General features: G+C 71.7%; 112 protein-coding genes, 2 tRNA genes and 1 riboswitch (2 of these 115 running past the window's edge). Of the genes, 49 read left to right on the top strand and 65 right to left on the bottom strand.

Translation table 11 applies throughout. The features are described 5' to 3' along the window. Together APR04_RS00805 and APR04_RS00800 are read right to left on the bottom strand one after the other, a co-directional pair. Positions 1-98: the start of a Re/Si-specific NAD(P)(+) transhydrogenase subunit alpha gene (locus APR04_RS00805; protein ID WP_253867979.1), read on the bottom strand. It extends 1,528 nt beyond the left edge of the window; 98 of the gene's 1,626 nt are visible here — the first part of the coding sequence; the start codon lies at positions 96-98; its stop codon lies beyond the left edge, outside the window. A 65-nt stretch (positions 99-163) separates the two neighbouring features. Next, a complete protein-coding gene (locus APR04_RS00800) occupies positions 164-1,429 on the bottom strand; it encodes a cytochrome P450 (protein WP_253867211.1) in 1,266 nt (421 codons plus the stop codon). 322 nt (positions 1,430-1,751) lie between these two features. Here APR04_RS00800 and APR04_RS00795 point away from each other — a divergent pair, with 322 nt between their 5' ends. Beyond that, a complete protein-coding gene (locus tag APR04_RS00795) occupies positions 1,752-2,513 on the top strand; it encodes an IclR family transcriptional regulator (protein ID WP_253867210.1) in 762 nt (253 codons plus the stop codon). On the opposite strand, the gene sigJ is transcribed toward APR04_RS00795, so the two are convergent. From sigJ to APR04_RS00775, 4 genes are all read right to left on the bottom strand, one after another. Continuing rightward, positions 2,503-3,546: an RNA polymerase sigma factor SigJ gene (gene sigJ, locus APR04_RS00790; protein ID WP_308292306.1), complete on the bottom strand. Its 1,044-nt coding sequence runs from the start codon at positions 3,544-3,546 to the stop codon at positions 2,503-2,505. The genes APR04_RS00795 and sigJ overlap by 11 nt on opposite strands. Next, positions 3,546-4,175, bottom strand: coding sequence for a carboxymuconolactone decarboxylase family protein (locus tag APR04_RS00785; protein WP_253867209.1), 630 nt, complete (start codon positions 4,173-4,175; stop codon positions 3,546-3,548). Before APR04_RS00785 ends, sigJ begins: the two co-directional genes overlap by 1 nt. Before the next feature lie 526 nt (positions 4,176-4,701). Next, positions 4,702-5,619 carry a diacylglycerol kinase family protein gene (locus APR04_RS00780; RefSeq protein WP_253867208.1) on the bottom strand — a complete coding sequence of 306 codons (918 nt, stop codon included), beginning with the start codon at positions 5,617-5,619 and terminating at the stop codon, positions 4,702-4,704. Between the two features lie 76 nt (positions 5,620-5,695). After that, positions 5,696-7,339 carry an FAD-binding oxidoreductase gene (locus tag APR04_RS00775; RefSeq protein WP_253867207.1) on the bottom strand — a complete coding sequence of 548 codons (1,644 nt, stop codon included), beginning with the start codon at positions 7,337-7,339 and terminating at the stop codon, positions 5,696-5,698. 64 nt (positions 7,340-7,403) lie between these two features. Between APR04_RS00775 and APR04_RS00770 the strand changes: the two genes are divergently transcribed. Next, complete coding sequence (locus tag APR04_RS00770) at positions 7,404-8,036, top strand: TetR/AcrR family transcriptional regulator (protein WP_253867206.1); 633 nt, start codon at positions 7,404-7,406, stop codon at positions 8,034-8,036. 42 nt (positions 8,037-8,078) lie between these two features. Continuing rightward, positions 8,079-9,674: a glycerol-3-phosphate dehydrogenase/oxidase gene (locus APR04_RS00765; RefSeq protein WP_253867205.1), complete on the top strand. Its 1,596-nt coding sequence runs from the start codon at positions 8,079-8,081 to the stop codon at positions 9,672-9,674. A 4-nt stretch (positions 9,675-9,678) separates the two neighbouring features. Here the strand turns inward: APR04_RS00765 and APR04_RS00760 are convergent, their stop codons facing one another. Next, a complete protein-coding gene (locus APR04_RS00760; RefSeq protein WP_253867204.1) occupies positions 9,679-10,413 on the bottom strand; it encodes a phosphatase PAP2 family protein in 735 nt (244 codons plus the stop codon). An 86-nt stretch (positions 10,414-10,499) separates the two neighbouring features. Further along, entirely contained in the window at positions 10,500-11,537 is a 1,038-nt protein-coding gene (locus APR04_RS00755; protein ID WP_253867975.1) for a LacI family DNA-binding transcriptional regulator, read from the bottom strand. 180 nt (positions 11,538-11,717) lie between these two features. On the opposite strand from APR04_RS00755, the gene APR04_RS00750 reads away from it, so the two are divergent. The 4 genes from APR04_RS00750 (at position 11,718) to APR04_RS00735 (ending at position 16,897) form a co-directional block, all read left to right on the top strand. Next, positions 11,718-12,587, top strand: a complete 870-nt coding sequence (locus APR04_RS00750; RefSeq protein WP_253867974.1) for a carbohydrate ABC transporter permease — start codon at positions 11,718-11,720, stop codon at positions 12,585-12,587. 3 nt (positions 12,588-12,590) lie between these two features. After that, the gene (locus APR04_RS00745; RefSeq protein ID WP_253867203.1) at positions 12,591-13,520 is read left to right on the top strand and encodes a carbohydrate ABC transporter permease; all 930 of its coding nucleotides are present in this window, start codon (positions 12,591-12,593) and stop codon (positions 13,518-13,520) included. Positions 13,521-13,583: 63 nt separating this feature from the next. Continuing rightward, positions 13,584-14,924, top strand: a complete 1,341-nt coding sequence (locus APR04_RS00740; RefSeq protein ID WP_253867202.1) for an ABC transporter substrate-binding protein — start codon at positions 13,584-13,586, stop codon at positions 14,922-14,924. Positions 14,925-15,016: 92 nt separating this feature from the next. Further along, the gene (locus APR04_RS00735; protein WP_253867201.1) at positions 15,017-16,897 is read left to right on the top strand and encodes a glycoside hydrolase family 35 protein; all 1,881 of its coding nucleotides are present in this window, start codon (positions 15,017-15,019) and stop codon (positions 16,895-16,897) included. A 127-nt stretch (positions 16,898-17,024) separates the two neighbouring features. Here the strand turns inward: APR04_RS00735 and APR04_RS00730 are convergent, their stop codons facing one another. From APR04_RS00730 to hutH, 5 genes are all read right to left on the bottom strand, one after another. Further along, complete coding sequence (locus APR04_RS00730) at positions 17,025-18,260, bottom strand: amidohydrolase family protein (protein WP_253867200.1); 1,236 nt, start codon at positions 18,258-18,260, stop codon at positions 17,025-17,027. Positions 18,261-18,297: 37 nt separating this feature from the next. Next, positions 18,298-19,725, bottom strand: coding sequence for a formimidoylglutamate deiminase (locus tag APR04_RS00725; protein ID WP_253867199.1), 1,428 nt, complete (start codon positions 19,723-19,725; stop codon positions 18,298-18,300). 74 nt (positions 19,726-19,799) lie between these two features. Further along, the gene (locus tag APR04_RS00720; RefSeq protein WP_253867972.1) at positions 19,800-21,185 is read right to left on the bottom strand and encodes an allantoate amidohydrolase; all 1,386 of its coding nucleotides are present in this window, start codon (positions 21,183-21,185) and stop codon (positions 19,800-19,802) included. Positions 21,186-21,322: 137 nt separating this feature from the next. Continuing rightward, the gene (gene hutU, locus APR04_RS00715; RefSeq protein ID WP_253867198.1) at positions 21,323-22,996 is read right to left on the bottom strand and encodes a urocanate hydratase; all 1,674 of its coding nucleotides are present in this window, start codon (positions 22,994-22,996) and stop codon (positions 21,323-21,325) included. An 86-nt stretch (positions 22,997-23,082) separates the two neighbouring features. Then, the gene (gene hutH / locus APR04_RS00710; RefSeq protein WP_253867197.1) at positions 23,083-24,729 is read right to left on the bottom strand and encodes a histidine ammonia-lyase; all 1,647 of its coding nucleotides are present in this window, start codon (positions 24,727-24,729) and stop codon (positions 23,083-23,085) included. A gap of 173 nt (positions 24,730-24,902) precedes the next feature. On the opposite strand from hutH, the gene APR04_RS00705 reads away from it, so the two are divergent. The 6 genes from APR04_RS00705 to APR04_RS00680 all read left to right on the top strand — a co-directional run bounded on the left by APR04_RS00705 (position 24,903) and on the right by APR04_RS00680 (position 31,477). Then, positions 24,903-25,670, top strand: coding sequence for an IclR family transcriptional regulator (locus APR04_RS00705; protein ID WP_253867196.1), 768 nt, complete (start codon positions 24,903-24,905; stop codon positions 25,668-25,670). Between the two features lie 48 nt (positions 25,671-25,718). Further along, the gene (locus APR04_RS00700; protein ID WP_253867195.1) at positions 25,719-26,297 is read left to right on the top strand and encodes a TetR/AcrR family transcriptional regulator; all 579 of its coding nucleotides are present in this window, start codon (positions 25,719-25,721) and stop codon (positions 26,295-26,297) included. 94 nt (positions 26,298-26,391) lie between these two features. Further along, positions 26,392-27,807 (top strand): MFS transporter, encoded by a 1,416-nt coding sequence (locus APR04_RS00695; RefSeq protein ID WP_253867194.1) that lies wholly within the window; start codon positions 26,392-26,394, stop codon positions 27,805-27,807. 58 nt (positions 27,808-27,865) lie between these two features. Next, positions 27,866-28,723, top strand: a complete 858-nt coding sequence (locus APR04_RS00690) for an NmrA family NAD(P)-binding protein (protein WP_253867193.1) — start codon at positions 27,866-27,868, stop codon at positions 28,721-28,723. A gap of 34 nt (positions 28,724-28,757) precedes the next feature. After that, positions 28,758-29,174 carry a Dabb family protein gene (locus APR04_RS00685; RefSeq protein ID WP_253867192.1) on the top strand — a complete coding sequence of 139 codons (417 nt, stop codon included), beginning with the start codon at positions 28,758-28,760 and terminating at the stop codon, positions 29,172-29,174. Positions 29,175-29,275: 101 nt separating this feature from the next. Next, on the top strand, positions 29,276-31,477 hold the full coding sequence (locus APR04_RS00680; RefSeq protein ID WP_253867191.1) for a GMC oxidoreductase: 2,202 nt from the start codon (positions 29,276-29,278) through the stop codon (positions 31,475-31,477). On the opposite strand, the gene APR04_RS31415 is transcribed toward APR04_RS00680, so the two are convergent. From APR04_RS31415 to APR04_RS00670, 3 genes are all read right to left on the bottom strand, one after another. Further along, on the bottom strand, positions 31,470-31,871 hold the full coding sequence (locus APR04_RS31415; protein WP_443703147.1) for a WCX domain-containing protein: 402 nt from the start codon (positions 31,869-31,871) through the stop codon (positions 31,470-31,472). The genes APR04_RS00680 and APR04_RS31415 overlap by 8 nt on opposite strands. A gap of 178 nt (positions 31,872-32,049) precedes the next feature. Continuing rightward, complete coding sequence (locus APR04_RS00675) at positions 32,050-32,238, bottom strand: hypothetical protein (RefSeq protein ID WP_253867190.1); 189 nt, start codon at positions 32,236-32,238, stop codon at positions 32,050-32,052. Between the two features lie 338 nt (positions 32,239-32,576). Then, positions 32,577-33,569 carry a helix-turn-helix transcriptional regulator gene (locus tag APR04_RS00670; protein ID WP_253867189.1) on the bottom strand — a complete coding sequence of 331 codons (993 nt, stop codon included), beginning with the start codon at positions 33,567-33,569 and terminating at the stop codon, positions 32,577-32,579. 129 nt (positions 33,570-33,698) lie between these two features. On the opposite strand from APR04_RS00670, the gene APR04_RS00665 reads away from it, so the two are divergent. The 3 genes from APR04_RS00665 to APR04_RS00655 all read left to right on the top strand — a co-directional run bounded on the left by APR04_RS00665 (position 33,699) and on the right by APR04_RS00655 (position 35,464). Continuing rightward, on the top strand, positions 33,699-34,094 hold the full coding sequence (locus tag APR04_RS00665; protein ID WP_253867970.1) for a RidA family protein: 396 nt from the start codon (positions 33,699-33,701) through the stop codon (positions 34,092-34,094). A gap of 156 nt (positions 34,095-34,250) precedes the next feature. Next, positions 34,251-34,880, top strand: coding sequence for a ClpP family protease (locus APR04_RS00660; protein ID WP_253867188.1), 630 nt, complete (start codon positions 34,251-34,253; stop codon positions 34,878-34,880). Further along, complete coding sequence (locus APR04_RS00655) at positions 34,877-35,464, top strand: ClpP family protease (protein ID WP_253867187.1); 588 nt, start codon at positions 34,877-34,879, stop codon at positions 35,462-35,464. The genes APR04_RS00660 and APR04_RS00655 overlap by 4 nt, the downstream gene beginning before the upstream one ends. A gap of 34 nt (positions 35,465-35,498) precedes the next feature. Here the strand turns inward: APR04_RS00655 and APR04_RS00650 are convergent, their stop codons facing one another. Beyond that, positions 35,499-35,774 carry a helix-turn-helix domain-containing protein gene (locus tag APR04_RS00650; RefSeq protein WP_372496035.1) on the bottom strand — a complete coding sequence of 92 codons (276 nt, stop codon included), beginning with the start codon at positions 35,772-35,774 and terminating at the stop codon, positions 35,499-35,501. 119 nt (positions 35,775-35,893) lie between these two features. Between APR04_RS00650 and APR04_RS00645 the strand changes: the two genes are divergently transcribed. The 5 genes from APR04_RS00645 to APR04_RS00625 all read left to right on the top strand — a co-directional run bounded on the left by APR04_RS00645 (position 35,894) and on the right by APR04_RS00625 (position 39,956). After that, positions 35,894-36,127 carry a hypothetical protein gene (locus APR04_RS00645; RefSeq protein WP_253867185.1) on the top strand — a complete coding sequence of 78 codons (234 nt, stop codon included), beginning with the start codon at positions 35,894-35,896 and terminating at the stop codon, positions 36,125-36,127. Between the two features lie 503 nt (positions 36,128-36,630). Continuing rightward, on the top strand, positions 36,631-37,809 hold the full coding sequence (locus APR04_RS00640; RefSeq protein WP_253867184.1) for a UDP-N-acetylglucosamine--N-acetylmuramyl-(pentapeptide) pyrophosphoryl-undecaprenol N-acetylglucosamine transferase: 1,179 nt from the start codon (positions 36,631-36,633) through the stop codon (positions 37,807-37,809). 23 nt (positions 37,810-37,832) lie between these two features. After that, the gene (locus APR04_RS00635; RefSeq protein WP_253867183.1) at positions 37,833-38,561 is read left to right on the top strand and encodes an AAA family ATPase; all 729 of its coding nucleotides are present in this window, start codon (positions 37,833-37,835) and stop codon (positions 38,559-38,561) included. 112 nt (positions 38,562-38,673) lie between these two features. Next, entirely contained in the window at positions 38,674-39,237 is a 564-nt protein-coding gene (def, locus tag APR04_RS00630; protein ID WP_253867182.1) for a peptide deformylase, read from the top strand. A 53-nt stretch (positions 39,238-39,290) separates the two neighbouring features. Then, positions 39,291-39,956 (top strand): class I SAM-dependent methyltransferase, encoded by a 666-nt coding sequence (locus APR04_RS00625; protein WP_253867181.1) that lies wholly within the window; start codon positions 39,291-39,293, stop codon positions 39,954-39,956. 36 nt (positions 39,957-39,992) lie between these two features. Here the strand turns inward: APR04_RS00625 and APR04_RS00620 are convergent, their stop codons facing one another. Continuing rightward, positions 39,993-40,370: a hypothetical protein gene (locus APR04_RS00620; RefSeq protein ID WP_253867180.1), complete on the bottom strand. Its 378-nt coding sequence runs from the start codon at positions 40,368-40,370 to the stop codon at positions 39,993-39,995. Here APR04_RS00620 and APR04_RS00615 point away from each other — a divergent pair. From APR04_RS00615 to APR04_RS00590, 6 genes are all read left to right on the top strand, one after another. Beyond that, entirely contained in the window at positions 40,369-40,761 is a 393-nt protein-coding gene (locus APR04_RS00615) for a hypothetical protein (protein ID WP_253867179.1), read from the top strand. The two genes, APR04_RS00620 and APR04_RS00615, sit on opposite strands and share 2 nt — an antisense overlap. 167 nt (positions 40,762-40,928) lie before the next feature. After that, positions 40,929-41,612, top strand: coding sequence for a YceI family protein (locus APR04_RS00610; RefSeq protein ID WP_253867178.1), 684 nt, complete (start codon positions 40,929-40,931; stop codon positions 41,610-41,612). Positions 41,613-41,689: 77 nt separating this feature from the next. Continuing rightward, complete coding sequence (locus APR04_RS00605) at positions 41,690-42,214, top strand: sigma-70 family RNA polymerase sigma factor (RefSeq protein ID WP_253867175.1); 525 nt, start codon at positions 41,690-41,692, stop codon at positions 42,212-42,214. Next, the gene (locus tag APR04_RS00600; RefSeq protein ID WP_253867172.1) at positions 42,211-43,017 is read left to right on the top strand and encodes an anti-sigma factor family protein; all 807 of its coding nucleotides are present in this window, start codon (positions 42,211-42,213) and stop codon (positions 43,015-43,017) included. The genes APR04_RS00605 and APR04_RS00600 overlap by 4 nt, the downstream gene beginning before the upstream one ends. Positions 43,018-43,105: 88 nt before the next feature. Beyond that, complete coding sequence (locus APR04_RS00595) at positions 43,106-43,360, top strand: type II toxin-antitoxin system Phd/YefM family antitoxin (protein WP_253867171.1); 255 nt, start codon at positions 43,106-43,108, stop codon at positions 43,358-43,360. Continuing rightward, the gene (locus tag APR04_RS00590; protein ID WP_253867168.1) at positions 43,353-43,757 is read left to right on the top strand and encodes a type II toxin-antitoxin system VapC family toxin; all 405 of its coding nucleotides are present in this window, start codon (positions 43,353-43,355) and stop codon (positions 43,755-43,757) included. Before APR04_RS00595 ends, APR04_RS00590 begins: the two co-directional genes overlap by 8 nt. 74 nt (positions 43,758-43,831) lie before the next feature. Here the strand turns inward: APR04_RS00590 and APR04_RS00585 are convergent, their stop codons facing one another. From APR04_RS00585 to APR04_RS00540, 10 genes are all read right to left on the bottom strand, one after another. After that, positions 43,832-44,641, bottom strand: coding sequence for an endonuclease I family protein (locus tag APR04_RS00585; RefSeq protein ID WP_253867165.1), 810 nt, complete (start codon positions 44,639-44,641; stop codon positions 43,832-43,834). Between the two features lie 236 nt (positions 44,642-44,877). After that, positions 44,878-46,380: a sulfatase family protein gene (locus APR04_RS00580; protein WP_253867163.1), complete on the bottom strand. Its 1,503-nt coding sequence runs from the start codon at positions 46,378-46,380 to the stop codon at positions 44,878-44,880. Between the two features lie 4 nt (positions 46,381-46,384). Next, the gene (locus APR04_RS00575) at positions 46,385-47,398 is read right to left on the bottom strand and encodes an aliphatic sulfonate ABC transporter substrate-binding protein (RefSeq protein WP_253867160.1); all 1,014 of its coding nucleotides are present in this window, start codon (positions 47,396-47,398) and stop codon (positions 46,385-46,387) included. 81 nt (positions 47,399-47,479) lie between these two features. After that, positions 47,480-48,286: an ABC transporter ATP-binding protein gene (locus APR04_RS00570; protein WP_253867158.1), complete on the bottom strand. Its 807-nt coding sequence runs from the start codon at positions 48,284-48,286 to the stop codon at positions 47,480-47,482. Further along, entirely contained in the window at positions 48,283-49,095 is an 813-nt protein-coding gene (locus APR04_RS00565) for an ABC transporter permease (RefSeq protein ID WP_253867156.1), read from the bottom strand. The genes APR04_RS00570 and APR04_RS00565 overlap by 4 nt, the downstream gene beginning before the upstream one ends. Then, positions 49,092-50,375, bottom strand: a complete 1,284-nt coding sequence (locus tag APR04_RS00560) for an ROK family protein (protein ID WP_253867155.1) — start codon at positions 50,373-50,375, stop codon at positions 49,092-49,094. Before APR04_RS00560 ends, APR04_RS00565 begins: the two co-directional genes overlap by 4 nt. Before the next feature lie 144 nt (positions 50,376-50,519). Then, positions 50,520-52,883: a glycoside hydrolase family 43 protein gene (locus APR04_RS00555; protein WP_253867154.1), complete on the bottom strand. Its 2,364-nt coding sequence runs from the start codon at positions 52,881-52,883 to the stop codon at positions 50,520-50,522. A gap of 647 nt (positions 52,884-53,530) precedes the next feature. After that, positions 53,531-54,400, bottom strand: coding sequence for a carbohydrate ABC transporter permease (locus tag APR04_RS00550; RefSeq protein ID WP_253867153.1), 870 nt, complete (start codon positions 54,398-54,400; stop codon positions 53,531-53,533). Positions 54,401-54,402: 2 nt separating this feature from the next. Continuing rightward, entirely contained in the window at positions 54,403-55,350 is a 948-nt protein-coding gene (locus APR04_RS00545; protein WP_253867152.1) for a carbohydrate ABC transporter permease, read from the bottom strand. Continuing rightward, positions 55,347-56,696: an ABC transporter substrate-binding protein gene (locus tag APR04_RS00540; protein ID WP_253867150.1), complete on the bottom strand. Its 1,350-nt coding sequence runs from the start codon at positions 56,694-56,696 to the stop codon at positions 55,347-55,349. The genes APR04_RS00545 and APR04_RS00540 overlap by 4 nt, the downstream gene beginning before the upstream one ends. Positions 56,697-56,884: 188 nt before the next feature. Between APR04_RS00540 and APR04_RS00535 the strand changes: the two genes are divergently transcribed. After that, entirely contained in the window at positions 56,885-57,829 is a 945-nt protein-coding gene (locus APR04_RS00535) for a sugar-binding transcriptional regulator (RefSeq protein ID WP_253867148.1), read from the top strand. A 4-nt stretch (positions 57,830-57,833) separates the two neighbouring features. On the opposite strand, the gene APR04_RS00530 is transcribed toward APR04_RS00535, so the two are convergent. The 5 genes from APR04_RS00530 to APR04_RS00510 form a co-directional block, all read right to left on the bottom strand. Next, the gene (locus tag APR04_RS00530; protein WP_253867144.1) at positions 57,834-59,330 is read right to left on the bottom strand and encodes a mannitol dehydrogenase family protein; all 1,497 of its coding nucleotides are present in this window, start codon (positions 59,328-59,330) and stop codon (positions 57,834-57,836) included. 185 nt (positions 59,331-59,515) lie between these two features. Continuing rightward, positions 59,516-59,863, bottom strand: a complete 348-nt coding sequence (locus tag APR04_RS00525; RefSeq protein ID WP_253867137.1) for a hypothetical protein — start codon at positions 59,861-59,863, stop codon at positions 59,516-59,518. Positions 59,864-59,891: 28 nt separating this feature from the next. Beyond that, positions 59,892-60,452: a hypothetical protein gene (locus APR04_RS00520; RefSeq protein WP_253867136.1), complete on the bottom strand. Its 561-nt coding sequence runs from the start codon at positions 60,450-60,452 to the stop codon at positions 59,892-59,894. A gap of 303 nt (positions 60,453-60,755) precedes the next feature. Further along, positions 60,756-60,998, bottom strand: a complete 243-nt coding sequence (locus APR04_RS00515; RefSeq protein ID WP_253868018.1) for a hypothetical protein — start codon at positions 60,996-60,998, stop codon at positions 60,756-60,758. Further along, the gene (locus APR04_RS00510) at positions 60,898-61,368 is read right to left on the bottom strand and encodes an SDR family NAD(P)-dependent oxidoreductase (protein ID WP_253867134.1); all 471 of its coding nucleotides are present in this window, start codon (positions 61,366-61,368) and stop codon (positions 60,898-60,900) included. Before APR04_RS00510 ends, APR04_RS00515 begins: the two co-directional genes overlap by 101 nt. Between APR04_RS00510 and APR04_RS00505 the strand changes: the two genes are divergently transcribed. Next, entirely contained in the window at positions 61,268-61,717 is a 450-nt protein-coding gene (locus APR04_RS00505) for a hypothetical protein (protein WP_253867133.1), read from the top strand. The genes APR04_RS00510 and APR04_RS00505 overlap by 101 nt on opposite strands. A gap of 4 nt (positions 61,718-61,721) precedes the next feature. Here APR04_RS00505 and APR04_RS00500 read toward each other — a convergent pair whose 3' ends face one another. Further along, a complete protein-coding gene (locus tag APR04_RS00500) occupies positions 61,722-62,669 on the bottom strand; it encodes a helix-turn-helix transcriptional regulator (protein WP_253867130.1) in 948 nt (315 codons plus the stop codon). Between the two features lie 91 nt (positions 62,670-62,760). Between APR04_RS00500 and APR04_RS00495 the strand changes: the two genes are divergently transcribed. After that, positions 62,761-63,927, top strand: coding sequence for an epoxide hydrolase family protein (locus APR04_RS00495; protein ID WP_253867123.1), 1,167 nt, complete (start codon positions 62,761-62,763; stop codon positions 63,925-63,927). A 72-nt stretch (positions 63,928-63,999) separates the two neighbouring features. On the opposite strand, the gene aztD is transcribed toward APR04_RS00495, so the two are convergent. Both aztD and APR04_RS00485 read right to left on the bottom strand, forming a co-directional pair. Then, positions 64,000-65,322 (bottom strand): zinc metallochaperone AztD, encoded by a 1,323-nt coding sequence (aztD, locus tag APR04_RS00490; RefSeq protein WP_253867121.1) that lies wholly within the window; start codon positions 65,320-65,322, stop codon positions 64,000-64,002. Positions 65,323-65,455: 133 nt separating this feature from the next. Continuing rightward, positions 65,456-66,340 carry an alpha/beta fold hydrolase gene (locus APR04_RS00485; protein ID WP_253867116.1) on the bottom strand — a complete coding sequence of 295 codons (885 nt, stop codon included), beginning with the start codon at positions 66,338-66,340 and terminating at the stop codon, positions 65,456-65,458. Between the two features lie 104 nt (positions 66,341-66,444). Here APR04_RS00485 and APR04_RS00480 point away from each other — a divergent pair, with 104 nt between their 5' ends. Continuing rightward, complete coding sequence (locus APR04_RS00480) at positions 66,445-67,071, top strand: TetR/AcrR family transcriptional regulator (RefSeq protein WP_253867115.1); 627 nt, start codon at positions 66,445-66,447, stop codon at positions 67,069-67,071. Here APR04_RS00480 and APR04_RS00475 read toward each other — a convergent pair whose 3' ends face one another. Further along, positions 67,072-67,704 carry a DUF6518 family protein gene (locus APR04_RS00475; protein WP_253867113.1) on the bottom strand — a complete coding sequence of 211 codons (633 nt, stop codon included), beginning with the start codon at positions 67,702-67,704 and terminating at the stop codon, positions 67,072-67,074. A gap of 234 nt (positions 67,705-67,938) precedes the next feature. Between APR04_RS00475 and APR04_RS00470 the strand changes: the two genes are divergently transcribed. Genes APR04_RS00470 through APR04_RS00460 form a run of 3 tightly spaced genes read left to right on the top strand, consistent with a single transcriptional unit; the run spans position 67,939 to position 70,853 of the window. Then, positions 67,939-68,808: a CPBP family intramembrane glutamic endopeptidase gene (locus tag APR04_RS00470; protein WP_253867112.1), complete on the top strand. Its 870-nt coding sequence runs from the start codon at positions 67,939-67,941 to the stop codon at positions 68,806-68,808. Between the two features lie 9 nt (positions 68,809-68,817). Further along, entirely contained in the window at positions 68,818-70,152 is a 1,335-nt protein-coding gene (locus APR04_RS30845; RefSeq protein ID WP_253867111.1) for a sensor histidine kinase, read from the top strand. After that, positions 70,149-70,853: a response regulator gene (locus tag APR04_RS00460; RefSeq protein ID WP_253867107.1), complete on the top strand. Its 705-nt coding sequence runs from the start codon at positions 70,149-70,151 to the stop codon at positions 70,851-70,853. The genes APR04_RS30845 and APR04_RS00460 overlap by 4 nt, the downstream gene beginning before the upstream one ends. Before the next feature lie 63 nt (positions 70,854-70,916). Here APR04_RS00460 and APR04_RS00455 read toward each other — a convergent pair whose 3' ends face one another. The 4 genes from APR04_RS00455 to APR04_RS00440 all read right to left on the bottom strand — a co-directional run bounded on the left by APR04_RS00455 (position 70,917) and on the right by APR04_RS00440 (position 73,765). Further along, positions 70,917-71,549 carry a GyrI-like domain-containing protein gene (locus APR04_RS00455; protein WP_253867105.1) on the bottom strand — a complete coding sequence of 211 codons (633 nt, stop codon included), beginning with the start codon at positions 71,547-71,549 and terminating at the stop codon, positions 70,917-70,919. 361 nt (positions 71,550-71,910) lie between these two features. Continuing rightward, positions 71,911-71,983 (bottom strand) — tRNA-Ala (locus tag APR04_RS00450). Between the two features lie 254 nt (positions 71,984-72,237). Continuing rightward, a complete protein-coding gene (locus APR04_RS00445; protein ID WP_253867099.1) occupies positions 72,238-72,864 on the bottom strand; it encodes a superoxide dismutase in 627 nt (208 codons plus the stop codon). Positions 72,865-72,928: 64 nt separating this feature from the next. Further along, entirely contained in the window at positions 72,929-73,765 is an 837-nt protein-coding gene (locus tag APR04_RS00440) for an NAD(P)H-dependent oxidoreductase (protein ID WP_253867097.1), read from the bottom strand. A gap of 111 nt (positions 73,766-73,876) precedes the next feature. On the opposite strand from APR04_RS00440, the gene APR04_RS00435 reads away from it, so the two are divergent. Continuing rightward, positions 73,877-74,230, top strand: coding sequence for a winged helix-turn-helix transcriptional regulator (locus APR04_RS00435; RefSeq protein WP_301311938.1), 354 nt, complete (start codon positions 73,877-73,879; stop codon positions 74,228-74,230). A 23-nt stretch (positions 74,231-74,253) separates the two neighbouring features. On the opposite strand, the gene APR04_RS00430 is transcribed toward APR04_RS00435, so the two are convergent. The 13 genes from APR04_RS00430 to rplU form a co-directional block, all read right to left on the bottom strand. After that, entirely contained in the window at positions 74,254-74,625 is a 372-nt protein-coding gene (locus tag APR04_RS00430) for a nuclear transport factor 2 family protein (RefSeq protein WP_253867095.1), read from the bottom strand. A gap of 118 nt (positions 74,626-74,743) precedes the next feature. Continuing rightward, positions 74,744-75,130, bottom strand: coding sequence for a VOC family protein (locus APR04_RS00425; protein ID WP_253867094.1), 387 nt, complete (start codon positions 75,128-75,130; stop codon positions 74,744-74,746). A gap of 138 nt (positions 75,131-75,268) precedes the next feature. Further along, positions 75,269-75,341 (bottom strand) — tRNA-Ala (locus APR04_RS00420). Between the two features lie 126 nt (positions 75,342-75,467). Next, positions 75,468-76,133: a histidine phosphatase family protein gene (locus APR04_RS00415; protein ID WP_253867092.1), complete on the bottom strand. Its 666-nt coding sequence runs from the start codon at positions 76,131-76,133 to the stop codon at positions 75,468-75,470. Beyond that, complete coding sequence (gene rsfS, locus APR04_RS00410) at positions 76,130-76,567, bottom strand: ribosome silencing factor (RefSeq protein WP_253867088.1); 438 nt, start codon at positions 76,565-76,567, stop codon at positions 76,130-76,132. The genes APR04_RS00415 and rsfS overlap by 4 nt, the downstream gene beginning before the upstream one ends. Next, positions 76,564-77,826, bottom strand: coding sequence for a hypothetical protein (locus APR04_RS00405; RefSeq protein WP_253868017.1), 1,263 nt, complete (start codon positions 77,824-77,826; stop codon positions 76,564-76,566). The genes rsfS and APR04_RS00405 overlap by 4 nt, the downstream gene beginning before the upstream one ends. After that, positions 77,819-78,433 (bottom strand): nicotinate-nucleotide adenylyltransferase, encoded by a 615-nt coding sequence (nadD, locus tag APR04_RS00400; protein ID WP_253867086.1) that lies wholly within the window; start codon positions 78,431-78,433, stop codon positions 77,819-77,821. Before nadD ends, APR04_RS00405 begins: the two co-directional genes overlap by 8 nt. Positions 78,434-78,477: 44 nt before the next feature. Continuing rightward, positions 78,478-78,630, bottom strand: a complete 153-nt coding sequence (locus tag APR04_RS00395) for a hypothetical protein (protein ID WP_253867084.1) — start codon at positions 78,628-78,630, stop codon at positions 78,478-78,480. Between the two features lie 126 nt (positions 78,631-78,756). Then, positions 78,757-80,181, bottom strand: a complete 1,425-nt coding sequence (locus tag APR04_RS00390; RefSeq protein ID WP_253867082.1) for a glutamate-5-semialdehyde dehydrogenase — start codon at positions 80,179-80,181, stop codon at positions 78,757-78,759. Between the two features lie 116 nt (positions 80,182-80,297). Next, positions 80,298-81,470, bottom strand: a complete 1,173-nt coding sequence (gene proB, locus APR04_RS00385; protein WP_253867081.1) for a glutamate 5-kinase — start codon at positions 81,468-81,470, stop codon at positions 80,298-80,300. A 128-nt stretch (positions 81,471-81,598) separates the two neighbouring features. Further along, on the bottom strand, positions 81,599-83,119 hold the full coding sequence (obgE, locus tag APR04_RS00380) for a GTPase ObgE (protein ID WP_253867073.1): 1,521 nt from the start codon (positions 83,117-83,119) through the stop codon (positions 81,599-81,601). A 157-nt stretch (positions 83,120-83,276) separates the two neighbouring features. After that, the gene (gene rpmA / locus APR04_RS00375; protein WP_253867071.1) at positions 83,277-83,534 is read right to left on the bottom strand and encodes a 50S ribosomal protein L27; all 258 of its coding nucleotides are present in this window, start codon (positions 83,532-83,534) and stop codon (positions 83,277-83,279) included. 102 nt (positions 83,535-83,636) lie between these two features. Next, a complete protein-coding gene (gene rplU, locus APR04_RS00370) occupies positions 83,637-83,945 on the bottom strand; it encodes a 50S ribosomal protein L21 (protein ID WP_253867066.1) in 309 nt (102 codons plus the stop codon). A 400-nt stretch (positions 83,946-84,345) separates the two neighbouring features. Here rplU and APR04_RS00365 point away from each other — a divergent pair, with 400 nt between their 5' ends. From APR04_RS00365 to APR04_RS00355, 3 genes are all read left to right on the top strand, one after another. Beyond that, positions 84,346-86,187, top strand: a complete 1,842-nt coding sequence (locus APR04_RS00365) for a BCCT family transporter (RefSeq protein ID WP_253867064.1) — start codon at positions 84,346-84,348, stop codon at positions 86,185-86,187. An 83-nt stretch (positions 86,188-86,270) separates the two neighbouring features. Then, positions 86,271-86,870, top strand: coding sequence for a protein-L-isoaspartate O-methyltransferase family protein (locus APR04_RS00360; RefSeq protein ID WP_253867062.1), 600 nt, complete (start codon positions 86,271-86,273; stop codon positions 86,868-86,870). 236 nt (positions 86,871-87,106) lie between these two features. After that, positions 87,107-88,144 carry a fatty acid desaturase family protein gene (locus APR04_RS00355; RefSeq protein ID WP_253867060.1) on the top strand — a complete coding sequence of 346 codons (1,038 nt, stop codon included), beginning with the start codon at positions 87,107-87,109 and terminating at the stop codon, positions 88,142-88,144. A 94-nt stretch (positions 88,145-88,238) separates the two neighbouring features. Here the strand turns inward: APR04_RS00355 and APR04_RS00350 are convergent, their stop codons facing one another. Next, positions 88,239-88,892 carry a thymidine kinase gene (locus APR04_RS00350; RefSeq protein ID WP_253867057.1) on the bottom strand — a complete coding sequence of 218 codons (654 nt, stop codon included), beginning with the start codon at positions 88,890-88,892 and terminating at the stop codon, positions 88,239-88,241. Positions 88,893-88,927: 35 nt separating this feature from the next. Here APR04_RS00350 and APR04_RS00345 point away from each other — a divergent pair, with 35 nt between their 5' ends. Next, the gene (locus APR04_RS00345; protein ID WP_253867056.1) at positions 88,928-89,590 is read left to right on the top strand and encodes an alpha/beta fold hydrolase; all 663 of its coding nucleotides are present in this window, start codon (positions 88,928-88,930) and stop codon (positions 89,588-89,590) included. Between the two features lie 55 nt (positions 89,591-89,645). Here the strand turns inward: APR04_RS00345 and APR04_RS00340 are convergent, their stop codons facing one another. Next, on the bottom strand, positions 89,646-90,794 hold the full coding sequence (locus APR04_RS00340; RefSeq protein ID WP_253867054.1) for an acyltransferase family protein: 1,149 nt from the start codon (positions 90,792-90,794) through the stop codon (positions 89,646-89,648). Between the two features lie 200 nt (positions 90,795-90,994). Then, positions 90,995-94,711 carry an Rne/Rng family ribonuclease gene (locus APR04_RS00335; protein ID WP_253867052.1) on the bottom strand — a complete coding sequence of 1,239 codons (3,717 nt, stop codon included), beginning with the start codon at positions 94,709-94,711 and terminating at the stop codon, positions 90,995-90,997. Positions 94,712-95,122: 411 nt separating this feature from the next. On the opposite strand from APR04_RS00335, the gene APR04_RS00330 reads away from it, so the two are divergent. From APR04_RS00330 to cydC, 4 genes are read left to right on the top strand one after another with little or no spacing between them, the layout of a single operon-like run. Continuing rightward, positions 95,123-96,619: a cytochrome ubiquinol oxidase subunit I gene (locus APR04_RS00330; RefSeq protein ID WP_253867050.1), complete on the top strand. Its 1,497-nt coding sequence runs from the start codon at positions 95,123-95,125 to the stop codon at positions 96,617-96,619. Positions 96,620-96,678: 59 nt separating this feature from the next. Continuing rightward, on the top strand, positions 96,679-97,728 hold the full coding sequence (gene cydB / locus APR04_RS00325) for a cytochrome d ubiquinol oxidase subunit II (protein ID WP_253867048.1): 1,050 nt from the start codon (positions 96,679-96,681) through the stop codon (positions 97,726-97,728). Positions 97,729-97,750: 22 nt separating this feature from the next. After that, positions 97,751-99,604: a thiol reductant ABC exporter subunit CydD gene (gene cydD, locus APR04_RS00320; protein ID WP_253867046.1), complete on the top strand. Its 1,854-nt coding sequence runs from the start codon at positions 97,751-97,753 to the stop codon at positions 99,602-99,604. Further along, positions 99,604-101,544 carry a thiol reductant ABC exporter subunit CydC gene (gene cydC, locus APR04_RS00315; protein WP_253867045.1) on the top strand — a complete coding sequence of 647 codons (1,941 nt, stop codon included), beginning with the start codon at positions 99,604-99,606 and terminating at the stop codon, positions 101,542-101,544. Before cydD ends, cydC begins: the two co-directional genes overlap by 1 nt. A gap of 70 nt (positions 101,545-101,614) precedes the next feature. Here the strand turns inward: cydC and APR04_RS00310 are convergent, their stop codons facing one another. After that, on the bottom strand, positions 101,615-103,180 hold the full coding sequence (locus APR04_RS00310; RefSeq protein ID WP_372496033.1) for a phytoene desaturase family protein: 1,566 nt from the start codon (positions 103,178-103,180) through the stop codon (positions 101,615-101,617). A gap of 155 nt (positions 103,181-103,335) precedes the next feature. Then, positions 103,336-103,486, top strand: a riboswitch (cyclic di-AMP (ydaO/yuaA leader). 1 nt (position 103,487) lies between these two features. Here APR04_RS00310 and APR04_RS00305 point away from each other — a divergent pair. The 6 genes from APR04_RS00305 to APR04_RS00280 all read left to right on the top strand — a co-directional run bounded on the left by APR04_RS00305 (position 103,488) and on the right by APR04_RS00280 (position 109,375). Next, positions 103,488-104,396, top strand: a complete 909-nt coding sequence (locus APR04_RS00305) for a C40 family peptidase (protein ID WP_253867042.1) — start codon at positions 103,488-103,490, stop codon at positions 104,394-104,396. 108 nt (positions 104,397-104,504) lie between these two features. Further along, on the top strand, positions 104,505-105,482 hold the full coding sequence (locus APR04_RS00300; RefSeq protein WP_253867041.1) for an NAD(P)-dependent oxidoreductase: 978 nt from the start codon (positions 104,505-104,507) through the stop codon (positions 105,480-105,482). A gap of 154 nt (positions 105,483-105,636) precedes the next feature. Next, on the top strand, positions 105,637-106,224 hold the full coding sequence (locus tag APR04_RS00295) for a sigma-70 family RNA polymerase sigma factor (RefSeq protein ID WP_253867040.1): 588 nt from the start codon (positions 105,637-105,639) through the stop codon (positions 106,222-106,224). Further along, complete coding sequence (locus APR04_RS00290; RefSeq protein WP_253867038.1) at positions 106,221-106,880, top strand: anti-sigma factor; 660 nt, start codon at positions 106,221-106,223, stop codon at positions 106,878-106,880. The genes APR04_RS00295 and APR04_RS00290 overlap by 4 nt, the downstream gene beginning before the upstream one ends. 152 nt (positions 106,881-107,032) lie before the next feature. Continuing rightward, complete coding sequence (locus APR04_RS00285) at positions 107,033-108,562, top strand: YVTN family beta-propeller repeat protein (protein WP_253867036.1); 1,530 nt, start codon at positions 107,033-107,035, stop codon at positions 108,560-108,562. Between the two features lie 33 nt (positions 108,563-108,595). After that, positions 108,596-109,375 (top strand): DUF1775 domain-containing protein, encoded by a 780-nt coding sequence (locus APR04_RS00280; protein ID WP_253867035.1) that lies wholly within the window; start codon positions 108,596-108,598, stop codon positions 109,373-109,375. A 71-nt stretch (positions 109,376-109,446) separates the two neighbouring features. Here the strand turns inward: APR04_RS00280 and mutM are convergent, their stop codons facing one another. The 7 genes from mutM to APR04_RS00245 all read right to left on the bottom strand — a co-directional run. Beyond that, positions 109,447-110,499, bottom strand: coding sequence for a bifunctional DNA-formamidopyrimidine glycosylase/DNA-(apurinic or apyrimidinic site) lyase (gene mutM, locus APR04_RS00275; protein WP_253867033.1), 1,053 nt, complete (start codon positions 110,497-110,499; stop codon positions 109,447-109,449). Then, a complete protein-coding gene (gene rnc, locus APR04_RS00270; RefSeq protein WP_253867022.1) occupies positions 110,492-111,274 on the bottom strand; it encodes a ribonuclease III in 783 nt (260 codons plus the stop codon). The genes mutM and rnc overlap by 8 nt, the downstream gene beginning before the upstream one ends. Position 111,275: 1 nt before the next feature. After that, on the bottom strand, positions 111,276-111,470 hold the full coding sequence (rpmF, locus tag APR04_RS00265; protein ID WP_108495103.1) for a 50S ribosomal protein L32: 195 nt from the start codon (positions 111,468-111,470) through the stop codon (positions 111,276-111,278). Between the two features lie 2 nt (positions 111,471-111,472). Next, positions 111,473-112,042 (bottom strand): YceD family protein, encoded by a 570-nt coding sequence (locus APR04_RS00260; protein WP_253867966.1) that lies wholly within the window; start codon positions 112,040-112,042, stop codon positions 111,473-111,475. A gap of 174 nt (positions 112,043-112,216) precedes the next feature. Next, positions 112,217-112,729: a pantetheine-phosphate adenylyltransferase gene (coaD, locus tag APR04_RS00255; protein WP_253867015.1), complete on the bottom strand. Its 513-nt coding sequence runs from the start codon at positions 112,727-112,729 to the stop codon at positions 112,217-112,219. Further along, positions 112,726-113,382 (bottom strand): 16S rRNA (guanine(966)-N(2))-methyltransferase RsmD, encoded by a 657-nt coding sequence (rsmD, locus tag APR04_RS00250; RefSeq protein ID WP_253867008.1) that lies wholly within the window; start codon positions 113,380-113,382, stop codon positions 112,726-112,728. The genes coaD and rsmD overlap by 4 nt, the downstream gene beginning before the upstream one ends. Before the next feature lie 122 nt (positions 113,383-113,504). Beyond that, positions 113,505-113,721: the 3' portion of an endonuclease/exonuclease/phosphatase family protein gene (locus APR04_RS00245; protein WP_253867002.1), read on the bottom strand. It continues 761 nt past the right edge of the window; the window shows 217 of its 978 coding nt (coding positions 762-978); the start codon falls outside the window, past its right edge; its stop codon occupies positions 113,505-113,507.

The raw sequence follows: 113,721 nt of genomic DNA, 5'->3' as shown, positions 1-113,721 counted from the left end.
GCGACGGAGACGTCGTAGCCGAGACCGACCAGCCGGGCGGTGGTCGTCGGGGTGGCGGGCACGAGCGGCCCGCCGTCGTCCGGGATACCGATGCGCATCTGAGCCTCCTCGTTCACGTGCGCAACCTACCGCCTGACCTCGCGGATCCGGGCACGTGCGGCGGCTATGCCGACACCATGGGCGGCGGAAAGGTGACCGGGAGGCGCACGGGCTGACGGATCCACAGCGTCTGGTCCCAGGTGACCTCGGAGGCGGGGATCCGCAGCACGACGTCGAGCCTGCGCAGGATCGTCTCGACGGCGATCCGGGCGATCACGCGGGCCGTGCGGGGCGCCGGGCACGCGTGCGGCCCGGTGCCGAACGACACGTGGGCGCGGCTGCCGACGTGGTCCCACGGGTCGCCCGTGTCCATCCGCGGGTCGGTGTTCGCGGCGTGGATCGCCAGGACGAGCGGGTCGCCGGCCGCGATGTGCTTGCCGTCCAGCACGATGTCCTGCCGGGCGAAGCGGGGCAGGGTGTTGATGGTCGGGGTGGAGCGCCAGAGCACCTCGTCCATCGCGTTGTCCAGGTCGATGCGGCCGCCGTGCAGCCGGCCGGAGAACCGTGAGTCGGTGAGGGTCAGCAGCAGGGTCTGCGCCACCCAGGCCGTCAGCGTCAGGTTCCCCGAGTAGGCGACGATCAGCAGGGTGTGGGCCACCTCGACGTCGTCCCGCATGTTCGGGTGCGCGGCGAGGGAGCTCGCGAGGTCACGCTGCGGGACCCGGCGACGGACCGCCACGAGGTCGCCGAGCAGGCGGTCGACCTCGACCACGGCGGGCGCAGCGTCGGTACCGCCCCCGGCGACCCTGCGGGTCAGGTCGAACAGGCGCTGCCCGTCCTCCGGGTCGAACCCGATCATGTCGGCGATGACGAGGAACGGGATCACCGACGCGTACTCGAGCATGAGGTCAGCGCGGCCGCGGTCCTCGAAGCGGTCGATGAGCAGGTTGCAGAAGGAGCGCACCTTTGCGGCGGTGATGCCCTCGGAGAGCTGCTCGAACGCGTCGTCGAGCGGTTCGCGCAGGCGCTGGCGCAGCGCGCCGTCGGTGTAGTTGGCGGCGAACCGCTCCTGTGACGTGAGAACCGGGCGCAGGCCTGACGTCGCGGGCAGGCCGCCGCGTGCGTGCCCGTTCCAGGTCCGCGGGTCGGTGGCGAAGAGGTGCTCGTTGCGCATGACGTCGTAGACGAGCCGCTGCCCCATCACCAGCCACGCCGGGACACCCGGCTCCAGGTCGACGGGGGCCACCTCGCCCCACTCGCGTTGGAGCTCGTCGTAGAACTCGCGCGGGTCCTGCATCGCCGACGCGCGCACCAGCGGCTTCAGGCGCGAGACCTCGCTGAGCCGGACGGGCCGGGCACTCGGCCAGGGACGGTCCTGCGTGCCGCGCATGTCACCGAGCAAGGTGGCCGGCCTTCTCGGAGAGGGAGGCCGGCCCGTGCCTGCGGCCCGAGAGCCCGTCGGGCACTTGCCCGATATAACCCGGTTCAGGTAAATTCATGGATTCGCCGTATCTGTGCATCGTCGTCGACCGCCCAGGGTGAACCCACCCGTGTTCCAACCAGCATCGTGACCTCGGCTGCGCCCGTGGCTACGATGACTGCGAGGGCACACACACTGTCGCACCCTCGATCGACCCTGTCGAGACCCATCCGGGCGGGACAATTTCAGTCGGAACGACCGCCGGCCACGAGCCGACGAACGAGGGGGCCACGTGACTCTGGACGCCGACCGGGAACGCCCGGACGACCTGGTGCAGAGCGTGGCCCGCGCCTTTCGGGTGCTCGAGGTCGTGACCAGCTCTCCCGGCCTGCCGGTCAAGGCGATAGCCCGCCGCAGCGGCCTCAACCTCTCCACCACGTACCACCTCGTACGCACGCTCGCGTACAAGGGGTACGTCACCCGGCTCAAGGACGGCACGTACGACGTCGGCGAGCAGGTGAGCCAGCGGTTCTACGAACAGCTCGGTTCGCTCGGCCGGGGTCCCGACACCCGTGAGGTGCTGCGCCACCTGGCCCAGAGCACCGGCTACAGCGCGTACCTCGGGCGCATCAGCGCAGGCCGGGTGGTCGTCGTCGACTACGCGGAGGCCCCCGGTTCGCCGTACCTGGAGGACCTGGAGCGCGGGCTCGACGTCTCCGCGCACGCCACCGCGCTCGGCAAGGCGCTGCTGCTCGGCATCTCCCGCCGGGAACGCTACGAGCTGGTGGTGGACGCCGGGATGCGCAAGTTCACCGCGCGCACCGCCTCCGACATCCGGTCGCTCGACGCGCAGCTCGCTCGCTTGCGTCCCGATACCGTTGTCGAAGAGCACGGCGAGTTCCGCGACGACATCACCTGTGCCGCCCACCTCGTCCCCCGCCGGGCCCGCGACGACGTCGCGTGGGCGGTCGGGCTCAGCATCCCCGGCGAGTCCGTACCCCCGCAGGCGAGCCGCGAGCTGGGCCTGGTGGCCGGGGACCTCGCTACGGTCTGACCCGGTCCAGCCCGGCCAGCCGCGTCGGGTTGCGGAACACCATGATCCGCACCAGCCGGTCGCCGTCGTACTCGGCGGCGGTCGCCATCGTCGGCACGCCGTCGAGCAGCGCCATCGTGCCGAGCGCCCCGTTGATCTCGACGGGTACCCACTCCAGGTGCGCCATCGTGCTGTCGCCCGCGAACGCGATCAGCGCACGGGACACCTTGTCCGCGCCCCGGATGATCCGTCGAGCCGCGCGGACGACACCGCCGCCGTCGGTCACGAGCTCCACCTCGGGGGCGAGCGCGGCCAGCACGCCGGCGAGGTCGCCCGTGAAGCACGCCGTGAGGAACCGTTCCGTGGCCTCGGCGTGCTGGGAGCCGGCGGGCGTGTAGCGCGGGCGCCGCGCCCGGACGTGCTCGCGGGCCCGGTGCGCGGTCTGGCGTAGTGCCGGCACGTCGCGGTCCAGCGCCTCGGCGATCTCCTGGTACGGCAGGTCGAACACCTCCCGCAGCACGAAGACCGCCCGTTCCAGGGGCGACAGCGTCTCCAGCACGACGAGCAGCGCCAGCGACACCTCCTCGGCCCGCTCGACCGGGTGGGCGGCGTCGGGCGAGGTCAGGAGCGGGTCGGGCAGCCACGGCCCGACGTACGTCTCCCGGGCGCGCCGCAGCGCGCGGAGCCGGTTCAGAGCCAGCCGGGTCGTGATCCGCACCAGGTAGGCCCGCGGCTCGACGACGTCGGACCGGTCCGCCGCCGACCACCGCAGCCATACCTCCTGCACCACGTCCTCGGCGTCGGCGGCCGCGCCGAGCAGCTCGTAGGCGACGGTGAACAGCAGACGGCGGTTGGCCTCGAACAGGTCGGCGAGCTCGGGGGGCTCGGGAGGCTCGGGAGGCTCGGGGCGCTCGGCAGGCTCGGGAGGCTCGGGAGGCTCGGGAGGCTCGGGGCGCTCGGCAGGCTCGGGAGGCTCGGGAGGCTCGGGAGGCTCGGGAGGCTCGGGGGGCTCGGCGACCTCTGGGCGCGGGCCGGCCGCGACGTCGTCGGGCACTACTGCTCGCCGACCTCGGCGAGGGCACCGCCGAGCGGGACCTCGCAGCGGTCGCTGAAGCCTTGCGCGCTCAGCCCCATCGCGGCGTTGACGCGGCTGCGGAGGTTCTCGACCGCCACGATGGCTACGAGCTCCGTGAAGGCCTCCTCGCCGAGGGCAGCGATCAGGCGCGCGACGAGGTGATCGTCGACGGACGGCGGGGTGGCCGTCTCGGCCTCCGCGAGCGCCAGCACGTCCCGCTCCAGGTCCGTGAACCGCTCGCTCGAACGCCAGGCCGGGACGTCGTGCAGCTTCTCCGGGTCCAGGTGCTCGTGCTGCGCCTCCCAGTAGCCGAAGTCCACGCACCACGTGCAGCCGATCGCCACGGAGGCGGCCATCACCGCAAGCGACTTCAGGCCGGGGTCGAGGGCCTTCCAGCCGCCGACGCCGAGCTCGGTGAGCGCATACGTCCGGGTCACCTTCCCGTGATGCCCGACGGCGACCAGCGGATCCAGCACCGCACCGTACCGCCGGCGGGAGAACACGGCCATGGCCCGGTTGGTCAGGGTGTTCGGGACGGCGCTGGTGATCCTGGTGCTGATGCTGCGGTCCGGCTCGTTCCGGTCCGGCTCGCTCGGTGTGCTGGACATGGTCGGTCTCCGTTCGGTGGCTTCATCGCGGACACCCTCCAGACACCACCCGGCTCCCGGACGTGACACGAGCACGCCGTGATCCGGGTCACACCGGCCAAGGTCGTACCGAAGGCGGCTGGTGGTCGAGTGCGCTGGCCGGGTGCGCCGAACCGCAAGTTAATCGTCAGCCGGCATGCCGAACCGAAGGTTGAACGTGCCGAGCCCGCCGAACCGCAAGTTAATCGTCAGCCGACGTGCCGAACCGAAGGTTGAACGTGAATCGGCGTGCCGAACCGAAGGTTGAACGTGAATCGGCGTGCCGAACCGAAGGTTGAACGTGAATCGGCGTGCCGAACCGAAGCGAACTGGTCCACCAGACGCTCTCAGGACCAGCAACTTGCGGCTCGGCGGCCCCGGTCACGATCAACTTGCGGCTCGGCGACCCCGCGACCCGACTCACCACCAACTTGCGGCTCGAACCCACCCCGCGACCCGACTCACCACCAACTTGCGGCTCGACCGCGGCCGGAAGCAGCTCGGAACCTCACACCGGGACGCAGAGCGTCAGCACCTCCCGGTGCGCCTCGACCGTGACCGGCAGCGGTCCGACGTACTCGCCGTCCGCGTAGGCGACCAGGCCGGCCGGTGCCTCGACCCGGATCGCGGAGGTCCGCAGCGTGGTGACGTCCGGCCGCTCGACGTGCTTGCCCGCCTTGATGAGGCCATCGAACGCCATGAAGCGGAACCGGCCCACCGCGTGCACGAGGGTGACGTCGAGGAGCCCGTCCGTCGGGTCGGCGCGGGGGCAGATCGGCACCCCGCCCCCGTAGGACCTGGTGAGGCCGATCCCGAGCACGTACCCGTCCTGCGCGAGCGCCGGGGCGCCCACGGGGTCCAGCCGGTAGCCGAACCGCTTGAGCCGCAGCCACTCCGCGTACACCGCGATCCGGTACCGGGCGGGGCCGGTGGGCCAGGTCATGCGGTTGGTGCGCTCGTTCGTCAGGGAGTCCAGGCCGGCGCACAGGACGGTGACGAAGTGGCGCACCGTGCCGTCGTCGGCCGTGATGGTGCCCGTGTCGACACGCTTGCGGGCGCCGTCGAGCGCCAGGTCCGCCGCGGCGGCCGGGTCTCCGAGCGGTATCCCGTGCTCCCGGGCCAGGTCGTTGCCGGTGCCCCCGGGGACCACCGCGAGCGGCAGGCCCGCCTCCAGGACCGGCTGCAGCACGGACGAGATGGTGCCGTCGCCCCCCGCGACCACCACGACGGCAGGTTCCTCGTCGACCGCCTTCTTCGCGAGCGCCACCGTCTCCTCGGCGTCGGCACCCTGGTAGACGCGGACGTCGACGCCACGCGCGCGGAGCCGGTCGACTGCCGCATGGCCGCCTCCCGCGCCGGAGCCACGCCCCGATGCGGGGTTCACGAGCACGGCGATGTGCCCGGTCCCGCCGAACTGCTCAGTCATGTCAGCTCCACGCGCCCGCCGTCGGACGCCCTGTCGTCGAACCTGCGAAGTATGTGGTGGGCCGCAACCTACCTGGTCAGCCGCCCTGCCCGGCCGGGCGCGGCGGCGTCGTCGGGCCGAGCAGCGCGCCGGGGTTCATGATCCCCGCCGGGTCCAGCTCTGCCTTGACCGCCCGCAGCATCCGGAGCCCGACCTCGCCGATCTCCTGCTCCAGCCAGGGGGCGTGGTCCGCGCCGACCCCGTGGTGGTGGCTGATGGTGGCGCCCGCCGCCGTGATCGCGTCGTTCACGCGGTGCTTCACCCGCTCCCACGGCACGAGCGGGTCGACGCCGAGGCCGGCGATCACCGTGAAGTAGAGCGACGCCCCTGTCGGATACACGTGGGAGACGTGGCAGAGGACGCGGCTCTTCGCCCCCTCCTTGGCCAGGCCGTCCGCCAGCGCGCCGGTGACCGCGGTCTTCAGCGCGTGCAGGTTCGACCACGTGGTGGCGGTCTCGAGGGTCTCGCAGAACACGCCGTTGTCGAGCAGCGCGTCGCGCAGGTAGGGCGCCTTGAACCGGCCGTGGTCCCAGGACACCGCCAGCTTCTCGGCGGCCGGCCTTCCGCCCGCCTCGCGCAGCACCCGCGTGGTGGCCTCGCGCCGAGCCTGGGCCAGTCCGTCGGGACCCTCGTGCAGCACGACGGCGGAGCAGCCCCTGGCCAGCGCCTTGCCGAGGTTGCCGACCTGCGCGAGGGAGACCGCCGTCTCGTCCTCGTCGGACAGCCGGAGCACCGTGGGGCCGGTGCCGAGCTGGGCCACCCGGCGCAGCGCGTCGGCGCCGGCCACGAAGTCGCCGAAGGTCCAGGCATCGAACAGCCGCACCTCCGGCGTGGGGTGCACCCGCACCCGCACCTGCGTGATCACGCCGAAGGCGCCCTCCGAGCCGAGGAACCAGCGCACCAGGTCAGGGCCCGCGGCGGACCCGGGTGCGCGGCCCAGGTCGAGCAGCCCGGTCGGTGTCACCACGCGCAGCCCGGTGACCATGGCGTCGAACCGCCCGTACCCGGCCGAGCTCTGGCCGGAGGAGCGCATGGCGGCGAACCCGCCAAGGGTCGCGAACTCGAAGCTCTGGGGGAAGTGGCCCAGCTCGAAGCCCTGCTCGCCCAGCGCCGACTCGGCGGCCGGTGCGGTGGTCCCTGCCCAGAGGGTCGCCTCCTGAGCCGTGGTGTCCAGCGTGACCAGCCCGGCCAGCCGGCGCAGATCGAGGCTGACGACGCCCCGGTGCGCCCCGGCGTCCGGCTCCAGCCCGCCGGTCACGGCGGTGCCGCCACCGAACGGCACGACGGCGAGGCTCCGCTCACCGGCGACCGCCAGCACCGCGGCCACCTCGTCCTCGGAGCCGGGCAGCACGACGACGCCCGGCGCGACCTGCTCGGCCTGCCTGCGCCGCAGCAGGTCCGGCGTGGACTTCCCGCCCGCGTGCAGCATCCGGGCCTCGCGCCCGACGTCGACGTGGGCAGCACCGACGACCGAGGCGAGGGCCGCCACGTCGGCGTCGTCCAGGGGTGGGGTGGTGACCGTGACCTCCGCGAGGTCCGGCGCGGGGCGTGCCGCCGGTATCCGGCCGAGCACCGCTGCGAGCAGGAGCTTCACACCGCCGGGGAGCCCGTGTGCCGCGCCGGGGTCGCCCCAGCCGGACCACCGCATGTCGATGCGTTCGTGCTGCGGCTCTGTGCTCACGTGTCCTCCGGGTCGTCGGCGGGCCTGGCAGTCGGGCCCGGTGCGCGTTACAGTGTGACACAACATGACAATCCGTAACGTGCCGCCCGGGCCGATCTCGCCGCCGGAGCACCCCGACACCGAGCCCCACGGCACCGAGCCCGTCGACATCGAGGCGCGCCTGCTCGCGTCCGCCGCCGAGCTGGTCGCCACCCGGGGCACCCGTGGCCTGTCCGTCACCGAGCTGGCGAGGGCCGCCGGCGTCTCGCGGCCCACCGTCTATCGGCGCTGGGAGTCGGCTCAGGACGTGCTGCGCGCGCTCCTCGTGCACCGTGCGCAGCGCGTGATCACCGCCGTCGGCCCGCACGCCAGCGACCGCGCCACCGTCGTCGAGAAGGTGGTCCGGTTCAGCGAGCTGCTCCGCACCGACCCCGTGTACGGGCGCCTGCTGACCCACGAGCCAGAGGTCTTCACCCAGTACGCGTTCCAGCGGATCGGCCGCTCGCAGCGCGTCAGCCTCGAGTGGCTCGCCGCGGCTCTCACCGCCGCCCAGGAGGGCGGGACGGTCCGCCAGGGGCCCGCCTCCGACCTGGCCGTCATGGTCCTGCTCATCACCCAGTCGACAGTGCTGTCCTACAAGACGGTCACCACGGTCATCGACGCCGGCGCCCTGCGCACCGAGCTCGCGCACGCCCTCGACGGGTATCTCCGTCCCTGATCGGGCACCACGCCCGATGCCCCTCACCCGGAAGCAGGACCGATGCAGCGCACTGCCCTGACCGCCGTCCGGCGCGCCGACGAGCTCGACGAGCTCGCCTCCGAGACCGTCGACCTGCTCGTGGTCGGCGGTGGGGTGACGGGCACCGGCGTGGCGCTCGACGCGGCGGCGCGCGGCCTCTCCGTCGCCCTTGTCGAGGCACGCGACCTCGCCTGGGGCACCTCCCGCTGGAGCTCCAAGCTGGCGCACGGCGGGCTCCGGTACCTGGCCACCGGCGACGTCGGCGTGGCCCGCGAGAGCGCGCGGGAGCGCCACGTCCTGATGACCCGCACCGCGCCGCACCTGGTGCGCGCGCTGCCGCAGGTGCTCCCGCTCGCGCCCGGCGTGGGCAGGCGGCAGGGCCTCACGGCGGGCATCGGGTTCGGGCTCGGCGACCTGCTGCGCCGCGACGCCGGGACGTCGTCCCTTGTGCTGCCAGGCCCCCGCCTCGCCCGGCCCGGTGCGGCCGCCCGGCTCGTGCCGGCCGTCGCGCGGACGCGCCTGCGCGGCGCCTGGATAGCGCACGACGGCCAGCTCGTCGACGACGCCCGGCTCGTCGTCGCCCTGGCCCGGACCGCCGCGGGGCGCGGGGCACGGATCCTCACGCGCGTCCGGGCCACCGAGCTGCGCGCGGACGGCGCGACGCTCGAGGACGCGCTCACCGGCACGACCCTGACCGTGCGCGCCCGCGTGGTCGTGAACGCGACGGGCGTGTGGGCAGGGACGGTCGACCCGTCGGTGCGGCTACGACCGAGCCGCGGCACGCACGTCGTGGTGCCCGCCGCGCGGCTCGGCCGTCCGGCCGGCGCCCTCATGGTCCCGGTACCCGGCTCCGGGTCGCGCTACGTCTTCGCGCTGCCCACGCAGCTCGGCCGGGTGGTCATCGGCCTCACCGACGAGGAGGCACCCGGCCCGGTCCCGGACGTGCCGGTAGCCACGCAGGGCGAGGTCGACTTCCTGCTGGAGACCGTGTCCGGCCTGCTGGACCGCCCCCTCGTGCCCGACGACGTCGTGGGCACCTTCGCGGGGCTGCGGCCCCTGGTGGACGCGGCCAGGCCGGGCGACGGCGCGGGCACGGTGACGTCCGACGTCTCGCGCAAGCACCTCGTGGAGGTGTCGCCGGCCACCGGCGCGGTGAACGTGCTGGGCGGCAAGCTGACGACCTACCGGACCATGGCCGAGGACGCGGTGGACCTGGCCGTCCGGCACGCCGGGCTCACCGCTGGGCCGTGCTGGACCGCCGACCTGCCGCTGGTCGGGGCGCCGTCACTGGTCGGGGCGCCGTCGCTGGTCAGGCGATCGACGCAGGCCGGGACCCTGCCGGCCTCCCTCGTGGCGCGGTACGGCGCCGAGGCCGCTCAGGTGCTGGCCGCTGCCGCACTGCCGGGTGCGGCGTCCGCCGTCGGGCAGGGGATCACGACCGCTGGGCACCTGGACATCACGCGCGCCGAGATCGAGTGGGCGGTCACGCACGAGGGTGCGCTGGACGCGGACGACGTGCTGGACCGCCGCACCCGGGTCGGGCTGGTCCCCGCCGACCGCGCGGCGGTGCACGACGTCGTCGCGGAGCTGGTCGCCGACACCCTGGCGCGGCTCTGACGTCCTAGCGGGCGGGCTTGCGTTCTCGTTCGCGGCGCGGGGCACGGAGCACGGACAGCGCCACCATGCAGGCGATGAACCCGAGCAGCCAGCCGCCGGGGATGTCGCTCAGCCAGTGGTAGTCCAGCCACGACATCAGGGCACCCGCGATCATCACGATCACGGCGACGACGGGGATCAGCTTGCGCAGCCGGCCGAGGTTCGGGCTGAGCCCGCTCTGGGCGAACAGCAGGCAGAGGATGAAGAAGCCGGTGAAGAACGTGTTCGACGCATGGCCTGACGGGAAGGCCTGACCACCGGCGTGCAGCACGTCCATGTTGTGGTGCGGGCCGGTACGGCCGAGGCCGAACTTGGTGCCGTAGCCGATCACGGCGATGGTCGCGAGGCCGGCGAGCACGGCGAGGACGGGCCGCCGGGTGCCGATGTTCCAGAGCGAGCCGGGGCCGCCCTGCTTCCAGGCCACGTAGAGCGCGGTGCCGCCCACCATCGGGATGGTGAACAGGCGCTCGCCCGTGACGCTCGCGACGATGTCGAGGAAGGCCTTCTCCCACCCCACGGGGTGGTGCGCGTTCACGTAGTAGTGGAACTGCCAGTCCCAGGCGATGAACGGGCCGCGGACGATGACCTGCCAGATGAGGAAGGCGAACACCAGCGTGCCGAGGACGGCCGCGAGCGCCGAGCTGCGCCACGTCGGACGGGTCGACGGGTCGAGCGGAGCCTCGGTTGACGGTGACTCCACGCGCGTTCCACCCCTGCCCTCTGATTGCGCCATCAAGCCGATCCTACGGGTTTCAGGGTGAATGCTCGGCACCGGACGAGCAAGGCCTACCCGGGCGGACGCGGGGGCGCCGTGCTCTCCCGGATCTTGAGCTCCACCGGCACCACCTCGTGCAGGTCCTCGGGGTCGGTGCCGTCCGCGATCTCCCCCGTCCGCACCTGGTCCAGCAGCCGGGCCACGAGCCGTCGGCCGATCTCGTCGAAGTCCTGCACCACGGTCGTCAGGGGCGGCCAGAGGTACTCCGCCAGGAGGATGTCGTCGAACCCGACGACCGAGACGTCGCGCGGCACGGCCCGGCCGGCCTCGTGCAAGGCCCTGAGCACGCCGGCGGCCATCTCGTCGTTGGCGCAGAACACCGCCGTGACGTCCGTGTCGGCGGCGAGACCGCGGCCGGCGGCGTACCCGGAGGCCGCCGTCCAGTCCCCCTCCACGGTCTCGGGAACCGGCCGGCCGGCCTCGCCGAGCGCCACGCGCCAGGCCTCTGCCCGCAGCTGGGCGGGCGCCGAGTCCGCCGGTCCCGCGACGTGGTGCACGGTCCGGTGCCCCAGATCCAGAAGGTGCTGCGTGGCACGGCGGGCTCCGTCCGCCTGGTCGGCGCCGACGGCGGGGTGGTGGCCGACGAACCGTGAGTCGGACACCACGACGGGCAGCCGTGGCGGCAGCGCGAGCGTGTCCGGCGTCGCGGTCTCGGCCCTGATGATCACCAGCCCGTCGATGGCCTGGTGGGAGAGCCGGGTCGCCGCGGCGGAGACGACGTCGGACGACGGGCTCTCGACGTCGATCAGCGTCACCGTGTAGCCCTCCCTGCGCGCCGCCTCGACCACTGCCTCGACCGTCCGGGACTCCCCCGTGCGGGCGAGCCGGTGGGCGATCACGCCGATGGTCCGGAAGCTGCCGTACCGCAACGCTCGCGCCGCCGTGTTGGGCGCGTAACCGAGCTCCGCCATCGCCGCGAGCACCCGGTCCCGGGTCGCCGGCCGCACGTTGTCCAGACCCATCGACACGCGAGAGACGGTCTGGGTCGACACGCCGGCGAGCGCGGCCACGTCGACCAGGGACGGACCTCTGCCCTCCACGGCATCCACCTCCTCGTGACGCACCGTCTCACCGGCACGCGCTTGACACCCCGGGTAGCTCACGAGCACCCTAGTCCGCGTCACCATGTTGACGTCAACACGACGACATGCTGACCCCACCCGCGTAAGGAGCGACTTCCCTTGACCACGCTCGCATCGCCTCCGGCCGTGCCCAAGATCCAGGGACGGATGCGACGCCGCTCCCGCTGGGCCGGATGGGGCTTCGTCGGCCCCTTCATGGCTGTCTTCGCCCTGGTCTTCCTCGCGCCGATCGTGTACTCGCTCTACCTGAGCCTGTTCCAGACCCAGCTCGTCGGCGGCACGTCGTTCGTCGGGCTCGACAACTACGCCCGCGCGCTCGGCGACCCGCAGTTCTGGGACGGTGTGGGCCGCGTCACGCTGTTCCTCCTGGTCCAGGTGCCCGTGATGCTCGGCATCTCGCTGCTGGTCGCCCTCGCCATCGACAGCGGCCGCCTCTACGGGCGGGACTTCTTCCGCCTCACGATCTTCCTGCCGTACGCGGTACCGGGCGTCGTGGCAGCGCTGATGTGGGGCTTCATGTACGGCGACCGGTTCGGCCTGGTCGGCAACTTCAACGACCTGTTCGGTACGAGCATCCCAGACCCGCTGGCATCCGTCCTGCTGCTCCCGGCGATCGGCAACATCGTGACTTGGCAGTTCGTGGGCTACAACATGCTGATCTTCTACTCCGCGCTGCGGGTCGTACCGGTCTCGCTGTACGAGGCCGCGGAGATCGACGGCGCGGGACCGTGGCGCGTGATCTCCGCGATCAAGGTGCCCGCCATCCGCGGCGCCCTCGTGGTGGCGACCATCTTCTCGATCATCGGCTCGTTCCAGCTCTTCAACGAGCCGAGCATCCTGCAGTCGCTGTCGCCCAACTACATCTCGACGCACTACACCCCGAACCTGTACGCCTACTCGCTGTCCTTCTCCGGCCAGCAGTACAACTACTCGGCCACGGTGGCGATCATCATGGGCGTGCTCACGATGCTCGTGGCCTACGCGGTGCAGCTGCGCGGCATGCGCAAGGAGGCCTGACCCATGAGCACCAACGTCCTGATGAACGCGCCCACCGTCCGGCCCCGGCACACCCGTGCGCGCCTCCGGTCGCGCCGCACCTCGCACGCCCGGCCCACCCGCAGCGTGCTGCTCACCGTCCTCACCGCGCTGGTCGGCATCTACGCCCTGGTCCCGCTGGTCTGGCTCCTGTTCAACGCGACGAAGACCCAGCCCGACCTGTTCAGCTCGTTCGGCCTCTGGTTCAGCGGCGACTTCGCCCTCTGGGACAACATCGTCGGGGTCCTCACCTACGACGGCGGCGTGTTCGTGCGCTGGTTCGGCAACACGCTGCTGTACGTCGTCGCGGGTGCCGGCGGTGCCACGCTGCTGGCCCTGCTCGGCGGCTACGGCCTGGCGAAGTTCAACTTCACCGGCAAGCGCGCGGTGTTCGCCGTCGTCATCGGCGCCGTGGCCGTCCCAGGCACCGCCCTGGCGGTGCCCACGTTCCTCATGTTCGCGAACATGGGGCTGACCAACACGCCCTGGTCGGTGATCATCCCGTCGCTCATCTCGCCGTTCGGGCTCTACCTCATGTGGACGTTCGCGGCCGACGCCGTCCCGGACGAGATCATGGAGGCCGCCCGGATCGACGGGGCCAGCGAGGCGCGCACCTTCTTCCAGGTGGCGCTGCCCATGCTGGCCCCCGGCATCGTGACGGTGCTGCTGTTCACCGTCGTCGCGACGTGGAACAACTACTTCCTGCCGCTCATCATGCTGCGCGACCCGGACTGGTACCCCCTGACCCTCGGCCTGAACGCCTGGAACGAGCAGGCGACCACGGCCGGCGGCGAGGCGATCTTCAACCTCGTCATCACCGGCTCGCTCATCACGATCCTGCCGCTCATCGCGGTCTTCCTGCTCCTGCAGCGCTACTGGCAGTCGGGTCTTGCCGCCGGCAGCGTCAAGGAGTGAGCACCACCCGCACGGCTGTGCCAGAGACCTGATCCGACTGACGATGAAGTGAGAGGAACCATCATGACCATCCGCCACCACCGCGCCGTAGGTGCGCTCGCCGCGGCGAGCGCCCTGGCGCTCACCCTGACCGCGTGCGGGTCCGGGTCCGACGGCGGAGCCGCCGCGGAGGCGATGTCCCCGGAAGACATCTCCGCGGCGCTCGAGGAGGGCGGCGACCTGCTGGTCTGGGCGTGGGAGCCCACGCTGGACAAGGTCGTCGAGGACTTCGAGGCCGAGTACCCGAACGTCGACGTCGAGCTCGCCAACGTCGGCACGGGCAACGACCACTACGTGGCCCTGCAGAACGCGATCAGCGCGGGCTCGGGTGTGCCCGACGTCACGCAGATGGAGTACTACGCCCTGCCGCAGTTCTCCATCGGCGAGTCCCTGGCCGACCTCGCACCCTTCGGCGCGAGCGAGCTGGACAGCACCTACTCCCCCGGCCCGTGGGGCGCTGTGACGGAGGACGACGCCGTGTACGGCCTGCCGATGGACTCCGGCCCGATGGCCCTGTTCTACAACGCGAAGACCTTCGAGAAGGCCGGCGTCGACGTTCCCGCCACGTGGGAGGAGTTCGTCACCGCGGCGGAGAAGCTCCACGCGTCGGACCCCAACACCTACATCACCGCGGACAACGGTGACGCCGGGTTCGCGACGTCGATGATCTGGCAGGCCGGCGGCCACCCGTTCGAGGTGGACGGCACGGACGTCACAGTGAACCTCGCCGACGATGGCTCGACGAAGTTCACCGAGATGTGGCAGCAGATGCTGGACGACGACCTGGTCGCGACCGTCCCCGCCTGGACCGACGAGTGGTTCCAGGGCCTGGGCAACGGCGAGATCGCCGCGCTCGTGACGGGCGCGTGGATGCCGGCGAACCTCGAGTCCGGTGCCGCGCCGGCGTCGGGCGACTGGCGCGTGGCGCCCATGCCGCAGTGGACCGCAGGCGCCAAGGAGACCGCCGAGAACGGCGGCTCCGCACTGTCGGTCACCGAGGCGAGCGAGCAGAAGGCGCTGGCCTACGGCTTCCTGGAGTACGCGAACGCCGGCGACGGTGTCGCGACGCGGCTCGAGGGCGGCAACTTCCCGGCGACGCTCGCGGACCTCACCGACGAGGCGTTCCTCGCCGAGGAGTCCGAGTACTTCGGCGGGCAGAAGATCAACGAGGTGCTCTCGGAGTCGGCCACGAGCGTCGTGACCGGCTGGCAGTACCTGCCGTACCAGGTCTACGCGAACAGCGTGTTCCCCGACACGGTGGGCCAGTCGTACACGGGCTCGACGCCCCTGGCGGACGGCCTTGCCGCCTGGCAGCAGTCGATCGTCGGCTACGGCAACGAGCAGGGCTTCACCGTCGGCGAGTGAGCCGCTCGGCAAGCAACCGGTGACGACGGCGGGGGTCCTCCCCGCCGTCGTCCCGCTTCCCCATCACGACAGCACTCCGAGGAACCACACATATGCCCACGTTCGACATCGGACCCGAGGACTTCCTGCTCGACGGCGAACGGATGCAGGTCGTCAGCGGCGCGCTGCACTACTTCCGCGTGCACCCGGACCAGTGGGCCGACCGCATCCGCAAGGCCCGGCAGATGGGCCTGAACACCATCGAGACGTACGTGCCGTGGAACTTCCACGCGCCGGAGCCCGGGGTGTTCGACCTGGACGGGCGGCGGGACCTGGGGCGGTTCCTCGACCTGGTGGCCGCGGAGGGCCTGCACGCGATCGTGCGGCCCGGTCCCTACATCTGCGCGGAGTGGGACGGCGGCGGCCTGCCGGCCTGGCTGCTGGCCGACGACGCCGTGGGCGTGCGGCGCCACGAGCCGCGGTTCCTCGACGCGATCGGGAAGTACTACGCGAGCCTGCTGCCGCTGGTGGCCGAGCGCCAGGTGACGCACGGTGGGCCGGTGCTGATGGTGCAGGTAGAGAACGAGTACGGCGCCTACGGTGACGACCCGCTCCCGGAGCGGCAGCGGTACCTGCGGGCACTCGTGGACCTGGTCCGCGGCCAGGGCATCGACGTCCCGCTGTTCACCTGCGACCAGGCGAACGACGAGATGCTCGCCCGCGGCGGCCTGCCGGAGCTGCACAAGACGGCGACGTTCGGGTCGCGCACCGCCGAGCGGTTCGAGGTGCTGCGCAGGCACCAGCCCACCGGCCCGCTGATGTGCATGGAGTTCTGGAACGGCTGGTTCGACTCCTGGGGGCTGGAGCACCACCTGGCGCCCGCCGAGGCGAACGCCGCGGACCTGGACGAGCTGCTCGCGGCCGGCGGCTCCGTCAACCTGTACATGTTCCACGGCGGCACCAACTTCGGGCTGACCAGCGGCGCGAACGACAAGGGCATCTACCGGCCCATCACGACGTCGTACGACTACGACGCGCCGCTCGCCGAGGACGGCACACCGACCGCCAAGTACTTCGCGATGCGCGACGTGATCGCCCGGCACCTGCCCGTGCCCGACGACGTCCCGGCGACTCCGCAGCCGGCCCCCGTCCTGGACGTGGCCCTGACCGCGCACGTCCCGCTCGCCGACGCCGTGTCCTCGCTCGTGCGCGGCGCGCTGCGGACCTACGACCACGCGCCGACCATGGAGGAGCTGGGCCTGTGGTCGGGCTTCGCCGTGTACCGCACCCGCATCCGCCCCGACGACGCCGTCCTGACCGTCGACGAGGTGCGCGACCGCGCCGTCGTGCTGCTCGACGGCCAGCCGGTGGGTGTGCTCGACCGTGGGTCGCACACGTTCGCCGTCGCCCTGCCGACCCGCGCTGGCGAGCTGACGCTGCTGGTCGAGAACCAGGGGCACGTCAACTACGGGCCGCGGATCGGTGAGCCCAAGGGGCTGATCGGCACCGTGCGGACCGCCGTGCGCACGCTGGACGAGTGGACGGCCGGCGCGCTGCGGGTCGAGGACGCAGCGGACCTGCTGCGCGGGGCGCTCGACGTGGCAGTCCCGGGCGGGGCGGGTGCTGGTGCCGCTGACGCGGGCACGTCCGGGGACACGGTCGCCTCCGGGGACACGGCCGCCTCCGGGGACTCTGCCGAGAGTGCGGGCGCTGTCGCGGGTGCCGCCTGGGCCGGTCTGTACCGGGGCACGTTCGACTCCGCCGCCGGGGCCGACCACTTCCTGCGGCTCGACGGCTGGACCAAGGGCCTGGCCTGGGTGAACGGCGAGCTGCTCGGCCGCTACTGGAGCCTCGGCCCCACGCACACGCTCTACGTCCCGGGACCGCTGGTGCGCGGCACCGGCAACGAGCTCGTGCTGCTGGAGCTGCACGGCGCGGCGAGCGCACGGGCAAGTTTCGTGACCGCCCCGTCCCTTGGCATCACGGAGCAGTAGCCCGGCCGCTCGGCGTTCGGCGCCGCGATTCTCTTCGAGGCCTAAGTTTCTTCGCTCTCGACGGCCTGAAAGCGAAGAAACTTAGGCCTCGAAAGGACTTGGGTGGCCCCGTCCCCGATGACCGGGGTCACGGCCAAGCCTGGGCTCCGTCCTTCCAGACCTCGTGGACGAGCGGCACGCCCGGGCGGTAGGCCAGGTAGAGGTGGCTGGGGGCGTCGAGGACGGTCAGGTCCGCGCGGGCGCCGACCCGCAGGTGTCCGACGTCGTCCCTCCGAAGGGCTGCCGCCCCGCCCGCCGTCGCCGACCAGAGGGCCTCGGCGGGACTCATCCGCATCTCGCGGACGGCGAGCGCCACCACGAACGACATGGACGAGCTGTAGCCGGAGCCCGGGTTGCAGTCCGTGGCGAGGGCGACCGGGACGCCCGCGGCGAGCAGCCGGCGCGCGTCCGGGTAGGGCGAGCGAGTGGAGAACTCGACCGCCGGCAGCAGGGTCGCGACGGTGCCCGCGTCGGCGTCGGTCCCGCCGTCGGACGCCCCGCCGTCGGGCCAGCGTGCCGAGGTCCAGGACCCGGCCAGCGCGTCGACGTCGGCGTCGGACAGGTGGGTGCAGTGGTCCACGCTCGCCGCACCGACCTCGACGGCGAGCCGCACGCCGGGGCCCGCCGAGAGCTGGTTGCCGTGCACCCGGGCGAGCAGCCCGGCCCGGATCCCTGCGGTGAGCACCGTCCGGGCCTCGTCCTCGTCGAACGCGGTGGGCGCTGCGGGCTCGCAGAACACGTCGATCCAGCGGGCGTGCGGCGCGCAGGCTGCGAGCATCGGCCCGGTCACGAGGTCTACGTAGCCTGCGCGGTCGTCGGCGTACTCGGCCGGGACGGTGTGCGCGCCGAGGAACGTCGTCTCCGGCGTGAGCTCCCGGGCGATCCGCAGCATGCGGGCCTCGGTGGCGACCTCCTGGCCGTAGCCGCTCTTGATCTCGACGGTGGTGGTGCCCTGCCGGAGCATCTCCCGCACCAGGGCCTGGCTGCGCGCCCGCAGGACGTCCTCGCTCGCGGCACGCGTTGCGGCGACCGTGGTGGCGATGCCGCCCCCGGTGTACGGCTCGCCGGTCATGCGTGCGGCGAACTCCGGAGCCCGGTCCCCCGCGAACACGGTGTGCGAGTGCGAGTCCACGAAGCCCGGGAGCACGCACCGCCGCCCGAGGTCTACCGCGGTGTCCGCCGCCGGTGCCGCCGCGGCCGGCCCGGTCCAGGCGATGCGGCCGGCCTCCACGACGACGGCGGCCCCCGGCACGACGCCGAGCCTCGCACCGTGCTCGGGATCGTTCGTGACCAGCTCGCCGATGTTCGTCAGCAGTAGGCTCATGCTCCGCTCCCTGAAAGTCTTCGTTGTGAGCGCGGGTCTACGCGCGTGGTGGGCCGGCGGCGGCCCAGATCTCGTCCATCGCCTCGGTGAGCATCCGCGCGACGTCGCCGGCCCGGTGCTCGCCGTCCCGCACCACGAGCTCACCGGCAGCCACGACGTCAAACACGTCGGCAGCGCCCGCCACCAGGGCTGCCTGCGCCGGGTCGATCCCCGCGGTGCGCACGGTGTCGAGCCGCACGGCGACCAGGTCGGCGGGCGCGCCCACGGCGATCCGGCCGGCGTCCGGCCGGCCGAGCGCGGCGTGCCCGGCCGACGTGGCCAGCTCGATCAGCGTCGCGGGGTCGAAGGAGCCGCGCCGACCGGTCGCGAGGCGCTCGTGCTCCTCGACGCCGCGCGCCTCCGCGAGCACGTCGGCACCCACGTGCTGGTCCGTGCCGACCGACAGCGGGCTGCCCGCGCGCAGCAGCCGGAGGCCGGGGGCGATGCCGTCGGCGAGGTCGCGCTCCGTCGTCGGGCAGAGGCAGACGCCGGTCCCCGAGGCGCCGAGCAACGCGACGTCGTCGTCGGTCAGGTGCACAGCGTGGACGGCGGTGGTGCCGGGGCCGAGCGCTCCGGCGTCGTGCAGCAGCCGCGTCGGGGTGACGCCGAAGGCGGCGAGCGCGGCCTCGTTCTCCCCCGGCTGCTCGGACAGGTGGACGTGCAGCGGCGCGCCGGCCTGCCGTGCCCAGCGGGCGAGCTCCGCGAGCTCCGGCGGCGCGACGGCGCGCACCGAGTGGGCGGCGGCGCCGACGAGCACCCGGTCGTCGTCGGCCCAGGCGGCGCGCAGCGCGTCCACGCGGTGCGCCCAAGCCTCGACGGTTCCGTCGCCGAAGCGCACCTGCTCCGGCGCGAGCGGCTCGTGGCCTGCCGGTCCGAGGCCGCCGTGCAGGTAACAGGTGTCGAGGAGCGTGAGGTGCACCCCTGCTTCGCGCGCGGCAGTGCGCAGGGCCTCGGCCATGGCGTTGGGTCCCCCCTCGGCCGGCAGGTGGGGTGTCCCGTCCGCGCGGTGGTGCACGTAGTGGAACTCGCCGACCGCGGTGGTCCCGCCCAGCACCATCTCCGCGAAGACGGCGCGCGCCAGCCGCTCGTACAGCGCCGGCGTCAGTGCGGCGGCCAGGGCGTACATCCCATCGCGCCAGGTCCAGAAGGACCCGCCGTCCGCGTGCGTCCGCCCGCGCAGCGCGCGGTGGAAGGCGTGCGAGTGCGTGTTGGCCAGGCCTGGGAGCACCAGCCCGCCCAGCCGCACGTCGCCGTCCGACGCCGGTACGCCCGGCTCGACGGCGACGATCCGGCCCTCGACGGTCTCGACCCGCACCGACTCGACGACGCTGCCGGGCGGCGCCGGACCAGACCTGACCGGCGTACCGCTGCCGGCCGGCAGACCGCTCTGGGGAAGCCAGGCCCGCTCGCACCAGAAGCTGCTCATGAATCTCTTCTCACTCTCAAGTTCCCTTCGAGGCCTAAGTTTCTTCGCTCTGAGCCCTCCGAAAGCGAAGAAACTTAGGCCTCGAAATGGATGGACGACGGGTGGGGCGGCGCCGTGAGCAGGTCCGCGAGGACAGCGGTCAGGGCGCGGACGCCGGCGTCGCAGTCGGCTGCCTCCGCGAACTCGGCCGGCGAGTGCGAGATGCCCGTGGGGTTGCGGACGAACAGCATCGCGGTGGGGAACCCGGCCGCCGCGAAGATGCCGGCGTCGTGCCCGGCGCCCGTCCCGATCACCGGTGCGGGCAGGTCGGAGCCCGGCCGCCCGACGACCTCCGCCAGCTGACCGGCAAGCACCGGATCGAACACGGTGGCGGGCGTCCAGGACTCCCGCACCGCCCCCCAGCGCGCAAGGCCCGCCCCGCCGAGTGCAGAGTTGGTTGCGGTTAGAGGGCCTCTATCCGCAGCGAACTCTGCACTCGGCGCCGGCGCTACGAAGTCTGCAGTCGGGCCGGAGGCCGGCATCGTCAGCACCTGGTGGACGGCGTCCTCGGTCTCCGCGCGGGCGTCGATCCAGGCGCGCACTCGTGACGGGATCGCGTTGACGCCGTTCGGCTCGACCTCGACCTTGGCCAGCGTCGCGAGCGCCCCTGCGTGCTCGGCGGCAGCGCGCACGTCGGTGATGAGCCGTGCGAGATCGAGCATCGGGTCGTGGCGGTGGGCCAACGGCGTCGTGCCGGCGTGGTTCGCCTCGCCGGCGAGGTCGACGCGCCACCGCCCGTGCGGCCAGATCGCGGCGCCGACGGCGACCGGTGCCTCCTGGTCCGCGGGCAGGTCAGCCAGGTAGCGCCCCTGTTCAACGTGCAGCTCGACGAAGACGCCGACCCGCGCGAGGGCCTCGTCGTCGCGCCCGTAGTGCTCGAGCAGCACTCCCCTGCTGGCCCCGCCGGCCCCGCGCGCCCCGCCAGCCCCGCCGGCCGGGACCTCCCGCCCCAGCACGTCCGCGAGGCTGTCCCCCGCACCGTCGCGCAGCGCGAGCAGCGTGTCGGCACCGACCGTCCCGGTGACCGCTCGCGAACCGAGGCAGGCGAGCCCGAACCGGGCGCCCTCCTCGTCGGAGAAGTTCACGATCCCGAGCGGTCGTTCCGGGCGCACACCTGCGGCGCGCAGGGCGTCGAGCGCCGCGAACGCGCTCGCCACCCCGAGCGGTCCGTCGAACGCGCCGCCGCCCGGCACCGAGTCGAGATGGCTGCCGGTCACCACTCCCGGCCCGTCGGCGTCCGGGTCTCCCCACCACGCCCACTGGTTTCCGGCGCGGTCGAGCACCAGGTCGAGGCCGCGCGCGGCCGCCTCTGCCGCGAACCACTCGCGCAGGGTCAGGTCGTGCGCGGTCCAGGCGAACCGCTCGTACCCGCCGGACGGCGCCCGGCCGACGTCGGCGATCGCCCCCAGCAGGCGCCCCACCGGCGTCGTGCCCGCCGGGTCCGAGCCGGGCGAGCCCGCGCCGACGCCCGCCGAGCCCGAGCCTGCCGCGCCCAAGCCCAAGCCCGCAGAGCCCGGAGCCGCACGCACCCCCGCCGCCGCACCGGCCCCCGCACCCGTCACCGCGTCTCCCGCATCGGCACGCGCAGCCCGCCGCGCTCGGCGGCCGCGACGGCGTCGTCGTACCCGGCGTCGACGTGCCGCAGCACGCCGGTCGCGGGGTCGTTGGCGAGCACCCGGGCCAGCTTCTCCGCGGCCAGCGGCGTGCCGTCCGCCACGGAGACCTGACCGGCGTGCAGCGACCGGCCCATGCCGACGCCGCCGCCGTGGTGGATCGAGACCCACGTGGCGCCGGACGCGGTGTTCATCAGAGCGTTCAGCAGCGGCCAGTCGGCGATCGCGTCGGAGCCGTCCGCCATCGACTCGGTCTCCCGGTAGGGGGAGGCCACGGAGCCGGAGTCCAGGTGGTCGCGCCCGATGGCGAGCGGAGCCGAGATCTCCCCTGACGCGACGAGCTCGTTGAAGCGGAGGCCCGCCACGTCCCGCTCGCCGTGCCCGAGCCAGCAGATGCGGGCCGGCAGCCCCTGGAAGGCGACGCGGTCCTGGGCGGCACGGATCCAGCGGCCGAGGTGGTCGTCGTCGGGGAACAGGTCGAGCACCGCCTTGTCGGTCACGGCGATGTCGCGCGGGTCCCCGGACAGTGCCGCCCAGCGGAACGGGCCCTTGCCCTCTGCGAACAGCGGCCGGATGTACGCGGGGACGAATCCCGGGAAGTCGAACGCCCGGTCGTACCCGCCCTGGCGGGCCTCGTCGCGGATCGAGTTGCCGTAGTCGAACACCTCGGCGCCCGCGTCGAGGAAGCCGACCATGGCCTCGACGTGCCGCGCCATCGACTCCCGTGCCCGGTCGGTGAACCCTGACGGGTCCTTCTCCGCGAGGTCGGCCCAGTCCTCCAGCGCGACGCCGGACGGCAGGTAGGACAGTGGGTCGTGCGCCGAGGTCTGGTCGGTGACGATGTCGATCTCGACGCCGCGGCGCAGCAGGTCCGGGAGGACGTCGGCCGCGTTGCCGACCACGCCCACCGACAGCGCGCGGCGCTCCTTCTTGGCCGCGAGCGCCAGCTCGACGCCCTCGTCCAGCGACGACGCCACGGCGTCGAGATAGCGGCTCTCGACGCGGCGGTGCAGGCGGGCCGGGTCGACGTCGACCACCAGGCACACGCCCCCGTTGAGCGTGACTGCCAGCGGCTGGGCGCCGCCCATGCCGCCGCAGCCGCCGGTCAGCGTGAGGGTGCCGGCGAGGGTCCCGGAGAACCTCTTCGCCGCCACCGCCGCGAACGTCTCGTACGTCCCCTGCAGGATGCCTTGCGTCCCGATGTAGATCCACGAGCCTGCGGTCATCTGCCCGTACATCGTCAGCCCGAGCTGCTCGAGCCGCCGGTGCTCCGGCCACGTCGACCAGTCGCCCACCAGGTTCGAGTTGGCGATCAGCACGCGCGGCGCCCACTCGTGGGTGCGCAGCACGCCGACGGGGCGGCCCGACTGCACCATCAGCGTCTCGTCGTCGCGCAGGTCGGTGAGCGAGCGGACGATCGCGTGGTAGCTCGGCCAGTCCCGTGCGGCGCGGCCGGTGCCGCCGTAGACGACCAGGTCGTCGGGCCGCTCGGCCACCTCGGGGTCGAGGTTGTTCATCAGCATGCGCAGCGGGGCCTCGGTCTGCCAGCTCCGCGCGGTCAGCGTGGTCCCGCGCGCGGCCCGGACGCTGACGGGCGTCCCCCGGTCAAGCTTCTCCATGCGTGCCTCTCCTCTGGTTGTGGGCGTGATCGTTGCGGCTTCCCGCCCGTTTTAGGCGCAAAGTTGGCGCCCACAGCAAGGGGTTCCTATCGCAGGGGGCCGACGGCGGATGCCGCCGCCAGCGAGATCGCGCCCGTCGCCACCAGGTGGACCACGTGCTCGATCTCCGGGGCGAGGTAGCGGTCCGGCCCGGGACCGGGCACGACGACGCGGACGGCGTCGTGCACCGCGGACGTGCCCGCTGCGGGGGCCTCCGCGCGGAAGTCGAGCGCGCGCGTCGCGGTGAGCACCTCGATGGCGAGGACGCGCGTGAGCCCGTCGACGGACCGCCGGAGCTTGCGCGCGCCGGACCAGCCCATGGAGACGTGGTCCTCCTGCATCGCGGAGCTCGGGATCGAGTCCACGCTGGCCGGCGCGGCCAGGCGCTTCAGCTCCGAGACGATCCCCGCCGCCGTGTACTGGGCGATCATGTGCCCGGAGTCGACGCCGGGGTCGTGTGCGAGGAACGCGGGCAGGCCCTCCGAGCGCGAGACGTCGAGGAACCGGTCGGTGCGCCGCTCGCTCATGCTCGCGAGGTCGGCGGCCGCGATGGCGAGGAAGTCCAGCACATACGCGATCGGCGCCCCGTGGAAGTTGCCGTTGGACTCCACCCGACCGTCGGACGTCACCACGGGGTTGTCGATGGCGGAGGCCAGCTCCCGGCCCGCGACCGTGGCCGCGTGCTCCAGGGTGTCCCGGGCGGCGCCGTGCACCTGGGGCGCGCAGCGCAGGGAGTACGCGTCCTGCACGCGGGTGCACGCGGGGTTCCCGGCGTCGTCGAGCTCGCGGTGGCTCGCCATGAGCGGCGAGCCCGCGAGCACCGCGCGCAGGTTCGACGCCGACGCCGCCTGGCCCGGGTGCGGACGCATGCCGACGAGGTCCTCTGCGAACGGGGCGTCCGAACCGAGCAGGGCCTCGACGCTGAGCGCCGCGGCGACGTCGGCCGTGGTGAGGAGGCTGCGCAGGTCGTGGAGGGCGAGGCAGAGCATGCCGAGCATGCCGTCGGTGCCGTTGATGAGGGCGAGCCCCTCCTTCTCTGCGAGCACGAGGGGTGCGATCCCGGCTTCGGCGAGCGCCTGCGCGGCGTCGACAGCCTCCCCGGCCGCGCTGGTCGAGCCTGTCGAGACCCCGGTCGGCACCACCCGCACCCGCCCCTCCCCCATGGCGGCGAGCGCCACGTGCGCGAGCGGCGCCAGGTCGCCGGAGCAGCCGAGCGAGCCGTACTCGTGCACGACCGGCGTGATCCCGGCGTTGAGCATCGCGGCATAGGTCTCCGCGGTGACCGGGCGGGCGCCGGTGTGGCCGGTCACCAGGGTGGCGAGGCGCAGCAGCTGCAGCGCCCGCACCACCTCGGTCTCGACCTCGGGGCCGGACCCGGCGGCGTGCGAGCGCACGAGGCTGAGCTGGAGCTGCGCGCGCATCTCCGTCGGGATGTGCCGGCGGGCCAGGGCACCGAACCCGGTCGAGACGCCGTAGTGCGGCACGGTGTCCTGGGCCAGGCCGTCGATCACGGCGCGGCTCTGCGTCATCCGGGCCAGGGCGGTCTCGTGGATCTCGACAGAGGCCCCGGAGCGGGCGACGGCGACGACCTGGTCGACGGTCAGCGGCGTCCCGTCGAGGACGACGTGCTCGGGCAGGTCCGGGCCGGCGGGGCGGGTGGCCGGCGTCGGCTCCATGTGGTGCAGGGTGCTCATCCCCCCATGGAACCCCGCCGCGCGCCCGCTGGCGCGCCCGCGACGACGGATAGAGTCTGAGATACCAGACAGATCACGAGGGGTGGTGGTCGGCAGTTCGTCAGGTGATCGGCAGCTCGGGCTGCCGATCACCTGACGGACTGCCGACCACTCGACCCCGTCCGGAGGACACAATGGCCGGCAGCAGTACCGTTCCGGCCGCGCGGACCACGGCGCGGCTGCTCACGTTCCTCGCGGCGCAGCCCGGCCCGGTACCCGCCGGCGCCATCGCGCACGGCATCGGGGTGCCGCGCTCCAGCGTCTACCACCTGCTGTCGGTGCTGGCCGACGAGGGGTTCGTGCGGCACTTCCCCGACGAGCGCCGCTACGGCCTCGGCGTGGCCGCCCTCGGCCTGGGCAGCGCGTACACGCGGCAGGCGCCGCTCACCCGGCTGGCCGCACCCGTCGTGGCCCGCCTGGTCGAGGCCGCCGGCGAGAACGGGCACCTCGCGGTGCTCAACGGTCGCGAGGTCCTGTACCTGGTGGAGCAGCGGGCGGCGGGGCGTCCGCCCCTGGTGACCGACGTCGACGTGCACCTCCCGAGCCATCTCACCGCCAGCGGGCGCGCCGTGCTCGCACTGCTGCCCCCCGCGCAGGTGCGCGCGCTGTACCCGACGCCGGGTTCGTTCACCGACCTCACCGGTGCCGGGCCGCGCACGTTGCGCGAGCTGCGGGTGGTGCTGCGCCAGGCTCGCGCGCGGGGGTTCGCCGTGGAGGACGGCGAGGTGTCCGCCGGGTTCGCGTCAGTGGCTGCTGCCGTCGTGGACCACACGGGGCGGCCCGTCGCCGGGCTGGCGGTGACATTCCGGTCGGAGTCCTACGACGACGACGGGCGCGCCGGGCTGGCGGAGCAGGCTGCACGGGCGGCACGCGAGGTGAGCCGGCGGCTGGGGGCGCGATGAGCCCGGACTGCTTGACATCCACTTGAACGTGAGTGTTCACTATCAACCATGGCGACCGACCGGAGACCACGAGTCAGCATCGAGGTGCGCCGCGGGCAGATCCTCGCGGCGGCCCTGCAGGAGTTCAGCCACAAGGGACTGCACGGCGGCTCCACCGTGAACATCGCCAAGGAGGTGGAGATCTCTCACCCCAACCTCTTCCGGGTCTTCTCCACGAAGCACGAGCTCTTCGTCGCGGTGCTGCAGCAGGCATTCGGAAAGGTGGAGACCGTGATGCTCGCTTCAGGGGAGGCCGCCGAGGGCGACCCGCTCCCGACGATGTCCGATGCCTGGGGCGTGCTGATGGACGATCGCGAGCTCATGCTGATCCTCCTGCAGGGCTTCGCCGCGTCCGAGGATCCGGCCATCCGTGAGCTCATGCACCGGTGGACCAAGGAGGTCTTCGAGCGCATGGAAGCCCTGCCAGGAGTCGGCACCGATCGCGCCCACGACTTCTTCGCCGCAGGCATGCTCTACATGGTGGCGACCGCCATGGACCTGCCCGCTCGCGCCGAGCACGACGCGTGGGCCGACCAGTTCCTCGCTTCCGGCTCCGGCCCCGCCTCGAGCTCCGGCCCTGGCTCCTGACGACACCGGTCGGAGCCGAGCATCTCTTTTTTTGGCTATTGATAGTGACCACTCACTATCTCCACCGTCGACCTACTCACTCAAGGACTGGATGATGAGCATCGAAGCGTCTCCCACAACCGCCCAGCTCGGCCTGCGCCTGCCCCGCGGCGTGACGATGGCCGCGCTGGCCGTCTCCATGTTCCTGATCATCCTCGACACGTCGATGGTCAACCTCGCGTCGCTGTCGATCCGCACGAGCCTTGGCCTCTCGGCCGCGGAGCTCACCCTGACGGTGAACAGCTACCTGGTGGCCTTCGCGGGACTGCTGCTGCTCGGGGGCCGCCTCGCCGACGTGCTCGGTCCCCGCAGAACCTTCCTGGCCGGAATGATCCTCTACGTCGCCGCGTCGGCCTTCTGCGCTCTGGCAACCAGCGGCCCGCTGCTGATCACCGGACGAGTCGGACAAGGAATCGGCGCGGCGATCAGCATTCCCTCAGCGCTCGCGCTCGTACTCACTCTCTACACGACTCCCACCGAGCGGACTCGCGCGATGGGCATCTGGGGCGCCGTCGGTGGTGCCGGCAGCCTGATCGGTGTCTTCCTCGGCGGAGTGCTGACCCAGGCACTCGGGTGGCAGTCGGTCTTCTGGACGCCCGTGCCGCTCGGCATCGTCAGCGCGATCATGGTGTGGCGCGCCGTACCCGCCATGCCGGGCCGTCCCGGACGGTTCGACCTGGCCGGCGCGCTCACCATCACCGTCGGCATCTCCGCCCTGGCGCTCGGGATGGTCTCCGCCTCCGAGGCCGGCTGGACCGCGGCGAGCTCGATCATCGGCATCGCCGTCGGCGTCGTCGCGCTCGCCGCCTTCGTGCTCGCCGAGCACCGCTCCCCGCACCCGCTCGTCCCGCTGGCAGTCTTCCGTCGCCGGCCGGTGGTGACCGCCACCGTGGTGATGGTCCTGCTCGGCGCCACCCTGACGAGCCTGTTCTTCTTCCTGCCCCTCTACCAGCAGGACGTCCTCGGGATGAGTGCCCTGACAGCCGGGCTGGCGCAGATCCCCATCGCCGTCATGATCATCGTGGGAAGCGTGCTGGCGCCCTGGCTCGCCAAGCTCCTCGGGGTCCGGTCCGCGCTCCACGGCGCGCTCGTCCTGCTGCTGGCCGGATTCCTGTGGCTCGTGCTGAACCCGACCACCGACGGCTTCTCGATCAACCTGCTGGGCGCCTTCCTGCTGATCGGCATCGGTCTGGGCCTTGGCCTCGTCAACGCGATATCCATGGCGGTGCGCGACAGCGGGGACGGCGAGTCCGGCCTGCTGAGCGGCCTGGTCAACGCCGCACAACAGCTGGGCGGCGCGGTAGGCCTCGCAGCCCTGGCCGGCATCGCGATAGCCGCCGGGGGCGACGGCGGCATCTCGTTCACGGCGGCGTTCCTTGGCGGCGCAGCACTCATCGCTCTCGCACTCACCTTGTCGGTGCTGCTGCGCATCGGTGACCGGTCGGACCCGACGACGCCGTACGCGGGCTGACCACGCAGCGCCACCACCCAGCGATCTCACCCCACCAGCTCCCGTAAGGACATCGACCATGAACTCACCCACCGTGCTCGTGACCGGCGCGACCGGAACCGTCGGATCCGCCCTGATCCCCGCACTGCGCGCCCGCGGCGCCCACGTCCGTGCCATGACCCGGAGCTCCGGCCGTGCCTTCCCCGGTGCCGAGACCGTCGTCGCAGACCTCCAGGATCCGCGGTCGGTGGCCGCTGCCCTTGACGGCACCGACGCCGTCTTCCTCAACAGCCCGTCGACGCCGGAGGCCGCGGCCCTCCAGATCCAGTTCGCCGACCTGGCCCGCGACGGCGGGGTCCGGCACCTCGTGCTGCTCTCCCAGTACGGAGCGCGGGCCGATTCGCCGGTGCGGTTCCTGCGCTGGCACGCCGAGGTCGAGGCCCACGTGCACCAGCTCGGCATCGACCACACGGTGCTCCGCCCCAACCTCTACCTCCAGGCGCTGCTCGGCTTCGCCGGCACCATCGCGCAGGGCCGGCTCGCCGCCCCTATCGGCGACGCCCCGGTCAGCGCGATCGACACGAGAGATATCGCAGAGGCCGCGGCCGCCGTCCTGACGGACGCCGGGCGTACCGGTGGCACCTACACGCTGACCGGCCCCCGCGCCGTGACCCACCAGCAGATCGCTCGAGCGCTGTCGGCGGCCGCCGGCCACGAGATCACGTTCCAGGACGTGCCCGCCGAACAGTTCTCCGCAGCGCTGACGGGCGTTCTTCCGCCGTGGCAGCTCGAGGGCCTGATCGAGGACTACGCCCACTACGCGCGACGAGAGGCCGCTGAGGTGCACACCGCCGTCGCCGACCTGACCGGACGCCCGGCCCGGGATGTCACCGACTTCGCCCGCGACCACGCCGCGGCGTTCGCCCCGAACCACTGATCGACCCACACATCACCGACGAGAGGACCGTCCCATGATCTACCACGTGACCCGCATGGCCCTGAAGCCCGGCGTCTCCGAGGAGGAGGTGGCCGCCGTCATGCGGCGCATGCGCGAGGCCCGCAGCAGCGACCCGTCGATCAGGTCCTTGCTGCTCGGCCGGGACCACGGCGGCGAGTACGACTACAGCCACATCTCCGTGGTCGACGATCTCGCCGCCTACGAGGCGATGATGAACGACCCGGCGCACCTCGAGATCGACCGGATCGGCCTGCCGCTGCTCGACAAGTTCGTGTCGTTCGACGTCACCGACGACCCGGACCCGGAGCTGCGCACTCAGATCGCCGCGATCCACCAGCGCCGGTTCGACGCCGTGCCCGACGTCGCCGAGCTGGTGGCCGGTCTGGGCGAGTACAGCGGCAGCGCCGCGCCCGGTCCGCACGCGACCTGACCGACCCGAGCCCCGGGCCCGTACCGGCCGTCGCACCACACGAGTCGCACCACACGAGTCGCACCACACGAGTCGCACCACACGATGAGGAGGAAAGGTTCATGACCGATCGATTCGACGCCGATGCCATCGTCGTCGGCAGCGGCTTCGGCGGCGCCGTCGCCGCGGCCCGCCTCGCTCAGGCCGGCCTGTCCGTCATAGTCCTCGAGCGCGGCCGGCGTTGGCTGCCCGGAGAGTTCCCCCGCCGGCCGCAGCTCCAGGGCGGCTGGCTGTGGGGTGTCGACCGCGGGCTCTACGACGTCCGCTGGCTCGGCCGCATGGGCAGCGTCCAGGCCGCGGGCTGGGGCGGCGGGTCCCTCGTGTACGCGAACGTCTTCGCCCGGCCGTTCGAGGGAGCTCTGGACGAACGGTGGCCCGCACACCTGCGCAGGCAGAAGCTCAGCCCCTACTACGACCTCGCGGCACACATGATCGGCGTCGCGCCCGTCGGTGACGATCCCGCCACGGGCGCACCTCCCGCACGCACCACGCTCATCGAGGGGCTCGTGCACGACCTGGCCGACGCGACGGTCCGCCCCAACCTCGCCGTCACGTTCGGCGATCCCGACACGTGGCGGGCGAACCGGCACGGGGTGCCCCGCCGTGGCTGCGCCTTCGTCGGCGAGTGCGTGATCGGCTGCAACCATGGCGCGAAGAACTCGCTCGACCACACGTATCTCGCCGTGGCGGAGCAGGCCGGTGCACGCTCGGTCACCGACGCCGAGGCGCAGCGCATCGAACGCCACGGCGACGGCTACGCGGTGGTCACGTCGACACCGTCCGACGCCGACGCCCCGCCGCGGGTGTGGACCGCGCCGCGCGTCGTGCTCGCCGCGGGAGCCGTGGCGACGACCGAGCTGCTGCTCAGGGCGCGCGACGTGCACGGCACGCTCCCGGAGCTGTCACGCAGGCTCGGCCAGGGATTCTCCGGCAACGGCGACTTCCTCACCCTGGCCGAGCTCCGGCACACCCAGGACGACATGACGACCGGCCCCACCATCACGACCAACACCGTGCTCGACGTGCCAGAGGGGCGCCGGTCGGTCTGGTACCAGGTGCAGGACGGCGCAGTCCCCGAGCTCCTGCAGCAGCTTGCCGACGCCGTCGTGCCGGGACAGGCCGCACGGGCATGGTGGCGACGCCGGGTGCGCCCGGCCGGCCGACGTCGCACCTTCGCCGTGCTCGCGATGGGGATCGACTCCGCCAACGGGGCGCTGCAGCTCGACCGGTCCGGGAACGCCCGGCTGTCCTGGCGCAACCAGTGGCAGGCGCACCTCTACCGCTCCCAGCTCCGCGTCGGCCCGCTGCTCGCGCGGCTCCTCGACGCACGCCTCTACCAGCCGTTCACCTGGTCGGTGCTCCGCCGGACCATCACGGTCCACCCCCTCGGCGGCGTCGGCCCGGGTTCCGACGTCGGCTCGGGTGTCGTCGACGAGCTCGGCGAGGTGCACGGCTGCCCAGGGCTATTCGTCATGGACGGCTCGGTGCTCCCGGCGGCAAGCGGTGTGAATCCCTCGGCCACGATCCTCGCCGTCGCCGAACGCTCCGTCGAGGCGCTGATCCGCCGTACGGGAAGACCGCGGTGGACCGCACCGGAGTGGGGCTCGGTGACGCAGGCCTCGGTGCCGGAGGACGCGGCGTTCGCGTTCGCCTCGCAGCACCACGCCGCGACCAGCGGCGACGGCCTGACCTTCGACGAGCGGATGGCCACCGGCCCGGCGGCGCCCCGGCGAGCCGTCATGCGCCTGCACGCCGAGCTCCCCAGCATGGACAGGTTCCTCGACGAGGCGGACCACAGGCTGACCATGCGGGGAACGATCGAGATCGACGGCATCGCCACGCGGGCCGAGCTCACCGGAATCCTCTCGCTGTTCCCCGAGGGGCGGCACGAGGCGATGTCGTACGCGCTGCGATTCGCCGACGACGACGGGCGTGCCTGGCGGTTCTCCGGGGCGAAGGCCGTGCGTTCCCGGACGCCGGTCGCACTACTGCACGGCCTGACGCATCTCCAGGCCGAGATCGCCCCCCTCGATGCCGCGGCAGGCGAGGCCGAGCCGGTCGCGCTCGCGATCGGCGCCCGCGACCTCTGGCAGCTCAGCACCTCGATCAGGGGCAAGGCGTTCACCCGCGCACGGAGGCTCCGCGCCGTCGCCCGGTTCGCGTGGTTCTTCGCGGCCTCTGCCCTACGCCCCTCACCAGCCCCTGTGGCCCCGGACAGCGAAGAGACCAGGAGCCCGGGTGCGGACCATGGCACCCTCACCTGAGACAGCGGCCGTCAGGGGCGCCAGCCACGCACCGACCCGCCGAGCTCCTGCCCGCCGAGCTCCTGCCGGTCGTGCGACGACTCCGGGCCGTGCTTCGACGACGTCGGGACGCCCCTGGCCCACCATCAGCGGCCGACTGCAGAGTTTGTCGCCGCCTCGGTCGACGACTGCAGACTTGGTTGCGGCTTGGGGACCCGCAACCGCAACCAAGTCTGCAGTCGGCGATGACGGTCGCGACCAAGTCTGCAGTGGAGGGTTGAGTGGCTGAGCGGGCGGCGAGCGCGGCGGCGCGGTCCCGCAGGGCGGCGCGCAGCACCTGCGGGGCCAGCGTTTCCGCGTCCGTGCCGAGCTGCCAGAGCGCCCATTCGGCGTGCCGGGAGTCATGGAAGGTCACCTCGAGCCGGACCCTGATTCACGGGGGGCCGGATCACGCGTGCAAAGCTTCCTCACCTGCGAGAGCATGCTCATCGAGAATCGACTTCGAGCAGGTGAGAAGAAATCTTTTCTCAGCCCTGAACCCTTCGCATGAGACGACCGGCCGGACGCGGTCGACGACGAAATGAGTTTCGTGTTCACGCCCTCGAGAGGTCGGCCACCGGAACGGTGAACTCTCGTGGCCGCAGGACGCCTGGAGCCACCACAACAGCCTCCTTGCCGGTCCACCCCTGCCGGATGGCCTTCACGACACCCTCGGCGCCGCGCTCCGTGCTCGACACCCCGGTGACCTTCACGTTGACGCCCGCGGCGATTCCGTCGCCCATGACCTTCTGCTCTCTGTCGTGAATTCGGGCCAGGGTCGACCAGCTTGACGTTCATCTCGTGACCATTTGGCACCCAACTCGGTGGGGGCGAGATCCTGCCAGCGAATACAGAGCGTCGTCAAGGTAAATGCTGAAGGCAAAACGAAACACATTTTCCCCGTTTGTGTCCGCACATTTCCTGCACGCGAACTCGTTTCTCGTAGGTCTGCAACACCGCACCAAGTGACTCAAACCGAAAGGTGCATTCATCCGCTTTACCGGCTTCGTCCTATTCGGACTTACGAGAGACGGCCAGGAGATATCGGCGCCTGGCACCCCATGCCTCGGATCTGCACCATCTATCCGACGGCAGGCACGCGGGGCGAGTCCCCGTAGCGGGTGGCGAGCGCGGCGGCACGGTCCCGCAGGGCGGCGCGCAGCGTCTGCGGGGCCAGCGCTTCCGCGTCCGTGCCGAGCTGCCAGAGGGCCCACTCGGCGTGCCGGGAGTCCTGGAAAGTCACCTCGAGCCGTAGCCGGCCGTCGTCGTCGACCGCTTCCATGAGGACGGCGAGCGCCGTGCTCACGAGCTCCTCGCGCCGGGCCGGATCCATCCGCACCAGCACCGCGACCTGGTCACCGCCCGTACGGAACCGTGTGCTGCGTTCCTGCCAGATCCGGTCCAGGTCGACCCTGTCCGGTCGCTCCGCGGGTTCGGCGAGCTCCTCTGCGGCGATGATCCGCGACAGCCGGTAGGTGCGGTCCGCGCCGGACGTCGTGGCGAGCAGGTAGCCCTTGTCGCGCACCGTGACCAGGCCGATCGGGTCCACGGTGCGCCATCTCGCGGGCCGGTCCACCGGTGCGTAGTGGATGCGCAGCTTGTGTCCGGCCAGCACTGCACGCCGGACCTCGACCATCGCGGTGCCTGGCACCTCGTCGGCGGGCGCCCTGCGGGAGAGCAGGTCCGTCTCCGGGTCGACGAGGAACCGCTGAGCAGCGTCGCTCGTGGTCGCCCGGTGGCCCTCGGGCAGCGCGTCGACGACCTTGCGCATGGCCGACGCGAGCGCCGCGCTGAGACCGAACATCTGCTCGCCCCTGCCCGAACCGGCGGTCAGCAGGGCAAGGGCCTCGTCGTGGTTCAGCCCGGTGAGCTCGGTCCGGAACCCGGGCAGCAGTGCGAACCCGCCGTGGCGACCGCGTTCGGCGTAGACCGGGACGCCTGCCGCCGAGAGCGCCTCGATGTCGCGCAGCACGGTGCGGGTGGACACCTCGAGCTCGCGAGCCAGCGTCTCCGCGGTCAGCCGGCCGCGCTGGCGCAGCAGCAGGACCAACGAGACCAGCCGGTCGGCGCGCACACGAAAACTCTAGCGGAATACCCGACACAGGGTGTCGTGATTTGTGGGAAGGCTCGTGCCCACGACGTCGCGGAGCGCAGCTTCGCCGACACGCGTCGTCCCTACGAGTCGGATGGAGTCGACATGACAATCGAACGAACGGCGGTCAACCCGGTGACCTGGTCACTCGAGCTGGGGTTCAACCAGGGCGAGGTCGTCTCCGGGCAGACCCGGACCCTGTACTGCTCCGGACAGACCGCGATGGGGGGCGACGGCACACCCCGCCACGACGGCGACATGGCGGCACAGCTGGCGCTGAGTCTGGACAACGTCGCGGCCGTGCTCGACGCCGCGGGCATGTCCCTCGCGAACCTCGTCCGGCTCAACGTCTACACCACCGACGTCGACCTCCTGTTCCAGCACTACGGCGCGCTGGCGTCGCGACTCGGTGCCGCCCGGGTGGCGCCCACCACGACGATGCTCGGGGTGACCCGGCTGGCGGTCCCCGGCCAGCTGGTCGAGCTCGAGGCGACCGCCGTCGCGTAGCGCGGCCTTGGTGCCGCTGCTGCTCGTGCCGTTCGGCCGGCACGAGCAGCAGGCAGGTGGTCACGCAGAAGCACGACGTCACCTCGCTGCTCAGAGCAGTCCTGCTGACGGCAGATCCGACGTCCCGAAGCCCGGTCCGGGATGCACGGTGGGCTCATGACGGAATCACCGAAGGCGCCGATGTTCGGCGAACACTCACGACGCGAGCTGTACGAGCGGCGTGTCCTGGTCCTCGACGGAGCACTGGACGACGACAACGGAACGCTCCTGATGACCCAGCTGATCGCCCTGGCCACCGAGGACTCGTCGACCGACATCGATCTGTGGATCCACTCCCCGGGCGGATCCGTGCCGGCGATGCTGGCGATCCGCGACATCATGCGAACCATCCCCAACGACGTGTCGACGCTCGTGCTGGGTATCGCCTACAGCGCGGGACAGTTCCTGCTCTCCGCCGGCGCACCCGGCAAGCGCCGTGCGCTGCCGAACTCCCGGGTCCTGATGCACCAGGGCTCCGCAGGGATCGCGGGCACCGCCGTCGACATCGAGCTGCAGGCGGACGACCTGCGGCACACGCGGGACACCGTGCTGCGGCTGGTCTCCGAGGACACCGGACAGCCGGTCGAGCGGATCTTCGAGGACTCGCTCCACGACCACTGGTACACGGCCGAGGAGGCCCTCGACTTCGGCTTCATCGACACGATCGTGCGGAGCTTCGAGGGCATCAGGCCACGTGATCGTCAGCGAACCGGATTCACCGCAGCAACCGAAGGGGACACACGATGAGCAGCTACACCATCCCGAACGTCATCGCGTCGCACCCTCGGGGCGAGCGGATCATGGACGTCTACTCCCAGCTCCTCTCCGAGCGGATCATCTACCTGGGCACCGCTATCGACGCCGGCGTCGCCAACGCCCTGATCGCCCAGCTGATCCACCTGGAGTCGAGCAGCCCCGACAGCGACATCCAGCTCTACATCAACTGCGAGGGAGGGGACCCGAGCGCGGGGATGGCCATCTACGACACCATGCGCTACATCCGGTCCAAGGTGGCGACCACCTGCGTAGGCCAGGCGGTCGCCGTCGGCGCCGTGCTCCTCGCCGCCGGGGCCGAAGGACGACGGGCGGCGCTCCCCCACGCACGGGTCATCCTGCATCAGCCCGCGGCGCAGGGCCGCGGCGCGATCCCCGACCTGATCCTGCAGGCCGACGAGGTCGTCCGCATCCGTGCGGACATGGAGGCGGCGCTCTCCCGGCACACGGGTCAGAGCGTCGGAACGCTCCGTGCCGACACCGATCGCGACCGCATCTTCACCGCTGGTGCCGCGCGCGAGTACGGCCTCCTGGACCACGTGATCGATCAGCGATGACGCCGTGTGATGCCCGGGCCGGTGGGCTCGGGCATCACGCCGCGAGCGCGAAGGCCGCCTGGCAGGCCGGCTGCCGCGCGGTGTCGCGGACCACGACCAGGCGGTCGGCGACGGCGGTGACCAGGTCGACCAGCGTGACGTCCAATGCCCCGGCGATCGCCGCGATCATCTCGCTCGACGGCTCCTTGACACCACGCTCGATCTCCGAGAGGTACTGCGGGGAGATCCCGGCGCGGCGTGCGGTCTGGTCGAGCGTCTCGCCGCGCACGTGACGCAGCTGTCGCAGGCGTTCGCCGAGCAGGTGCCGCAAGAGCGGCTCTCGTCTCGTCTTCGATGGGGTGCCCGACCCGTGGGGCACCCCATCGCGCCCTGGGCGCGAAGGCGGAACGGTTTCGGTCATGCCTGAGCGTAGAACTACCCGTCCGCCGGATGGCGACGCTTCTGCTGACAGCAGCGGCAGACAAGGCACAGTGGGGTCGTGACGACGTGAACGAAGCCGTCCACCGCTCTCACCACGGTCGCCTGGTCGCGCTGACGATCGCCACCTGGTGGGCCCTCTCGGGCCGGGCGGGCCGCGCTACCTACCACGCCCGCAAGAAGTGGCTCCGCTTCGACCACGGCCGCCCGAACGCGGCCGCGCTCGCACCGCCTGGCAGCGACTGAACACGCTGCCCGCCGTGACCTGACCCGCAGGCCACCGTCTCCACGACTGCGAGCCCGCCCGCTCCTCCGATTATGGTACCTGCGACCGGGAAGCCAAATGACCCAAGAACTGCCCCAACAAGCCCTGCACTGGCTGTGCCTTAGCGCCGGCTGCGAGTCCCACACCGTCGCACTGTCGATGGGGTCGGTCGCCAGGACGTTGACCTCTCGACTGGTGCAGCCCCACTGGTGAATGCCCAGTACCCGAAAGCCACCTTCCGGCGTCACCTGTGGACAATTTTGCCACCAGATCGTGACCCGATTCGCCGCAAAGTTCAGATGGTCTTCGGGCTTTTTGATTCACTGGACATGACTCAACCCGTGACCGCTTTCACTCCGCTGAAGGCGGGTCATAGGCCACGACGCCACCGTGCGACCGGACCACGATCGCGAAGCTCGACACCCCCGTCGATCCTCTACAGTTGGCCTCGCGCCCACCCCCTGCCGTCCTGGGAGATGTCTTCGTGAGTTCACACCCGCGCGAGTTCCGTCTGCTCGTCACCGGTGGAGGGACCGGTGGGCATACCTATCCGGCTCTGACCACGCTCCGCGCCCTCCAGGCCAGGCTCGCTGAGGAAGGCACAGCGGTCAGCGTCCTCTGGGCGGGCACCGCCGAGGGCCTGGAAGCCAGGGTGACCACGTCGGAGGGCATCCGGTTCACGTCAGTCGCCACCGGCAAGCTCCGCCGGTCGAGCAACCCGCTCGGCATGCTGACCGCGGCCAACATGAAGGACATGGCGCGCGTGCCGCTCGGCGTCGCGCAGGCCAGGTCGATCGTCGCCGAGTTCAAGCCGGACGTGATCCTGTCGACCGGCGGCTACGTCGCCGTCCCGATCGGGCTCGCCGCGGGTCTGCTGCGCCGTCCGCTCGTGGTGCACGAGCAGACCGTGCGGCTCGGGCTCGCCAACCGTCTCCTCGCCAAGCGCGCCACCCGCGTCGCGGTGTCCTCGCCGTCCACCCTCGAGCTGCTGTCGGAGAGCGTGCGCGAGCGGACCGTCGTCACCGGCAACCCGGTGCGCGCCGAGGTGTTGTCCGGGGAGCCGCTCAAGGCCGTCGACGCGCTCGGCCTGGACTCCTTCGACCCGGACCTGCCGGTCCTGTACGTGACGGGCGGCGCCCAGGGATCGGTCCAGATCAACACGCTGATCGCCGACACGCTGCCCTGGCTGCTCCCGCAGACGAACGTGATCCACCAGTGCGGGCCGAACAATCTCCAGGAGATGTTCGAGCGCACCGCCAAGCTCCCTGCGGACCTCGCGGCCCGGTACCGGGTGCTCGGGTTCGTCGGCGCCGAGCTGCCGGACGTGCTCGCCCTGGCCGACGTCGTCGTCTCCCGTAGCGGGGCCGGGACGATCGCGGAGCTGACCGCGCTGGGCAAGCCTTCCGTGCTGGTCCCCCTGCCGTCGTCGGCCGGGGACGAGCAGGCGCACAACGCGCGCCGGCTCCAAGATCTGGGCGCCGCCGTGGCCCTGGAGGGCGACGTGCACGAGATGGACCTCCGGGCGGCGCTCAGGCCGCTGCTCTCCGACGCCGGCCGGCGTGAGCGGATGTCCAACGCCGCTCAGGAGCATGGGCGTCCCGATGCTGCCGAGCGGCTGGTTGACGTGCTGCTGGAGGCTGCGCGGCCCGCCGCCGGGGCCTGACGATCCGCCGTTAGGCTGTCCCCGTGCTCATCGAGCGAGTCCGGGTCAAGCCGTCCGACGTCGAAGCGGGCCAGTGGCCCTGGACCGTGCCCGCCATCGGCGATCTCGCCGCCCAGGGTGTCCGGCTGAGCAGCAGCATCGTCGTCCTCGTCGGCGCCAACGGGAGCGGCAAGTCCACCCTGCTGGAGGCGATCGCCGAGGGCTACGGCCTGGACGTGCGCGGCGGGCACGGCGGCCGCAGGTACGCCAGCGCCCAGGAGACGAGCCCGCTCGGTGAGGCGCTCATGCTCGACCGCACCCGCGCCGGGTCGGGCATGACCCGCCGCAACGCCAAGGGCTTCTACCTGCGGGCCGAGACCGCTTTCGGGATGCTCGAGTACATGACCGGGGCCGGGATACCCGGCTACGGCGACAAGCCGTCCTGGGAGGTCAGCCACGGCGAGTCCTACCTCCAGGCGATCCTCGGGCGGTTCGACGGGCCGGGCCTGTACCTCCTGGACGAGGCCGAGGGGCCGCTGTCGTTCGAGTCGACCCTGCAGCTGCTGTACCGCCTGCAGGACCTGGTGGCCGAGTTCCCCGCGCAGGTGATCTACGCGACGCACTCGCCCATGGTCGCCGCGCTGCCGGGAGCGCAGATCCTCGAGATGACCGACGAGGGCATCGCTGAGCGGGAGTGGACCGAGCTGGAGTCGGTGGCTCTGTGGAAGAGATTCCTGGGCCGGCCCGAAACCTTCTTCGACGACGCCTCGTAAACGAACGGCAGACCGGCCACGGGCACCCGGCGTCCGGTCGTCAGGTCGGGGGCTCACACCGGGCTGAGGCGCCCTACTGTTGAGAACCACCCGAAACAGGAACGGAGCACCGATGTCCTCACAGCGGAGCGGCAGCAGCTGGGCCATGGGCGTCGCCGACGACGGAGTCGTCACGATCGGCGACCCGCGACTCAAGGCCCACACGACCATGGTCGGCCCGGCTGAGGCCGGCGAGCTGCTGCAGACCCTGACCACCCGGTTGCGCGACCTCCGCGGCGCTGGGCTCGCCGCGCCGCAGATCGGGGTCTCGGTCAGGGCCGCGGTCGTCGAGGTCCGCAAGACCGAGGTCTTCCCCGACAGGCCGGAGACCGGCCTGATCCAGCTGGTCGACCCCGTCGTCGTCGAGCGCTCCGACGAGACCGTGCTGGACTGGGAAGGCTGCTTCAGCGTGCCCGGCTACATGGGCCAGGTATCGCGGGCCGAGCACCTCACCGTCCGGTACACCACCGAGACCGGCGAGACGGTCACGCGCGAGTTCACGGGCTACCCCGCCCGGGTCGTCCAGCACGAGATCGACCACCTCGACGGCGTCGTGTACCTCGACCGCATGGCCGACCTGACCAGCCTCACCACCACCCAGAACTACCTCGACCACCACCGGCCGGCGTCGGGCTGAGGCCGCCAGCGGGTCTCTTGTGGACGAACCCCCGCCTGATTAGGGTCAGCGCCATGACCGAACCCCGCTCCTGGCAGTCCGAGACCGCTCTGCTCGGCAACGCCGACCCGGCCGACCCGACCGGCTGGTTCGAGCGGCTCTGGGCCTCCGCCAAGGACGGCGACGTCACGATGCCGTGGGACCGGTACGAACCGCATCCGGCGCTGGCCACCTGGGCAGGCACCCCCGGCCTTGGCACCGCGAGCGGCACCGCCGTCGTCGTCGGGTGCGGGCTGGGGGCCGACGCCGAGCACCTGTCCCGGCTCGGCTACGCGACGACGGCGTTCGACATCTCCCCCACCGCTGTCGCCGCTGCCCGTGACCGGAACCCTGACTCAGCGGTGACCTACGCCGTCGGGGACCTGCTCGACCTGCCGCACGAGTGGACGGGCGCCTTCGACCTGGTCGTCGAGATCTACACCGTCCAGGCGGTGAACCGCAGCGTCCGCGCCGGGCTCACCGCCGGCGTCCGCTCGCTGGTGGCGCCGGGCGGGACGCTGCTGGCGGTCCAGGCCATCGGCGAACCGGGCGACGACGACGGCCCACCCTGGCCGCTGACCCGGCCGGAGATCGAGGCGTTCGGCGCGGAGGGGCTGTCGGCCCTGTCTATCGAGAAGCTCGCGGCCCCGGGCTCGCCCGGCCGCCTCGGGCTCTGGCGCGCGGAGTTCCGCCGCGCCTGAGGCACTGGCCCGCACGACGGCGGTCACGGCCGGCTACTAGTCCACCCACCGGTCGTACTGCACGCTGAACTGCGCCGACCCCGCCTCTACGTCCATCGCCGATGCACACACCCGCCGCAGGTCCAGCAGGCTCTGGAAGGCGCACTCCGATCGGCCGGGTGTTACCGCAGCCGCCAGCTCCTCGCCCGACATGCCGGCCGGAGCATCGACCGTCAGCTCCACCCAGCAGCCCCCGGAGCCGCAGCCCATCCCCTCCGCCGTCACCCGGGCGCCGTCGGGCAGCGCGGGGAGGGACGACGCGGGCGGCATGGCCATCTCGTCGAGAGCCAGCGACAGGGGAAGCACCGCCAGCCCCACCGCCGCGACCACGACGAGCGTCACCGCTGCCCTGACCACCGTTCGGGTTCGCACCATGCGCAGACCCTACGGGAACCGGACGACGTGGCGCCGCGCCCCCTCTCGCGTTGGATCATCGCCCTGGTGGTGCTCACGACCATCGGCATACCGCTGGCCGCGCTGGCCCACGGCGCCTACGTCAGAGAAGAGAAGAGAAGAGAAGCAGTGGGCCAGGGACCGCGCCCTGCTGGACGCCGGCCGGCTGGACCGGTGGCCTGTCCCCGAGTCGATCGGGGACGGGACCGCAACGGACGGGACGATCGTCGAGGAAGCGTCCAGCTACGTGGTCGTCAGCTACACCGTTGAGCACCGGGGCTGGTTCGACGCGTCCACCGGGGAGTTCGAGTCGATCTGCTTCCACTTCCCGTACGTGGATCCTGACACGTTCCGAGAGGTCATCTGCCCGTGACTACCCAGCGATTGCGCCCGGAACTCTCGCGGATCCTGGGCGCAATCGCTGGGCTGACGCCCGGGAATCCGGACAGTTCTCCGCACGATTGAACCGATGTCCCCTTTCACCCGTAGTGAGGGGTAGAGGCCGGCAACGGGTCGGCCAGCGAACGAGAGGGGCGGAGCGTGCGCAGAGGGACAAAGGTGGCGGTCGGTGTCGGCGCTGGGGTGGTCGTGATCGGTGCGGCAGCAGTGATCTTCGGGCCGGGCCTGTACGCGGACCGGGCGAACGAGGCAGCGGCCGAGGCACCCGCCCTCGAGCAGTCGGCGGTTCCCCTGCCCGACGCCGACGCGGCCGCCGGCACGTGGACGATCAGCGACGGCTCGTTCGCCGGGTACCGGGTCGACGAGGTGCTGCAGGGCGAGGACGTGACGGTCACGGGGCGCACCGAGGACGTCACCGGTTCGGTCACGGTCGCCGACGGCGCGATCAGCGAGGCCGACGTCGAGGTGGACATCGCGAGCGTGGCGACCGACGAGGCCAACCGTGACGGGTACTTCCGCGACGAGGCGATGGAGGTCGGCACCTATCCGACGGCGACCTTCGTGCTCACCGAGCCTGCCCCGATCGAGGAGGGCGCCACGGCCGTCGAGCTGACGGGCGACCTCACCGTCCACGGCGTCACCCAGGCAGCCACCGTCGAGGCAGAGGTCGCCGGGGACGCGACCACAGGCGACCCCGTGCAGGTCATCGGCAGCGTCCCGGTCACGTTCGCGGATTTCGGCGTCGAAGCGCCGTCGCTCGGGTTCGTGACGGTGGAGGATGAGGGCAGCATCGAGTTCTCACTGCAGCTCCAGCCCGAGCAGTAGGCACGAGCGGCAGGACCCACGCGGCAGGACCCACAGCGACACCACCCGACAACGACGAAGCCGGAGGCGACCGGACCGTGACCAGAGGCGACTCGCCCGCCGGCGCCGAGGACGAGCTCCTCGCCGCGGTGCACGACACGCACGCCGGTGCGCTGTACCGGTACGTCGTGCGCCGCACGGGCGACGAGGAGGAGGCGCGCGACGTCGTGCAGGAGACCCTGCTGCGCGCGTGGCGCCACCCCGAGGTGCTCGAACGGTCGGAGGAGTCGGTGCGCGCCTGGCTGTTCACGGTCGCGCGCAACCTCACCGTCGACCACCTCCGCAGCGCCCGGCGCACCCGCGAGCGGGCCACCGGACACGTGCCGGACCGCGTGGAGCGGGACACGACGCAGGCAGTGCTCGACTCCTGGCTCGTCGCCGACGCGCTGGTGTCGCTCTCGCCGGCGCACCGGGCGGTCGTCGTCGGCGCGTACTACGGCGGCCGCTCGGTGGCCGAGCTCGCGACCGAGCTGGGCATCGCGCCCGGCACGGTGAAGTCGCGTCTGCACTACGGGCTGCGCGCGCTGCGCCTGGCCCTGCAGGAGAAAGGAGTCACCTCATGATCCCGGCAGACCCAGGACGCTGCGGCGACCAGTACGCCGAGTGGGACGCCGCGTACGTGCTCGGCGCCCTGAGCCCGAGCGATCGCCGTGCCTACGAGCGGCACCTCGCCGAGTGCGACGCATGCCGCTCCGCCGTCGCCGAGCTCGCCGGCATGCCGGGACTGCTGAGCGTCCTGACCCCTGCGCACGCCGAGGCGCTCGTCGCGGAGGCACCCGGTGCGGAGCTGTCCGACGGCGGCGGGCCCGCGCCGTACGGTGACGGCCCCGATCCGGCACCCGTGGTCTCGCTCGCGAGCCTCGCCGGCGCGGCACGCAGGTCCCGTACCCGACGCCGGTCGCTGACCGCCGTCGCCGCATCGGTCCTGGTGGCCGTCGGCGCCGTCGGCGGATCGGTGCTCGCAGGCAGCGACCTGTTCGGGGTGCCGGACGGTGCGGGCACGCCGCCGTCGGCCGCTGTCGCCGCTGCCCGGACGATCGAGCTGCGCCCGGTGGGCGACGCCGACATGCGCGCCGAGCTGATCGTCACACCCACCACCTGGGGCACGAGCCTGCGGTGGAGCTGCCACTACCCGCCCGAGCCGGGGCAGCAGCCCGACGCGACCTACGCGCCGGCCGAGCCGATCAGGTACGAGCTCGTCCTGGTCGGCCGGGACGGCGCGCGCACGGTAGCGGGGACCTGGTCCTGGTCGGGTGGCGCGACGACGGGCCTTGACGCGTCGTCGGCGGTACCGCTGACCGACGTCGACCGGATCGAGATCACCCTCGACGGGCACGAGGAGGCCCTCGCGTCCGCGACGCTATGACAGTAGCCGGGGCTCGGGTCGCGGCTCCAGGCCCACCAGCGGGCTACGCCGCACGACCAGGCGTAGCACGCCATGCTACGGTGGATGCATGACGGAGCAGATCAGCCAGCGAGAGCTGCGCAACGACAGCGGGCGCATCATGCGTGCGCTCGACGAGGGCCGCACCTTCATCGTGAGCCGCAACGGGCACCCCGTCGGCGAGCTGCGTCCGCTGCGCCGTCAGCGATTCATCGCCGCCCAGGCCGCCGTGGAGATGTTCCGGCATGCACCGAAGCTCGACTGGGACTCCGTCCGAGCCGACATCGACGAGTACGTGGACCAGGACATCGAGCCTCGTGGCTGAGCGCCTGCCCCAGGGACTCCTCGACACGTCGGTAATGATCGGCCTGGAAGACATTCCGGCCGTCGACCTGCCCGTCGAGGTCGCGATCTGCACAATCACTCTGGCCGAGCTCGCTGCGGCACCGGCGGCTGCCACCGACGCGACCGAACGGGCTCGACGCCAGGACCGGCTCCAGCGCACCGAGGCCGCGTTCGACCCGATCCCGTTCGACCTCGAAGCCGCCCGCAGCTACGCCAGGGTGTACGCCGCAGTCGTGGCTCAAGGACGCAAGCCCCGTCGTCGGCTCGCCGATCTGATGATCGCGTCAGTCGCGCTCACCGAGGGCCTTCCGGTGATCACACGCAACCCCGACGACTTCGTCGGGCTCGAGGACCTCATCGACGTCGCAACGGTCTGAGGCCCGGACCCGAACGCGTCAGGACCCTGGTGACGCCATGGCGTCACCAGGGTCCTGACGGCAGCTGGAGCGGGTCAGCCCCAGATCGCATCCGCCCACTCCGGGTGGTCGATGAACGGGTTCCGGTTGTGCTGGAACTGCTCGTAGATCACGTCGTTGCGGTTCGCCTCGAACGCGGAGACCGGGTCGGCGTCGTGCCAGTCGAGCAGCACCGACAGCCGGCCGTGCAGCGGGGCCGAGCCGTTGCTGACCGAGTCGTTGGGCTCCAGGTCGGCGAAGCTGTCCTCGCCCTCGTAGCGCACCGCCATGTAGAGGATCATGCGCGCGACGTCGCCCTTCACCTCGTCCCGCGGCTCGAACGAGTCCGAGTCGGTGTAGTTGCCCGGTGCACCGCTGACCTGGCTGCCGCCGTCGTCGAAGTCCTTGTTGCCGCGGATGCTGTTGACCTGGACGTCCGTGGGGCGCAGGTGGTGCAGGTCCGTCCCCGGGCCGGTCGCCGTGCCGAAGTCGCCGTGCGACTTGGCCCAGACGTGCTCCCGGTTCCAGTCGCCGACGTCGCCGCCGTTGAGGTTCTTGGAGCGCGACTCACCGCTGTACAGCAGGACCACGTTATTCGGGTTCGCGGGGTCCTCGTCCGATGCCTGGAGCCCCGTCCACACCTCGCTGTACGAGAGCTGGTCGCCCGCGCTGATGATGTCGTTCAGCTCGGCCTGGAGCGCCTCGCCCGTCAGGCCCGCCGCGCTGTCGTAGTAGCCGGCGGGGACGTCCGCGACGGTCCGCGCGGCGCCGCTCTGCGCGACCGCGCCCGGCGCCGCCAGCACCCCCGCAGCGATGACGAGCGCCGACAGCCCGCTCCCCCAAGCCCGTCCGAGACGTGTGCGCATTGTCGACCTCCGTGTCGGCCCGCCGCCCCCTGCGGGCCACGGTGCGTCGTTCACACTGGCATGCGAAGGATGCGAGGTATACCGCCTTCGGTTAATTCCGGGTGAAATCTGCTCTACTTTCCCCTATTCACCCGCCCTCTTGCGCGGCCACCCAGTGATCGTGCCCAGAAATCGGGTGGATCCTGGGCACAATCACTGGGTCGCGGAGGCAACCGCACAGGCCACCGACCGCGCCGCTACACCGGCCGGTACGTCGTCTCGTCCAGGCCCGACTGAGTCGGGTCGTGGTCCACCTCCCCGACGTCGTACATCGTCGTCATCCAGTGGTAGAAGTTGTCGCCGCGGTCCCGGAGCAGCCGGTACAGCCGCCCCATCATGCGGCGCTGCACGTCCGCCGTCGCGGGCCGGTCGTAGACGTTCGTCAGCTCGTGCGGATCGGTCTGCAGGTCGTACAGCTCGTTCACCGAGTCAGGGTTGACCACCAGCTTGTACCGGTCCTCCCGCAGCATGCGCTGCGGGTACGGGAAGTGGTGCCCGTGGAACTCGCACACGATGTCCTCCTGCCACTCCACCTCCTCGCCGCGAGCCAGCGGCAGCAGGCTCCGCGAGTCGACGGCGGGCGCCGGGTCGATCCCGGCCAGCTCGAGGATCGTGGCCGTGCAGTCCAGCAGGCTCACGAACTCGGTCCGCACCTGGCCCGCCGGGCCGCCCGGGACCCGCAGCAGGCCTGGTGTGCGGTAGATGTCCTCGTACATCGCCGGTCCCTTGTCGTGCAGGCGGTGCGCCCCGGTGAACTCGCCGTGGTCGCACGTGAAGAAGACCGCCGTGTCGTCCACCAGGCCCAGCCGTTCGAGCGCGTCCATGACGCGCCCGATCTGCTGGTCGATGAGGGTCACGTAGCCCCAGTAGACGGCGATCAGCTTGCGCGTCACCTCGATGGGCATCGTGTCGAACGTCCAGTGCGCGCTGTAGTTGGCCTGGACGGGCGGCTTGCCCTCGAACGTCTCGGCGATCGATGCGGGCAGCTCGACGTCGGCCGGGTCGAACATGTCGAAGTACTCGTCCGGCACGATGTACGGCAGGTGGGGCCCGAAGAAGCTGAGCTCCAGGAAGAACGGCCGTGCCCCGCTGCGGTAGTCGTCGGCGTACCGCTCCAGCAGCTCGATGGTGCGGGTCGCCAGGTAGTGCTCGAACGTGGCCTCGACGGGCTGGTGCAGGCGCGCCGCCAGCAGGTTGCCCGGCCCGCCGTTGGGCAGCGTGCCGCGCACGCGGTCGCTGATCTCGTACGGCGGCAGGCCGCCCGCCTTCAGGTACGCCAGGTAGTCCTCGTTGTCCACCGGGTTGTGCCACCCCGGCAGGTCCGGCCCGTCGAACCCGAAGTACGCGGCGTTCTTCACCGTGCCGGCGTGCCACTTGCCCACGAGCCCGGTGTTGTACCCGTGCTCCCGCAGCGCCTCGACATAGGTGAAGGTGCCGTCGGCCAGGTCCTCCTGGTAGCCCACGTTGCGCTCGTGGTTGGCCAGCACCTGGTGCCGGAACGGGGCCTGCCCGGTGAGCAGGCTCGCCCGCGACGGCGTACAGATCGCCGTCGGCGTGTACCACCGGTCGAACCGGGTGCCCGTGCGGGCCAGCTCGTCCAGCACCGGCGTGCTCGCGTGCGAGTTGCCGTAGGCGCCCAGCGTGTCCGCCCGGTGCTGGTCGGTCATGAGGAACAGGACGTTCTTCGGTTCGGCTGCCACCGGGTCACTCACCCGCCTTGAGGAACAGGTCGCCCGTGTAGTACTCGGCGGGGTCGACCGGCGCGTCGAGCGTGCCCGCCTGGACGAAGTACTCGTTCATGCCGGACAGCCACGTGTCGACGGTGCCGTCCTCGGTGATCTTGTCGAGCTCCGCCAGGTCGAGGACCTCGACGTTCGCGGCGTCCGCCTCGACGTCGGCCACGTCGAGGTTGTTGAAGTCGGCGGTCAGCTCGATGGTCTCGTCCATGTTCTCCGCCCGGTAGGCGATGGCCTCGCGCAGCACCTTGAGCACGGCGTCGACCTTCTCGGCGTCGTCGGCCACGACGTCGTTGCCCGCCACGAACGCCGTCGGGAAGGCGACCGTCTCCTCGAAGTCGGTGTTGTCCGCGAGCTCGACCAGGTCGGGCACCTGCTCCTTGACCGTCGCGAGCGACGGGTACCAGAAGCCGGCGGCGTCGACCTGCCCGGACGACAGCGCGGCCACGATGGCAGGCGGCTCCATCGGCACGAGCTCGACGTCCTCCTTGGTCATGCCCGCCTCCTCGAGGGCGAGCGTCAGGATCATGTCGCCCGACGTGCCCTCCGGCACCGCGACCGTCTTGCCCGCGAGGTCCTCGACGGACTCGATGCCGGGCTGCGCGACGACGCGGTCCGCCCGGCCGAGCGTGTTCATCGCGACGAGCTTCGCCTGCCCGGAGGCCGGCAGCCAGAACGCGCCGGGGCCGATGTACCCGAAGTCGAGGTCGCCGGTACCGAGCGCCTGGATCTGCAGCGGCCCGTTGGTGAACGACGACGTGGTGGCGTCGACGCCGTGCTTGTCCCACAGCCCCTGGTCCTCGGCGATCGCCAGCAGGCTGGTGCCGTTGAAGTCGGGGATGTAGCCGAAGGTCACCTCGATGGTGTCGCCGTCTTCGCCGGCGGCACCGCCGGAGGAGCAGGCGCCCACGGACAGCACGAGGGCGAGGCCGGCGAGCGCCGCACCGAGAGATCTACGCGGGAAGGTCCTGGAAAATCGCATGGGGGATCCTTAGAGCTGGTTCTTTAGTTCTGGACAGGTCTGGGTTCTGGACAGGTCTGGCTTCGGCGACCGGCTCGCGGACTAGTGGTCGGCGGTCTGGTGGTAGACGGCGCGCCACACGCGGTTGCGCAGCTCGCCGAACGCAGGGCTGAGGCGCACGTCCTCGGTGCGCGGGTACGGGAGGTCGACGTCGATGACCTCGTGGATGCGGCCCGGGCGAGCGGCCATGACCACGACGCGGCCGGCGAGGAACACCGCCTCGTCGACGTCGTGCGTGATGAACAGGACCGTGCGCTTCTCGGTGCTCCAGGTGTCGAGGAGCTGCTCCTGCAGGCGCACACGCGTCAGGGCGTCGAGCGCACCGAACGGCTCGTCCATGAGCAGGATCGACGGGTTCACCGCGTAGGCCCTGGCGATGGCGCAGCGCTGCTTCATGCCGCCGGAGAGCGTCTTGGGCAGCGCGTCCGCGAACTGCTCCAGGCCGACCAGGCGTACGTAGTGCTCGGCGCGCTCCCGGCGCTCGGCGGCAGGCAGGCCTGCCACCTTGAGCCCGAACTCGACGTTCTTGCGCACGGTCAGCCACGGGAACAGCGCGTACTGCTGGAAGATGACGCCGCGCTCCGGCCCGGGGCCGGTCACGCCCTTGCCGTCGACGAGCACCTCGCCGGACGTCGGCGTCTCCAGGCCCGCGACGATGTTCATCAGGGTGGACTTGCCGCAGCCGGACGGGCCGACGACGGTCACGAACTCGTTGTCGGCGACGTCGAGGGAGACGCCGTCGAGCGCGACGAACTCCTCGTCCTGCAGGGCGAACGTCTTACGGGTGTCGCGGACTGAGATCTTCGCGGTGTCGGTCATGGTCCTCGGGGTGTCCTGAGTGGTGGTCATCGTCGCTCCTGCCATCCGGTGAGCCTGGTCTCCGCGAGCAGCAGCAGCCGGTCCATCGCCAGGCCGAGGATGCCGATGACGACGATGCTGACGAAGATCGTCGCGAGGTCGTAGTAGGTCTGGGCCTGCTGCATGCGGAACCCGAGGCCCGCCTGCGCGGCGAGCAGCTCGGCGGCCACGAGGGTGGCCCACGCCGAGCCGAGGCCGACGCGCATGCCGACGAGGATGAACGGCGAGGACGCCGGCACCACGACGCGCAGGAAGATCGTGCCGTCCTTCGCGCCGAGCACCCGGGCCGCGTTGATGAGCGTCCGGTCCACGCTGACCACGCCCTGGTACGTCGAGATGACGCACGCGAGGAACGCCGCGAGGAAGATGACGAACACCTTCGGCAGCTCGCCGATGCCCATCAGCACCAGCACCAGCGGCAGCAGCGCGAGCGGCGGGATGGTGCGGAAGAACTGGATCCACGGCTCGAACAGGCCACGGGCGGGCGTGTACCAGCCCATGAGGAACCCGACGGGGACCGCGGCGGCCGACCCGAGCAGGAACCCGGCCAGGACTCGGCCGAGGCTGGCCGTCAGGTCCTCCATCAGGGTGCCGTCGCTCCACAGCTCGATGCCCTTGACGAGCACCTCGGGCGGCGTCGGGAGCTGGAGCCCGCTGAGGGCCAGCACCCACCAGATCCCGATGCCGCCCACCACCGAGACGGTGTTGAGGAGGAGCAGGGTGGTTCGCTTCCCAGGGCGGCGACGGGGTGGCGACCCGTTCTTGGTCGGGGTGGGAGTCGACACGGTCGACGCTGTCACAGGGCTCTCCTCATACGTGCGTGCAGAGTCTCGGGCGGGGTCCCGGGCCGTGGCCCGCGTAACGACCTGCGCAGCTCTCCGGGGGCATGGGTGGTCTCCGGCTCGGGGTACCCGGCCAGCAGCGGGGAAAGGTGGAAGGCGGCGGCGAGCGCGCCGAGCGCGCCGTCGGTGTCGCGCAGCCGCCCGGCGCGCACCACCAGCGAGTCGCCGGTGGGCAGCGGGTGCAGCTCGTAGCGCAGGGTGGCGGCGGCCTGCTCGACGATCACGGGCGCGACGCGCGTGATCTCGCCGCCGATCACTATCTCGTCCGGGTCCAGGGTCAGGGCGGCCATGCCGAGCACGCGCCCCACGGTCGCGCCGACGTCGCGCAGCACGCCCTCGACCACGGGGTCGCTGGTGGCGACGGCCGCTGCGAGGTCGTCAAGGGACTCCACCTCCACACCCTTGTCGCGGCAGGCGGCGAGGACCGCATGGACGGATGCGACGGTCTCGAGGCAGCCGCGCTTGCCGCAGCGGCACCTGGTGCCCGCCGGGTCGACGGAGACGTGGCCGAGCTCGCCGGCGTACCCGTGCGCCCCGGTACCGATCCGCCCGCCGACGACGAGCCCGCCGCCCACGCCGTCCGACAGGCGCACGTACAGCAGGTCGCTCGCGCTCTCGGGCTGCGACACCGCCTCCGCGAGCGCCGCCAGGCGGGTGTTGTTGTCGACGACGACGGGCGCGCCGAACCGTTCGGCGAACGCGGCGTGCACGCCGTCGGGCGCGGTGCGACGCACCCAGGGCACCTGTTCGCTGTCGGGGCGCCGGCCGCCGTGCGGTCCGGCGACACCGATGCCGACCGCCTGGAGCTCGCCGAAGTGCAGCCCGTGCTCGCGGGCGAGCCGGTCGATGAGCCCGAAGGCGAGCTCGAGACGTTCGGCCCCGACGGTGTCGTCGTCGTAGTGCTCGACGCCGGAGGCGACGGTCTCGCGCGTCGCGTCGGCCACCGCGGCACGGACACGCCGGTGGCCGAAGTCGACGCCGAGGTACTGGCCGGACCCGGGGTCGAGGGCCAGCCGTTCGGCGGGCCGGCCGCTGCCCCTGCGGGTGGCGGCGTCGGTGTCGAGCACCACGACGGCGCCGCGCCGCAGGAGCTCTGCGGTGGTCTCGGAGAGGGTGGTCCGGGAAAGTCCTACGCGCCGGGCGAGCTCGGCGCGGCTCAGCGGTCCGTCGCGCAGCGCACCGAGGACGCGGCCTTCATGGGCGCGCCTCGCGGTGGTACCGGGTGTCGTCGTCGACATACCAGCGACCATAGGGACCCCTCAATTTTTCCGTCAACGACCCGGCAGAAAGCCGCATCAATCTGCCAACTCTCAAACAAAACCCCGTTCGCTGGTCGAGCTTGTCGAGACCCGGGTCTCGACAAGCTCGACCAGTGAGAGGCCTCAGTCCATGGCGTAGGTGCGGACGTAGTCGAATCTGGCCGTGGCGCCCGGCGTGTTCATCGCGACCAGACCGATCCGCAGGTCCTGGTCGTTGGGCAGGGTCCAGACGCCGCCCCACCGCCACGTCTCCCCGTCCGTGCTCGACGCCATGCGGATCTCGTGCTCACCGTTCGCGACGTCCTCGTGCGCGTACAGCCGCAGCCACGTGGTCTCGCCCGGCGCCGCGCCCCACATGGGCGCCGCGGCGACCGCGGTCGGCGGCGTGGTGGTCGGACGCGGGCCCTCCTTGGTGAACTCCACCTGCTGCGAGACGCTCCCCGGCTTGCGGGAGAGCCCGAGCTGGGAGTGCACCAGCTTCACGAACTGGTCGTCGCCTCCATACAGGACCAGGCCGGCCTGCCGGTTCACCCCGACGCCGTCCAGCTCCAGCCTGGTCTCGACCAGGTAGTCGCCCTCGGGCGCGTCGCGGGTCAGGACGGACGCCGAGTTGGTGCCGAGGTACAGCTCGGCCCGCTGGGTCGGCCAGGTGAGGGCGCCGTCGTCCAGGCGGACACCGTCGGCCGGGCCCCGCACCCAGGACCAGCCCGAGCCGCCCTCGCCGGGCACGACGCCGTCGAACTCGTCCGAGCTGCCGGGCAGCAGTGCGCCTGGCTCGGGGTCGGGAACGCGTTGGGTCACCGGCCTGGCCGCGGGGACGAGGCTGAGGTTGTCGGCGTCGGCACCGCCCCGGGCCGTCACGCCCACGGAGGCCTCGGTCGCGCGCCCCTTGCCACTGGACGGGTGGGCGGACGCCGTCAGGGTTGCCGTGCCGAGCGGCTCCTTGAGGTTGTCGGCGGAGACGGTGGCGGTCAGCGTGCCGGACTCGACGTCGCGGTCGAGCGTCACGGTGTTCCAGTCCCCGTACGGGAAGTCGTCCGGCAAGCCGGTGGCAGTCCGCACGGTGCGGTCACCACGCCCGGCCTCGAGCCGCAGCTCGCCCGTGCCGCGATCGACCCAGGCGACAGCCCGGCGCACGCCCTCCCCGAGGGTCAGCCCGGCGGCGCCGTCGGTCACGCGCAGGTCGGCCTGGGCGCGCAGGTCGCCGTCGGCCCGGTCCCTGCTGGTGACGGACGAGTCGTCGAGGCGAACGTACGGGCCCGCGTCAGGCTCTTCCTCGACGGCGACGTCGCGACCGGCACGCCAGCCGTCGAGGGAGCCGTCGGCGAACGTGGTGCCGACCGCACCGGAGGTCACGGGGGCAGGCTGCGGGCCCGACGACGGACCGGCACCCGCGTTGACGACCGGCCAGCCGTCGATCCAGTCGAGCCGGTCGATCATGAGCGGCCGCTTCGACAGGTTGAGCACGCCGTTCCGGGTGTCGACCGGCGGGAAGTCGGGGTCGTCCGTCGGGATGGCGTGGTAGGCCATCCAGTCCTGGCCCGCCAGGTCGGTCAGCACCGAGTGGTGGCCAGGCCCGGCGAACCCGTTGCCGCTCGACGTCAGGACGTAGCCGCCCTTGCTCGACTCGGCCATGAGGTCGACGCCGTCGTCGTCCAGGAACGGTCCGCGCGGGCTCTCGCCGCGGCCCACCTTGACGGTGTACCCGCTGAACGCACCGTCGCAGCAGCCCGCGTCGGAGTACATCAGGTAGTAGAGGTCGTCGTGCCGCACCATGAGCGCCCCCTCCATCCGACGGCCCTGCGCCACCTGGGTGACCGGTCCGGTGAGCTCTTCCGCGCCGGGGGTGAGCTCCGAGACGCAGACGACGTCGTAGCTGCCCCAGTACAGGTAGAGGGTGCCGTCGTCGTCGGTGAACAGGGCCTGGTCGATGTTGCCGGTCGGGCAGCCCTCGATGGGTGCGGACGGGACCAGCAGCTCGTCGCTGTGCGCCCACGGGCCGGTCGGCGTCGGCGCGGTGGCCACCGCGAGGCCGCCCGTGGACAGGCCGTACGTCAGCAGGTACTCGCCGTCGACGTAGCGGATGTCCGGTGCCCAGGCGCGAGAGTTGTCGCGCCAGGTGCCCGGGACCTCGTCCGGCTGGATCACCTCGCCCACGTACTCCCAGTGCGCCAGGTCCTCGGAGCGCAGGATCGGCAGGATCCGCTCTCCCGGCTCGCCCTGGCTGTTGAACACGGGGTTCTGCGTGCCGTACGCGTACCAGGCGCCGTCCTTGCCGCGGATCACCGCGGGGTCCGGGAAGGTGTCGGTGACTCCGGCGGAGACCGGGTTGGTGTAGGTGGTGCCGTCGATGTTCGGTGCGGTGGCGGGCGAGGTGGGGGCTGGCGTGGCGGTGGCGGGCAGGGCTGCGGCAGCGGCGTCGGCCGGGGCAGCGGCAGCGGCGTCGGCGGGCGGGGCGTCAGCGCCTACGCCCTGGGCGGGGACCATCCCCGACGCCAGGACCGCCGCCGCGACCGCCGCGACCCAGCCGGTCCGGACCGGTCCGCGGGGGCGACGTCGCGCCGTGCTGGGTCGACCTGAGCTCCATCGATCTGATCTCCATTGATCTGATCCCAAACGCATGAGGGCAGGCTCCTCTCGAACGGTGCCGCCGAGCAGTCGCGCGACGGCGGGCCGGCGCCCCGTGACAGGACGCCCAGGCTCCGCTCCTCATCGAAGGAGCCCTGAGTTCTTCCGGCAACTACCCGACAAAAAACATCGGAAACCCACCCGCCACCCACCCGTGGCACCACCTCCGCCCCCCGGCCCCGGACCGCCGCCCCCGAACCACTCCTGATCGAGGTTCAGCAGGCTCCAGGGGACCACTCAGCGTCGGATAGCGGCCGCCTGGCGCCTACTGAACACGAATCAGTCATACTCGCCGCCGACTCCGGACCATGAATGTCCAGGGACGCCGTTCGGCCGTACTCAGCTTGCGGTTCGGCGACCAGGCGCCGACCGGGCCCACGACCAACTTGCGGTTCGGCACCGCACACGCCGCAGCCCAGCGATCTGGCCCGAAACTCATCTGAGTTCCGGGCCAGATCGCTGGGCTGGCGGGGCCGGCGGGAGCCAGCGCGAGCTCCGGCCCGGACCTACTTGATCGCGCCCATCGAGAGGCCGCGGACCAGCTGCTTCTGCGCGATCCAGCCCGCGAGGATCACGGGGAGCGACGCCAGCAGCGCCGCCGCACAGAGCCGGGCGAGGAACAGGCCCTCGCTCGTCATGGTCGACACGATGAGCACCGGAACGGTCGCCGCCTGGGACGCCGTCAGGTTGAGCGCGAAGAAGAACTCGTTCCACGCGAAGATCACGCAGATGAGCGCCGTCGCCGCGATACCGGGCGCCACCATGGGCAGCAGCACGGACCGCATGGTGCGCATCAGGCCTGCACCGTCGATCGACGCGGCCTCCAGCACCTCGCCGGGCACCTCGATGAAGAACGACCGCATCATCCACACCGCGATCGGCAGGTTCATCGCGGTGTACAGGATCACGAGGGTCCAGATGTTGTCGAGCACCTTGAGCTGTCCGGCGATCACGTAGATCGGCACGATCACCGCGACGACCGGCAGCATCTTGGTGGAGATGAAGAAGAACAGCACGTCGCTGACCTTCTTCACCGGCCGGATCGACAGCGCGTACGCGGCGGGGACGCCGAGCAGGAGCACGAGGACCGTCGAGACGCCGGTGGCGATCACCGAGTTGCCGACGTAGACCATCGACCCGCCCTCGAGGACGGCGCGGAACTGGTCGAGCGTCGGCGTGAAGAACCACGTCGGCGGGTCGGAGGCCGCCTGGTTCTCCTGCTTGAACGCCGTGAGGGCCATCCAGGCGACCGGGAAGAAGAACCCGATGGCCAGCAGCCAGGTGAGAGTGGTCAGCAGACCACCGGAGAAGCGTCGGTTCGTCTCCCGCCGAGCATCGGCCACGTTGGGAGCAACCACGGGGGCAGCGACAGACATGGTCACTCCTTCACTTCGAAGCTACGGAAGATCAGGCGCAGCGCTGCGGAGGCCACGATGATCGTGGCGATCACGACGACGACACCCATGGCGGCGGCCTGCCCGATGTCGAACCCGAGGAACGCCCGCTGGTAGATGTAGAACGGCAGGTTGGCGCTGGCCGTACCGGGCCCGCCCGCCGTCATCAGGTAGATCTGGTCGAAGGTGTTGACCACGTAGATGATCCCCAGCAGCACGCCCAGCTCGATGTACCTGCGCAGGTGCGGCAGCGTGATCAGCCGGAACGTGAGCCAGGTGCCCGCGCCGTCGACGGAGGCCGCCTCGAGCACGTCCTTCGGCTGAGCCTGCAGGCCGGCGAGCACGAGGAGCATCATGAACGGCGTCCACTGCCACACCAGCGCCATCAGGATGGCGATCAGCGGGTAGGTGGACGTCCAGTCGACCGCTTCGAGCCCGAACACCCCGAGCACCCAGTTGAACAGGCCGTACGTCGGGTTGAGCAGGGCGATCGACCACAGCACGGACGTCGCGACCGGCATCACGAGGAACGGCGTGATGAGCATGGTGCGCGCCACGCTGCGCCCGAAGAACGGGCGGTCGAGCAGCAGCGCGAGCACGATCCCGAGGATCATCGCCACGAGCACGCAGCCGAGGGTGATGACCACGGAGTTCAGCGCGGTCTGCCGGAACGTGGAGTCCCGCGCGATGTCGAGGTAGTTCCGCAGGCCGACGAACAGGTCGGACTCGGGCCGCAGCAGGTTCCGCGAGTGCAGCGAGTACCAGATGGTCAGGAGGAACGGCAGCTGCGTGACGATGACGGTGAAGATCAGCGCGGGCAGCAGCGGACCACGACGGCGCCAGCCCTCCGCGCGGCTGATCGGTCGCGCGGACGCCTCGCTGCGAGCGTCCCGGCGCTTGCCTTCGAGCCGGTCGACGGTCGAGGTGCTCATTGCCCCTCCTCATTCCGGTAGGTCTCAGACACGGTCTCGGCATAGCGCTGAGACTGTGCGATGGCCTCGTCGACGGTGATCTGCCCGGCGATCGCCGCGGACATCTGCTGGCCCACCCGGGTGCCGAGATCCTGGAACTCGGGTATCCCGACGAACTGGAGCCCCGGGTACGGCACCGGCTTGGCCATCGCGGACTCCTGCGTCGCCCCGTTCATCGCGTCGAGCGTCTCGTCCGCGTAGGCCTCGGAGACCTTTGCGTACTCCGGGATCTCGTAGGTGGACAGCCTGCTGCCCGGAGGCACCCGCTCCCAGCCGATCTCCTCGCCGACCAGCTTGATGTACTCCTTGTCCGTCATCCAGGACACGAAGTCCCAGGCGGCGTCCTTGTGCTCGCTCGTGGACGGGATCGCCAGCGACCAGCTGTAGAGCCAGCCCGCCGACTCGGTCTCGGCGACGGGCGCGGGGACGTAGCCCACCTTGCCGGCTACGGTCGACGACGAGGGGTCCTCGACCGCGGAGACCATGGAGGTCGCGTCGTACCACATGGCCGACTGGCCCTGGGCGAAGCGGGTGAGGCAGTCGCCGAAGCCTGACGTCGCGGCGCCCGGCTGCCCGGAGGAACGCAAGGTCTCGATGTACGCCTCGATGCCCTTGCGGCTCTCCGGCGAGTCGACCGTGGCGTTCCAGTCCTCGTCGAACCAGCCGCCACCGAACGTGTTCATCGCGGCGGTCATCGGGGCCATCACCTCGCCCCAGCCGGCCAGACCGCGCAGGCAGATGCCGGAGAAGTCCTCCTCCGGCGCGTCCAGCTCGGCGGCCAGGTCCTGCACCTCGTCCCAGGTCGGCTTGGCGGGCATCTCGAGCCCCGCCTGCTCGAACAGGTCGGTGCGGTAGGCGAGGAACGACGACTCCCCGTAGAACGGCACGGAGTACATGTCGCCGTCGCTCGAGAGCGCCTCCCGGACGCTCGGGACGAAGTCCTCCGCGTCGTACCCGTCGGTGCGCTCGATGTACGGCTGCAGGTTCTCGATCCAGCCGTTCTCTGCCCACATGGGCGTCTCGTAGTTGGAGATCATGACGACGTCGAACTCGCCGCCGCCGGTGGCGACGGACGCCGTGATCTTCGCTCGGGCCTCGTTCTCCGGCAGCGACACGAACTGCACGTCCACACCGGGGTGGGCCGCACGGAACTCGTCCTGCAGCGAGATCGCGTCCTGCATCTGCGGGTTGGACACGATGGCCACCACTATCCGTTCGCCGTCGCCGCCGCCCACGGCTCCCGCCCCGGCACAGCCGGTCAGGGCCAGCGCGACGGCGGCCGTCGCGGCCGCCAGCGTCGTCCTCACCGAAGTACCCCTCGGAGGTCGGAACATCCTCGTCCTCTCCTCGGCGCAGCGTCTGCGCCGCGCTCATTTGAGAATTTCAACTGCTCATCTGCAACCGCAGAGTAGTTGGGTATGCTCAGGTGAGCAAGACCCCCCGCTCAATAGTCGCTCAACCGTTCCCGCTATCGCCTGCGGGAGTGAGGACGCAGGTGACCCATCCCGATTCGAACCTCATCTCGAACCTCCTGGTCGAGGTGAGCACCGACTACTACCTCGACGGCAAGTCGAAGGTCGAGATCGCCCGGGACCGTGGCATCTCCCGCTTCCAGGTGGCCCGCCTGCTCGCACAGGCGCGCGACCAGGGCGTGGTCCGTATCGAGATCACGCCGCCGCGGGTCGACGGCGAGCGCGGCGCCCGGCTCGCCGCCCGGCTCGGCGTGGGCGAGATCCTCATCGCCGCCAGCGGCGAGGACACGCACGCCACCCGGGAGAACGTCGCCGTCGAGCTCGCCCACGCGGCGCGCGCGCACATCACCGAGGGCGCGACCGCCGGTGTGTCGTGGTCGCGCACGGTCGAGGCAGCGGTGCGGCACATCGGCCGGCTCCCGCAGTGCGACGTCGTCCAGCTCGTCGGGGCGCTGCCCGTCGAGGGCAGCGGCAACTCCCTGGCGCTGATCAACACGTTCGAGCAGATGCCGGGCGTGCGTACGTGGCCGGTCTGGTCGCCGCTGCTGGTGGCCGACGCCGCCACCGCCGCGGGCATGCGCCGCCAGCCGGAGATCGCCGACGCGCTCGCCCGGGCCGACCACCTGGACGTCGCCGTCGTCGCCGTCGGGCACTGGTCCGAACGCACCTCCACGGTGTTCCCGCAGATCAGCACCGAGGAGCAGCAGGCGGCGACCGATGCGGGCGCCATCGCCGAGTGCTCGGGCCGCCTGTTCGACGCCGAGGGCCGCCCCGTCCGGACCAGTCTCGACGAGCGGGTGGTGGGCGTGACGCTCGAACAGCTCGCCGCGACGCCCCAGGTCATCGTCATCGGCTACGGCGCCGCCGTCGCGCCGGGCCTGATGGCCGCGGTACGCGGCGGCGTCGCCAACACCCTCGTGGTCGACGACGCCGCGGCGACCGCCCTGGAGACCCTCCTCCTGGACTGACCCGTCAGGAGCGGGCGACCAGGGCCTCTACCGTCGCAAGAGCGCCCTTCTCGTGCAGGGACGCGAGCGCCGCCGTGTACGCGGCGGTGAACCGCTCGTCGTCGACCAGGTCACCGAACAGCTCGCGGTCGCGCAGGAAGGCCAGCGGGTCGGTCCGCTGCGCGAGCGCCGCCTGGTGCAGCCGGTCCGCGAGCCGGTCGACGATCTCGATGGGCTCGCCGGCCTCGTCGACACCCTCGTCGTAGCGGGCCCAGGACGCGACGACGAGCGCGGCGTGCTCGATCGGCCCGCCGGTAGCCAGGTGGTGCCGGACCACCGGGAGCAGCCACTTCGGGATGCGGTCGGACGACTCGGCGCACAGGCGCGCCAGGGTGTCGGCCACGTGCGGGTTCGCGAACCGCTCGATCAGCGTGCGCTTGTACAGGTCCAGGTCGATACCGGGCACCGGCTCCAGCGTGGGCGTGCCCTCTGCGTCCATGTAGCCGAGCAGGAACCGGGCGAACACGTCTCGCTCGGCCACCTCGTGCGCGTACCGGTAGCCGGCCAGGTAGCCCACGTAGCACAGGGCCTGGTGGCTCGCGTTGAGCAGGCGCAGCTTCATCAGCTCGTACGGCTCGACGTCGGCCACCACCTGCACGCCTGCGTCCTCGAACGGGGGCCGGCCGGTGGGGAAGCTGTCCTCCAGCGCCCACTGCTCGAACGGCTCGGCCACCACGGGCCAGGCGTCGTCGATGCCGAAGCGTGTCGCCACCATCGCGCGGTCGGCGTCCGTGGTGACGGGCGTGATCCGGTCGACCATGGAGCTCGGGAACGCGACGTTGTCCTCGATCCAGGCGGCGAGCTCCGCGTCCTTGACCCGGGCGAACGTGGTGAACGCGCGCCGCGCGACCCCGCCGTTGCCCTGGATGTTGTCGCAGCTCATCACCGTGAACGGCGGCACGCCCCGCTCCCTCCGGCGGCGCAGGGCCTCGGTGACCAGCCCGAACGTCGTCGTCGGGACCGCGCCGTCGGCCAGGTCCGCACTGACCGCAGGGTTGTCCAGGTCGAACTCGGCCGTGACGTGGTGGATGTTGTACCCGCCCTCGGTGACCGTCAGCGACACGATGCGGACCTCGGGCGAGGCCATCTTCTCGAGCACCGCCTCCGGATCGTCGGGCGCCAGCAGGTACTCCTTGATCGACCCGATCACGCGCGCCTCCAGGCGCCCGTCCGGGTGCTTGAGCACCATGGTGTAGAGGCCGTCCTGCGCCGCGAGCGCGTCGCGCATCCGGGCGTCGCCGGGGAGCACGCCGACGCCGCAGATCGCCCAGTCCATGGCCTTGCCCTCGGCCATGAGCCGGTCGAGGTACATCGCCTGGTGCGCCCGGTGAAAGCCGCCCACCCCCAGATGAACGATCCCGGTGGTCAGCCGGGCGCGGTCGTAGGTGGGCACCGTCAGCTCCGCACCGTTCGGCGCGGACGCCACCAGCCTGCCCACGGTCGCATCGTCGAGTGCCGTCATCGTGCTCCTCCGCCGCCCTTCAGACTCCGTTGATCCGAGCGCCAGATTAACAGATGAGCACGGCAGCGGTCACAGATGAGCGGTACCCGGCGCAAGCTCGGAAGCCGTACGGGCGATGGGCGCGCAACATCGTGAGGCCATGACCAGTACCTGGTCACGGCCTCACGATGTCGGGATGGGATCGGCTACTCGTCGAGCATGAGCCAGATCACACGGTTGCCCGGCGTTCGCGCGCCGAGGTCGGCTCCAGCAGTCAGGTACTCCTCGGCGATCTTCTGTACGACCGCGTACATGATCCACTCCTCAAGCCCGGTCGTCGGGTCCCAGACCGTCCAGAGCGGATCGTCGGTGTCGCGGGGAACGGGGATCCGCGCACCATAGGGACCGTCGGCATCACTCGACCCACCCGCGAAGATCACCTCAAGTGTGGAGTCATTGACTCTCGCATCGAGCAGACCCAGTTCACGGCCCGAGGAAGTGGTGGCGAAGACTCTGCGGACTTCGTCGAGCAACGTCGAAGCATCTGCGATCATGGCAGCCGTCCAGGTCCGGTCGGTCCGGTCAGGTATTGATTGCGTTCTTGACCCAGTCCGGACACCAGACCACCCCTTCGCAATAGGCTGTGATCACGCCCTTGGCCTTTCCGTCGCTCAGTCGGATCGGGTTCGCGATCACTCGCACAGTCTTGGTCTCCACGACCTGGCAGACTCCGAAACGGCACTCGACGCGGTGAACCGGAGTTCGGTACCTGATCGCGCTCGCACTCTCTACTACCCGCGACTCCGGGTACTTCGTGGTCGTGCGCGCAGCGGCTGTAGTGAGGTTGTGCTTGTTGGAGACCTTGAGCCAGCCCCAGCTGGAGTTCCCCCACCTCATCGACAACGCCGTGCCCCTGTTGTCGTTCCACGTTGCAATGATCTGATACGGATCGTTCGGGTCGTCCACCATCGTCGCGTCCTCTGCGGGGGAGGCCCGAATGACACCTCGCTCCATCCGTGCAAGCTCATCGTCAGTCACGCCGACCTTCTGCAACGCGCTGACACCGAACTCTCCCCGTGGCAGTTCACCGATCACGGAGAACGTCTCCATCTCGCCCGCCGCGGGAAGTGCCGTGTCGGACACTGCAAAGGCACTCGTACCCGTCAGGTGGATCACAAGAACGGCAGTAGTCCCAATTTGCCAACCCCTCGACCCCAAACGATCGGGCCATCTACCAACGACGCTAGATCGCCTCATCACATGCTCCCGTACCCAGCATTCGTAGGCCCGCCCAGGCATAACGATCCCATTTTCACCAGGACATGGCGCCAGCCACCACCGGAACAGCGCCCTATCGGCCCGCCGGAGCGCCACCGACCGGCCGGGCACCGCCCGCGGCGGGATGAGAACCCGATGATGCCGCTCAGTCCCGCCCCGCGACTTCAGTCAGAGCTGGGGAAACTCCACCGGGAACGGCTCCCCGAAGTCAGCCAACCGACTCACGCCGCCCCACCGGAGGTTCGCCTCCAGGAGGCAGCGGTCCTGCGCCACCGACATCTCCGTGGCGTTCACGCCCAACGGCAGGTTGTCAGGGATCTCGTCGCGCTTGGCGAGCGCGATGAGAATCTGCGCGGACCGGTTCGGGTCGCCCGCGGCGCCCTCGCCGACCTGACGCATCCGGGCGTTCATGGCGCCCACTGTCGACTCGTATCCGGCGGGCCTCGCGGAACGTCATTGAGGAGCCGGCCCAGACCGTGCGGAACCCGCTCGGCTCTACGACGAGCACCTCGACGCCGAACGGCGCCGGCTCGACGTGGAGCACACGGCTGGAGCCGTCGATGGCGAACTTCGCCGCCCGGTAGGAGGCAATGCCCGGCGAGCCGCCGACACGACCACCGACCGACGAGAACTGGATCACGAGTCCGCCGCCCTGCGCACGGAGCAGCGGAACCGCCTCCTTGGAGACGTTCCAGACGTCCCAGAAATTGGTCTCGAACTGGGCTGCGGAAGTCGGCGTCGTCGCCGGTCTCGATCGGGGGCACGTTGGCGTAGCCCACATTGTTGACGAGCACGTCGATCCGCCCGAACCGGGCCGAGGCCTCGGCGAACGCCACGCGGGCCGCGTCGGGGTCGGTCCCGTCGGGCCGACCTACGACGGGCTCGGCCAGATCGTCCCGGGCGTGTGGACGGCACTGCCCGGCCTGACGGAGCAGGACGGCATGGACCTGGTCGCGGCGGCGATGACCGGCACCTTTCATCAGATCGCAACGCCGGGGCCAGACGTCGCGGCGCTCTACCGGTCCGACCCCCGGCTCGCGCACGCCCTGGTCGACGTCGAACCGCGACTTGCCCCGATCCTCGGCTCGATGCTGCGGGGCCGGGTCGGCGAGGAGCGCGCCCCGGCCTGACCTGTCAGCGCACCGCCGCCGCATACCGCCGGGACAGCACCGCCAGGTGGTCGACCAGGCCCTCCGGCTCCCGCACGGTGAAGTCGAGCCCGAGCATCCCGATCCACACGGCCACCGTCTCGATACTGTCCCCGCCTGTGACCAGCATGCTCGTCCCGTCGTCGCGCGGTTCGACCGTGCCGACCGCCGGGTTGATGCGCGCGAGCACCTCGTCGGCCGGCGCGTGCACCAGGATCCGGGCGTGCACCGCCCAGCCCGTCCGGGCCACCTCGCGCACCACGAGCTCGGTCAGGTCGAAGGGCGGGTCGGTGGGCACGAACCGCCGTCCGCCCGGTGTGCGCAGCTCCAGCCAGTCCACGCGGTACGGCTGCCACTCCCCCGAGCCGACGTCGCGCCCCACCAGGTACCACCGGCGCTGCCAGGCCACGAGCCGGACCGGCTCCACCTCCCGCGGTTCCTCGCGGTACCAGCAGCGCAACCCCTGGTGGTCACGGATCGCGGCGGCCAGCTCGGTGAGCAGCCCGGGGTCGACGGCGGGGTCCTCGACGTTGCTGTCGGTATTGACGGGGCCGGCACTCGTGGCGTCGCGCAGCGCGGCGACCTGACGGCGCAGCCGGTCGGGCAGCACGTGCTCCAGCTTGCCGAGCGCGCGGGCGCTGCTCTCCTCGATGCCTGCGACAGCGCTGGTGGACCGCAGGCCTACCGCTATGGCGACCGCCTCCTCGTCGTCGAGCACCAGCGGGGGCAGCTTGCCGCCCACCCCCAGCCGGTAGCGGCCGCCCGGCCCGCGGACACTGTCGACGGGATAGCCCAGGTCACGCAGGCGTGCGACGTCGTTGCGCACCGTGCGGTCGGTGACGTCGAGCCGGTCCGCGAGCTCGGCCCCCGACCACTCGGCGCGCGACTGCAGCAGGCCGAGGAGGGCGAGCAGACGCCCCGCCGTCGTACTCATCGTGGCTCCTCACGGCGCACCGGGAAAGTTCCTGAATCCCGTTCAGGATAGAGGAACGAACCGTTCCTGAACTGCTCGTAATGTCTGAGACATGGAGACCACGCAGAACACCCAGGACATCACCGCCGCCGAGATCCGCCCCTTCCGGATCGATATCCCGCAGGCCGACCTCGACGACCTCGCGGACCGCCTCGCCCGCACCCGGTTCGCCCCGGCCGCCCCCGGAGACTCGTGGGACTACGGGACGCCCGAGTCCTACCTCCGCGAGTCCGTCGAGCAGTGGCGCACCGAGTTCGACTGGCGCGCGGTCGAGGAGCGCGCCAACTCCTTCCCGCAGTTCGTCACCGAGGTCGACGGCCAGAGCGTGCACTTTCTCCACGTCCGCTCGGCAGAGCCCGGCGCGCAGGCCCTGCTCCTCTCCCACACCTACCCGGGCTCGGTCCTCGACTTCCTCGACCTGATCGGGCCCCTCACCGACCCGGTGGCGCACGGCGGCCGGGCGGAGGACGCGTTCCACGTGGTGGTCCCCTCCACCCCCGGTTACGGCTTCAGCACCCCGCTGAGCGAGCCGGCCGACGGCGGGAGCTGGACCATGGCCCGCGTCGCCCGCACCTTCGACACGCTGATGCGGCAGCTCGGCTACGACTCCTACGGCGCCCACGGCAGCGACGGCGGAGCCATGATCGGGCGCGAGCTGGCCGTGCTCGATCCCGAGGGTTTCCTCGGCTCGCACGTGCTCCAGCTCTTCTCGTTCCCGTCCGGCGCGGAGGGCGAGATGGACGGGTTCGGCCCCAAGGAGTTCGCCGCTCTGGAGCACATGCAGTGGTTCCAGAGCGTGGGCGGGTACAACGCGATGAACGGCTCGCGGCCCCAGACCATCGCCGCAGGGCTCAGCGACTCGCCCGTGGCACAGCTCGCGTACAGCGAGCTGTTCGAGAACTTCGGCAACGGCACCAGCCTGGTCTCCCGCGACCAGGTGCTCGCCCAGGCCAGCCTGTACTGGCTCACCAACACCGCGGCCACGGCGGTGCGCTACCACTACACCGAGCAGCGCTCGGGCGCCGAGCCCGTGGTCAGCACCGGCCGGATCGGCGTCGCCGTCTTCGCCGACGACTTCCAGACCATCCGGTCGCTGGCCGAGCGTGACAACGCGCGCATCGAGCACTGGGCGGAGTACCCGGAGGGCGGCCACTTCGCGGCCATGGAGGTGCCGGAGCTGGTGGTCCAGGACCTGCGCACCTTCTTCGCGGTGCGCTGAGCCGCCCCGCACGGACCCGCCGGACCCCCAGGCCGCCGGGCGGCCTGGGGGCCCGGCACGTGCGCTCGCGCGTCAGTGGTCCTCGTGGTCCTCGTGGTCCTCGTGCTCCTCGTGCTCCTCGTGGGCGTGAGCCTCGCCGCCCGTGACGCCGTTCAGCTCGTTCGGCGTAACGCCGAGCTCGGCCGTCTTCCACACCTCGCCGGACTCGACGTCGACCGCGTGGATCGAGTCGGTCGCCGGGTCCGTGACGTACACGGAGCCGTCCAGGGCGAGGATCGCGGGCCGCGGCTCCTGCCACTCGACGGGCTCCTCCCACTCGTCGATCACCGGGATCGACTTCGTGACCTCCGCCTTCTCGGGGTCGATCACGTGCACCTGGCCGTCCGTGCCGAGCACCAGCGCCTCGCCGTCGTCACCCCGCGCGAGCGACCGGAAGGTGTACGACGACGGCAGCTCGACCAGCTCGAGCTTCCCGTCGCGCGTGTCGATCAGCGAGACCTGCGTGGGACGCTCCAGCTCGGCGTCCTTGTCCGTCTTGTAGTCGCCCAGGACGACCGGCGACGCCTCGGTGCCGGCCTGGTTGCCGATGCGGCCGTAGCTGTCCGGCGCGTCCACCTTGGTGATCTTGCCGTCCGTGTAGAGCAGCGCACCGTCCTGGCAGCCGATCAGCACCGCCTCGTCGGCAGCGACGGCCTCGCCGTGCACCCCGGGGCACTCGTCGGACGCGGCGATCTCCTTGCCGTCGCCGTCGAGCACCCGGATGCCGTTGGCACCCTCCTCCGTGCCCTCGGAGACGACCAGCGTGTCGTCGGTCAGCTCGACCGCCACCCCGTGGTGGGCCGACGGTGTCGTGTGCTCCCGAGCCGCTGCGTCGGCGTCGGCCACGTGCTCCGAGTCGACCACGCGGACCAGGCCGGTGCCGTCGTCGAACAGGGCGGTGCGTCCCTCGTGGACCACGACGTGACCGGGCTTGGCCGCCTCGTAGGCCACGTCCGTGAGCGTCGGCTCGGCGGTCCAGTAGTGCGCGTGGTCGCCGTGGGCCTCGGCCCAGCTGCCGAGGTCGAGGGCGCGGAACTCGCCCGCGGTGGAGACCATCAGGTGGCGCTCGTCGCCGGCGGGGCTGAGGCGGTTGAAGCCCTCCAGCTCGATGTCGCCGACCGGCTCGAGGCTCATCGCGTCGAGGACGAGCACACCGCCCTGGTAGGTGACGGCGACCCGCGGGGTGCGCGCCTGGGCCTCGGTGGCTTCCGGCGCCTCCTGCTCATCGGTCCCGGCCGAGGCGGACTCCGAGGCGGCGCCCGAGGCGGTCCCGTCGTCGGCCGCGCAGGCGCTCAGGAGGAGCAGGGAGAGTGCTGCACCGAGGCCCGCCGCGGTGCGCGTGGTGTGATTTCTCATCGTTGGTCGGGCGGCCTGGTCGAGGCCGCCCGCTCCTTCCGTCTAGAATGACAATCATTCTCGTTACCAAGACAGAGTGAACCAGAGATGAGAACGATTCTCAAACATGGCCTGATGATGTCGCCCCGAAGACCTAACGGCCGGGCCGTACCGCAGGGTCGTGCCGGGCCAGGAAGTCCACGACCCGCGCCGTGACCTGGTCCGGGACCTGACCGCGCACGCCGTGCCCGCCCGGGTAGATCTCGACCTCGGCACTCGGCAGCCGCTCGGCGAGGCGCCGCTTCCCCGCGGCAGGCTCCGACACCACCGACTCGCCGCCGTAGATCGCCAGGAGCGGCGGGGCGAACGACTCCAGCTCGGCATCTTTGAGCGGCCGCGCCCAGCCGGCCGCGAGCCGGTACCGCTGGCTCGCCTTGGCGGTCGCGCGCTCGACATCGGTCATGGTGACGCCGGGCGTCAGCCACTCGCCCATCCTGCGCCAGCCCTCGTCCGTCGTGTCCCCGCCGAAGCGGACCACCTTCAGCAGCGCGCGCCACGGTATCCGGGTGATCACCCCGTTGGGCTCGATCAGGGTGACGCTCGCCACCCGGTCGGCCGCGTACAGGCCCGCCAGCGTCGCGTGCCAGGCGCCCGACGACTCCCCCAGCACGTGGACGCGGTCGAGCCCGAGCCCGTCCAGCACCTCCGCGAACCAGACGCCGTAGTCGGCGTCGCCGGCCAACGGGGCGGTCTGGACGCTTCGCCCGGCCGCCCCGATCGTGTCGAACGCATGGACGGTGCGGCCCTGCGCCAGCCCCTCGACGACGGCGTGCCAGTGCAGGCTGCTGCCGAGCACACCGGCCAGCAGCACGAGCGGCACCCCGTCACCGGAGCCGGACCGGCGCACGTGCGTGGGCCCGAACGAGGTCGGCACGTCGGCCAGCTCCGCGGGCACCGGCCAGAGCTCCGCCATCGCCTCGTACGTGCGCAGGTAGGCCTCCCGCGCCTCGTCGCTCTTGAACTTTCCGATCCGGGCCATGGCGTTCCCTCCGTCATTTTGATGGTATGAACATATCATCTATCATGGTTCGTACGTACCATGAAGGTGGCCCCGACGGGTCGCACACGAGAGAGCGGGACCGCATGCCGAAGCTGGCCGACCACGATCAGCGGCGAACGCAGATCACGAGCGCCGCGCGTCGGGTCATCGCCAGGGACGGCCTGGCAGCGGCCACCTTCCAGTCCGTCGCGGCCGAGGCCGGCATCTCGGTGCGGCTGGTGCAGTACTACTTCGGCACCAAGCGGAAGTTCCTGCTCGCCACCCACCACGCGGTGGTGGCCGACGCCGGCGCGCGGTTCACCCGTCGCCTCAGCACGCTCGGCGCCGAGCCGGCCCCTCGCGAGGTGATCCGCGCGATCCTCACGGAGCTGCTCCCGACGGACGCCGACCGACGGCGGGACACCATCGTCCTCAACACGTTCCACGCCGCGGCGCTCACCAGCACCGACGTCGGCGCGGAGGACACGCTCGGTGCGCCACGCTTTCTCGCCCGGGCCATCGCGGAGCAGCTGCGGCGGGCCCGCGGGGACGCGGCGCCGGCCGCCGGGCGGGCGAGCGAGCAGGCCGCCGGGCGGGCGGCCGAGCTGGACGCCGAGCTGATCGTGGCCGGCGCCGGCGGCCTGGCCCAGACGCTCCTTGTCGACGACGGCGCCGAGCAGCGCGTGGGCGAGCTGCTCGACCGGCTCCTCGACCGGATGGTCGAGGCCTGATCAGCCCAGGTTCGAGTAGGCGACGACGAACACCGTCGCGACGACCGCAGTACCGCCGATCGCGAGCACGACCGGCAGCGCCCCCCGGATGCGGCGCACGAGCAGGCCGGCCAGGAGCGCGAGGCCGGCCACGCCGATCACCGACCAGTAGACGGGACTCGTCGTCTCCCCCACGACCGTGAGCCCGTAGACGGCTTCCCCGACACCGATCCCGGCGAGGAGCGCCGCGCCGAGGGCCGCCCGGACACCGGTCGCGCGCAGCCACGACGCGGCGACCCCCACGAGCGGGCCGGCCGCGAGCCCCACGGCGGAGAACAGGAGCGGGTCGTACCAGAGACCTCGCAGCTGGGATGCCACCGCGTAGCCGAGCACCAGCAGGACGAAGCTGACGGCGCCCAGCAGGGCGGCCGGGCCCGTACGCACCCGCGACCAGAAGACGAGCAGCGCGGTCAGCACCGTCCAGCCGCTGGCCGAGTTCGCGAAGGACCTGAGCTCGCTCGGCAGGGCCCCCTGCGCCCAGGAGGTCGCGCCACCCAGCAGGATGCTCAGGAGCACGACGGCCCCGATGCGCACCGCCAGGCGGAGGGTGCCCGTCGGTACGGTCGACGTCTGGATGCCCGGTGCCGTGATCATGCAAAGAACGTAACGACCCCGCACCACTCGGGGCATCGGTCCATGGTCGGACCGCGTCATCCCCAGGGTGGACTCCGGGCAGCTGGTTCCTCAGGGGCGGCCGCTCGCCCACCGGGCCATCCCCCGGGAGAGCTACCCGACCTGCTTGCCGGCGGGTGACTCGCCCGGACGCTCGCGCTCCTAGCGTTGTTCCTGGTCGCAGAGCCGTGCGGCCGCACAACGACGGAGGCCCTCATGAGCACGACAGCCACGACACCTCGACCGGACTCCGTGGGCGACGCCCGCGGTGGCCCGATCGGCCGCTTCCTGCGGTTTCCGCTGACCTGGATGCTGATCGGCCTGGTAGGGGTCGGCCTCGTGTCCGGGCTGACCGCACAGCGCGAACCGGTCACGGTGATCCCGGTGCTGGGCGCGGCGCTCGCGGTCGTCGTCTACTGGGCGGTGATGCGCTTCGTCGCCCGACGGCGTACACCGGAGATCGCCGGTCGCCGGGCCGCGCCCGAGGCCCTGTTCGGCGCCGCCATCGGCCTGGGCTTCGTCGCGGTCTCGGCGTCCATCATCACCGCCCTCGGCGGCTACTCGTTCACCTGGGCCGACGTCAACGTCCTGGCCGTCATGGCACCTGTGCTCGGCATCGCGTGCGGCGCAGCGGTCACCGAGGAGCTCATGTTCCGCGGCTTCGCGGTGCAGGCCCTCGAACGGATGCTCGGCAGCTGGGTCGCCCTGCTCCTCACTGCGCTGTTCTTCGGTCTGGCGCACGCGTTCAACCCGGGCGCCACCCTGTGGACCGCGCTGGCGATCGCGATCCAGGCCGGAGGCCTGCTCGGTGCCGCGTTCCTCTGGCGACGCAACCTGTGGTTCGCCATCGGGCTCCACTTCGCCTGGAACACCACCGTCGCCCTGATCGGCATCCCGGTCTCCGGCCACGCGGCTGCGGGCCTGCTGGCCGTCGACGTCACCGGCCCGGCCCTGCTGACGGGCGGCACCTTCGGCATCGAGGGGTCGCTGGTGACCGTGACGCTCAGTCTGCTGCTCTCCGTCCCCATGCTGCTGCTGGCCCGACGCCGCGGCACGCTGGTCCCGGGACGTCGCCGCCGCCCGTAGGCTTCGGCGGTGCCTGCCACCATCGCCACCGACCGAGTCCCGCGTCTCCGCCCGATGCTCGGCCGGTGGCGTGTCGGCCGCCCGAGCGTCCGGGACGGTGTGCTGGCGGCGGTCCTCGCGGGGCTCGGCTTCGTCCCGACGCTGTCGACCATCGGCGTCGAGCTCGGCGACCTGCCCGAGCGGCCGGCGGACGCGCTGGCCGTGACGCTGCTCCTCGCGCAGTGCGTGCCCCTCGCGATCCGCCGCCGGTGGCCGCTGGTCTGCCTGGCGATCATCGGCACCGCGTTCGCTCTGGACCAGGCGCTGTCCTACCCGTCGACGTTCGCGAGCGTCGGCCTCTATCTCGCGCTGTATGCCGCCGGGGCGTACCTGGCCCGACGGCGCCGCGTCGTCGCCGTCCTGGCGACCGTCGGTTACCTGGCCCTGGCGGCCACGGTGTCCGGTCTCGGATCGCCCAACCGGCTCCCGGACTTTCTCGCCTTCTACCTCGTACTGGTGGTGATCTGGATGGCCGGCACAGGAATGCGCCGCTGGCGGGCCGAGGAGGTCGAGCACCGGCGTCTGGCAGCCGCCGTGGCGACGTCGGACGAACGAGCCAGGATCGCCAGGGAGCTGCACGACGTGGTGACCCACCACGTGACGGCGATGGTGGTCCAGGCCGACGCCGCGCAGTACCTCCTGCCCACGACACCGGACCGGGTGGGCGAGGGCCTCACCGCCATCAGCGGCACCGGCCGCCGTGCCCTGACCGAGCTGCGGTACCTGCTGGGGGTGCTCGAGGCGACCGGTGAGTCGGCGCCGACGGACCGGGCGCCGGCCCTCGGCCGGGTGAGCGACCTCGTCGAGCAGGCCCGCCAGGCCGGCCAGCCGGTGGAGTGGACCGAGGACGGCGAACAACGGCCCCGGCCCGACGCCGTCGAGCTGGCCGCCTACCGGGTGGTGCAGGAGTCCCTCACCAACGCGCTCAAGTACGCGGCGGGGCGGCCGACCGCCGTCCGGGTGCGGCATGCCGACGAGCACCTCGAGATCGAGGTGACCACGGAGGGGCCCGCTGTGCCGGCCTCGGTGCCCGTCGCCACGCCCGCCGGTGCGCCGGCTGCCGCGGCCGCCACGCCGGTCGCGCCGGTCGCGCCGGTCCCAGAGGTCCCGCCGGTCGCGCCGGTCCCAGAGGTCCCGCCGGTCGCGCCGGTACCGGCGGTCGCGCCGCCCGGGGGCCGCGGTCTCACCGGGCTCCGGGAACGTGTCCGGGTGCTCGACGGCGACCTGGAGGCCGGCCCGCTGCCCGGCGGCGGGTTCAGCGTGCGCGCCGTGATCCCTTCCAACCTTGCCAGGAGCAGCTCATGACCGTCTCCCCTACGGACGCACGACCCCCGATCCGCGTGCTGGTCTGCGAGGACCAGGAGCTGGTCCGGGTCGGCTACGTCACCATCTTCTCCGCGCAGCCCGACATGGAGGTCGTCGGCGAGGCGGCGGACGGGCGCTCGGCCGTCGAGGCGGCGCTCCGGCTGCGCCCCGACGTCGTGGTCATGGACATCCGGATGCCCGTGCTGGACGGCATCGAGGCGACCCGGCAGATCGCGGGCCCCGACGCCGAGACGCCGGCCAGGGTGCTGATGGTGACCACCTTCAACGTCGACGAGTACGTCTACCAGGCGCTCCGCGCCGGGGCCAGCGGGTTCCTCCTCAAGGACTCTCCCCCGGCCGAGCTGGTGGGCGCCGTCCGGACGATCGCTCAGGGTGAGTCCCTGCTCGCCCCCACCGTCACGCGCGCCCTCATCGGCCGCTTCGCCGAGCGGCTGCGCCCGACCGACACGTCCCGGCCCGCCAGGGACGAGATCGTGCGCAGCCTGACCGCGCGCGAGCTCGAGGTGCTCGGACAGCTCGCCGCCGGGCTGTCCAACGCGGAGATCGCCGGGGAGCTCGTCATCACCCCGGAGACCGTGAAGACCTACGTGTCCCGGATCCTGGCCAAGCTCGGCCTGCGCGACCGGGTGCAGGCCGTGGTGCTCGCCTACCGGGTAGGCCTCGTCTCACCGGAGGCGTAGCACCGGCGTCTGCCGGTGGTGCTTCTCGGGAGCTCGCGGATCAGGTACGTCCGACGGGAGAGCTCACGGGACGTCCAGGTCGCTCCGGACGGGCTGCCGGAGGATCGTCCGCTGCTTCTCGGGCGCGACCCGGCGGAGGTCGCTGAGGTAGATCTCGTGGTGCCTGCCGACCATCCGGAGGCCGTTGCCCGGGATGAACTCGTCATGCATCCGCGCGAGCACGTCGGCCTCGTCGTCGAACGTGCCGACGTGCAGCGTCTGCACGCAGCGCCCTTCGGAGAGCGGCTCGAGACGGACGTCGTCGAGCCGGGCGGGGCTGCTCTTCGCCCGGACCTGGTCGACGGCGGCTGCGTACAGGTCCTGGTCGATCCAGTCCGGCTGCATGATCATCAGGGTCCAGCTCCACCGCGACTTGTCCCGCTCGGCGGTGAACGAGTCCATGTCCTCCGCCCACCACTGCCCTTCCAGCGGCATGACGACGAAGTCGCGGCCGAGCTCCCGCTTGCCCGCGAACTTAAGGGTGTACGCCAGCGGATAGAGCGTCTCGACCGCCTCGGTGAAGACCGGCGAGGTGTTCGGGTCCCCGTGGCCGTCGATCATGAGGTACTGCAGGTCAGGCACGTCGAGGATGCGGAGCTCGCCACGCTTCGCGCGATAGGCGTCGAGGCTCTTCTTGAAGTCAGCCTTCTCAGACATTCGTCACCTGGACCCGACCGGCGGGCCACGACCTTTCAGTCTCCAGAGCTTCAGCGGACACCTGGTGAACCATCCGGTAGAGCGCGGGGCGGGCGCATCCGACGGCGCCGCCGCGGCGGCGGGGCTCGGTCGGGCCGTGCCCGGGTCACATCCGGCACCCGCGCGAAGGTCCTGTTCCAGAATGCAGTTGGGCATGGTCCAGCGCCCTGGAGCATGCCAGATCGCATGGTCGAAGCGGACCGGCCGGCGCCGACCGCAGCTGCTGGCAACAACGGACGAGAGCCCGGCCGATGGCCAGGCTCTCGGAAACAAACGATGACGCGGGACACCTACGAACAATGTCCCGCGTCATCACGATCGGTGGAGCTGGGGGGACTCGAACCCCCGACCCCCTGCATGCCATGCAGGTGCGCTACCAGCTGCGCCACAGCCCCAAAATGTCCGCCCATCAGGGCGAGCGTCGTCAGTCTAGACCGATTGGGGCCGCTGGACCAAAGCGGCCGGCAGCCTCCCTTCCGGCATCGAGCGTCGAGCGTCGAGTGCAGACTTGGTTGCCGTGCCTTCAGCCGAGTGCAGAGTTGGTTGCGGATACAGGGCTCATATCCGCAACCAACTCTGCACTCGGCGTTGGGGGCCGCAACCATGTCTGCACTCGGCAGGTGAGGTGGCGCCGCGGCGCCGTCGGCCGTCACACCGCCGTGACGAGGCCCCCGGTGGCGGAACGCGCCCGCCCGAGCCGGCCCGCGACGTCGGACCAGCTGGCGAGGTTCCAGAACGCCTTGATGTAGTCGGCCTTGACGTTGAGGTAGTCCAGGTAGAACGCGTGCTCCCACATGTCCAGCATCAGCAGCGGGGTGACGCCGAGCGGCACGTTCGCCTGCTGGTCGAACAGCTGGAACACCAGCAGGCGCTGACCGATGCTGTCCCAGCCGAGCACCGCCCAGCCGGACCCCTGGATGCCGGTCGCCACGGCGGCGAAGTGCGCCTTGAACGCCGCGAACCCGCCGAACTGGTCGGCGATCGCGGCCGCGAGCTCGCCGTCCGGCTCGCCGCCGCCGTCGGGCGAGAGGTTGTGCCAGAAGACCGTGTGGTTGGTGTGCCCGCCCAGGTTGAACGCGAGGTTCTTCTCGTGCAGGTTCACCGCGGCGAGGTCGCCGCTCTCGCGGGCCGCGGCCAGCGCGTCGAGCGCGGCGTTGGCGCCGGCCACGTACGTGGCGTGGTGCTTGTCGTGGTGCAGCTCCATGATCCGCCCGCTGATGTGCGGCTCGAGCGCCGCGTAGTCGTAGGGCAGTTCAGGCAGGGTGTAGACGGGCATTGGTCGTCCTCTCATCGAATGCTTCCGACGCTAGAACCTCAACCTCAGTTGAGGTCAACGAACGTCACGAGGCGAGACGGTGATCGTCGACACAGTGCCCGGCCGGACCTTGCTCGCCGAGCTCTTGCTCGCCGACGCGGCGTTCGTGGATCCTTACTCCACGCTCTCCCGGCAGCACATCGACTCGCAACTTCCGGTCCCGCCCGTAGTCGCCGTCGGCCAGCGCGCGGTACCGGACCGGCTCCTCGGCGCCGAGGCCGGCGATCCGCTCACGCAGACGCTCCACCTCCCGGTCGAACCGGTCCCAACCCGGCCGGTCGACGCCGGCGACCAGGTGCGGCCGGAGCGGCTCCATGCCCGTGTACCAGGCGATCCCGTGCAGGAACGGGAAGAACAGCTCGTCAAGGTCGCCGTTCAGCCCCCGCGGCTCGAACGACTCGGCCCGGTCCCCCGCCGCGACGACCGCGAGCACCCGCCGCCCGGCCAGGCCGCCGTCGCCGTACTTGCGCGGCAGGCCGGCGTCGTCCTGGAGGCCGAACGCGAAGCCGTTGACGAACACCCGGTCGAACCAGCCCTTGAGGATGGCGGGCATGCCGTGCCACCACATCGGGAACACCAGCACCACCAGGTCGGCCCGGCGCAGCTTGTCCTGCTCGGCCAGGATCTCGGGGGCGAGCGTCCCGGCGCCGTACGCGTGCCTCGACCGCGCCGAGACGGTCTCGGCCCCGCCGTCGACGTCGCGGTAGTCCTCCAGGCGGACCGCCGGATCCCAGCCCATGGCATAGAGGTCGGACACCTCAACGGAGCTGCCGGAGCCCTTCAGCGCCGAGCCGGCCACGCGGGCCAGCTCGGCGGTCAGCGAGCGCGGGCTGGGATGTGCGGTGACGACCAGCGCGTGCATGTGCTTCTCCTTCGACGGCGAGCGGTACCTGCCTCACGCTATGAACTCGGTACGGTCTCCACAAGTACGCACATCACTGACACATACTGACGGTTTGGATACTGTCGGATCATGACCACAGCCGCCGAGACCATGCGACCCTCCGTCCAGCGAGCCGTCGAGGTCTGCCCCGTCGAGGTGTCGATGGCGGTGCTCGGCGGTGCCTGGAAGCTGAGTGCCGTCAAGTACCTGCTCGAACGCACGCACCGCTTCGGCGAGCTGCAGCGGCGCCTCGGAACGGTGACGCCGCGCACCCTGACGCGCGTGCTCCGCGACCTGGAGGCCGACGGCATCGTCGTCCGCACCGTCTATGCGGAGGTGCCGCCCAAGGTCGAGTACTCCCTCACCGACCTCGGCAGGTCCCTCGACCAGGTGGTCGGGTGGCTCGACGCCTGGGGCGACGCGTACCCGCGGCCCGTGGGCTGAGACCGGGGCGAGCGCACTGCCGCTCAGCCGGTCTGCGGCACCGGCGTCTGCTGGTAGAGCGCGAGCCGCCACGCGTCGTCCTGCCGGGTGTAGACGCTCGACATCAGCGCCACGAACGCCGGCTCGGCGCCGTCGCGGTAGGCACGGCCCGTGTAGACGAGGATCGCGTCGCGGTCCCCGAGCCGGATCAGCCGCTCGTCCGAGATCCGGTAGGTGCGCCAGGGCGGTGCGGCGCCCAGGGATGCCACGACCGCCGGCCGGTCGAGGACCACACCGTTGGCCAGGACCATGACTCCGTCCTCTGTCATGACCGACCCGTAGAAGTCCGCACCCGTGCTGTCGCACAGGGACTTCCACCCCTGGTGCTCAAGGTCCAGCAGCTCGTCGACGTCCACGGCCTTCTCCCCTCGTCCGCTGTGGACGATAGGCACGGCGGGTCGCACCGGTCAACCGGCACGGGATCGACGCCCCGCGAACGGCTCGACCGGCCCGAGCTGCTGGACCAGCGCCGACTCAGTCCTGGATGAGCGCGATGACGTTGCCCGCCGGGTCGGCGATCCAGCCGATCGTCGGCCCCTTGCTCGGGTCGGTGCTGCGCGATACGCCGCGCTCGTCCTGGTCGAACCCGGGGTACCGGATCAGGCTCACCCCCGCGGCTTCCAGCTCCGTCACCGCCTCGTCGATGTCTGGCACCACGAGGTTGAGCACGGTGTACGACGCCGGCGCGTGCGCCTCCCCCTTCGGGTAGACGAACACCGTCGAGCCGTCGGTGAGGTCGATGTCGAGACCGCCCATGGCGTTCTCGCGCGCGGGCAGGCCAAGCGTGTCGCGATAGAAGCGGAGGGCGGCTTCGGCGTCGTCCACCGAGAGGCCGCTGAAGCTGCGGAGCGTGGTGATCATCGTGGGTCCCTTTCCTCGGAGCGGTCATACGACCGACTCCCGAACGCACGGGAAATCATCGGCTCGTGCGCCCCGGGCTCCCGGAAACAGAAATGACGCGGGACATCAACCTACGATGTCCCGCGTCATCACGATCGGTGGAGCTGGGGGGACTCGAACCCCCGACCCCCTGCATGCCATGCAGGTGCGCTACCAGCTGCGCCACAGCCCCGATTGGTCTCTCCCAGCCATTCCGGCCGGGCGAGCGTCGTTAGTCTATGCAGACCGACGCCAGGGACCAAATCAAAACCCCGTGCGTTCTGTCACGCGGTCCGGCGCCCTGCCCGGCGCCGGCTCGTCACTGCCGCGCTTCCGGCCCGGACTGCCAGGTATCGAGCGGATATCCGGCGCCCACGTTGTGCGCGAGGAGCCGCCACGCCGGCGTCGCACCCGGCCCAGAGGCACGCAGGTGCGACCAGTGCACGTTGTGCAGGCCGTGCAGCCCGCGCCACGTCGCCGGGTCGAGGCCCAGCAGCCGGGTGATCGCCTGCGTGATCGCCGACCCGTGCGACACGACGACGAGCGTCTCACCCGCACTCAGCGCTTCGGCGTGCCGCAGCACTGCCTCCTCCATGCGTCGGGCGACGGCGTCCTTTGGCTCGACGCCCTCGACCGGGGGCTCGCCACCGCTTCGCCAGACCGCGTGCTCGTCCGGCCAGCGCTCGACGATCTCGGTGTCGGTCATGCCCTCCCAGATACCGAACGAGCGCTCACGGAGCCCTGCGTCGGCCACGACCTCCAGGCCCACGTGCCGCGCGTAGGCGACGGCCGTGTCCCGTGCCCGCTGCAGGTCGCTGGCCACCACGAGGGAGCCCTTGTGCGATGCCGCCAGCGCCGTAGCGCCCTGCTCCGCCTGCCAGCGTCCGACCTCGTCGAGGGGGATGTCGATCTGGCCCTGCAGGCGCAGTCCCGCGTTGTATGCCGTGCGCGCATGGCGCAGCAGCACGATCGTGCCCGCCGTCACCGGCGTGCGTCCCCGGCCAGGTGGATCGCGCCGTCGTCGGGGTCGCTGTACTCGCCGGTGTCACCGCCACCCTGCGCGTCCTCGGGGAGCTGGATCGCCGGGCAGTCCTTCCAGAGCCGCTCGAGTGCGTAGTACGTGCGGTCCTCGGCGTGCTGCACGTGCACGACGACGTCGCCGAAGTCGATCAGCACCCAACGGGCCTGGGACTTGCCCTCCCGCCGGATCGGCTTGACGCCCTCCTTGAAGAGCGACTCCTCGACGGCGTCGACGATCGCCGAGACCTGTCGTTCGCTGGCGCCGGACGCGATAAGGAACACGTCGGTCAGCACCAGCTGCTCGCTCACGTCGAGCGCGATGATCTCCTGCGCCTTGACGCTGCTCGCCGCTCGCGCGGCAAGGATCGCAAGCTCTGTAGCCCGGTCTGTCGCGGTCATGCCGCACCACCTCCTGTGAAAGCGCCGGGTAACCCACCCGGGAGGGTGCCCAGCAGGGCCGCGGCCTGGTCCTGCGGGATGGCGCTGTCGCCCTCGAGCACGAGCTTCCAGATCAGGAGGCCCAGCACGAACGCGACGACCACCAGGATGATGTAGTGGAGCCAGGTGTACTGCGGTCCCTCGTCCTCCTCCTCGGCCCACTCCTCGTCCGCGTCGCGGCGGGAAGATCGGGACGGAGCGACCGGACCGGGTCCGAACTGGCCACCGGGACCGCCAGGCTGCTGCTGTCCCGGACCGCCCAGCTGGCCGGCGGCAGGGCCACCGGCGCCAGGGCGCCCGGGGAACGGGGAAGCCGGGGCGGCGGGACCGCCACCCGGCGGCAGCGACTGCGGAGCCGCCTGCGCGCCGGCCTCCCAGGGAAGGGCGGGAGCGGCGCCGCCGCCCGACATCCCGCTGGGCGGAACGCCGGCCGGCTGTCCGGGTCCGCCAGGGCGCTGCTGACCGAGACCGGCCGGTGCTCCGGGCGCGCCCGGGGCACCGGATCGGGTACCGAACGGTGACGGCGGGCCCGACGGCGGCTGCGTCGGCGCAGGCGGAGCGGCACCCCACTGCGTCGTCTGGCCGGGGTCACCGGACCTGCCGGGAGCGCCTGGCCCGCCAGGACCGGGGCCCTGGGGAGCATTCTGTCCACCGAACCGGCCGGACCGACCCTGCTGGGGGGCGGGCGGCACGGGAGCTGCGGACGGACGGGAGCCGAACGGGCTGGGCGGCGGGCCACCCTGCGGCCCCTGACCGCCCTGCGAGCCTGGACCCTGCTGGCCCGGTCCACCCGGGCCGGGACGCTGACCAGGAGCACCAGGCCCCTGGCCACCCGGCCCAGGAGCACGATTACCAGGACCGGACGGCGGGGCACCGTGGCCCGCCGTGCCGGACGGCGCCGCGCCGGGCCGGCCCTGACCGGGCCCCCCGGAACCGTACGGCGGCGGAGGGTTGCCACCGGGCTGCTGCACGGGCGTCAGACGACCGGTCGCGTCCACACCGCGCGAGCCACCCGTCGCCTGCGGCGGCCGAGCCACCGGCGGGTTCTGCGGCGACCAACCTCCCTCAGGCGCGGGCGCGCCACGGTGCGGCTCCTGCTGCCCGCCCTGCGGCGGGTAAGCACCACCGGCGCTACCGGCACCACCAGCGGCGGCCGCGGCGGCAGCCTCACGCTCGCGAATCTCGCGGCGCGTCATGGGACGACCCTTGTTGTCACTCATCGTGAAGACCTCGATACAGTCCGTGCTTGGCGATGTACTGGACCACGCCGTCAGGCACCAGATACCAGACCGGCAACCCCTCCTCGGCCCGACGACGACAGTCGGTCGAGGAGATAGCTAGCGCGGGAACCTCGAGCGTCGTCACACCGTCCCGAGGCAGCCCGTCCACGGAGAGCATGTGCCCTGGCCGTGTGACAGCGACGAAGTGTGCCATGTCCCACAGCTTCTCGGCATCCTTCCACCGAAGAATCTGCTGGATGGCGTCCGCACCCGAGATGAAATAGAGGTCCGCCTCCGGGCGCTGGTCACGGAGATCTCGGAGGGTGTCCACCGTGTAGGTGAGGCCCGCTCGGTCGATGTCGACGCGGCTCACGGTGAAGCGCGGGTTCGACGCCGTGGCGATCACCGTCATGAGATAGCGGTGCTCCGCCGGGGTGACTCGCTGCTCCTGCTTGAACCCCGGCCGGCCCGTGGGGACAAAGACGACTTCGTCCAGCCCCAGGTGGGCGACCGCTTCGCTCGCGGCCACGAGGTGTCCGTGGTGGATGGGATCGAACGTGCCGCCCATCACCCCGATGCGCGGCCTGGTCCCAGTGGGGGCACTCATACGGTGGGTGCGCTCATCTGGTCGTCAGGCTCCCGTCTGGCGGATCAGTGCCGGTTGCCGACGTTGCGGAACGCGAACGTGACGAGCAGGGCGACCAGGAGCGCGCCAAAAGCGATCAGGCCGAGGACGATCGGAGCGATCGGCTCGTCGGCGTGCTCCGCGGCAGCCTCAGCGGCCAGGACAGCGTTGTGCAGCACGGGTGTTCCTCCTAGTTGGACGTGCTCAGATGGCCTTTAGTCTCTCACGGACGAATTGCGGCAGGAACATAGCGGCACCGGGTCGCAAGGAGATCCTGGGGAGGTCTCCAGAACGCCCGCAAACCCTCAAGGCTTGACGTGCCCGTCGCCGGTGACCACCCACTTGGTGGTGGTGAGCTCGGTCAGTCCCATGGGACCACGCGCATGCAGCTTTTGCGTGGAGATGCCGATCTCCGCACCGAGGCCGAGCTCGCCACCGTCGGTGAACCGGGTCGACGCGTTCACCATCACCGCGGCGGAGTCGACCTCCGCGACGAACCGGTCCGCCGCAGCGATGTCCTTCGTGACGATCGCCTCCGTGTGCCCGGAGGACCAGGTGCGGATGTGCTCGATCGCCGCGTCCAGAGACGGCACCACCCGCACGCCGAGCTCCAGGGCCAGGTACTCCGTTGCCCAGTCCTCGTCCGTCGCGGGAACCATGTCGGCACCGCCGGGGGCAAAGGACATGGCTCCCGGGTCACCGTGCAGCACCACGCCGGCGTCGGCCAGCGCGGCGAGCGCGACCGGCAGGAACGAGGCCGCGGCGTCCTCGTGCACGAGCAGCGTCTCGGCGGCGTTGCACACACCGACCCGCTGGGTCTTCGCGTTCAGCACTATCGCGACGGCCATGGCGACGTCGGCCGTCGCGTCCACGTAGACGTGCACGTTCCCGACCCCCGTCTCGATGACGGGCACGAGGGACTCGCGGACCACCGTCTGGATGAGGTCGGCACCACCCCGCGGGATCAGCACGTCCACGAGGCCGCGGGCGCGCATGAGCGCCACGCCGCCCGCCCGGCCGTACGCGTCGATCGACTGGACCAGGTCGGCCGGGAGGCCGTGGGCCTCGAGAGCGTCCCGCATCACCGCGACGATCACCGCGTTCGACGACGCCGCCGCGCTCCCCCCGCGCAGGATCACCGCGTTGCCGGACTTCCACGCCAGGCCGGCGGCGTCGACCGTGACGTTGGGACGGGCCTCGTAGATCATGCCGACCACGCCCATGGGCACCCGGATCTGACGCAGGCGCAGGCCGTTGGGCAGGGTCTGCCCGCGCACCACCTCGCCGACGGGATCGGGCAGGCCCGAGACGTCGCGCAGCGCGTCAGCGATCTGCGCGATCCGCTCCGGGGTGAGGGCGAGCCGGTCCAGGAGGCCGTCGGACATCCCGTTGGCACGTCCGCGCTCCACGTCCTCGGCGTTCGCGGCCACGATCCGGTCCGCCGCGGTGACCAGCGCGTCCGAGACCGCCCCGAGCGCGGCGTCCTTCGTCATGCGGTTCGCCGTGGCCAGGGTGCGCGCGGCGACCTTGGCGCGCCGGGCGACGTCGCGCACCGTGGCGGTGACGTCCGCGGTGACGTCCGCCGTGTCCGACGGCGCAGCCGCACCCGGGGTGCCCGCGAAGTCCCGCCGCGGAGCAAGGGCTTCGTGGGGCGAGGGCGGCGGCGGTGTGGCTGCTCCGGGAGTGTCGCCTCCGGTACGGGCCGCCTCGTCCTGGCTCACTGTCGTCATGCGTCGAGAGTACGTCGGGCGGGCCCGGATGCCGAGGGCGAATCCGTGGTGCGGACACTCACCAGACCGAGGTCGACGACGGATCAGTGCAACCGACCGGTCTCGAACCGGTCCGGTCAGCCCGTCGGCCGGTCGAGCACGAGGTCGTCCCTGTGCACGACGACGCGGTCGTAGCCCTCCCCCAGCTCCTCGCGCAGCGCATAGGTGGAGCGGCCGAGCAGGGCAGGGAGGTCGCTCGCGTCGAAGGCGACGAGCCCCCGAGCGACGACCGTGCCGTCGGGAGCGACGAGCTCCACCGGGTCACCGGCGTCGAACTGGCCCTCGGCCCGGGTGATCCCGGCGGGCAGCAGCGAGGCGCGGCCCCCGAGGACGGCACGCGCGGCGCCGTCGTCCAGGTGGAGGCGGCCCTCCGTACGGGCGGCGTGCGCAATCCACAGGCGGCGTGCGGACGTGCGGCGTCCGGTGGCGGTGAAGAACGTGCCGACGTCGTCCCCGGCGAGCGCGGCGGCCGCGTTGCCGGCGAGCGTGAGGACGGTGGGGACGCCCGCGCCGGTGGCGATCCGCACCGACTCCAGCTTGGTGACCATGCCGCCAGTACCGACGGCGCTGCCGCGCGCGGTCACCTCGACGCCGGCGATCTCGGCGAGGTCGCCGACCAGCGGGATCCGGCGGGCACCGGGGCGCGACGGCGGCGCGTCGTGCAGGCCATCGACGTCGGTCAGGAGCAGCAGGGCATCGGCCCGCACGAGGTGCGACACGAGCGCCGCGAGGCGGTCGTTGTCGCCGAACTTCAGCTCGTCGGTGGTCACGGCGTCGTTCTCGTTGATGACCGGCACGACACCGAGGGCGAGCAGCCGCTCCAGCGCACGCTGCGCGTTGCGGTAGCGGGCGCGACGAACGGTGTCCTCAGCGGTCAGCAGGATCTGGCCGATCTGGATCCCGAACGCCGCGAACTCCTCCTGGTACCGGCCGGCGAGCTGGCCCTGGCCCACCGACGCGGCCGCCTGCATCGTGGCGAGGTCGCGGGGCCTCGTCCCGAGCCCGAGGGGGCCGATCCCTGCCGAGATGGCGCCCGAGGTGACGAGCACGATCTGGGTGCCGCCGGCCTGCCGGGCCGCGAGGACCTCGACGACCCCGCGCAGCGCCCCGACGTCGAGGTGCCCGTCCGGGCCGGTCAGCGACGACGAGCCGATCTTCACCACCACGCGCCGGGCGTCGGCGACGGCGGACCGGGCGCTCTGCTCGAGCCGAGCGTCCTGGGTTTCGCCCGAAGGGCCGAGGGGGTTCACGCCCACATCTTCACCGGAGCGTGCCCTCGGGCGCGCGGTCATTCCACGGTCCGGGCAGCCGACGGGTCAGAGCCCGCCCGGACGCGTCAGACGTACAGGTCCTACGTCCGACACGTCGGGGCGGGGCGTCAGCTCTCGTCCGGGTCCGTCCAGACGCCGGCCTCGCGCTCGGTCCACAGCTCGCGCCGGGCCTCGGTCTTGGCGTCCATGCGCTCGTTGAACTCCCGGCGCTTGTCGCCGCGCGTCGGCCGCTCGCTCTGCTCGAGCCGGAGGTCGGTACCGCGGCCGCCGAGCAGCTCCGGACCGGTCTGCAGCGTGGGCTCCCAGTCGAAGACGACGGCGTTGCTCGGGTTGCCGATGCGCACCTCGTCGCCGGCGACGGCGCCGGCCTTGAACAGACCGTCCTCGATGCCGATCTTCGCCAGCCGGTCGGCGAGGAAGCCGACTGCCTCGTCGTTGTTGAAGTCGGTCTGCTTCACCCAGCGCTCGGGCTTGGTGCCGCGCACCTCGAACCAGTAGCCGGTCTCGTCGCCACCGAGGCGGCGCACGGTGAACCGCGACTCGTCAACGGCGCGCGGGCGCAGCACCACCGGAGCGGGCTCCGGCGCGGGCGCGGCCGCTCGGGCCTTCTCCACGATCTCCGCCAGGGCGAACTTCAGCTCGCGCAGACCCTCGTGGCTGGCGGTGGAGATCTCGAAGACCCGCAGCCCGCGCGCCTCGAGGTCGGACTTCACGAACTCCGCGAGCTCGCGGGCCTCTGGCACGTCGATCTTGTTGAGCACCACGAGCCGGGGGCGCTCGGTGAGCGGCACGCGGCCGCCCTCGATGCCGATGTCGCCCGCGTAGGCGGCGAGCTCTGCCTCGATCACGTCGAGGTCGCTGATCGGGTCGCGACCGGGCTCCAGCGTGGCGCAGTCGAGCACGTGGACGATCATCGCCGTGCGCTCGATGTGCCGCAGGAACTCCAGACCCAGGCCCTTGCCCTCGCTCGCACCAGGGATCAGGCCCGGCACGTCCGCGACGGTGAACCGCGACTGGTCTGCCTGCACGACGCCGAGGTTCGGCACCAGGGTCGTGAACGGGTAGTCCGCGATCTTGGGCCGTGCCGCGGAGATGGCGGCGATCAGCGACGACTTGCCCGCGCTCGGGAAGCCCACGAGCGCCACGTCGGCGATCGTCTTGACCTCGAGCTCGATGTCGGCCGCATCGCCCTCCTCACCGAGCAGCGCGAAGCCGGGGGCCTTGCGCGTCTGCGACGACAGCGCCCGGTTGCCCAGGCCGCCCTTGCCGCCCGCCGCGACGACGTACTCGGCGCCGTCGCCCACGAGGTCCGCCAGGACGTTGCCGTCCAGGTCCTTCACGACGGTGCCGTCCGGCACGCGCAGTACCAGGTCGCCGCCCTTGCTACCGTCCTTGTCGCCGCCCTGCCCCTGCGTGCCCGACGTCGCTCGCCGGTGCGGCGAGTGGTGGTACTCGAGGAGGGTGGTGGTGCTCGCGTCGACGAGCAGCTTGACGGTGCCGCCGTCGCCACCGTTACCGCCGTCGGGCCCTGCGAGGGGCTTGAACTTTTCGCGGCGGATCGAGGCGCAGCCGTTCCCGCCGTTACCCCCGGCGGCGTGAAGCACCACCCGGTCTACGAAGCTGGCCATGTCTCGATCCTCTCAAGTACTGCTCAGGTGGAGCCGCCCGGGACGGGCCGCTCGCGAAAATGCGAAGGGAGCGCACCGTCACCGGTGCGCTCCCTCACGCGAATGCCGAGGCTCGGGCAGCTCCGGCTACGCCGGAGTCTGCGGTTGCGCTACGAGCTCAGGCGTCGGCGGTGACGATGTCGATGACCTTGCGGCCACGACGGGCACCGAACTGCACGGCGCCGGGGGTCAGGGCGAACAGGGTGTCGTCCTTGCCGCGACCCACGTTGACGCCCGGGTGAAAGTGGGTGCCGCGCTGGCGGACGATGATCTCGCCGGCCTTCACGACCTGGCCACCGAAGCGCTTCACGCCGAGGCGCTGGGCATTGGAGTCACGACCGTTGCGCGAGGAGCTCGCGCCCTTCTTGTGTGCCATCTGCTGGACCTGTTCTTTCGGGACGAAGGAGAAGAAGAAGTATCTGGATCACGCGCGGGCTCTCATCAGAGGAGACTCATCGGAGGAGGCCCTCAGCGGAAGTCACTTGATGCCGGTGACCTTGAGCCGGGTCAGCGACTGACGGTGACCCTGACGCTTGCGGTAGCCGGTCTTGTTCTTGAACTTGAGGATCACGATCTTCGGACCCTTCTCGTCCCGAACGACCTCTGCGGTGACCTTGACCTTCGCCAGCTTCGCCGCGTCGGTGGTCACCTTCTCCCCATCCACGAGCAGGAGTGCCGGGAGCTCGAGAATCTCACCGGGGGTCGCCTGGACACGGTCCATGACGACGATGCTCCCGACGGACACCTTCTCCTGACGGCCACCGGCCTTGACGATCGCGTACACCACGTTCAGCTCATCTCTCTAGTCTTGGCGTGCGCGCACGACGGAATCCACCGGCTTTGCTGTGACTCGCTCCGCCGCGGCGGTCGAGTGCGATGCGCCATGGGCACGCAGGACGGGTGCGCAGACAGCACACCGAAGCACTAGGTTACGCGACGCACCTGACGGGTTCAAACCGGTAGCCACGTGGCCTTGCCCACCCTCGCTGCGCGCTCACCCGTGTGTCCGGTCGCACAGATCGCCTCGAAATGATCTTGCATCCCAGTCAGGCAGCCAATTCTCCGACCGTAAACATACCGAATCGCTCATTAGATAGCGACGGGACAAAGTTTTGACCACGTCACCTGGTAACGTCCGTGACTGTTTTTTGACCGAGAATTCTTCGCCGCACCGAGAGGAACCTCCGATGGCGAGCCGCAAGAACAACGGCAAACCCACCGACCATCCCGCACTGCTGCCCGGCCTGGGGGTCGAACGCACCGGCAGCAACTTCGGCACCAACTGGGGCGTGTTCGTGTTCGCCGCGGTTCTCGTCGCCGGCGTCATCGCCTGGGGTGTCGTGTGGCCCGAGAGCCTGGCCTCGGCCTCGGCAGCGGGCCTGAGCTGGGTCTCCGGGTCCTTCGGCTGGCTGTTCGGTCTGCTCACGATCACCGTCTTCATCTTCATGATGTGGCTCGGCTACGGGCGCTACCGCGGCATCCGGCTCGGGCAGGACAACGAGAAGCCCGAGTTCAGCACCGGCTCGTGGCTCGCGATGATGTTCTCCGCCGGGATCGGCGTGGGACTGCTCTTCTTCGGCCCGTACGAACCCATGACGTACTTCCTGGACCTGCCGCCCGCCTACGAGGGCCTCGCACCCGGCACCAACCAGGCGATGCACGCCGCGATCGTGCAGACCGTCTTCCACTGGGGCCCCATGGCCTGGGCCTACTACGCCCTGGTCGGCGGCGCGGTGGCCTACGCGTCGTTCCGCAAGGGTCGCCCCGCCCTGATCTCCTCACTGCTCGAGCCGATCTTCGGCGAGCGGACCAAGGGTTGGGTCGGCTCCGTCATCGACACCTTCGCGATCATCGTGACGCTGTTCGGCGTCGCCGTGACACTCGGCATCGGCGCGCTGCAGATCGGCCGTGGCGTGGAGATCGTCTCCGGCATCGGCCCGCTCGGCAACGGCGCGATCATCGTGATCATCGCGATCCTGTCCATGGCGTTCATCGTGTCGGCCGTCTCCGGTGTGAAACGCGGGATCCGCGCCCTGTCGAACATCAACATGGTCGTGGCCGCGCTGCTCGGCGTCTTCGTGTTCGTGGCCGGCCCCACGGCGTTCCTGCTCAACCTCTTCCAGGGCACGCTGATGGAGTTCGTCGGCGACTCGTTCCGCCTCATGGCGCAGACCGCCGTGACCACTCCGGACGCCCAGCCGTTCATGGACTCGTGGACCACGTACTACTGGGCGTGGTGGGTGTCCTGGACCCCGTTCGTCGGCTTGTTCATCGCCAAGATCAGCCGTGGCCGCACGCTGCGCGAGTTCGTCACCACCGTCATCGTGGCGCCGAGCCTCGTCTGCCTCGTGTGGTTCACCGTCCTTGGCGGCACGTCCATGTGGGTGGAGCAGGCGAACGGAGCGCTCAGCTCCGCCGAGTCACCGCAGGACATGCTCTTCGCCCTGCTGCGGGAGCTGCCGTTCGGCACGTTCACGTCGGTGATCGCGATGATCTCCATCGTCATCTTCTTCGTGACCAGCGCCGACTCAGGGGCCATCGTCATGGCGAGCCTGTCCCAGCGCGGCAACCCGACGCCGAGCCCCTGGGTCACCGTCGTGTGGGGCCTCGCGCTGGCCGCGATCGCGGGCGTGCTGCTCGTGGGTGGTGGCTCGCTCGCCCTGAACGGCCTGCAGAGCCTCGTCATCATCACCGCGCTGCCGTTCGCGTTCATCGTGATCCTCGTGATGTTCGCGTGGGCAAAGGATCTGGCCCGCGACCCGCTGACGCTACGCCGCCGCTACGCCCGCGAGGCGATCGTGCAGGGCGTGCGGACGGGCATCCAGGAGCACGGCGACGACTTCGTGGTCGGCGTCGTGCGCACCGAGGGCGCCGACAAGGGCGCGGGCGCGTGGCTGGACTCCGAGGACCCTGCGCTGACCGAGTGGTACCGGCCGGAGCAGGCCGAGGTGCCCACCAACGGGCCGGCAGACCCGACGGCGGACGCCGGGGCGGACGCCGGGGAGCCGGAGCCCGTCGGCTCCCGCTGAGCCGACCCACCCGGAACGAGAGCCCGGGGTAGGCACCTGGCGACCTGGATACGCCTGTGCCTACCCTGGAACCGGGTGATCCGATGGTCTTTGATCTGGCAGCCGAGCACGACGACATCGCACGTGCCATGCGCGCGGTCCCCCGTCGTGAGTTCCTGCCGCGGTCGCAGCGGCCGCTCGCGCGCCAGGACCGGCCGCTGCCGATCGGGCGTGGGCAGACGTCGTCGCAGCCCGCGACGGTAGCCGCCATGCTCCGCCTGCTGCGCGTGCCGCTGGGTGCGCGCGTGCTCGACGTCGGCGCGGGCTCCGGCTGGACCACCGCACTGCTCGCCTACCTGGTCGGACCGCACGGTTCGGTGCTGGGCGTGGAGCGGGACGACCGGCTCGCCGGCTGGGGAGCTGCCAACGTCGGACGTACCGGCATGCAGTGGGCGAGCGTCGAGCAGGCGACGCCCGGTGTGCTCGGTCACCCTCGGCCGAACGGCTGGGACCGGATCCTCGTGTCGGCGGCGGCCCCCGCGCTCCCTCGCGCACTGGTGGAGCAGGTCGGGTACGGCGGCCGCATGGTCATCCCGATCCGGACGACGCTGCTGCTCATCGAGCGCCTGCCGGACGGAAGGACCCGCGCGACCGACCACGGCGGGTACCGGTTCGTCCCGCTCATCGAAGACGTCGCGGAGTGAACGACAAGAACAGGTCAAAGCACCGTCTAGAACCCTTCGCGAGGCGTCCACATGTGCCCCGCGCGACCGTAACCTACGGTCCCGTAGGCTCGGGGTATCTGCACCATGGACGAAATCGTCCGATCCGCGGCTGAGAAGTCGAAACCGAGCATGTGAGGACCACCATGGCCCAAGCTGCCCCCAACGTCCGCGAAGGCTTCCGCCCGACGAAACCTCGCGACCCCGACGCGCAGCCGGTGACCAGCACCTATTCGTCGCTAGCACGCACCGTGCGCGACGCCGGCCTGCTCCACCGTGCTCACCACTACTACGCCTGGACCCTCGCCGCGCTCACCGTCGCGCTCGGCGGGATCATCACCGGGTTCGTCCTGCTGGGCGACTCGTGGTTCCAGCTCCTCATGGCAGGCGCACTCGGCCTGGTGCTGACGCAGTTCGCCTTTGTCGCTCACGAGGCGTCGCACCGCCAGGTCTTCGAGTCCGGCCCCCGCAACGACCGCGTGGGGCGCCTCCTCGCCAACGTGGTGGTCGGCATCAGCTACTCGTGGTGGATGAACAAGCACACCCGGCACCACGCGAACCCGAACAAGGTCGACAAGGACCCGGACATCGCGAACGACACGATCGCGTTCACCGAGGACGGCGTCCGCCAGCACCGCGGACTCAAGCGGTGGATCAACCGCTACCAGGGCTGGCTGTTCTTCCCGCTGCTCACGCTCGAGGGCCTGAACCTGCACATCACGTCGGTCCAGTCGCTCTTCCGGGGAACGCCCGAGACCCTGCGGGCCCGCGTGCGTGAGCTGGTGCTCATCACGGTCCGCCTCAGCGTCTACATCGCGATCCTGTTCATGGTGCTGCCGCTCGGGATGGCCTTCGCGTTCCTCGGTGTCCAGATGGCCGTCTTCGGCGTCTACATGGGCGCGTCGTTCGCCCCGAACCACAAGGGCATGGCGATCATCCCAGCGGACAGCAAGCTCGACTTCCTCTCGAAGCAGGTGCTGACCTCACGCAACATCCGCGGCGGATGGTTCATGAACATCCTCATGGGTGGGCTCAACTTCCAGATCGAGCACCACCTGTTCCCGAGCATGCCGCGGCCGCACCTCATCCGGACCGCCGCCATCGTCCGGGAGCACTGCGCGAACCTCGACATCCCCTACACCGAGACGAGCCTGGCGCAGTCGTACATGATCGTCGTCGAGTACCTGAACCGGGTGGGGCTCGCGGCACGCGACCCGTTCGACTGCCCGCAGTACAAGTCGCTCCGCAACGTCTGACCCCGTGGCGAGGTCGCGGGCAGGGGGCCTGGGTGGTCGGTAGAACGTCAGGTGATCGGCAGCCCGGGTTGCCGATCACCTGACGTCTTGCCGATCACGCGTCCTTGTGCCTCCGGCAGCGCGCCTCGTACGACTCCGACCCGCCCACGTGTGCGGCGACCGGGACGAGCGCGCCACCCGGACCGGCACCACCGGCGTCGGGCACCGGTGGCGCCCCGGCGACCCGGACGTGGAACGCGGCGTCCGCTCCGCACACGGAGCACACGGCCGTGAGCTTCTCCACCGACTCCGCGAGTGCCATCAGCTCGGGCAGCGGCGCGAAGGGCTGCGCGTCGAACGTGACCGACAGCCCCGCCACGATCACCACGAGGCCGCGGCCCGCGAGGTCCGAGACCACGGGGACGAGACCGGCGCCGAAGAACTGCGCCTCGTCGATGGCGACGAGCTCTGTCCCGGCACCGGCGTCCCTGCTGGTGCCCCCGCCGGCGCCCCGACCGGCTCCCGTGCCGGGTTCGAGCAGGGCGGGGATGTCTGCGGCGTCCGACACCGTCTGCGACGGCACGCCCTGCCCCGAGTGCGAGCTCACCCGGCCGACGCCCCGCCGGGCGTCCAGCGCGTGGCTCACCACCAGCACCCCGCGCCCGGCGACCCTGGCGCGCCGCACCCGCCGCAGCAGCTCCTCGGACTTGCCCGCGAACATGGGGCCTGCGATGACTTCGAGGCGCCCAGCGCCCAGACCGGCTTTCATGGCTGCCAGTCAAGCATTCCGTTAGGTTGCCGCACATGGCCACCAACGCCGAGACAGTGCTCTTCCTCCCCGGGCTGGGTGCCGGCGTCGACCCGTGGGACGCGCAGCTGCGCGCACTGCCGGCCGGGTTCGTCGGCCTGGCCCCCGAGATCCCCGGTCTCGACCGGGCGGCCACGCCGGGTGAGTTCACGATCGAGGGTGCGGCCGACGCGCTTCGCGACCTGCTCGACGAGCGCGGCCTCGAGCGAGTGCACGTGTGCGGCCTCTCGCTCGGTGCCATGACGGCCACCCAGATCGCTCTCGACGCTCCCGACCGGGTCGCCTCGCTGGTGCTCTCGGGCAGCCAGGTACGTCCGCACCCCGCTCTCATGGCGGTGCAACGGACGATGGTCCGGATGCTCCCGGAGCGCACCGCCCAGGGGATGGCCATGACCAAGGCGCAGTGGCTCGGCGCCCTCCAGGTGGTCGCGGACGCGAACTTCCGGGGACGGCTCGCGAGCATCGCGGCACCGACCCTCGTCCTGTGCGGCAGCCGCGACGTGGCCAACATCCCGGCGGCGCGCGAGATCGCCGCTGCTGTGCCGAACGCCGAGCTGCGCATCGTCCCGCGCGCCGGGCACCCGTGGAACCAGCAGTTCCCGGAGCTCTTCTCGCGGACCATCGGAAACTTCTACACGCGGCTCTCCCCGCAAGGCTGACACCCGCCCCGCTCCGGGCGGCGGCGCGCTCCGTGGAGCGGAGCGCGCCGGACGCCTACAGCACCCGCGACACTCCTGGGATCCGCCGCAGCAGGTGGGCGAACCCCCAGCACAGCGGCACCGAGAGCGTGAGCAGGATCAGGAACTTCACGCCCGCCGGTGCGACCAGCGGCGCGAGCAGCATCGCGACCCCGACGAGCACCAGCGGGTGGATCACGTACACCGCGAACGAGTTTCGTGCGGCCGTCCGCGCCCACGCGGGCTGCCCGGCGAACCGCTCCCGGAACAGCACCAGCAGCGTCAGGACCATGCTCACGGCGAAGACGTTCTCGGCGAGGGAAGCGACCAGCTGGGCAAGGACGCCGGCCCCCGGCGCGGTCGCGAGTGCGCTGGTGCCGAGCGCCAGGACCAGGCCGACGAGCGCCACGACCAGCGAAACCCTGCCCTGTCGCACGGTGAGCGCGGCGAGCCACCCCCGGCGCGCGGCCAGCAGCGCGACCACGAAGAAGATCGCGTACTGCGGCAGGTACGCCGGGGAGGGCAGGCCGACGAGCTGCCAGTAGGTCCCGGCCGGCACCAGGAACCGCCAGAGGAACGTCGCGACCGTCAGCAGGGCCACGAGCCCCGCGATCGCCCGGAAGCGGACCGGACGGGGCCGGACGTCGGCTGCCACCGGCTGCCCGGCGTCGACCACGCCGGAGCGGGCGGCGAGCCGGGCGCGCAGGGCACGGAAGGCGGCGTACGCGAGCGACATCACCAGGAGCACCTCGACGAACCAGAGCGGTCCGGGGTCGCCGACGGTGAACCAGAAGTGCAGCAGGGACTCCCCCTCGGCGCTGCGCGCCGGCCACTCCGGCAGGTGCAGCACCGGCCGCGCCACCAGCCAGAACGCCGCCAGCGGAACCCCGAGCCGGAACAAGCGGTCCCGAGCGAAGGCGCCTGGGCCCTTGCGGTCCACGGACCCCGGCACGAAGAGACCGGAGAGCATGAAGAAGAAGCCCATGAAATAGAGCTGGTTCGCGACCACCAGCAGCATCAGCGCGACGCCGGAGGGGCTGGTGCTCGGCTCGGTCCAGTACCAGAGCGGGAGCGCTCCGTAGGTCAGGGCGCTGTGGTGGGCCAGGACCAGCACGGTCAGCAGGACCCGCAGGTTGTCGACGTACCCCAGCCGGATCGCGGCCGGCCGTGCGACGGTCGTAGTCATCTCGGTCTCCAGGTCTTGCGGTTCGTTGCTTCGTCGGTTCATCACTCCACTAATGAACCACAGAACATGGCCGAGCCGCAAGGGAGATTCCCGGCCAAGACGTCCGGGCACGAAAAACGAGGGCCGCCACCTTGCGGTGGCGACCCTCGTGCGGATCAGGTCAGAGGCCGAACAGCCTCGCCCAGAATCCCTTCTTCTGCTCAGGCGACCTCGTCGCCGGCTCCTTTGGGCGGCTCCGGCTGCCCAGTGCCGGAGCCCCCCTCCGGCGTCTCGCTCGCCGCCTGCGCGGCGTACGCGGGCGAGTCGGGCGAGTCGGGTGAGCTGGAGCTCACCGACGTCGACGAGGAGGCCAGGCCTGCGGTCGGGAGCTGGATCTGGTCCAGCGTGACCGGCCCCTCCTGGGAGGGGTCCTTCGGCTCGTGCGCGTGCTGTGCGGCAGCGGCGATCGTTGCGAGCGTGGCCTTGACGGCCTCGCGGGCCTCGGACCGCTCCTCTGGCAGGCTGGCGATCGGCGCTGCCTGCTCCGCCACCGGAGCCACCTTGTCCTTGCCGCGCTTGCGGCGCGACCGTGCGGAGCGCGCGCCCTCGTCGGACGACGCCGCCGCAGCGGCGGAGGCCGTGCCGTTGCCCGACTTCTCGATGGGCTCCTCGTGCACGATGAACCCGCGGCCCTTGCAGTGCTCGCACGTCTCGGAGAACGCCTCGACGAGGCCCTGGCCGACACGCTTGCGCGTCATCTGGACCAGACCGAGCGACGTCACCTCCGCCACCTGGTGCTTGGTGCGGTCCCGGCCGAGGCACTCGACCAGACGGCGCAGCACCAGGTCACGGTTGGACTCGAGCACCATGTCGATGAAGTCGATGACGATGATGCCGCCGATGTCGCGCAGGCGGAGCTGCCGCACGATCTCCTCGGCCGCCTCGAGGTTGTTCCGCGTCACGGTCTCCTCGAGCGTTCCGCCGACGCCGGTGAACTTGCCGGTGTTGACGTCCACGACGGTCATCGCCTCGGTGCGGTCGATGACCAGCGAGCCGCCGGAGGGCAGCCAGACCTTGCGGTCCATGCCCTTGGCGAGCTGCTCGTCCACACGGTGCACGTGGAACACGTCGGTGTTCTCGGCCCACTTGGACACGCGCTCGCGCAGGTCGGGCGCGAGCTCCTCGACGTAGGCAGCGATCTCGTCCCACGCACCGGAGCCCTGCACCACGAGCGACGAGAAGTCGTCGTTGAAGATGTCGCGGACCACGCGGATCGCCATGTCCGGCTCACCCTGCAGCAGGGCGGGCGCGGAGGCCTTCTTCGACTTGACCTGGATGGCTTCCCACTGCCCCTGCAGGCGGTCGACGTCGGCGCGCAGCTCGTCCTCGCTCGCCCCCTCGGCGGCGGTACGCACGATGACGCCTGCGCCCTCGGGCACGACCTCGCGGAGGATCTTCTTGAGGCGCGACCGCTCCGTGTCGGGCAGCTTGCGGCTGATCCCGGTCATGCCCCCGCCCGGCACGAACACCAGGTACCGGCCGGCGAGCGTGACCTGGCTCGTGAGCCGGGCGCCCTTGTGACCGATCGGGTCCTTCGTGACCTGCACCAGGACCGAGTCGCCCGACTTCAGCGCCTGCTCGATCCGGCGCGGCTGGCCCTCGAGCCCCGCGGCGTCCCAGTTGACCTCACCGGCGTACAGCACGGCATTGCGGCCCTTGCCGACGTCGATGAACGCGGCCTCCATGGAGGGCAGCACGTTCTGGACCCGGCCAAGGTAGACGTTGCCGGCCATCGACGCCTGCGACTGCTGCGAGACGTAGTGCTCGACGAGCACGCCGTCCTCCAGCACCGCGATCTGCGTGCGGCCGTCCTTCTCGCGCACGATCATCGACCGCTGCACGGACTCGCGGCGGGCCAGGAACTCGGCCTCGGTGATGATCTGGCGACGACGGCCGTGGTCGCGGCCCTCGCGGCGGCGCTGACGCTTCGCCTCGAGGCGCGTCGACCCCTTGAGCGCGGTGACCTCGTCGGAACGGCCCGAGCGGCCGGCGGCCGCCTCGGCGCGCTCCCCACGCGTACCCCGGCGCCGACGGCGACGACGGCGGCTGCCACCCTCGTCCTCACCGTCACCGTCACCGGTGTCCTGCGCCGAGTCCTGGTCGTTCTCGTCCTCGGCGGACGACTGTGCGTCATCCTCGGCGTCGTCGTCCTGCTCCTCGTCCGCCGAGTCGTCCCCGTCGTCCGAGCGGTTCGCGCGACCGCCACGGCGACCCCGGCCACCCCGACGACGACGGCGGCGCGACGGGCGCACCTCGTCATCGTCGTCGTACTCCTCGAAGTCCGCCGGAGCGAGCTCTTCGAGCGCTACGCCCTCAGCAGCCAGCTCCTCCTCGATGGCGCCGACCTCGTCCACGGCGGCGGCGTCGTCCTCGCTCAGCTCGGCCGCGACGAACTCCGCCGCGCTCTCCGCACGCACGGGCGTCTCCGCTGCAGCGTCCGGCGCCGGCTCGGCCTGCGCGCTCTGCGTGACGTCCTGGGCCTCGAGCCGGACGGCCGGCTCGGCACTCGGTCCCGTACGGCGTACTGCCCGGCGAGATCCGGACCGGCGCGCCCTCGGTTCGGCCGGGGCCTCGGCCTCGGCCTGGGGCTCCGGCCTCGACTCGGTCGCGGCCTCCGTCCTTGCCTCGGCCGGCCGCTCCGCGACGGGCTCGGCCGCGCGCGGCGCGGGCGCCTCGGGCGCCGACTCGACGGGGCGAGCGACCGGACGGGCGAACTGCGGCGTCAGGTCCTGCGCACGCGGCGGTCCGGCAGGAGCCTGCGCGCGCCGCGAGCGGCGGGCCGCCGACTCGTCCGGCGCCTGGAAGAGCAGCGCCGTCGTGGCAAGGCGCGGAGCACGCGTACCCGACGCGGTTCCCACGGGCGACACCACCGGCTGTGCCGGTGCCTCGGCGGCGGGCGTCTGGACAGCGGGCGCCTCGGCAGCGGGTGCCGGGACAGCGGGCGTCTGCACCGCAGGCACCTCGGCAGCGGGTGCCGGGTTCGGCTCCGACGCGGGACGCCGGCTGCGACGTGCCCGGGCCCTCGGGGCGGACTCGACCGGAGCCTCGGCAGCCGGCGCCTGCTCGACGGGAGCCTCTGCGACGGGGGCGTCCTCGACCGGCACGGTCCCGGCCATCGGCTCGCCGACCGGCTCGTCCGCGACGGGCTTGCGCCGCGACCGGGCGCGCTTGGGAGCCGTCTCCGCGACGGGCTCGGCGACCGGCTCCACCTTCTTGCGGCTACGACGCTTCGGAGCGGTCTTCTCGGGCTCCGTGGCCGGGCCGCCGGGCAGGACGATGTCGTCGAGGCTCGCGATCTCGTGAGCCGGTGCGTCAGCGGGCGTCGCCACGGGTTCCGGCAGCACGATGCCGGTCGGCGCGAGCTCCTCGACAGGCTGCACGACGGCAGCCTCGGGCTCGGGGGCCACGGCAGTCTCGGGCGTCTCGGGCTCGGCGACCGGTGCGGTCTCGGCAGTGATCTCCGTCTCGTTCGGGACCGGCTCGGCCTCCGCGGCGGGCTCGGCGACGACCGGCTCGGCCGCCGTCGGCTCGGCCGGGGCGGGAGCCGGCGCCGTGGGCGAGGAGACGCCACGTACGGCCCGGCGACGGGGGCGCTTGGCGGCCGGCTCGGCGGTCGCGGAGGTCGCCACGACGGCGGTGCCGCCCGTGGTCACGGGGTGGGCATCGGCCGGGGTCTCGGACACGTCGGACGACCCGACGACGATGGGCTCGACGCTGGCCGTCGAGACGACGGCCCTGGTGGCCCGACGACGCGGACGCTTGGCCGGCGTCGGATCTGCCGGAGCCTCCCCACCAGTGGTGACCTGGGCGTTCGCCTCAGGTGCGTCGTGATCATCCTGTGACCCGATGGTCGAACCGGTGGTGCTGGAAGGCGTCACGTGAGGTGCTCCTGTAGCCGGAGTCCGCTCCACACCATGCGGACCACCAGGCGGTCGGTCGTCCGGCTATGCATCGCGGCGAAGCGATACACCGGGCGGAAGTCTCGGCTGCGGCCCTGTTCCCACGGTCTTCGCGGACGCCTGCGGCCACGTTCTGTCGTGACAGCGGCACCGCGTGCGGATCGCGGGCAGTGTTGGACTCTGCAGGCCGCGCAGGGGATGTGGGCCCACGCGGGTTCGTCCAGTATCGCACAAGAGACGAGGCCTGCTCTGCGAGCGCCTGACGCCGTGTACAGTAGCTTGTGAAGACATTCACAAGCGACGGGCGAGCCCCGCGGCAGCACGCGACCTGCTGGATCAGGTCTCGCGCCCCGAGGGCGGAGCCGTTCGGAGAGACCTCAGGAGCCCGGAGTGGAAGCTCTCGACCTGGCACGCTGGCAGTTCGGCATCACTACCGTCTATCACTTCATCTTCGTGCCGCTCACGATCGGCCTCGCACCCCTGGTGGCCGTGATGCAGACCGCCTGGGTCCGCACAGGGAACGAACGGTGGCTCAGGCTCACCAAGTTCTTCGGCAAGCTCTTCCTGATCAACTTCGCGCTCGGCGTCGTCACCGGCATCGTGCAGGAGTTCCAGTTCGGGATGAACTGGAGCGAGTACTCCCGGTTCGTCGGCGACGTGTTCGGCGCACCGCTCGCGATGGAGGCCCTCGCCGCGTTCTTCATCGAGTCGGTCTTCCTCGGCCTGTGGATCTTCGGCTGGGACCGGCTGAGCAAGCGGGTCCACCTGGCGTCCATCTGGGCCGTCGCCGTCGCGGTGAACCTGTCGGCGTTCTTCATCCTGGCCGCCAACTCGTGGATGCAGCACCCCGTGGGCGCCCGGTACAACCCGGAGACCGGCCGCGCCGAGATGGAGTCGATCTGGGCGATCCTCGGCAACAACACCCTGTGGGCGGCCTTCCCGCACGCGGTGGCCGCTGCCTTCCTGACGGCCGGGACCTTCGTGGCGGGGATCGCCGCCTGGTGGATGGTGCGCCTGGTCCGGACCAGGCGGCCCGAGTCCGTCGAGCTCGCCCGGAACGTCTACCGCCCCGCCGTGGTCCTCGGCACCATGGTCATGCTGGTCTCCGGCGCCGGCGTCGCGCTGACGGGCGACGTCCAGGGAAAGCTGATGTTCGAGCAGCAGCCCGGGAAGATGGCATCGGCCGAGGCGCTGTGCACGGGCGAGGAGGCGGCCCCGTTCTCGATCCTCACCATCGGTGACCTGTCCAACTCGTGCGAAGGCGTGCGGCACATCCTCGAGGTGCCTGGCCTGTCGAGCTACCTCGGCACCGGCAAGTTCTCGGGCGAGGACAGCTACCTGCCCGGTGTCGACGACGTGCAGAAGGAGTACTCCGAGCGGTTCGGCGAGACGGACGAGGCCGGGAACCCGATCTCGTACACGCCCAACCTCGCCGTCACGTACTGGAGCTTCCGGCTCATGATCGGGTTCGCCGCCGGATCCGCGCTGCTCGCGCTGGCCGCCCTGTGGTTCACCCGTGGCGGCCGCGTCAGCGACAACCCCTGGTTCGCCCGCATAGCGATCGCCGCGATCCCCACACCGTTCCTCGCCTCGTCGTTCGGCTGGATCTTCACGGAGGTGGGCCGCCAGCCCTGGGTGGTCGCCCCGAACCCCACGGGGATCGACCAGATCCGGCTGCTCACGACGCAGGGCGTCTCCACCGTCGTCAGCCCCGGCATGATCCTCACGTCGATGATCGTGTTCACCCTGCTCTACGGCGTGCTCGGCGTGATCTGGTACCGGCTCATCCACCGGTACGCGGTCGAGGGCGTGCCCTCGACGGTGCGCGACGAGTCGCCGGAGGCCGCCGACGACGAGACCGACCGCCCGCTCTCCTTCGCCTACTGAGCACAGCCGACCTCCCCCCCACCAGACCTGACCGACCTGCCAGAGATAAGGACGTGACCGTGGACCTCGCCATCGTGTGGTTCGTCATCATCGCGGTTCTGTGGACCGGGTACTTCGTGCTCGAGGGCTTCGACTTCGGCGTCGGGATGCTGATGTCGCTGCTGCCCCGCGGGGACGCCGCGCACCGGGAGAAGGAGCGACGGGTGCTGGTGAACAGCATCGGCCCGGTCTGGGACGGCAACGAGGTGTGGCTGATCACGGCGGCAGGCGCCACCTTCGCGGCGTTCCCCGAGTGGTACGCCACCCTGTTCTCCGGCTTCTACCTGCCGCTGCTCGCCATCCTGGTGGCGCTCATCGTGCGCGGCGTCGCCTTCGAGTACCGCGGCAAGATCTCCGACGCCGTCTGGGCGCGCCGCTGTGACGTCGCGATCCAGGTCGGTTCCTGGGTACCAGCCATCCTGTGGGGCGTCATGTTCGCGAACCTGGTCCGCGGCGTCCAGCTCGACGACGCACACCAGTACGTGGGCGGGCTCGCGGCGCTCTTCAACCCGTTCGCGCTGCTCGGGGGCCTGTCGACGCTCGTGCTCTTCCTGCTGCACGGCACAGTGTTCGTGGCCCTCAAGACCGACGGCGCGATCCGGGTGCGGGCTCGCCGGTTCGCCGGGGTGCTGACGCTCGCCGCCCTGGCCGTTGCCGGGGTCTGGGCGGTCTGGACGCAGGTCGCGTTCTCGCCCGCCTGGACCTGGGTGGTCGTGATCGCCGGCGCCCTTGCCCTGGTCGGCGTCCTGCGGACCAACCGTGCCGGACGCGAGGGCTACGCGTTCGGGCTCTCCGCGGCGACGATCATCGCCGCGATGGTGCTGATCTTCGGGTCCATGTTCCCGGACGTGCTGCCGGGTCTGGGCGGGGGCAGCTCGCTCAGCATCGCCGAGGCGTCCTCGACGCCGTACACACTGACCGTCCTGACGTGGGTCGCCGTGGCGCTTACTCCCATGGTGATCCTGTACCAGGGGTGGACGTACTGGGTCTTCCGGCGCCGGCTGACCGTGGACCACATTCCCGCACCGGCCGGGCTGACCTGGAAGAAGATCAAGGACGCGGCGTTCTGAAGGACAACGGGAGCAGGAACGGATGAAGCCCATCGACCCACGGCTGCTGCAGCAGGTCCGCGCGGCCCGCTGGTACGTGGCACTGACGGTAGGGCTGGGGGTAGCCGCCGCCGCGCTCATCGTGGCGCAGGCCCTGCTGATCGCGGCCCTGCTGGCGCCGGTGGTGCGCGGAGACGCCACGTCCGGGCCGGCGCTGGCCTGGCCCTTCGCGGGGCTGGCGCTCGTGATCGCCGGGCGGGCGGGTATCGCGTGGGCGCAGGAACGGTACGCGCTGCGGGCCGCCGCCCGGACGATCGCCGAGCTCCGCCGCGCGGTGGTCGAGGCCTGGGCGCTGCGCGGCCCGCGGGCGGCCGGGACGACGGCCGTCGAAGCTGCGGAGGGCGGTCCCCCGGCCGGCGCTCCGGCGTCGGGCGGCGGGAACGGCGCGAGCCCGGAGGCCGAGGTCGCGACCCTCGCGACTCGCGGGCTCGACGCGCTCGAGCCGTACCTCGTGCGCTACGTGCCGCAGCTCGTGCTGACGGCGCTGCTCACGCCCGCGCTGGTCGTCGTCGTGCTGGGGCTGGACTGGGTCTCGGCGGTGATCCTGATCGTGACCCTGCCGCTCGTGCCCGTGTTCATGGTGCTCGTCGGGCGGCTGACGGCAGGGACGTCCGAGCGGCGCCTCGCCACGGTGGAACGGCTGGGCACCCAGGTGCTCGACCTGGTCGCCGGGCTGCCGACGCTGCGGGCCTTCGGGCGGTCGTTCGGCCCGGGCGAGCGGGTGCGCGCGCTCGGTGACGCCTCCCGCAGGGCGACCATGGGGACGCTGCGGGTCGCGTTCCTCTCCTCGATGGTCCTCGAGCTGCTCACGACGCTGTCGGTGGCGATCATCGCGGTCGGGGTAGGGCTGCGGCTCGTCGAGGGCGCCATGGAGCTGCAGCCCGCGATCGCGGTGCTCGTGCTCGCCCCCGAGGTGTACCTGCCGCTGCGCAGGGTGGGGGCGGAGTTCCATGCCTCGGTGGACGGGGTTGCTGCCGCGTCGCGGGCGTTCGCGCTCCTTCCTTCCGTCCGGTCGGAGGATGAGGACGTCCCCGCATCCGCAGAGGGCCTGGGTGGGAGGGTCACGAGTGGGGAGCTTGTGCTGGAGGGGGTTTCCGTGCGGGCCGTCGGGCGTGGGGTTGTCGCTCCCGCTGGGCTGACCGCGCGGATTCCGCTCGGGGCCGGGAGTGGGCGGGTCGTCGCGCTGCGCGGGCCGAGCGGGTCCGGCAAGTCGACGGCCGTGCTCGTGGCTCTAGGGCTGCTGACGCCGGACGCCGGGCGGGTCGGGCTGGTGCCGGCCGGCGGTGCGCTCCGTGACCTCGCCGACCTGTCGGCCGACGAGCGGGACGCGTGGTGGGCGGCGCTGACCTGGGTTCCGCAGCGGCCCGCTCTCCCGCCCGGGCGGCTGCGCGAGGTCGTCCTGGACGGTGCGTCTCCCGGTGCCGCACGAAGCCTCGCCGAGGCCGCCCGGCTGACCGGGCTCGATTCCGTCGTCGGCGCCCTGCCCGACGGCTGGGACACGCACGTCGGGCTCGGCGGCGTGGGGCTGTCCGTGGGGCAGCGGCAGCGCGTGGCGCTCACGTCAGCCCTGCTCGACGACGCCGCGACCAAGCCACTGGTGATCCTCGACGAGCCGACGGCGCACCTCGACGCGCGCGGCGAGCAGGGCGTGCTCGACACCGTTCGCGCCTGGCGGGACTCCGGTCGCACCGTGCTCGTCGTCGCGCACCGGGCGTCGCTGCTGGGGCTCGCGGACCAGGTCATCGACGTCCGCTCGGCGCCGGAACCTGCGACGGGCCCCGGGAGCTGCCCCGAGCCGGCACCCGCTGGGCGTTCCACGACGAACCGGGAGGCATGATGACCACCTCGACGCAGCACCTGGCCGCGGGCGGGCGCTCCGACCCGTTGCGCCGCGTCCTGCCGCTGCTGGAAGTCCGGCCGGTCAAGGTAGCGGCGGCGATCGGGTTCGGCGTCCTGGCCCTGGCCTGTGCGATCGGGCTCGCGGCCGTGGCGGCCTGGCTCGTCGCCCGGGCGTACCAGATGCCGCCGGTGCTCACCCTGTCGGTCGCCGTGGTGGCGGTGCGGGCGTTCGGGATCGGGCGCGGTGTGCTGCGTTACTGCGAGCGCCTCGCCTCCCACGACGTCGCGCTGCGTGGCATGGCCGCCCTCCGCGCCAACCTGTACGACCGCCTCGCCGCGGACGACCGCCCGGTCACCGTGCGGCGCGGCGAGCTCCTGGCGCGGATCGGCCAGGACGTGGACGACGTCGGCGACGTGGTGGTTCGCGCGCTCGTACCGGCGGGGGTCGCGGTGGTGACGTCCCTCGGTTCGGTGATCCTGCTGGGCGTGCTGCTGCCGGCGGCGGGTGTGGCGCTGGCGCTGTGCCTGGTGCTCGCCGGGATCGTGACGCCGTGGCTCGCGGCGCGGGCGGCGGCGCGAACCGAGGCGCGGGGTGCCGCGGTCCGGGGCGAGGTGACAGCACTGTCCCTCGAGGTCCTCGAGGAGTCGGCTCCGCTGCGGGTCTCCGGCCGGTTCGGCGCGCGGCTGGCGGCTCTTGACGCGGCCGACGCGCGCCTGTCCGCCATCGCCGACGACGGCGCCCGCACCTCCGGCCTGGCCGCCGCGCTGGGGGCGCTGGCGCAGGGTCTCGCGGTGCTCGCCTCGCTCACGCTCGGGATCCCGGTTGCCATGTCGGGGTCGCTGTCCGTGGAGGCGCTGTCCGTGGTCGTGCTGACTCCGCTCGCGGTGTTCGAGGCGACCGCTGGGCTCCCGGCCGCCGCGGTCCAGCTCCTGCGGTCGAGGGAGGCGGCGCGGCGGCTGCTCGAGCTGCTGCCCGCGTCCGACCCGATGTCGGCTGCGCGGGTCGCGCGGGTCGCGCGGGTCGCGCGGGTCGCGCGGGTGCCGGGTGCGGCGGAGCGGGCCGGCGCACCTGACCCGTCCGGGGAGGAGGGCACGTCCTGCCGGACCGGCGCGTCCGGCACAGCACAGGAGGCGGGCGGCGCGCTGCTCGTGCTCGACCACGTCGCCGCCGGCTGGCCCGACGCCGCCGGCTGGCCGCGTACCGCCGTCGAGGGGGTGTCCCTCGCACTGCGCCAGGGCTCGGTCGTGGCACTGGCCGGGCCGTCCGGCGCCGGGAAGACGACGCTGCTGATGACCGCCGCCGGGCTGATCCCGCCAGTAGGTGGAACCGTGTCCGCGTGGTCGGCAGAACGTCAGGAGGTCGGCATTCCGGGCTACCGATCATCTGACGTTCTGCCGACCACGCCGAGCCCTTCGGCCACGCTGTTCGTCGCCGAGGACGGGCATCTGTTCGACACCACGGTGCTGGAGAACCTGCGGGTGGCGCGCGGCGACGTCACGGCCGCCGAGGCCCGGACCGCGCTCGACGCCGTCGGGCTGGGTGCGTGGCTGGCCGCGCTTCCCGAGGGGCTCGACACGGTGGTGGGCACGGACGCAGCCGCGGTCTCGGGCGGCGAGCGTCGTCGTCTGCTGGTCGCTCGCGCGCTGCTGAGCCCCGCACAGGTCCTGCTCGTGGACGAGCCCGCCGAGCACCTGGACGGCGCTACCGCGGATGCTCTGGTGCGCACGCTGGCGGCGCACGCGCGCGCGACCGGCCGGGCGGTGCTGCTGGCGACGCACCGCCTCACACCGCTGGCTGCGGTCGACGAGGTGGTGGTGCTGGGGCACGATGCCGGCGCCGCGCACGGCGTCCCGGCCACGGTCACGGCCCGGGGCAGGCACGAGCACCTCCGCACCACCGACGCGACGTACGCCTGGTCGACCTCGCAGGAACGCTGACCGAACGAGAACGGGGTTGTGTTCCTCCAGGCGCCGATGACGAACACAACCCCGTTCTCGTCCGCCGGCCCTAGGCCGACAGCACAGCCATGGCCGCCGCCCGGCCCGGGATGCCGCTGACGCCCCCGCCGCGGCGCGCGCCAGCTCCTGCCAGCAGGACACGCGGGTGCTCGGTCTCGACGCCCCAGCGCCCGGCGTCGGCGTCGGACTCGGCGAAGGGCCAGCTGAGGTCACGGTGGAAGATGTGCCCGCCCGGCAGCCCCACGTCGCCCTCCAGGTCGACCGGGGTGCGCACCTCGAGGCAGGGGGCACCGTCGGCGTCGAGCGCGAGCACGTCCTCGATGGGCTCCGCCAGCACGGAGTCCAGCGACGCGAGCGTGGCTCGGAGCGCCCGGTCGCGAGCGCCGTCGGGATCCGTACGGAAGAGCCGCGCCGGCATGTGCAGCCCGAACAGCGTGATGGTCTGCGCGTCGGTCCCTGCGAGGGCCGGGCCGAGGATCGTCCGGTCGGTCAGGGTGTGGCAGTAGATCTCGCTCGGCGGCAGGTCGGGGATGCGCCCGGCGGCGGCCTGCGCGTGCGCGTCCTCGAGCTGGGTCAGGGACTCGTTGACGTGCAGGGTCCCGCTGAACGCGGCGACGGGGTCGACGTCGTCGCGCAGCCGGGGCAGGCGCGTGAGCAGCATGTTCACCTTGAGCTGCGCGCCCTCGGGGCCGGGCGCCGGGGGCTCGCCGCCGAGCAGCCGCTCCAGCTCGGCCGGGGCGCACCCGGCGAGCACGTGCCCGGCCGCTACGCCCCTGGCGCGCCCGTCGGCGTCGGTCCAGGCGACCTCCGCGCCCGAGGACCCGGGGTCGACGGCGGTGACGGTCGCCGAGGTGACGATCGTCGCGCCGGCGGCCACGGCGGCGTCGTGCAGGGCGCCCGAGACGGCGCCCATGCCACCCACCGGGACGTCCCAGTCGCCGGTCCCGTTGCCGATGACGTGGTAGAGGAAGCAGCGGTTCTGCCGCAGGGACGGCTCGTCGACGTCGGCGAACGTGCCGATCAGGCCGTCGGTGGCCGCGACGCCGCGCACGACGTCGTCGGCGAAGGTTCGGCGCAGCACGTCGCCGAGGGGCTCCTCGAAGAGGGCGCGCCAGGCGTCCTCCCCCACGCCGTCGACCACCCGGTCCCGGACCTCCGAGCGTGGGAGCAGCGGCTCGGTGAGCGTCGGCGCCAGCCGGCGGGCCACCTCCGCGGTCATGGCGTAGAAGCGCCCCCACGCCTCGAAGTCGGCGTCCGAGCCCGTCAGGCGGCGGAACGCGGTGCGCGTAGCGGCGGCGTCCTGGCTGTCGACGAGGAGGCCGCCCTCGCCAACCGGCGTGTAGGAGGACCAGCGCCGGCGCTTGAGGGTGATGGGGAGGCCGAGCTCCTCGACCACCCGGCGCGGCAGGAGCGAGACGAGGTAGGAGTAGCGCGACAGCCGCGCGTCCACGCCGGCGAACGGCCGGGCCGAGACGGCGGCGCCGCCCACGTGGTCCGCTCGTTCGAGGACCAGGACGGAGCGGCCGCCGCGGGCCGCGTAGGCCGCCGCGGTGAGGCCGTTGTGACCTCCGCCGACGACGACGACGTCGTACCGGGAACGCGTGGAATCAGGCATGCACGTCATAGTCCCATGGGGCACTGATTACCAGGGAGGTTCCATCACAAGTTGGTATGTGACCTAATCGTGACAATTGCTCGACGGGCAGGTACGGTCAATCTCGCCGCTCCAGCAACGGGGAGGTCCAGGCCCGGACGCCGAACCCTGTCACCGGATCTGAGCAGCTAGAACGTGACAGGGGCGGGGGAACCAAGTAAGCGGGCACGTGAGTGTCCTTGGGGTGAAGCCTTCTTGTGAGGCCGGGTGATCGCTCTCCCCATCCGAACCCGACAGCTCACTTCGTAGGCGTCCGAGGAGATCACTGGTGACCGTACTCACCGACCGTACCCATGACTGGGCGGACGACCAGGCAAACCGTTCCAGCAGCCGGGGCAGGCACCGCGCCGACGGCCCCGCACTCACCCCCTTCACCGCACTGACCCAGACCGCCGCAGAGAACGCCGCGCGAACCGGCGCCATCGCGGTCGTCACGTCCGGCATGCTGGCGTCGGTCTTCACCCAGACCGCCCACACCGCGCCCGCCGAGACGCACACCCAGACCACGCTCGCCGGCGCGACGCCGGTCAGCAACACCGTCGACTCCACGACTCGGGCCGGCTTCACCGAGAACCTCGTCACCAAGGTCAAGGTCACGCAGGACGCCGACTTCTGGGCCGAGCGCGGGCGCGTGTCCGTGACGCCGTACGCCGAGACCGAGGCCGGCATCGCCGAGGCCAAGGAGAAGGCAGAGGCCGAGGCGCGCGCCAAGGCCGAGGCCGAGGCGAAGGCAGAGGCTGAGGCGGCCGCCGCAGCAGAGGCCGCCGCCGCCGCGGAAGCGGAGGAGGCCGTAGCGGCCGAGGCGGAAGCCGTCGTCGAGACCGTCGCCGACGCGTCCGGCCTCGGCCAGCAGGCCGTCAACCTTGCCCTCGAGTACGTGGGCGTGCCCTACGTGTGGGGCGGAGCCTCCCCCAGCGGCTTCGACTGCTCCGGGCTCATCCAGTACGTCTACGGTCAGCTCGGGGTCAGCCTCCCGCACAGCTCGAGCGCGATGTCGACCGTCGGGTACCAGGTCTCCGCCGCCGAGGCCCAGCCGGGCGACATCGTGTGGACGTCGGGCCACGTCGCCCTCTACGCGGGCAACGGCATGGTCGTGGAGGCCCAGCAGCAGGGCACTCCCGTGCAGTACGGCGAGATGTGGCAGAACAACGCGGTGTTCATCCGCGTGACGGGCTGACCGCTCCTCGCGTCACCCTCCAGATCGAGCACGGGGTGTGTCCCGCCGGACTTCCGGCGCGGCACACCCCGTGCTCGTCCGTCGGGCCGGTCCGGTAACGTCCCGGGCGTGAAGATCCTCGTACCGGACGTGCCCTTCGACCTCGACTTCCCGTCCCTCCTGCCCGACGCCGGAGCCTCCTTCGCTCCCGGCGGCACCGACGTCGTCGTCACGTACGCGATGAACGACCCGATCCCCGAGGAGCACGCCGACGCCGAGGTGCTGGTCACCTGGTCCAACCCGCCAAGGGTGCTCTCCGACACCGCCCGCCGGCTGACCGGCCTGCGCTGGGTGCAGACCCTCTCGGCCGGCCCGGACGTCGCGCTGCGCTCCGGGTTCGGCCCCGACGTCGTCATCTCGTCCGGCCAGTCCCTGCACGACGACACCGTCACCGAGCACGCTCTCGCGCTGATCCTCGCGTCGGTCCGGCGAATCGACGCGACGCTGGCCGCGCAGCGGGAGCACCACTGGGCAAAGGAGATCGCGTTCGCGCAGGCCGACCCGGTCACCGGCCGCGAGTACACGCTCGACGGGGCGCGCGTGACCATCTGGGGCTTCGGGTCGATCGCCCTGCGGCTGGCACCGCTGCTGACCGCGCTCGGTGCGCAGGTCACGGGCGTCGCCTCGCGCGCGGGTCAGCGCTCCGGGTACCCGGTGGTGGCGCCCGACGGTCTGGATGCGCTGCTGACCGAGACCGACCTGCTCATCTCGCTGCTGCCCGCCGGTCCCGCCACCCGGCACGTGCTCGGCGACCGCCTGCTGGGCCTGCTGCCGCCGACGGCGCGGTTCGTCAACGTCGGCCGGGGAGCGACCGTCGACGAGGTCGCTCTCGCGGACGCGCTGCGGTCCGGACGGCTCGCGGGTGCGGCGCTCGACGTGATGGAGACCGAGCCCTTGCCTGCGGACTCCCCGCTGTGGGACGTCCCGAACCTGATCCTGACGCCGCACGTGGCGGGCGGGCGGCCGCGGGGCGCGGCCCGCTTCCTGGCCGAGCAGCTCACGGCCTGGCGCGACGGCGGTGAGCTGCGCAACGTGGCATCGCGGTAGCGCCTGGGCGGGCAGCCGCCCGCTCGCTGTGAACCAGGTCACACCGTTCAACACACCAGGTGTCCGCCGCGTATCCCCTGATGAGCACATCGCCTCCTGGAGCCTCTCCAGGAGCGGGAGCAGCAGTGCGACTCGGAACGGGAGGTGAGTGACCGTGGCTGTGCACGGTGGCCGTCTGCGGCGATCGGGCCGACGGCCCGCGCCGGACGGTTCGGAGCCCGCCGGGCTGCGGACCGAGCGGGAGGTCCAGGCCGCCTACGACCTGTACGGCGGGGAGCTGCTCGGGTTCGCGTCCAGAGCGCTGGACGACCGACAGCTCGCCGAGGACGTGGTGCAAGAGGCGTTCGTCAGTGCGTGGCGGTCGCCGCGCGGCTTCGAGGCACACCGGGGCAGCCTGCGCACCTGGCTGTTCGCCATCACGCGGAACGGGATCGTCGACGCGCTCCGGCGACGGCGGGTGCGCTGGGGGCCGGGCGGCTCGTCGTGGGACGACCTGTCCGAGCCGCCCGCGGTGCTCGACCCCGTCGACCAGCTGCTCGAGCAGATCCAGCTCGCGGAGGCGTTACGGCGGCTGAGCCCGGACCACCGCGAGGCGGTGGTCGGGGTGCACTACGGCGGCCGCACCTGCGCCGAGCTGGCGCACGAGCTGGGAGTGCCGGCATCCACCATGCGCAGCCGGCTGTACTACGGCATGCGGACGCTGCGGATGGTCCTCGAGGAGAACGGGTGGCTGGCCTCATGAACGAAGACTGCGCACGCCTGCGCCCGGTACTCGCCGAGTGCCTGTCGCTGGGGATACCGATGCCGGAGGGCCTGTCCCGGCACCTCGAACGATGCCAGGACTGTGCCCGCGAGGCGGCCGAGCTCGGCGACGTCGTCCGGACGCTGCGCAGAGCCGAACCGGCGTGGACCCGTCCGGCACCGGACGCGATGACCGAACGGCCTCCGGCCGAGCTCGGTGATCGGATCCGCCGGGCCGTGGTCCCTGCCCAGGAGGCCGCACGCCCACGGCGCCGGCGTCGGATCGCCGCCGCGCTGACCGCAGCCGCCGTCGCCGCGTCCGTCGCCGTGGCCGTCCCTCTCGCCACCTACCAGGCACCACCGCCCGTCTCGGCCGTCGCGCTGGTGCGTGACGACCCCATGGTCAGCCACCCGTGGGGGACCGAGATCCCCGTGTCCCTCTCGGGGCTCGTGCCCGGCCGGACGTACCACCTGATGGCGGTCAACGCCGACGGCGTCCAGGCGCCAGGCGGCAGCGTGCGCGCGCCGGACGACGCGCCGGTCTCCGCCCGGATGACCACCGCCATGCCCCGGGACACGATCACCGCCCTGGTTGTCGAGGACGACGAGGGGCGCGCCGTGCTGCACGTCCCTGTGGAGCCGCTCCGGGCGACCTGACGCCCTCTGCCGTCGTAACCCGATCCGACCTGCCTCGATACCGCATGCCCTGAACCGGCATGCCCAGATCCGGCGTGCCCAGATCCGGCGCCGCTCAAGACCTGCTGGAGCAAGACCTGTCAGAGCAGGACCGTCAGAACAAAGGAGAGAGCATGTTGTCAGTACGCATCGCCACGTGGCTCGTTGCGGCCGCCCTGGGGTCGGGGGCTGTGCTGACCGCGCCGTTCGGTGCCGCCGGCGTGGAGCAGGCACCGCCGCCCGCGTCGCCGCAGGAGCCGATCCCGATCTCGGGCGAGGACCGCCTCTATACCGCCGATCAGACGTCCAACACGGTCACCGTGGCGGACCCGTCCACCAACACCACGCTGGGCACGATCGCGCTCGGTGACCAGCGGCTCGGCAGCACGATGAGCCCGCAGTACCTCGGCGACGCGGGGGTGCACGGCCTGGCGACCTCGCCGGACGGCAACCGGCTTGCTGTCGTCGCCGTGTCCAGCAACACCGTCCACATCGTCGACACGGCGACCAACGAGGTGCTCAGCACCACGGACGTCGGCCGCGCCGCGCACGAGGGCAGCTTCACCACCGACGGCAAGGAGTTCTGGGTCGCGGACCGGGGCCGGGACACGGTGACGATCGTCGATGCGGTGCACGGCGGCGTCGTCGGCCGGGTGCGGGTCGGCGACGGCCCGTCGAAGGTGCTGATGAGCCCGGACGGCCGATGGGCGTACGTCAACTTCACCACCATGTCGGAGATCGCCGTGATCAACGTGCACTCCCGCAAGGTCAAGGATCGCATCACCGGCCTCGGCGACTCGTTCTCCTCCGACCAGTCGATCTCGCCGGACGGCACCGAGCTGTGGGCGGCGCACAAGCGCGTCGGCAAGGTCTCCGTCGTGGACCTGGCGCAGAGGGAAGTCACCACCGTCCTCGAGACCGGTCCCGACACCAACCACCCGCAGTTCGTCGACACCACCGACGGCAGCTACGTCTACCTGACCATGGGCGGCCTCGACGAGACCTGGGTCTACAGCCGCGGCGGTGCGGAGCCCGAGCTCGTCACCAGGATCAAGAACAGCGGGCACGCCCCGCACGGGGCGTGGCCCAGCGGTGACAGCACCCGCATGTACGTCGGCCTGGAGAAGTCCGACGGCATCGACGTCATCGACACCGCCACCCATCAGGTAGTCGACACCATCGAGACAGGACAGGAGCCGCAGGCCGTCGCCTACGCCTCGAAGGCGGCGGAGCCAGGCAGCGCGGCCAACCTCGGCACCCAGGGGCTCGGCCAGCGGGCGCACAACGTCCCCACCATCCTGCCCGACGGCACCCGTGGCGACACGCTCGACCCGGAGAAGGGCCGCGTGCTCGAGGCCACCGTCCGCCCGGTCGCCGGGCTCGACATGATCCAGATCCAGGCGCGCCGCCTCCGCCCGAACACGATGTACCAGGCGTACTCCGTGGCTGCCGACGGCAGGAAGACCCCGGTGTTCGCCTTCCAGACCGACGACAACGGCGGGACGCCGATGGCGCTGGCCTTCGCCAGCTTCGACGGGAAGAGCATCGCCATCACTCCACAGGGCGAGGTGACGCCGGTCCAGAAGGCCGCGTTCGCCGCACAGAGCGGCAGCCACGGCCACACGACGACGGCGGACGACCTCGTCTTCTGCACCTGCTGCTGACGATCCCCACCCCGATCTGAGAGGAGCACTCCCATGCTCAGCCGCACTCGACGGCACACCGTCCGCCTGATCGCCATCGCCGCGAGTGCGGCCGGAGCAGCCCTGCTCCTGGCCGGGCCCGCCCAGGCGCACGTCCAGGTCATCGCCGACGTCATCCCAGGCGAGCCAGCCCAGCTCCGGTTCCAGGTGCCCAGCGAGCTCGCCACGGCCACCACGGTCCGCATCGCGGTCGCCGTACCCCCGGAGCTGGAGGTCATGTCCGTGCCAGCCCTCGACGGCTGGACCCAGGAGACCGTCGCCGCGCCGGAGGACCAGGGCACCCAGGTGATCTGGACCGCCGACTCAGGGCACGAGATCCAGCCCGGTGAGAGCGAGACGTTCCCCGTGCGGGTCGGGCCCGTGCCCGACCAGTACTCCGTCACCTTCGATACCGAGCAGACCTACTCGGACGGCACCGTCTCCGCGTGGAACGAGGTGCCGACCGGCGACGAGGACCCCGACTTTCCGGCGCCGGTGCTCCTGATCAACCCGGAGGCAGAGCCGCCGGAGGGAACGACCCCGGCGGAGGACGCAGGACCGGCGGAGGAAGCCGTTCCGGCGGCCGGGCCGGGGGAACGGCCGACCGCGACCGCGGCGACCGAGTCGACCGAGGCTGCCGCTGAGCAGGCCGGTCCCGCCTCCGGGGTCCTGGCGGGCGTCGGCGCCGGCGTCGTGCTGGGTGGAGTCGTCACGGTCATCCTGCTCCGGCGGCGGCAGGTCGGCGCGACCGCGGCCTCCGCACACCGGACCGGCGTTCCGTCCGAGGACCGCTGAGGTCCCACGAGCCGGACGTCGACCGGAGGTAGTGGCCGCACCGAGACGCGACCACTACCTCCGGTCGGCCACTACCGGGAAGCGCTCTGTCGCGGACGGACCTGGCAGACCGGGCAGCTGAATGATGAGCGGTTCATGAACGCGTCGCGGCGCACGAGCGCACCGCAGCGGCGGCATTCCTCGTTCTCCTGCCCGTAGACCGCGAGCGAGCGGTCGAAGTACCCCGACTCCCCGTTCACGTTGACGTACAGCTCGTCGAAGCTGGTGCCGCCCTGGGCCAGCGCCTCACGCATGACCTCGGCCGCCGACTCGAGCACACGGCGCACGTCGGCGGCCCTCAGCTTGTCGGTCTGCCGCGCCCAGTGCACCTTCGCCCGCCACAGCGCCTCGTCGGCGTAGATGTTGCCCACGCCGGACACGACGGTCTGGTCGAGCAGAGCCCGCTTCACCTGGGTCCGACGTCGGCGGACCCGCCGGATCAGGTCGTCCAGGTCGAGGCCGGGGTCCAGCAGGTCACGGGCGATGTGCGCGACCGGCTCCGGCAGCAGGGGCAGGTCGGAGCCGTACCCGGCCGGGATGCTCCCCGCCACGGGCACCAGGTCCTGGACGCTCAGGTGCCCGAACGTGCGCTGGTCCACGAAGTCCAGGTAGCGCGCCCCGGAGGGGGCGTCGGTGAGGTGCAGGCGGACGCGCAGGTGCGGGTGCTGCCAGTCGTCCGTGCCCGTCGCCGGTTCCGGAACGAGCACGGCGGCAGGCCCCGGGGCGTGCGCGACGTTCACCGCGGCGCCGCGGACGAGCAGCTGGCCCGACATGCCGAGGTGCGCCAGGAGGGCCGCGGCCGGGTCGGGCTGGCGGGTGGCAGGGGTCTCGACAGGCTCGACCGACGGGGCAGGCTCGACCAGCGGCGTCGGGGCGGCGTCCGCCAGCGGCAGCCAGAGGAACTTGCCGCGGCGGACGGCGGCGCTCAGCCGCCGGCCGACGAGCTGGTCGCGGAACGAGCCCGGACCGCCGTCGTGCCGGCGGACGCTGTACTCGCGGAACACCTCGACGTCGCGCACGACCGCGCCGACCACGAGCCGGTCGAGGCCGTCCCGGACGGTCTCGACCTCGGGCAGCTCAGGCACCGGCGTCCGACGCCTTGCTCCCGGAGGTGTGCCCGGCCGCGGCCTCGCCGTCGTCCCCCGGCTTGGGGAACTTCTCCAGCAGAGCGCGGTAGGTCTCCTCGGCAGCGCCCTGCTCGGCGTGCTTCTTCGCGCTGCCGGAGCCGGAGCCGTAGGTGACGCCGTCGATCACGACGGTCGAGTGGAAGACCCGCGCGTGCTCGGGACCCTCGAAGGTCGCGATGTAGTCGGGCGAGCCCAGGCCACGCTCGGCCGAGGCCTCCTGCAGCGACGTCTTCCAGTCGAGGCCGGCGCCGAGGCCCGCCGCGACGTCGAGCGTCGGGTCGACGAGCCGGTGGACCAGCTTCCGCGACGTCTCCAGGCCGTGCGACAGATAGGTCGCGCCGATCAGGGCCTCGACCGTGTCGGAGAGGATCGAGTCCTTCTCGAAGCCGCGCGTGCGGATCTCGCCCTTGCCGAGCAGCACGTACTTGCCCAGCCCGAGGGTCCGCGCGATGGCAGCGAGAGCACGCTGCGACACCGTCGCCGCACGCATGCGCGCCAGGTCGCCCTCGGACAGGTCGGGGTGCCGCCGGAACAGCGCCTCCGTGACCACCAGCCCCAGCACCGTGTCGCCCAGGAACTCCAGGCGCTCGTTCGTGGGGATGCCGCCGGCCTCGTGCGCGAACGACCGGTGGGTCAGTGCCAGCACAAGAAGCTCGGGGTCCAGATGGACCCCGAGCTTCTCGAGCAGCGCGGTAGGTTCCGGCCTCGCCGGCGACGTCCCGCCCTTGGCCACGTCAGCCCGCGTGAACGGTCTTCAGGGCGTCGCGGTACGTGCGGCCCTTGTAGGTGCCGCACGTCGGGCACGCCGTGTGCGGCAGCTTGTTGCCCTGGCACTGCGGGCAGGTGGTGAGGGTCGCTGCGGTGGTCTTCCACTGCGAGCGACGCGCACGGGTGTTGCTGCGCGACATCTTGCGCTTCGGAACAGCCACGGCTAGCTCTCTTTCGTCTCGTCCGACACGCTCGTAGATTCGAGCATGCTCTGAAGCGCCGACCAACGAGGGTCGACTACGTCATGTTGATGACCGGGGTCGTCAGCCAGGCGCGCTCCGCACTCGGAGCACAGGCCGGGGCAGTCATCCCGGCACAGCGGTTGAAATGGTAGTGCAGTCACGACCGAATCCCGAAGCACAGGCTCCAGGTCGGCCATGTCGTCGTCGTCGAGGAGGAACTCCTCGTCCTCCGCGTCCAACTCCGTGTCGTCTGCCCCTCGCTTGGCCGACGACGCGGCCTTCTCGGGGTAGGCGAACAGCTCGGCGATCTCGACCGTGAGCTCACGGGTGATGTCGTCGAGGCAGCGGCTGCACTCGCCCTTGGCCGTGCCGCGGACAGTACCGGAGACCAGCACGCCCTCCATCACGGACTCGAGCCGAAGATCCAGCTCGAGGTCGGAACCCTCCGGGATACCGATCACAGCAGTGCCGAGATCCGACGGCGCCTGCACAGTCGCGCTGTGCGTACGCATCGATCCGGCACGCCGAGACAGCTCGTGCGTTTCGAGCACGAGCGGCGACTTCGGTACGCGGGAAATAACGGACTCCGATGAGGGCAGTGGCAGTGCACTATCCGATGAGGATGGTGAAGGGGGTGGCCGGGCGCGATATCTCGCACCATGGGCCAAGAACCAATCCTACGACATGGATGGGGCCCGACGCGCGCCCGTGCGGGGTGACAGGCCTCACGAGCCGGCGGGTGGCCGCCCCAGCGCGGACCGCAGGGCCGCCGTGACGCCCGCCGGAACCAGGTCATCGACCGGTCCGCCGTGCCGCACGATGTCCTTCACCAGCGACGACGCGACGTGCGCGTACTGCTGGTCGCCCGGCAGGAAGATCGTCTCGACGCCCGACAGGTGCCGGTTCATGAGTGCCATCGGCTGCTCGGCGTCGAAGTCGCCGCCACCCCGCAGACCCTTCACGACGGCGACCGCCCCGACCTCCCGGCAGAAGTCCACCAGCAGCCCCGGCACGACGGCGACCCGCACCCGTTCGAGCACGGGCCCCGCCTGAGCAGCGGCGTGCACTGCCACGCGCACGAGCTCGGCGCGGGTCTCCAGATCGAGCAGGCCAGATTTGCCCGGGTTCTTGGCGACGCCGACCACCACGTCGTCGAACATCGTGGCCGTGCGGCGCACGATGTCGAGGTGGCCGAGCGTGATGGGGTCGAACGACCCGGGACAGACGACGGTGGTCACGCGCCCACGCTATCCGACGGCCCTGTGCTGGGCGGCCCGGCGCCAGCCGGCTCCGCACCGGAGGGCTCCGCGTAGTAGACCGCCGTCTCCCCGTAGTCCTTGCGCGCGAACGCGGCAAGACCGGCCGGCCAGGCCGGCTCGGGAGTGCGGACCGAGCGCTCGACGACCACGACGGCGTCGTCGGCCAGGACGCCCGGCGTGGCCAGGTGCGTCAGCACGGTGGCGAGCGTGTTCTCGTCGAGGTCGTAGGGCGGGTCGAGGAAGACCAGGTCCAGCGCCGGCGTCGGGCCGGGTGCCGCGGCGGAGCCTGCACGTGGGCTCGCGCCCGCGAGCGCCGCCGCGAACCGTTCGGCGGTCTCGGTGACGACGCGTACCGCGGTCAGCTTCAGCGCGGCGACGTTCTTGCGCGCGACGTCGGCAGCGGGACGAGCGCTGTCCACGAGGGTCACCGACGCAGCGCCACGGCTGGCGGCCTCCAGCCCGAGCGCGCCGGAGCCCGCGTAGAGGTCGAGCACACGGGCGCCGTCGAGCACGCCGAGGTGGGTCAGCCGGGAGAAGATCGCCTCCCGGACGCGGTCACTCGTGGGTCGGGTGCCCTTGGGCGGCACCGCGATGGTGCGGCCGCCCAGGAAGCCCGCGACGATCCTGGTCACGCCCGCGAGCCTAACGCGCAGACCAGACCCGGCACGCCATCCCGGGGCGAGCTCCCGCCCGACTGCAGACTTGGTCGGTGTCCGTGGCCGCAGCTGAGTCTGCAGCCGCGCCGGCATGCAGCTCACGACCAGGGCGTATCGACGTGCGCGACGAGCGGCAGGTGGTCACTGCCCGTCCGACCGAGAGCACGCACCTCGGTGACGGTGGCGCCGCGCGCGAGCACGTGATCGATCTGGGCGACCGGGAACACCTCCGGGTAGGTGAGCTCGAAGCCGGTGGCCGGGGCGGTGACGAGGTTGGTGAGGGGCGCCATCGCGCCGTCCGCCAGGACCCCGTTC

It is taken from the genome of Promicromonospora umidemergens, from assembly GCF_024171995.1.
GTDB lineage: Bacteria > Actinomycetota > Actinomycetes > Actinomycetales > Cellulomonadaceae > Promicromonospora > Promicromonospora umidemergens.
The sequence above is the reverse complement of the archived record's forward strand: the minus strand, read 5'-3'. Positions and strand labels throughout refer to the sequence as shown.

Coding starts and splice junctions, on each gene's coding strand:
- APR04_RS00800 (WP_253867211.1), bottom strand. CDS start 1,429: ATGCGCGGCACGCAGGACCGTCCCTGGCCGAGTGCCCGGCCCGTCCGG.
- APR04_RS00785 (WP_253867209.1), bottom strand. CDS start 4,175: ATGTCCAGCACACCGAGCGAGCCGGACCGGAACGAGCCGGACCGCAGC.
- APR04_RS00780 (WP_253867208.1), bottom strand. CDS start 5,619: ATGACTGAGCAGTTCGGCGGGACCGGGCACATCGCCGTGCTCGTGAAC.
- APR04_RS00770 (WP_253867206.1), top strand. CDS start 7,404: ATGACAATCCGTAACGTGCCGCCCGGGCCGATCTCGCCGCCGGAGCAC.
- APR04_RS00765 (WP_253867205.1), top strand. CDS start 8,079: ATGCAGCGCACTGCCCTGACCGCCGTCCGGCGCGCCGACGAGCTCGAC.
- APR04_RS00750 (WP_253867974.1), top strand. CDS start 11,718: ATGCGACGCCGCTCCCGCTGGGCCGGATGGGGCTTCGTCGGCCCCTTC.
- APR04_RS00745 (WP_253867203.1), top strand. CDS start 12,591: ATGAGCACCAACGTCCTGATGAACGCGCCCACCGTCCGGCCCCGGCAC.
- APR04_RS00740 (WP_253867202.1), top strand. CDS start 13,584: ATGACCATCCGCCACCACCGCGCCGTAGGTGCGCTCGCCGCGGCGAGC.
- APR04_RS00735 (WP_253867201.1), top strand. CDS start 15,017: ATGCCCACGTTCGACATCGGACCCGAGGACTTCCTGCTCGACGGCGAA.
- APR04_RS00730 (WP_253867200.1), bottom strand. CDS start 18,260: ATGAGCCTACTGCTGACGAACATCGGCGAGCTGGTCACGAACGATCCC.
- APR04_RS00725 (WP_253867199.1), bottom strand. CDS start 19,725: ATGAGCAGCTTCTGGTGCGAGCGGGCCTGGCTTCCCCAGAGCGGTCTG.
- hutU (WP_253867198.1), bottom strand. CDS start 22,996: ATGGAGAAGCTTGACCGGGGGACGCCCGTCAGCGTCCGGGCCGCGCGC.
- hutH (WP_253867197.1), bottom strand. CDS start 24,729: ATGAGCACCCTGCACCACATGGAGCCGACGCCGGCCACCCGCCCCGCC.
- APR04_RS00705 (WP_253867196.1), top strand. CDS start 24,903: ATGGCCGGCAGCAGTACCGTTCCGGCCGCGCGGACCACGGCGCGGCTG.
- APR04_RS00700 (WP_253867195.1), top strand. CDS start 25,719: ATGGCGACCGACCGGAGACCACGAGTCAGCATCGAGGTGCGCCGCGGG.
- APR04_RS00695 (WP_253867194.1), top strand. CDS start 26,392: ATGAGCATCGAAGCGTCTCCCACAACCGCCCAGCTCGGCCTGCGCCTG.
- APR04_RS00690 (WP_253867193.1), top strand. CDS start 27,866: ATGAACTCACCCACCGTGCTCGTGACCGGCGCGACCGGAACCGTCGGA.
- APR04_RS00685 (WP_253867192.1), top strand. CDS start 28,758: ATGATCTACCACGTGACCCGCATGGCCCTGAAGCCCGGCGTCTCCGAG.
- APR04_RS00680 (WP_253867191.1), top strand. CDS start 29,276: ATGACCGATCGATTCGACGCCGATGCCATCGTCGTCGGCAGCGGCTTC.
- APR04_RS00675 (WP_253867190.1), bottom strand. CDS start 32,238: ATGGGCGACGGAATCGCCGCGGGCGTCAACGTGAAGGTCACCGGGGTG.
- APR04_RS00660 (WP_253867188.1), top strand. CDS start 34,251: ATGACGGAATCACCGAAGGCGCCGATGTTCGGCGAACACTCACGACGC.
- APR04_RS00655 (WP_253867187.1), top strand. CDS start 34,877: ATGAGCAGCTACACCATCCCGAACGTCATCGCGTCGCACCCTCGGGGC.
- APR04_RS00645 (WP_253867185.1), top strand. CDS start 35,894: ATGGCGACGCTTCTGCTGACAGCAGCGGCAGACAAGGCACAGTGGGGT.
- def (WP_253867182.1), top strand. CDS start 38,674: ATGTCCTCACAGCGGAGCGGCAGCAGCTGGGCCATGGGCGTCGCCGAC.
- APR04_RS00625 (WP_253867181.1), top strand. CDS start 39,291: ATGACCGAACCCCGCTCCTGGCAGTCCGAGACCGCTCTGCTCGGCAAC.
- APR04_RS00615 (WP_253867179.1), top strand. CDS start 40,369: ATGCGCAGACCCTACGGGAACCGGACGACGTGGCGCCGCGCCCCCTCT.
- APR04_RS00620 (WP_253867180.1), bottom strand. CDS start 40,370: ATGGTGCGAACCCGAACGGTGGTCAGGGCAGCGGTGACGCTCGTCGTG.
- APR04_RS00600 (WP_253867172.1), top strand. CDS start 42,211: ATGATCCCGGCAGACCCAGGACGCTGCGGCGACCAGTACGCCGAGTGG.
- APR04_RS00595 (WP_253867171.1), top strand. CDS start 43,106: ATGACGGAGCAGATCAGCCAGCGAGAGCTGCGCAACGACAGCGGGCGC.
- APR04_RS00585 (WP_253867165.1), bottom strand. CDS start 44,641: ATGCGCACACGTCTCGGACGGGCTTGGGGGAGCGGGCTGTCGGCGCTC.
- APR04_RS00575 (WP_253867160.1), bottom strand. CDS start 47,398: ATGCGATTTTCCAGGACCTTCCCGCGTAGATCTCTCGGTGCGGCGCTC.
- APR04_RS00570 (WP_253867158.1), bottom strand. CDS start 48,286: ATGACCACCACTCAGGACACCCCGAGGACCATGACCGACACCGCGAAG.
- APR04_RS00560 (WP_253867155.1), bottom strand. CDS start 50,375: ATGTCGACGACGACACCCGGTACCACCGCGAGGCGCGCCCATGAAGGC.
- APR04_RS00555 (WP_253867154.1), bottom strand. CDS start 52,883: ATGGTCCCCGCCCAGGGCGTAGGCGCTGACGCCCCGCCCGCCGACGCC.
- APR04_RS00550 (WP_253867153.1), bottom strand. CDS start 54,400: ATGTCTGTCGCTGCCCCCGTGGTTGCTCCCAACGTGGCCGATGCTCGG.
- APR04_RS00545 (WP_253867152.1), bottom strand. CDS start 55,350: ATGAGCACCTCGACCGTCGACCGGCTCGAAGGCAAGCGCCGGGACGCT.
- APR04_RS00530 (WP_253867144.1), bottom strand. CDS start 59,330: ATGACGGCACTCGACGATGCGACCGTGGGCAGGCTGGTGGCGTCCGCG.
- APR04_RS00525 (WP_253867137.1), bottom strand. CDS start 59,863: ATGATCGCAGATGCTTCGACGTTGCTCGACGAAGTCCGCAGAGTCTTC.
- APR04_RS00515 (WP_253868018.1), bottom strand. CDS start 60,998: ATGAACGCCCGGATGCGTCAGGTCGGCGAGGGCGCCGCGGGCGACCCG.
- APR04_RS00510 (WP_253867134.1), bottom strand. CDS start 61,368: ATGTGGGCTACGCCAACGTGCCCCCGATCGAGACCGGCGACGACGCCG.
- APR04_RS00500 (WP_253867130.1), bottom strand. CDS start 62,669: ATGAGTACGACGGCGGGGCGTCTGCTCGCCCTCCTCGGCCTGCTGCAG.
- APR04_RS00495 (WP_253867123.1), top strand. CDS start 62,761: ATGGAGACCACGCAGAACACCCAGGACATCACCGCCGCCGAGATCCGC.
- aztD (WP_253867121.1), bottom strand. CDS start 65,322: ATGAGAAATCACACCACGCGCACCGCGGCGGGCCTCGGTGCAGCACTC.
- APR04_RS00485 (WP_253867116.1), bottom strand. CDS start 66,340: ATGGCCCGGATCGGAAAGTTCAAGAGCGACGAGGCGCGGGAGGCCTAC.
- APR04_RS00480 (WP_253867115.1), top strand. CDS start 66,445: ATGCCGAAGCTGGCCGACCACGATCAGCGGCGAACGCAGATCACGAGC.
- APR04_RS00475 (WP_253867113.1), bottom strand. CDS start 67,704: ATGATCACGGCACCGGGCATCCAGACGTCGACCGTACCGACGGGCACC.
- APR04_RS00470 (WP_253867112.1), top strand. CDS start 67,939: ATGAGCACGACAGCCACGACACCTCGACCGGACTCCGTGGGCGACGCC.
- APR04_RS00460 (WP_253867107.1), top strand. CDS start 70,149: ATGACCGTCTCCCCTACGGACGCACGACCCCCGATCCGCGTGCTGGTC.
- APR04_RS00455 (WP_253867105.1), bottom strand. CDS start 71,549: ATGTCTGAGAAGGCTGACTTCAAGAAGAGCCTCGACGCCTATCGCGCG.
- APR04_RS00445 (WP_253867099.1), bottom strand. CDS start 72,864: ATGCCCGTCTACACCCTGCCTGAACTGCCCTACGACTACGCGGCGCTC.
- APR04_RS00440 (WP_253867097.1), bottom strand. CDS start 73,765: ATGCACGCGCTGGTCGTCACCGCACATCCCAGCCCGCGCTCGCTGACC.
- APR04_RS00435 (WP_301311938.1), top strand. CDS start 73,877: ATGACCACAGCCGCCGAGACCATGCGACCCTCCGTCCAGCGAGCCGTC.
- APR04_RS00425 (WP_253867094.1), bottom strand. CDS start 75,130: ATGATCACCACGCTCCGCAGCTTCAGCGGCCTCTCGGTGGACGACGCC.
- rsfS (WP_253867088.1), bottom strand. CDS start 76,567: ATGACCGCGACAGACCGGGCTACAGAGCTTGCGATCCTTGCCGCGCGA.
- APR04_RS00405 (WP_253868017.1), bottom strand. CDS start 77,826: ATGAGTGACAACAAGGGTCGTCCCATGACGCGCCGCGAGATTCGCGAG.
- nadD (WP_253867086.1), bottom strand. CDS start 78,433: ATGAGTGCCCCCACTGGGACCAGGCCGCGCATCGGGGTGATGGGCGGC.
- APR04_RS00390 (WP_253867082.1), bottom strand. CDS start 80,181: ATGACGACAGTGAGCCAGGACGAGGCGGCCCGTACCGGAGGCGACACT.
- obgE (WP_253867073.1), bottom strand. CDS start 83,119: ATGGCCAGCTTCGTAGACCGGGTGGTGCTTCACGCCGCCGGGGGTAAC.
- rpmA (WP_253867071.1), bottom strand. CDS start 83,534: ATGGCACACAAGAAGGGCGCGAGCTCCTCGCGCAACGGTCGTGACTCC.
- APR04_RS00365 (WP_253867064.1), top strand. CDS start 84,346: ATGGCGAGCCGCAAGAACAACGGCAAACCCACCGACCATCCCGCACTG.
- APR04_RS00360 (WP_253867062.1), top strand. CDS start 86,271: ATGGTCTTTGATCTGGCAGCCGAGCACGACGACATCGCACGTGCCATG.
- APR04_RS00350 (WP_253867057.1), bottom strand. CDS start 88,892: ATGAAAGCCGGTCTGGGCGCTGGGCGCCTCGAAGTCATCGCAGGCCCC.
- APR04_RS00345 (WP_253867056.1), top strand. CDS start 88,928: ATGGCCACCAACGCCGAGACAGTGCTCTTCCTCCCCGGGCTGGGTGCC.
- APR04_RS00340 (WP_253867054.1), bottom strand. CDS start 90,794: ATGACTACGACCGTCGCACGGCCGGCCGCGATCCGGCTGGGGTACGTC.
- cydD (WP_253867046.1), top strand. CDS start 97,751: ATGAAGCCCATCGACCCACGGCTGCTGCAGCAGGTCCGCGCGGCCCGC.
- cydC (WP_253867045.1), top strand. CDS start 99,604: ATGACCACCTCGACGCAGCACCTGGCCGCGGGCGGGCGCTCCGACCCG.
- APR04_RS00310 (WP_372496033.1), bottom strand. CDS start 103,180: ATGCCTGATTCCACGCGTTCCCGGTACGACGTCGTCGTCGTCGGCGGA.
- APR04_RS00290 (WP_253867038.1), top strand. CDS start 106,221: ATGAACGAAGACTGCGCACGCCTGCGCCCGGTACTCGCCGAGTGCCTG.
- APR04_RS00285 (WP_253867036.1), top strand. CDS start 107,033: ATGTTGTCAGTACGCATCGCCACGTGGCTCGTTGCGGCCGCCCTGGGG.
- APR04_RS00280 (WP_253867035.1), top strand. CDS start 108,596: ATGCTCAGCCGCACTCGACGGCACACCGTCCGCCTGATCGCCATCGCC.